The following is a 112,847-nucleotide window of genomic DNA, read 5'->3' as shown; positions in this document are numbered from 1 at the left end:
CACCCTGGCAACCGCCCTGTTCACGGGCCTGTGGCTGACGAAGGCCGGGCCGGTGGAAGGCACCGCAACGCCGGTACGGCCTGCCGAAACGCCGAAGACCACCACAGCGAGCAGCCGTTGAGGGGCCGCGGAACACGCCCCGGCCCCGCCACCGAACACGAACAAAGGAGACCAGTGCACGACGTGACACCGGCATCGATCGAGGAGTACCCGGTGTCCGGCCCCGAGGCCGGGCCGTACACCCTCACCACGGGCCCGGACGGCGCGCTGTGGTTCACCCTCGTCCACAGCGGCGGGATCGGCCGCCTCGTCCCCGGCGAGCAGCCGACCGACCACCGCCTCGCTCCTGACTGCGGACCGACCGTCATCACACCCGGTCCGGACGGCGCGCTGTGGTTCACCGAGTACCGGGCCGACCGGATCGGACGGATCACCACGGACGGCTCGATCACCGAGTACGACGTACCGGGCTCCGGCTCCGGGCCGTTCGGCATCGCGGCGGGCCCGGACGGAGCGCTCTGGTTCACCGAAACCGCCGCCGACCGCATCGGCCGCGTCACCGTCGACGGCGACGTCACCCGGTTCCCGCTCCCCGTCACCGGCGCGTTCCCGTCGGCGATCACCGCCGGGGGCGACGGCGGGATGTGGTTCACCCTCAACCAGGGGAACGCTGTCGGGCGGATCGGCATGGACGGCGCGGTCGCCCTGCATCCCCTGCCGACGGAGGCGGCGGGCCCGGTCGGCATCGCGGCGGGCCGCGACGGCGCGCTGTGGTTCACCGAGATCGCCGCCGGCCAGATCGGCCGGATCACCCCCGACGGGCGGATCACGGAGTTTCCGCTGCCCGACCGTGCCGCCCGGCCGCACGCCGTCACCGTCGACGGACAGGGCGCCGTGTGGTTCACCGAGTGGGGCGCCAACCGCATCGCGACGATCACCCCGGACGGCGCCGTCACCTCGCACGCCCTGCCCACCCCGGACTCGGAACCGCACGGCATCGCCGTCGGCCCCGACGGCGCCCTGTGGACCGCGTTGGAGACGGGCTCACTCGCCCGCATCGCACCGTAGAGCGCCACCGGGCGCCACAACTCCGCCCGGCCCGGACAAGGGCGGCCTCACATGGGCCAGTTGAGGGATCGGGCGCCGGGGCCGAGGGCGTCGAGGACCCGCGGAGCGAGCGGGCGCAGCAGGCCCTCGACACGCACCGGCCCCTTCACGGGGCGCTTGCCCGCCTCACAGCTCACCGTGCTCGTCGGCCATGACCTGCCGCACCTCGACGGGCTGCTGCGTGGGCACACCGCCGGGGCCCGGGACGGCGGAGATGCGGGCGGCGATCTCCAGCGCCCGCTCCTCCGACTCGACCTCGAAGACGTTGAATCCGGCCAGCGCCTCCCTGGACTCGGCGAACGGCCCGTCGGACACCACCGGAGGCGCGATGCCGTCCGCGCGGACCGTACGGGCCTGCCGCGGATCGGCCAGCGCCATGAAACGGACCAGCTCCCCGCTCTCGGTCAACTCCTTTGTCAGCAGGGCGTAGTAGTCGAAGTGGGCCGCGACGTCACCCGGCTGCCAGGTGTCCATCGGCTCCTCGAAGACCCCGCCGTCGTGGTTGACCAGCAGCATGAACTTCGTCATCACGTACTCCCGTTCGTCAGTTGTCCGTTGATTCCGGAAAGGAGAAGTAGAGCGCGTCGGCGTAGAACGAGGCGAAGTGCCGCTGCCAGTCGGCCCGTACGGAAGCGAGCCAGGCGTCGTTACGGCCGGCGGTCGCCGCCTCGGCGAGGGCGACTGCCTCGGGGACGTCCACGGACGCCAGGCGGCGTACGCTCTCCGCCGGGTCGTCGTCCGTCATCGAAACGATCTCGCCCGTTTCGAGCAGGAAGTGCTTCGCCTCCTGCTTCTCCAGGTGGGCCGTGGTCCTGGCCACGCACTCCGCGAACTCGGCGTCGTCCTCCAGGCCGTTGCCGACCGCGAGCAGGACCTCGCGGAGCAGCGCCGCCCCGGCGGCGTAATCCGCCGCGATACAGATCGGGCGGTTCCAGATCATGGACGGGACGACCGTCGTCCCGTGCCCCACCAGAAGCTTGTGCGCGAGCGGGATGTCCCAGTTGTGCTCGGATATGCAGCGGATCCGCTGCGGGATGTCCGCGTCGCTCGGAACCGAGTCGGCGGAGTAGAGATACGAACGATTCGCCATGGTGGCGAAGCTAGCACCGGGCACTGACAACGCCGCCGGTCAACTCCCGCACAGCCGTGGGAGTCAGGGCATGATGACCGCATGAGCGAGCCTTCCGACGTCACCGTCACCCTCGTACGGGGAGACATCACCCGCCAGTCCGTCGACGCCGTCGTCAACGCCGCGAACTCCTCGCTGCTCGGCGGCGGGGGCGTGGACGGGGCGATCCACCGCCGGGGCGGTCCCGCGATCCTCGCCGCCTGCCGGGAGTTGCGCGCCTCGCGCTACGGCAAGGGGCTGCGCACGGGCCGGGCCGTCGCCACCACCGCCGGAAAGCTCGACGCCCGCTGGGTCGTGCACACGGTCGGCCCGGTGTGGAGCCGGACCGAGGACCGTTCGGCCCTGCTGGAGTCGTGCTACCGCGAATCCCTGCGCGTCGCGGCGGAACTCGGGGCCCGTACCGTCGCCTTCCCCGCGATCTCCACCGGCGTCTACGGCTGGCCCATGGACGACGGGGCCCGCATCGCCGTCCGCACCGTGCTGGCGGAGGCCGCGGCGCCCGTCGAGGAGGTGCGGTTCGTGCTCTTCGACGCGGACGCGTACGGGGAGTTCCAGGCGGCCCTGGAGGCGGCACGGCCCTGAGAAAGGCCGTATCCGCGCCGGTGCCCGGAGTATGAAGCAGTCGTGAAGGCCCTGTGGAACCGTTGTCGGTGGGGCCGCTTATGCTGCACCGGACGATCAAGCGGGACCAGGGGAGGGCGCGGCATGTTCGGCAAGCTGTTCGGCAGGGCTGAGGAGAGAACGGCGGCCGGCCCGCACGCGCTTCCCGTCCCGCGCAAGCAGAACGGGATGTACACCCTGCGGGCCCTGGGGGACGCCCGGGTCCTCGCCCTCGTGGGGGCGGCCCGCTTGGGGGACTGGGAGGCGGTCAAGGCGGCACTGACACCCTTCGACCTCGGCCGCGACCACCAGATCCTGAACGAACTCGAAGAACTCGGCCGTGTGCAGACCTGGATCGGCCGCGCGGTCGAGGAGGACAAGGAGCACCGGGCGACCGCCCTGCTCATCGCCGGGGCCCGCCACATCAAATGGGGCTGGGAGGCACGCACCGCCGCCCGCGCCTCCCAGGTGACGCAGAAGCAGTGGCAGGTCTTCCACAAGCGACTCCGCATCGGTGAGGAGCAACTGCTCGAAGCCGCCGAACTGCGGCCCGAGTGGGTCACACCGTGGCGTCGGCTCCTCACCTCCGGACGCGGCATGTCCCTCGGCACCGACATCATGGAGGCCCGGCTCGACGCGGCCCTGCGTCGCGCCCCGCTGGACCTGGAGACCCACATCGAGTGGATCTCCCACCTGCAGCCCCGCTGGAGCGGCGAGCCGGGCCAGGCGCTGCGCTTCGCCCGCGACGCGTACGCCCACGCGCCGGAAGGCGACCGGATCGGCTGCGTGATACCCATGGCGCACATCGAGGACTGGGTCGAGTCGGACGAGACGGGCTGCCTCAGGACCGAGGAGATCCGGACGGAGCTGCGCCGCGCGGCCGAGCACAGCATCCTCCACCCCGCCCACGAACGGCGGCCGGGCTGGCAGAACGACTTCAACATCTTCGCGATGGCCCTCTCACTGGCCGGCGAGCGGCAGACGGCGAAGCGGGTCTTCCACGCCCTCGACGGTGCCTTCACCAGCTGGCCGTGGGCCTACTTCGGCGACCCCGAGAAGCAGTTCGCCCGCCACCAGCGCCGCGCCTGACCCCCCACAGGCCCAGGACCCGTCGCGCGGGCCCTCACCCATCCACTCGCTCCTCCCTCTCCGGACTGCCTGATGACATCGCCCGACACCGCCTCGCGACAGACCGGCGACGACCGCACCTTCCAAGTGGATCTGCGCGGCCTCGTCGACCTCCTCTCCCACCACCTCTACTCCAGCCCGCGCGTCTACCTGCGCGAACTCCTGCAGAACGCCGTGGACGCGCTGACCGCCCGGCACAACCTCGAACCCGGCGCCCCCGCCGACGCGTTCGGTATCCGCCTGTACGCCGACGGAGCCGTCGTACGCGTCGAGGACGACGGCGTCGGCCTATCCGAGAGCGATGTCCACGCCTTCCTCGCCACGATCGGCCGGAGCAGCAAGCGCGCCGAACGGATCGCCGAGCAGCGCGGCGACTTCATCGGCCAGTTCGGCATCGGACTCCTCTCCTGCTTCCTCGTCGCCGACGAGATCCACGTCCTCAGCCGCTCCGCCCGCACCCCCGACGCACCCGCCGTGGAGTGGCGGGGCCGCGGCGACGGCAGCTACACCGTCCGCACCCTGCCCGCCTCCGCACGCCCGGACCCCGGCACCACCGTCACGCTCACGCCGCGCTCCGACGCGGGCGACTGGACCCGCCCGGCCCAGGTCGCCGCCCTGGCACGGCACTTCGGCTCCCTCCTGCGCCACCCGGTGACGGTGGACGACGGCAGGGACGGCCCGGCCACGCGCATCAACCCGGAGCCCGCGCCCTGGGCCCGCAGCTACCCGACGCCGGGGGCCCGCTCGCGCGCCCTGGCCGCCTACGGCAAGGAGGTCTTCGGCTTCGAGCCGCTGGACACCCTCGATCTCGACCTGCCCGCCGTGGGGCTCAAGGGCATCGCCTGCGTGCTGCCCGAGGCGGTCCCGACCGGCCGCCGCCACGGCCACCGCGTACACGTCAAGGGCATGCTGCTGTCGGAGCAGGCCGAGGAGATCCTGCCGGACTGGGCGTTCTTCGTCCGCTGCGTGGTCGACGCCGAAAGCCTGCGCCCCACGGCCTCCCGGGAGTCCCTGTACGAGGACGACACCCTCGCCGCCGTCCGCGACGCCCTCGCCGAACGGCTGCGCGGCTGGATCTCCCGCGTCGCCGCCAGCGACCCGGAACTGCTCGCCCGCTTCCTGGGCGCCCACCACCTCGCCGTGAAGTCGCTCGCGGTGCACGACGACGAGATCCTGAGGATGCTGCTGCCCTGGATCCCGTTCGAGACCACCGACGGCTCCGCCACCCTCGACGAGTTCGCCCGCACGCACCGCACCGTGCTCGTGACCTCCACCGTGGAGGAGTTCCGGCAGGTCGCGGCGATCGCCTCGGCCGCCGGACTCGGCGTCGTCAACGGCGGCTACACGTACGACAGGGACCTGGTCCACCGGCTTCCCGAACTCCGGCCCGAGGTGACCGTCGCCGACCTCGACCCGGCGACGCTCACCGCCCACCTCGACCCCGTCGACCGCGAGACGGAGCTCGCCGCCGCGCCCTACCTCGCCCTGGCCCGCGACGCACTCGCCGTCTTCGACTGCGACGTCGCCCTGCGCACCTTCCAGCCCGCCTCCGCTCCGGCCCTCCTCATCGACAGCCGCGACGCGCGGCACGAGCGCACCCGCTCCCAGCTCGCCCGCGAGCAGCAGGGCGGGGTGTGGGGCGACATCCTCGGCGCCCTGCGCCAGGAGGTCCCGCGCGCCCAGCTGATCCTCAACCAGCTCAACCCGCTCGTCCGCACCGCAGCCGCCATCACCGAGCCCGAGCTGGCCCGCACCAGCGCCGAAGCCCTGTACGGACAGGCCGCGATGCTGTCCCGGCGCCCGCTCAGGCCCGCCGAGACGAGCCTGATCAACCGCTCATTCCTCGATCTCCTCGCCCACGCCCTCCGCAAGGACAGCTGACGATGCCGACCCCACCCCAGAACACCGACGAGCTGTACGACGCGCTCCAGGAGAACCAGCGGCGCCCCTACGGCCGCGCCCGCACCGTCGCCGCCGAGGAACTCGCGGAAGCCGCCGAGCGCTTCGAAGACCCCCTGGCCCTCGTCCGTACGCTCTTCGAGCTCCAGGAGGCGTACACGTACGGTTCCGAACCCCGCAAGTCCCCTGTCGTCTTCGCCCGCCTGCTCACCCTCTTCGACGAGCAGCCCGACGTCTTCACCGACCGGCTGCGCCATCTGCTGTTCTGGCGGTTCAAATGGGTGGCGAACTCCCTGCGCGCCCTGCCCGAGATCCCGCTGACGAGCCTGCGCCAGTGGCTCACCGAGATGCGCGGCCGGTACGAGAAGGCCGGCCTCGGCCTCCAGCCGTACTACGCGCAGACCTACCAGCTCGCCGCCCATACCGGTGAGGACACCGCCCCCGCCTACGAGCTGTGGGCGGCCCGGACCCGCACCCCGTTGAGCGACTGCGAAGCCTGCGAGATCTGCGAACGGGCCCTCCACCACCTCACGGCCGGCGACGACGCCCGCGCCCTGCGCACCTGGGAACCCGTCCTCGACGGCAAGGAGAGCTGCCAGGAGGAGCCCGCCCGCTCCCTCTCGTACGCGCTGCTGCCCCTGCTGCGCACCGGTGACTCCGCCCGCGCCCGCGAACTGCACCTCGCCGGTTACCGGGGCTGCCGCCGCAACCCCTCCATGGCCGGGGAGGTCGGCCGGCACCTGGAGTTCTGCGCCCTGACCGGCAACGAGGCCCGCGGACTCGAACTGCTCGCGGAGAACCGGGTCCTGTTCTCCGAAGTGGACTCGCCACTGGACCAGTTCGACTTCCTCACCGGCGTGGAGGTCCTTCTGCGGCGCGTCGAGTCCCTCGGCCACGGCGAGCTGCCGGCCGCCGGATACCCGGGCCGCACCTGGACCGTTGCCGGCCTCGGCGCCGAGGTCCGGGAACGTGCCGACGACCTCGCCGCCCGCTTCGACGCCCGCAACGGCACCACGGCCCACACGGACCGGCGCAAGGCCCGCCTCGACCGCGCGCCGCTGCTCGACGCGCTGGAACTGACCCTGCGCACCCGCGCCCTCGACGACCTGTCCCCGGCCGCCCCGGCCGCCGCACCCCCCGCCCACAGGACGGCCGCCGTCCCCGACACGGTCCCCGAGCTCATCGCCCGGGCACGCGAGCTGGACGAGCAGGGACACCCCGACGCGCACCCCTGCTGGGAACGGCTGCGCACGCTCGTCGCCGCCCCCGACTACGCGCACCCCGAGGACCCGGCCGCGGGCCCGCTCGCCAGGCTGCGCGCGGACCTGCTGTCCGACGAGGCCAACGGAGCCGCCCACCGGGACGACGACGCGAAGGCCGCCGCCCTCTACGAGGAAGCCGCCGTCCTGTACGAAGCGGCCGAGCTGCCGGGCGACGCGGCGGTCGCCCACGCCGCCGCCGCGCTCGCCGAGGCCGAGGCCGGTGGCGCGGCCGCCGAGACCGAGGAGAAGGGCGGGGCGCTGACCGCCTCCCACACGCGCGTGGTCCGGCTGCACGAGGAAGCGCCGGGGCTCACTCCGTGCCAGGAGGGCCGCCTGCTCCGCATGCGCGCGAGCACGCTCTGCCTGCGCGCGCAGCTCACCGGGAGCGAGGAACACCTCGCGGCAGCGGCGGCGGAAGTCGAGCTGCTGCACGCGTTCGCCACCCGGCACGACCTGGCCGTCCAGATATCCGGATCCGTCCTGCTGCGGGCCGGCGTCCACGCCCTGTCCGGCGAGCTGCCCACCGCTCTCACCGTGCTCGACGCACACCGCGACCGGCTGCGCCGGCACGGCCCCGCCTGGCACCTTCCGCGCACGCTCGGACTGCGTGGCCGATTCCAGATGGGCATGCGGGACGCGCAGGCCGCGTACACGGAGCTGTCCGAGGCGATACGCCTGGCAGCCGAATGGCCGGTCAGGGTCTCCGACACCGCCAATCTCCACGGCGACCTGGCCGAGGTGTGCATGCACGTGGGCCGCCCCGAGGAGGCACTGCGCCACCTGACCCGCTCCGCCGAAGTGGACCTCCGGAACGGCAAGCGGACGGCCGCCTTCTGCACCTACAGCAACGCCGCCCAGCTCAGCCTGGACCTCGGCCGGATCGAGGACTCCATCGCCCTCCTCGACTCCGTCCTGGCCGAACCGGACGTTGCCGCCGGAGAACTGGACGACCGGCTCGGCGCTCAACTGCGTCTGATCCGCGCCCGCGCCCTGCACGCGGGGGAGGACCTCAAGGCGGCCACGACCGAGTTCGTCGCCCTCGCCGCCGAGTCGGCGGGCTGGGACGACGACCCCGGGAGCCACGCCATGATCGCCGCCGAGACGGCCGTGCTCCTCGGCGAGGCCGGCGACTTCGACCGGGCCGGTGAAGCAGTCGGACAGGCGCTCGCCGCCCACTCCCGTGCCCCGCGCTACGAACAGCTGAGCAACGCCCTGCGTGAACTCGCCCGCCTCCAGGCCGAGCAGCAGGGCGCCGACGGTCTCGCCGACGCCCTGGCGCGCCTCGCGGACGCCGAACGAATAGCCGACGAGGCGCGCGCCGCCGGGTACGAGCCACACGGCCGCTCCCTGGAGACCGCCCTCGCCTACGAGCACGGCCGGGTCCATGCCTACGCCGGACAGTACGAGGACTCCCTGACCGCCCTGGAGAAGGCCCTCGGCGGGCTCGGGGAGCCGGGACCGGAGAACGCCGGCGAGTGGGCCGAGTGCGTCCGGCTCGCCGGCGTCGTGGAGGGCATCTACCTGGAACGTACCGCCCTCGCCCTCACCCGCCTCGACACGGCGATCCCGCGCCTGGCCGCCCTGGGGCGCACCGAGGAGACGGAAGCCCTGACCGCGCTGGCGATCCGGCTGCGCGACGAGGAGTGACACGTCGGGCTCACCGGGCCTCCGCCCACGGCCCGGTGAGCCCGGTGGGGGCTGCGGCGGCGAGCCCGCCTCGGGCTCCGGTCCCCGAGAACGGGGCACCTTCACCGTGACCGCTGCGGTGTGACCTCCACGGAGAGGTCGTTGTCGAGGGTGTAGTACGGGCGAACCGTCACCCCGCCGAGCGTCGTGGCCGGGTAGACGAACACCGTCTTCCGGTCCGCGACGTCGTCCAGCAGCCGGGCGACCCGCGCCCGCGGAACACCGGCGCCGGGGTGGACGAACACGTCCCAGACCACCGGCGCACCTCCCGCCGCTTCCGCCAGGAGGTCCGCGTAGTCCACCCTGAACGAGAAGTCCTGGCCCTCCACTGAGCTCAGTGCGCCCCGCACGACGACGGACTCCCGCCCGCGCCGGACCAGCGCGACCTCCGCCGCCTCGCTCAGCCCGGCACCGTACAGTCGCGCCGTCACCGCCATCGCGCCGGAGCCGACGGTGATCCGGCCGGCCTCCGCGTGCGTGGCGCGCCGCCAGGCCCGTATGGCGAGCCGGCCGTCCTTGGTGGCGTACGGGATCCGGACCGACACCGGCGCGCCCCGTACGGCATCCGCACCGGACACCAGGGCGCGCAGATCGCGCAGGCCGGGCAGCAACGGCACGCGCTCCTCGCCCGGTCCGGTCACGACGTAGGCATCCCAGCGGCCTTCCTCCAGGGCGGGGGCGGCCTCCAGTACGGCCTGCCACTCGTCCGGCCCCGCGGGCTCCAGCACGCGAGCGAGCCCCTCCTCCTCCGGCTGCCCCTTCTTCGGGCGCGGCTGAAGCAGCAGCCGCGGCTGCGCCGGGGCGGGCAGGGGCAGGTGGACACGTACGAGCAGGCGCCCCCCGTCCCGCACCGTCACCGCGCCCCGCGGCCTCTCCACCGGTCCGTTCACTCCGTCGCTCCTCATCGTCGCGCCTTCCGTGCGGCCCTCACGACGCTGCCGGCCGCGGTGAGCAAGGTGTCCCTGGCCGCGAAACCGCTGCTCGCCAGGGTGCGGCCGGTCCCGGCCACCGCCCGGCCCTCCCGCCGGGCGGCCAGCAGCTCCTCGAACAGCCGCTCGGCCCGGGCCACGACGGTTGAGGGGTCGTAACGCCGGGAATTCGCCGCCGCGTCACGCCCCATACGACGACGCAGTTCCTCGTCGCCGACGAGTTCCAGCAGGGCGCCGGCCAGCGCGTCCCGGTCGCCGACGGGCACCAGGCGGCCGTCCTCCCCGTCGGTGATGATCTCGCCCGGGCCGTACGCGCAGTCGGTGCTCACGACGGGCAGCCCGCAGCGCATCGCCTCGACGATGGTCATGCCGAACGATTCGAAATCGGAGGTCACCGCAGCGACGGACCCCTTGACCCACTCGGCTTCCATCGGGCTCACCGCACCCATCAGGAAGACGTTGTTGTACAACCCGAGCCGGTCGATGAGCGCGCGCAGCCGCTCCCGTTCCTCGCCCCTGCCGTAGATGCGCAACTGCCAGTCGGGATATGCCGCGGCGACCGCGGCGAAGGCGTCGATCAACAGGTCGAACCGCTTCACCGGCGCGAGCCGCCCGGCGGCGACCACGATGCGCCCCCGGCCGTCCGCCGGGGTGAGGGCCGGGGCGGGGACACTGTTGGGCAGCGCCTCCACTCGTACACCCGGCGGCCGCATCTTGTGCCGGTAGACGGCCGAGTCGGCCTCCGTGACGGGGGTGATCGCGTCCAGCCGCGGATAGGCCCGGCGCAGCGCCCTGCGCAGTCGCGGGGGGTGGTGGTCGTGCGCGAGGTGTTCCTGCCCGACCCGCACCGACCGCGCGGGTGCGTGGAGCGCCAGGTGGACATTGAGCCCGGGCCGCGTCCCCACGACGACATCGGCGTCGAGCGAGGCGAGCGCCTCGCCTATGCGCTCATCGGTGAGCGCGCTGTACTCGCCGTAGCGGTACTCGGACGAGGGAAAGACCTTCGCCGGTGCGAGGTGCCGCGGGTCGTCCTTCTCGTGCCGCAGATCCACCAGGGGCCGTAACCGCACACGCGGATCGAGCGCGATGCTCGGGCGTTCCCTGTTCCGGAGCACGGAGATGATCTCCACCTCGTGCCGATCGGCCAGTGCGCCAGCCAGGTTGAACGTGGTGGTGATCGTCCCTCCGATCGCGTACGCGTTGTGGATGAGGAATGAGATTCGCATGCAGTACAGGACGGCCGGCCCGGACGGAAGGTTGCCCTCCCGTCCGCCTGCCGGAATCAACTTCCCTGCTGCAAGGGGAAGATGAACGACATCTTCCGGATCGTTCCTCACTCTCCGGGGGGCCGCCCGCCGGACGGACCGATCGGCTGCGTGAGGTTCAGCGGGTTGCCGTCGGGATCCCGGACGTGGGCGACACGCTGTCCCCACGGCATGTCGTTCGGACCGCCGCTGACGGATCCGCCGAGCGCCTCCACCCGCCCGAGCGTCGCCTCGACATCATCCACAGCGATGCTGAGCAGCATCCGGGGTGCTGCGCCGTCCGCGGCTTCCGGCTTGGACACCAGCCCGAGGTCGGTGTCGCCGATGCGCAGACCGAGGTAGAACACCTGGCCCTTCGCCGGCACCCGGAAGATCTCCTCGGCGCCGAACAGCTCCGTGTAGAACCCGGCCAGGACGTCCTGGCGGGCGGTGAGGATCACTGGCTGAATGGTGGACATGGCGCTCCTGTCGTCGACGGGTGGGTCGGTGGGTAGACGGTGCGAGCCTGGGGAACTCATCGGCGAATCCGAGGAAAAACGTGGGCCCGGCGCGGCCGGGAACAGCCCGTTCAGGGCCCTCCGTGCACGGTTCGGCGGGCACGGGGCCGGGGCGGGAGGCGGAGTTCCGGCGAGCGCCGCGTCACGCGGGAGCGGGGCGTTCGGCCTGGTGGGGCGCTTGGGGCGATCTGGTCTTCCGGCGTCGGCGCTCCTAGGGTCGGACGTGATCGAAAGGGGGCCCGGGTGGACCGGACCGTGCGTACTGTCGAGGACGTTCTCGAACTCCTGGACGGGTTGTTCGTCTCCGAAGCCGGGAGCGGCCACTTGGCGGCCGGGGACGGCAAGGACTTCTGGGACCGGTTCTACGCCGACAGGTCGAGGCCCGTCCCGTTCTTCCCGATGAAGCCGGACGAGAGCCTGGCCGGCTACCTCGAACAGGGCCTGATCGCGCCCGGCCGGGTCCTCGATCTGGGCTGCGGGGCGGGCCGCAACGCCCTGTACCTGGCCTCGCACGGGTTCGAAGTGGACGCCGTGGACCTCTCGCCGGTGGCCATAGCGTGGGCCCGGGAGCGCGCTGCCGGACTGGGGGTGGACGCGCACTTCGCATGCGGCGACGCGTTCACACTGGCGGCCACGGAGCTGGGCGGACCGTACGACCTGGTCGTGGACTCCGGATGCTTCCACCACCTGCCACCGCACCGGAGGGTGAGCTACCTCGCGCTGCTCGACCGTGTCCTGGCCCCCGGTGGCCATCTCGCCCTGACCTGCTTCGCGGCCGGTGAGGACGGAATGGGCTCCCAGCTCGCCGACGCGGAGCTCTACCGCGAACGCCGGCTGCACGGCGGCCTCGCCTACACCCCCGCATCGCTGCGCTGGATCTTCTCCGACCTCGCGGAAGTCGAACTGCGCCGCATGCGGGACGAGCCGGCCGATTCACCCCACTTCGGCGCGGGATTCCTGTGGACGGCCCTGTTCCGTACGAGCTGGGCCGGTCTGCAATCACGTTGACCGACCACAGCAGGTGCTGCTTGGGTCGACACGTGGACAGCATCTCCGGCAACAGGCGCTTCTGGAATCAGATCAGCAGCGCCTACCAGCACAAACACGACGCGCGAATCGGCGCGACGCCCCGCCTGTGGGGCACGTACGCGATCCCCGACGCGCACCTGCGGGCGCTCGGCGACGTCACCGGCCGTCGCGTCCTGGAACTCGGCTGCGGCGCCGGACAGTGGTCCAGGGCGCTCGCCGCCGAGGGGGCCGCGGTGGTCGGGTTCGACCTGTCCGAGGAGCAGCTTGCCGCCGCGGCCCGCGCGATGGGGCCGGCCCGCTACCCACTGGTGCAAGGTGCCGCCGAGCACCTCCCGTTCGCCGCCGACACCTTCGACCTGGTGTTCTGCGACTACGGCGGGCTCAGCTGGGCACCCCCGCACCTCGCCGTACCGCAGGCCGCTCGCGTACTGCGCCGGGGTGGGCGCCTGGTGTTCAACGTCGCCAGCCCGTGGTTCGAAGCGTGCTACGACGAAGCCACCAGCCGTGCGACCACGACGCTGCGACAGGACTACTTCGGCCTGGACACCATCGACGAGGACCAGGGCGCGGTCAGCTACCAGCTCACCTACGGCGACTGGATCAGGGTCCTGCGCGGAGCGGGTCTCGTCATCGACGACCTCATCGAACCGCGTCCCGCCCCCGAAGCGGCGAACGGCTACAACAAGACCGACCCGCCCGACTGGGCCCACCACTGGCCGGCGGAAGCACTCTGGGTGACCCACAAACCGTAAGTCCCACCGGCCCGCCTCCATGGCGCTCCCGGCCACGGCGGGTGCGCGGACTTCACGAGGCGTGCCCGCATGCTACGGCTTCGATCTCGATGAGCATGTCCGGATCGGACAGGGCGCCGACCTCCGCCAGCAGGCTGGTCGGCCGGCAGTTCGCGGCCGCGAGCCCGTCCAGGAGCACGGCGTAGTGTGCCTTGCACGAAGCGAGGTCAGTCGTGACGATCCGGATCTGCACCACGTCGGCCATCGTCATCCCCGCCTCCGTGACCGTTTCACCCAACCGCCGCAGCGTCAGTCTCATCTGCCCGGCCATGTCTCCCCGATGCGCGATGCCGCCGTCGTCGCCTCGCGCTTCGTGACCGGAGACGAACAGCCAACTGCGTGGGGCGTCCACGCGGACGGCTCGGTTGTACATCAGTCGCTCGCCCATCATGCGTGGGCCGATCTCATGGGTGGTCATGCCGTGTCCTTTACCGGGGCGGGCGCCGGTTCAATCGGAGCCGGAAGCGTGGGCGGGTCCGGGGCCCCGGCAGACGGCCGTCGGGTTGTGTCAGTGGGTGCGTCTACGGTGCACGGCATGAGGCATTGGATACACCGCGCGCTCCCGCACCACGAGGAGACCAACGTCGTCTTCTTCCGAGGGCTGTCCCTCGACACGCTCGTGCGAGGACTCCTCGACCAGCGGCGCATGCCACTCGCGTACGGCACGGGGGCCGACTGGGGACTGGTGATGCACGACATGTTCAGTTGGGAGGACGGCGACTACGACCTCGCCGATTACGGACGTCTGTGCCGGGACGGCGGCGAGCTCGCGGTCTTCGTGACCGAGCCGTGCCGGCCGAAGGCTCACATGCCCTCGTTCCAGTACTGCCGCGACGGGAGCCTGATCACGGGCTTCAGCTTCGAGACGCTGTACTACCGCGCGGGCAAGGAGCCCGATCTGCTGTTGCCCGCCCTCACGGCGGCGCGGCTGACCGGGCCGACGGCTGATGTCGACCGGGAGGACGACGAGGAACGAACGGTGCGGGCCATCAGCGGATTCTTCTCCCTGCCCGAACTCCAACTGCCGTGACGAGGGCCGCCCGGAGGAAGATCGCTACTCTGCAGGAGTGCTTTCATACGACGAGCTGACTTCGCCGGAGCGCCAGCTGTGGGACGCGTTTCCCGTGGGACGCCGCGTGGACCTGCGCGCGGGTGCGCCCGAGGGGAACCAGGTCGGCGACGGCGGCGTGTGGGGCCCCGGGCGTACAGTCCGTGCCGCCGTGATCGCGACGCTGCTCGCGGGCGGGAACCCCGGGCAGCCCGGCGCCGTCGCCTGCGTGGAACTCGTCGGCGCGCGCATCAGCGGCCGCCTGGACCTCTCGGACGTGGAGACCGGGCACGCTCTTCGGATGGAGGAGTGCTGGTTCGAGGAGGCACCCGGGTTCAACGGGGCGTCGGTCCGGACCATCCGCATCGTGGACAGCCGGCTGCCGGGATTCGAAGCCGCCCTCGTACGCGTCGAAGGGCATCTCGATCTGTCACGGTCGCGCGTGGAGGGATGCCTCGATCTGCTGAACGCCTCGGTGGCGGGCGAGTTGGTGCTGAACGGTGCCCGGGTGCGCGTGTCCGAGGGCTGGGGGGTGATCGCGGACGGCCTGTCCACGGGAGGCGGCGTCTTTTGCATGCACGGGTTCACCGCACGTGGCGGGATACGCCTGCTCGGCGCGCAGCTGTCCGGTGGACTGTTCATGCAGGGCGCCCACCTGGAACAACCCGTGCCGCTGGGCCGCCCGGGTCCGGACGGAGTGGCCCTGGCCCTGGACAACGTCGTGTCGCCGACGCTCAACTTCTCGGGCGGTTTCACCTCGGACGGGACCGTGAGGCTGCGGGGCGCCCGTGTCTCGGACCTCCTCACCTTCGAGGGTGCCTTCCTGAACGCGGCACCCGGCGGCGACAACCGGTCCCTGGTCGGGCTCGTCATGCAGGTGTCCGACTTCGACCTGGCCCTCGCCCGACGACCGCGCGGAGCCGTGGACCTGCGGGGTGCGCAGGCGGCCTTCCTGCGCGACAACGAGCACAGCTGGCCGGACGTGGTGGAGCTGGACGGCCTCGTCTACGGCTCCCTCGGGGCGGCCGGGCCGAGTGGCCTCCGGGGGTCCGTGCCGGGCCGTGTGGCATGGATACGGCGCAGTCCCGGCTACAGCCCACAGCCGTACGAGCAGTTGGCGAGCTGGTACCGGAGGGCCGGCCACGACGACGACGCCCGCCGCGTACTCCTGGCCAAACAGCGCCACCGGCGCCGTACGCTGTCGCCGGCCGCGCGTGCCTGGGGGTATCTGCTCGACGGGTCCATCGGCTACGGCTACCGCCCCTGGCTGGCCGGCGTCTGGCTCCTCGCCCTGACGCTCCTGGGCACCCTGGCCTTCGCCGCACACCCGCCCATCCCGGTCAAAGAAGGCGAGAGTGCGCCGTTCCAGCCCCTCGTCTACACGCTCGACCTGTTGATCCCCATCGGTGGCCTGGGGCAGCGCACGGCCTGGTACTGGTCGGACGGCAGCCTGCAGTGGCTGGCCTACCTCCTGATCGCCTTCGGCTGGGTGCTGACGACCGCCGTGATCGCGGGCGTCACGCGCACCCTGCAGAAGAACTAGCCCGGTTCGAGGCGCGCGGGCCCGGTCACACCGTGGCGGACCCGCGTGCCAGGTGACGGTTTCCCCACTCGGGCCGCCCGCTGATGTCCTCGCCGAACCAGGCGGGCGGCTCGAACGCGTTGGCCGCCTCGACGCTGCCGAACTCGACCTCCACCACGCGCAGACCGGAGTGCGCACCCGCGTAGACGTCGACCGTCGCGACCGTGCCCGAGTCGGCCAGCGCCAGGGTCCAGCGCTCCTTGTCGATGCGGTCGGGCGCCAGCTCCCACAGTTCGTCGAAGACCTCCTTCGACACCGGGAACTCCACCTCCGCGCGCACACTGGGGCCGCCCTGCCCGGCGGACCGCGGTGCCTTCACCGTCATGACATAACGGTCGTCCGTGGCCCGGACCCGGACCTCCGCCGGGGCACCCTCGGGCGACAGATAGCCCTGACGTACGGCCTTGCGAACGGCGTCCGGCGGGAGCTGCCAGTCCTGCCGCACATGGAACTTGCGCTCGATCTCCAGGGGCACGGGGTTGTTCCTCTCAGCTTTCGGGTGGGGATGTCTCAGGCCGCCGGGGCGACCGTGGTGTCGGCCTGCTCCGCGTCGAGCCTGCGGAAGGGGGTGGCCATGGCGATGCCCATCCACAGCACCAGGCCCGCCCCCGCGAGGGCGATGGTCGTGGTCTGTCCGGCCCACCGCGCGCAGTAGCCGCCCGCCAGGGCGCCCAGCGGCAGGGAGCCGTGCGACAGCAGGCGGTAGCCCGCGGTGATCCGGCCCAGCTTGTCGGGCGGGCACAGCCGCTGACGGGCGCTCATGGAGTGCACGTTGTAGACGCCGAGCCCCATCGAGTACAGCCAGATGCCCGCAGTGGCGCAGACCGGCCTGAGCACGCCGCCTTCCAGCGCACCGGCGGCCGCGATCAGACCCATGCCCGCGCCGACGGTGACGTTCCCGCCCACCATCGCGCCGACCTTCGAGAAGCGCTCACCGAGCCGGCCCGCGGCAGCGGCCCCCACGACTCCGCCCACCGCGCCCACCGCGTACAGCGCACCGATCTTCACCGGGCTGAAGCCCAGGGTGTCCACCGCGAACAGCACGAAGATGGTCAGGTACGCCTGAATGAAGATGTTGGCCACGCCGCCCGAGATGCCGAGCATGAGCAGGGGCTTCGAGCGGACGAGGAATCGGAAACCGTCGCCCACCATCACCGACCACCGCTCACGTACGGCCCGGTGTCCCGAGTCGTCCGCCTTCAAGGTGGCGAGGAGCCCGCCGGACACGAGGAAGCCGACGGCGTCCAGGACGATGGCGTACGGAGCGGTGACCGCCTGGACGAGCAGCCCGCCGAGGCCCGGGCCCGCCACGTCCGTCACCGAGTAGCTGGCGTTGACCGCCGCGTTGCCCGCGACGACCTGCTCCGGCGGCACGAGCCGGGGGAGCATCGAGTGGTGCGCGATGTCGGCCACCGCCTTCAGCACACCGACGCACGCGCTGAGGACGTACAGCCACCCCATGCCGAGCGAGTCGAGCGCGGCCAGCAGCGGCACACCGAGCAGCAGGACCCCGCGCACCAGATCGCAGAGGGAGTTGACCACGCGAGCGGCGTACACGTCCGTGATCACCCCCGCCAGTGGGGTCACCACGAGCATGGGCAGCAATTGCACGGTGGTCAGCAGGCCCAGCTGGACGGCGTCCGCGCCCAGCAGCGTGACCGCCGTCAACGGGAGCGCCAGCACGGTGACATGGGCGCCCGCCCGCGCGACGGTGATGGCGGTCCAGAACCGGCGGAAGTCCCGGTTGCGCAGTACGGCCCGCTGCTCGGGCGACATGATCACGGACGGGCGTCCGATTCCGGCACGGCGGCGATCAGACCGCTCTGCTCCAGGATGTCGTAGTAGGCGGAGACGTCCTCCTGCGCGATCTCGACGCCCTCCGCGGCGAACGAGGCACGTGCCGCCGCGACGGCGTCCGCCTTGGTCCTGCCGTGCGCGAGCATCCAGAGCAGCACACCCTCACGGCTCAGCTCGGTGGCCGAACCGACCTCATGCGTGGCGAAGTAGCCGTCCGCGAAGGGGAGAAGGGTGTGCCGGGGGTTGCGCCGGCAGAACGGCGGGGCGACATCGAGCACGGGAACGTAGCGGTAGCCGGTGGCCGCCATGGCGACGAGGTCCTGCGTGAGCCAGAGATTGCGGATCACGGCGTCCCGGGTCGACGGCATGCCGAGGTCGTGCAGCACCTCCGCCAGCTGGCCGCCCGCCTTGTCGCCGACGGTGCGGTCCCACTTCGCCCACACCCACTTGGTGTTGACGTAGAGATCGCCCTCGCCGGCCAGATACGCTTCGGCGCCCCGGTAGACCATCTCCCGCGACTGGTACTCGGCGTTCGACGGGTCGCCGTTGAGCAGGGCACCGATGACGTCCTCGCCCGCGTTCTGGATGTCCTGGGCGTGTCGCGCGATCAGCACCTTCCGGAAGGCGTCCTCACCCTTTTCGAGCTGCGCGTGCAGGGCGGCGAGCTGTCCGCCCTCGTCCACGACGATCTCGCTCAGCAGGAAGCGCGCCGTACGGTCCAGCCGCGACCGGCTGGCGAAGGACAGCTGCCCGGTGTCGGTCGAGGTCCCCTCGAACGTGGTGAAGCGCCGTACGAGCGTCTCCAGTTCGGTGAGCTGGACGTACTCGACGTCCACGCGCTGACCCTCGAACGCGAACTGCTCGGTGGAGCGGTCCTCTCCGTCGAGGACGACGAAGATGTCGATGTCCGAACAGGGCGACCCGAGGCCGGCCAGCGGCGCCCCGCCCATGTACACGCGCCGGAATCCGTGCTCCGCCGCCGCGTGCCGGGCCGCGCGGGCGCCTCGGGCGCGTATCTCGCCGAGTATCCTGCCGAGCTCCGCGCGGTCGAGGGCCGTGTCGAGGCCACCGGTCTCCGCCCCGTTCCGGCCCGCACCCTCGGACTCCAGTGCAGTCATTTCCACTCTTCCCCTCGCGCAAAATGAAAAGCTGGGGGCTGCGGAATACCGCAGCCCCCGTTCCCGGTCCGTATCGGCCGGGCGAGTCATTCATCGTCACTCGTTCACGGCGATGACGACGGAGGTGGGGAGCTTACCCATGATGATTCACCCCCTCTTCGCTGGTGATAGGCCGGGAAAGGCGAACGCCTTCCCTGGGGTTAGACAGTAGAGATCCCGGGTGCTCCCGGCAATTGATTCGGTGAGAACCGAAAAGTCGCACCGGGTGCGGCTGTTGCAGGCCGCTGCCGCACTTGATCGGTGCCGGTAAGCGGGCCGTGGACGCTGATTGCGCAGCCGGGCGGGGGTCGCTAGGGTGTGCCGAAATCTCGTCGGCAGGGGTAGGTAACTCGTGATTTCATCAGAGCGTGAAGCGGAAATCCTGGCCAAATGTGCGGGGATTCTCGGGGTGGAATCCGTATCCGGTCGCGATGACTTCTTCGGGGTCGGCGGAGACTCCCTCGACGCTGCGGAGATCAGCGAAATGCTCACCGCCGAGCTGGGGCGGGACGTCGATATGGAGACGGTGCTGCGCAGCCCCACCTTCGCGGCCATGCTGTCGTCCATAGGCAGCCGGACCCCGGAATGAGAGGCCCGTCGGCCGTCCCCGGTCTGCTCGGCCTGCTGGAACGGGCGGTCGCCGGCAACACCTGCCGCTTCGTGCGGTACACCCCCTCCGCCGACACGTGGACGACTCTGCCCGTCCGTGAACTCGACCAGCGGGCATCGGCCCTGGGTCACGCGCTGCGCACGACGCTCGCCCACGACAGCGCCGACCCGCGGGAGCCGTACGTCCTGCTGGCGGTCAGGGACCCGCTGGAGTTCGTGACCGCCTTCTTCGCGGTCGTCAAGGCGGGACTGATCCCCGTCCCCGGACCAGCGATCCCGCATGTCCACCAGGGGCATGCCCAGCGGCTGCGGGGCATCGCGGCGGCCTCGCGCCCCCTCGCCGTACTGACCGACCAGCCCGAGGTGGCCGCACACCCCGGACTCCTCCCCGAGCCATGCCCGCTGCTGCTCGTGGAAGGACTCCAGGAGCAGCAGGAAACGGTCCCGCCCCCGGAGGGACGGGCCGATGTGGCGTACGTGCAGTACACCTCCGGCTCGCTGGGCAATCCGGGGCCCGTGATACTGCGGGGGAGCAACGTCATCGCCCAACTCCGGCAGGCGGCCGAGGCCTTCGGGGAGACCCGGCACAGCGTTTCGGTCGGCTGGGTGCCGCTCTCCCACGACATGGGACTGGTGACCGGCGTGCTGCGGCCGCTGTGGTCGGGCTACACCTCCGTGCTCCTGGACCCCTTCGACTTCGTACGGGACCCCGGGCTCTGGCCGCGTGCGATGAGCGAGTGGAAGGCGACCCTGACCTCCGCGCCCGACTTCGGGTACGCCCTCTGCGCGAGGAAGACCGGCGACACCCGCGCCTACGACCTCAGCGGCCTCACCGTCGCCAGGTCCGCCGGGGAACCCGTACGCCCGGCCACCCTGCGCGCGTTCACCGCGAAGTTCGCCGCCGCCGGCTTCGACCACAAGGCGTTCACCCCGTCCTACGGTCTGGCCGAGGCGACCCTGACCGTCACCGCCGGCCGGCTGGGCGAGGCCCCGGGCGTGGTGAGCTTCTGCGCCCGCGCCCTGCGCGCCGGGCGGGCCGAGCCGGCCGCGCGGGACGCGGAGAGCCAGGACCTCGCTTCCTGCGGACCCCCGTTGCGCGACACCCGGGTGGAGATCCTCGACCCGGAGACCGGCACGCCCCTCGCCCCCGGACTGGTCGGCGAGATCTGGATCAGCGGCCCGCAGGTGGCGCCCCGGGGCCACCCGGTCGGCCCCGACACCGGACACCGCACCGGAGACATGGGCTTCCTGTACGGAGGAGAGCTCTTCGCACTCGGCCGGGCCAGGGAACGGTTCCAGGTCGCCGGGGAGAACTACTACAGCGGGGAGATCGAGGCCGTCGCCGTCGCGGCCGACGAACGGCTCCGGCCCGGCCGGGCGGCCGTCTTCCTGGCCGGGGGCGACGGGGACATGGCGCTCCGCCCGGTCCTGGTCGCCGAATGCCGTACCGGCGTCGGGGAACAACTGGACGACGCGGCGGCGGCGGCCCTGGCCCGCGCCGTGATGGCCCGGATCGGCCGGGAGACCGGACTGGCGGTGACCCGGGTCTGGCTCGTGGCGGCCGGCGCCCTGCCGGTGACGACGAGCGGAAAGATGCGGCGCGAGCGCTGCCGCGACATGTTCGAGGACGGCTCGCTCAAGGCCCTCCACCGGTACGGAAAGGGAGAGTGACCAGCGTGTCAGGGTTCACGTGGACCGCCGGACTGCCCGAACAGGCGGCCGCCGCAGTGGCCGAGGAGATCGACGCCTGCCTCGGGACCGTCCCCGAGGACGCCACATGCGTGGCAACCGGATCGCTGGTGGAGGGGTTGGGCAACGCCAACTCCGACATCGACCTGTACATCATCCGCACCGCGGGCCTGGACTCCACGAACCCCGTGGCCATCGGCATCCGGGACTCGCGCTACGTCGACTGCGAATACCTCGACCTCGGGGCGATGCGACAGCTCGCGACGGCCTTCGGCGACCCGAAGGCGGCGGACCGCGTCAGCGCGTTCGCGCTGCGCGACTTCGACCGCTACTACCGTCTCGCGATCTGCGCGCGCCTTCGCGTGACCGACGAGGCGGCGCCCGTACTCGACCTGTTCTCCGCCGAACGCTCCTGTGAGCTCTTCAACGGCTGGTGCATGCTCCGCGCCCACGAATACCTGTCCCGGGCCGCCGTGGCGCAGGCGATGGACGAGCTCCCCCGTGCCGTCCTGCTCCTGCGACGGGCAGCCGTCTGGCGGGCGGCCTCGGTCCTCGCGGAGGGCGGCGAGGGCTATCCGTCGCTCAAGTGGACCACGGTCAAGGCGGACCGGCTGTTCGGCGCGGGGACCACCGCCCGGCAGGACTGCCTGGACGGCTGCGAGACATCCCCGGCAGACCTCGGCGCGGCACTGCCCCGGCTGCGCGCGCGCATCCACGCCAGAAGGGAGCCGGCCCACGACGCGCCCCACTGGCGGCTGGCCGACGACGCCGGCGTCGTACCCGACGGCGCGGCCGCCCATCTGGTCCTCGGCCGCAAGTCCATCGTCCGTACGGACGGCCTCACCGCGCTGCTCGTCCGGCGGCTCAACGACGGAATGCCCTGGCCGGAGGCGGTCGCGAACACGGCAGCGGATCTCGGAGTGCCCGCCCCCGACGTCCGCCTGGCCGCCGCGGCTCCGGCGCGTGAACTGGCCGCCGCGGGCTACCTCACCCCCGCCGGGCGAAAGGACGTGTGCGATGTCCCCGCATAGTGTGCCGCTGAAGACATGGCTGAAGGCCAGGCGTGCGGTCAACGCCCTCCATCTGGAACTGATGGCCCTGAACTACGACCTGGACGGGGCGCTCGCCTCCGGGCAGTACGGCCTGGCCTGGTGGACGCAGCAGAACATGCTCACCACCGCCGTGGAACTCTCCCTGTCGGAGGCCGGGACGGAGGTCCCGCCCTCCGCCGACCCGCTCGACCGGGCGTTCACCTCGCTGGACCTGCTCCGCCGGGTCAGCCCCGAACGCGCCGCCACTGCCTGGGAACTCCTTCTCCGCACCCAGCCGCAGGACACCGAGGTCAGGGAGGAGGCCGCGCGTACGCTCGCCTTCATCGAGCACGGACTCGGGCTTCCCCGGGCCCTGACGCGGCAGGGCGCGGTCCGCGAGTGGGCCGAGAGCACCGCCCTGCTCCGTTCCGTCGCGAAGCACGTCGGTGTCGCGCGGTCGGACACCTGGTACCTCAGCAGGGAGACCGGCCCGGACACCGACTGGTACGGCGACGTCCTCGCGGTGCTCGCCGACGAACGGCTGAAGTGACGTGCCGGACAGCGGAACCGGAGAGGCGGACATGGTCACGGTGCCCCTGTCGCACGGGCAGGAGCGCCTGTTGTGGCTCTACGAACTCGACCCCGGAAGCCCGTCCTACCATCTGCACCTCGGGCTCCGGTTCCCCGCCGGCCTCGGCGCCGGGGTCCTCGAACGCGCCCTGGCCGCCCTGGTCGCACGGCACGATCTCCTGCGCCTGCGCTGTACGCGGGACGAGGACGGGCAGGCCCGCCAGACCGAGGCGGAGCAGTTCACCGTCCCCTTGAGCCACCTGCGGGAGAAGGAACCCGGGGACTGGGAAGCGATCGTCACGGAGCAGGTCGAGCGCCCCTTCGATCTGTACGCGGCACCGGCGGTCCGGGCCGTGGCAGTGGACCGTACCGACGGCTCCTGCGTGGTGGTGCTCGTGCTGCACCACGGGATCGCGGACGGCCGGTCCCTCAGGGTGCTGGCGGGCGACCTCACCGCCTTCTGCCATGCGGAGCTCTCCGGCGAGGAGCCCCCGCTCGCGCCCCTCCGGCGCCGGTACGCCGACTTCGCCCGCTGGGAACGCACCCACATCGACGACGAGGAACGCGCGGCCCGGCTCGCGTACTGGCGGGACGAGCTGTCCGGAGCACAGCCCTGGGCCTTCGCCGGCGACGACCGGACCGAGGCGGGGCCGCAACCGACGGGGGAGAGCTTCACCTTCGCCCTCTCCGCCGACGCGACCGCCGGGCTCGAACGCCTGGCGACGGAGCACCGGTGCGCGCCGACCGCCGCCGTACTCGCCCTCTACCACGCCTGGCTGACGACGCACACGGACCAGCGGGACATCACCGTCGGCGCAGCCATGGACGCGCGCAGAGGGCGGGAGTACGACGACGTCGTCGGGTTCTTCGTCAACACGGTCGCGCTGCGCGCCGAACGGACCCCGGGCACCACGTTCATCGCCCTGATGCGCGCCCTCAACACGAAACTGCGAGCGGCGCGGACCAGACATCTGCCCTTCGGTGAAGTGCTCGCCCGCTGCGCACCGGCGGCCGGCGCCGACCGGCTCGTCAGCGCCTTCTTCGTCCACCAGGGGCAACGCCCGGAGACCGAGGAGTTCACCCACCCGGCCTGCCGGGCTGAGCGGTTCAGGCTTCCGGACCGGTCGGCGCGCTTCGACCTGGAGCTGAACACCGCGGTCATCGGCGGCAGCCTCCACGGCGAGTTCCGTTACCGCACCGGACTGCTTCCGCCCGCCACCGCCGCGGCCTTCACCGACCGGTTCGTACGCCTGGCCGAAGCCGTCCTCGCGGACCCCGCCCTGCCGTTGGACCGGCTGTCCGTGGAGCCCCGCGACCGGACCGCCGGGCTCGTGGCCGCCGCCCGAGGACCGGAGCGGGAAACGGAGCGCGATCCGGTGCCCGTCCTGCTCACGCGCACGGTGTCGGCGTTCCCGGACCGGACCGCGCTCGTGCACGAGGGCACCCGGCTGACCTTCGGCGAGCTCGGCGAGCGGGTCAACCGGCTGGCGCACCTCCTCATCGGCCTGGGAATCGGACCCGAGGACCGGGTCGCCGTGCTCGTGCCGCGCTCCGACGTCCAGGTCGCCGTCCTCTTCGCGGTGCTCGCGGCGGGCGGCGTCTTCGTCCCCCTGGACCCCGCCCATCCCCCCGCCCACCTGCGCGGCGTCATCGAACGCTCCGGCGCCGGAGTACTGATCGACGTCAGCGGTACGACCGGCCTCCTGCCGGAAGACCTGCCGGAGGTGACCCGGCTGACCCTGGACGGCCCCACGGTGCCAGGGCGCCTCGCCGCGTGTGCCGCGCACCCGCCCGGCGACGCCGACCGCCGCTCACCGCTGCTCCCGGAACACGCGGCCTACGTCATCCACACGTCGGGCTCGACCGGGCTTCCCAAGGGCGTCGTCGTGGAACACGGGAGCCTGTCCGCGCTCGGCGCGACCTTGGCCCGGAGGCTCTTCGGGCCGCTCGCCCAGCGGCTGGGACGCGACCGGATCCGTACGACCATGACCGCGGCCGTCACCTTCGACGTCTCCTGGCAGGGGCTGCTGGCCCTCACCCAGGGACACGAACTGCACGTCGTGCCCGAGGCGGTCCGGCGGGACCCCCAGGCATACGCGGAGCACCTGGTCCGGGAACGGGTCGACCTCGTCGACGCCACGCCCTCGCACGCCGCCCAGCTGATCGACGCGGGCCTCCTCGACGACCCCGGCGGGGCCCCGGCCGAACTCGTCCTCGCCGGTGAGGCGGTGAACCGGCGCCTCTGGGACACTCTCCGCTCCGCCCCGGCCACCCGCGTCCACAACTACTACGGGCCGACCGAGTGCACCGTCTACGCCACCGCGCACACCCTGGCCCGGGGGCCCGGTACACCGTGCATCGGGCAGCCGCTCGACAACCTGTCCGCCCATGTGCTGGACGATGCGCTGAGACCCGTGCCGCAGGGCGTGCGCGGGCAGATCTACCTGGCCGGCCCCCAGGTGGCCCGCGGCTACCAAGGACAGCCCGGCCTCACCGCGGAACGCTTCGTGGCCGACCCGTACGGGCCGCCGGGGACCCGCATGTACCGCACGGGCGACACCGGGTACCGGGACACCGGCGGCCGGCTGGTCTTCACCGGGCGCGCCGATGACCAGGTCAAGATCCGTGGCTTCCGCATCGAGCCCGCCGGGATCCGGTCCGTCATCGAGGACCATCCCTCGGTGACCCACGCGGTGGTCGTGGTACGCGAGGACTCGGGGGGCCCGGAACTGGTCGCCTACGTGGTGGCCGACGGCGAGCAGCCCGGCAGCCGGGAACTGCGCGAACACACCGCACGACGGCTGCCCCGCCCCATGGTTCCCACGTCCTTCGTCGTCCTGGACGCGCTGCCGCTCACCACCAGCGGCAAGCTCGACCGCCACGCGCTGCCCGCGCCCCGCCCGGCCGGGCCCGGTACCGGCTCGCTCCTGGACACCGCCGCGTCACCCCACGAGGAGGTGATCCGCCGGATCTTCGCCGGCCTGCTGAACCTCGGACACGCCGGCGGCGACGACGACTTCTTCGCCCTCGGCGGCCACTCGCTGCTCGTCACCCGCCTCCTGGCCCGCATCCGCTCGGCGCTCGGGGCCGACCTGCGCATCCGTGACGTCTTCGACCACCCCACACCGGCGGGGCTCGCCGGGCTGCTGGACCGGGCGGGCACCGCGCGGCCCGCACTGACCGCGGGACCCGTCGAGGCCGAGTCACCGCTGTCGCCCGCCCAGCAGCGCCTGTGGTTCCTCACCCGGTCCGGCGAGACCGGTTCCGCCTACAACATCCCCGTCGCCGTCCGGATCACGGGACCGCTCGACGAACCGGCGCTGGAGCTGGCGCTCGCGGACCTGACGACCCGGCACGACATGCTGCGTACCGTCTTCGGGGACCGGGACGGCGTCCCCTTCCAACGGGTGCTCGAAGGGGACCGGGCACGCCCCGTACTCGTCCGGGCCACGACCACGGAGCGGGAACTGCCCGACGCCCTGGACGAGGCGGTGCACCACGCATTCGACCTGAGCGGGGCCCCGCCGTTCCGCGTGCACCTGTGGCGGCTGGGGGAGGAGCGGTACGTCGTCCTGCTGCTCCTGCACCACATCGCGGGCGACGGCTGGTCGCTCGGACCGCTCGGCCGTGACCTCTCCGCGGCCTACGGGGCCCGTATCCTCGGCACCGCCCCCGCGTTCACGCCCCTGCCCGTGCGGTACGCCGACTACACCCGGCGGCAGACGGAGATGCTGCGCGACGAATCGGACCCGGCCGGCACCTTCGGGCGGCAGGCCGCCTACTGGCGCCGCACCCTGGCGGGTCTGCCGGCCGAGATCCCCCTGCCCACCGACCGGCCGCGCCCTCCGGAGCCGGGATTCCGGGCCGGTGTAAGGGACTTCACGCTCCCGCCCGACACGCACCGCGGCCTCGCCGCTCTCGCCGCGGCCGGGCAGGCGAGCGTGACGATGGTCCTCCAGGCCCTCGTCGCGGTGACGCTGCACCGCAACGGGGCGGGCACCGACATCCCGCTCGGCGGAGTGGTGTCCGGCCGCACCGACGAGCAACTGCACCCGCTGACCGGGTTCTTCGTCAACACCCAGGTGCTCCGCTACGACCTGTCCGGCTCCCCGTCCTTCAGGGACGTCCTGGAACGTGTCAGGGCCGCCGACCTGGCCGCGTACGACCACCAGGACCTCCCCTTCGAGCGGATCGTGGAACTCGTCAATCCGCCCAGGTCCGTGTCCCGGCACCCGCTCTTCCAGGTGATGGTGCTCGTCCAGCCGCCCCCGGCGTCCCCGCTGGCGCTCCCCGGCCTGGACTGCGCGCCGCAGCCCACCCGGCTCGCGGCCGCCAAGTTCGACCTGGCCCTCACCTTCTGGGAGTGCCGGACCGGCGACGGCGAACCCGCGGGCGTCGGCGGACGCCTCGAATACGCCTCCGACCTCTTCGACCCCGGCACGGCGGACCGGCTGCTCGGCTCACTGACCACCCTGGCGGACGCGGTGCGCGCGAACCCGGACGCGCCCGTGGCCCGGCTGGAGGCGCTGCGACCCGCCGACCTGGACACCGTCATGGGTGCGGGGACCGGCGCCGAGCGCGAGGAGTCCGACCGCCCGGTGCACGCCCTCTTCCGCGAGCGCGCCGCCCGGACCCCGTCGGCGCCGGCCCTCTCCTGCGGCGACGAGGTGCTGACCTACGCGCAACTGGACGACTGGTCCGACCGGCTGGCCGGTGCGCTGGTGGACCGCGGTGCCGGCCCGGAGACCCGGGTCGCCCTGCTCATGGACCGCTCCCCGGCCGTCGTGGCCGCGGAACTGGCCGTACTCAAGGCAGGCGGCGCCTACGTGCCCCTGGGGCGCCGCGACCCCGACGAGCGGCTGCGCTGCACGGTCCGGGAGGCGGGCGCCGCGTTGCTGCTCGCCGACGCGGCGAACGCCGCCCGGGCCGCCGCGCTCGGCCTCCCGGTCCTGGCCGTCGGCCCGTCCGCCGCCGCGCTGCCGCCCTGTCCCGGAGGTCCGGGGCCGGAGATCGCGGGCCCGGAGAGCGCCGGGCCGGACCGGCTGGCGTACATCATGTACACCTCGGGTTCCACCGGCGTGCCCAAGGGGGTGGCCGTCACCCATCGCAACATCACCGGGCTCGCCTCGGACGGACGCTGGCGCGGCGGCGCCCATGAGCGGGTCCTGCTCCACTCCCCGGAGGCGTTCGACGCGTCCACGTACGAGACCTGGGTGCCCCTGCTCAACGGTGGCCACCTCGTCGTCGCGCCGGCCGGCGATCTGGACCTGCACACCCTGGAGACCGTCCTCGTCCGGCACGAGGTCACCGCACTCTGGCTCACCTCCGGGCTGTTCCAGCTGGTGGCCGACCTCGCCCCGGCCGCCCTGCGCACCGTGCGGGAGGTGTGGACCGGTGGCGACGTCGTTCCGCCGGGGGCCGTCCGCCGGGTGCTCGGCCACTGCCCCGGCACCACCGTGGTCAACGGCTACGGGCCCACCGAGGCGACCACGTTCACCACCTCCTTCCCGGTGCCCGAGGCGGCCCCGCCGACCGGTGCGCTGCCCATCGGCACACCGCTGGACAACACCCGCGTCCTCGTGCTCGACGAGCACCTGACACCGGTGCCGCCCGGCGTGCCGGGGCAGCTCCATATCGCCGGACCCGGACTGGCACGCGGCTACTTCGCCCGGCCCGCGCTCACCGCCGAACGCTTCGTGGCCTGCCCCTTCGGTCCCCCCGGCGCGCGCATGTACCGCACCGGCGACCTCGTGCGGTGGTCCGCCGACGGACAGCTGGAATTCCTGGGGCGTACCGACCAGCAGGTGAAACTACGCGGCTTCCGCATCGAGCCCGACGAGGTGGCGGCGGCCCTCGAACAGCACGCGCGGGTCCGGCAGGCCTGCGTGGTCGTACGTGAGGACCGGCCCGGCGACAAGCGACTGACCGCCTATGTGGTCGCCGCCGGGGGGACGGCCCCGACGGACGCCGAACTGAGCGCGGCGCTCGCCGGCCGGCTGCCCGACTACATGGTGCCGTCCGCCTACGTACGCCTCGGCACGCTTCCCCTCACCCCTCAGGGCAAGATCGACCGCCGTGCACTCCCACGCCCCGGTGCCGCCGACGGCCGGGCCGCCTCTCCCGCCCGGCGCCCGGCGGGCACGACGGAGCTCCGGCTGTGCGCGCTGTTCGCGGAGGTGCTCGGCCTGCCGGGGACCGGCGCGGACACGGACTTCTTCGCCGCCGGAGGCAACTCCCTGCTGGTCGTCAGACTGATCAGCAGAGTACGCAGTGCGCTCGGCGGTGAACTGACCGTGCGCCAGGTCTTCGAACGGCCCACACCGGCCGGGCTGGCCGCCGTCCTCGCCGACGCGGGCCTCCCGTCCGGCGAACGCCCGCCCCTCGTGGCCGGAGCCGCCGGCCACCGGCCCGGTGACGCCGCGCCCGCACCGGGACAGCACGGCCTGTGGGTCCTCCACCAGCACGGGGGCTTCCGGGCCGCCTACAACGTGCCACTCGTCGTGCGGCTCACGGGCGAGCTGGACCTGACGGCGCTCGGACAGGCGCTCAAGGACGTCGTCGTACGGCATGACGCGCTGCGCACCCTGCTGCCCGAACGGGGCGGCCGCCCGACGGGCGTGGTCCTTGAGCCCCATGCACTGCCCCGCCTGCTCACCGTGGTGGACACGGGGGAGGACGAGCTGGCCAAGGCTCTCGACGCGGAGCGTGCGCGGCCGTTCGAGCTCGGCGGCGAGATCCCCCTGCGCTGCACGGTCTTCCGCGTCTCGGACACCGAGCACGTGCTGTCCCTGATCGTCCATCACCTGGCCGTGGACGGCTGGTCGCTCCCGTTGCTCCGGCGCGACCTCGGCATCGCGTACCGGGCCCGCGCCGGGTCCGTCGAGCCGGGCTGGGACGCCCTCCCGGTCACGTACGCCGACTACGCGGCCTGGCAGCACACGCTCCTCGGCAGTGCCGAAGACCCCACCCCGCTCGCACTGCGGCAGCGCGAGTTCTGGCGGAGCACGCTGGCGGGCCTCCCCGCGGAACTGCCGCTTCCGTACGACGGTCCACGCCCCGTCGAGGGACAGCTCACCGCGGGAAGCCGCACGGTCCGCTGGAGTGCCGAGGTCCGGACGCGGCTGGAAGCGCTGGCCCTGGAGACGGGTTCCTCGCTGCTGATGCAGATGCTCGCCGCCGTCGCCGCCCTCCTGTCGGGGGCGGGCGGAGGCGCGGACATCCCCCTCGGCACACCGGTCGCCGGCCGCTCCGACGGCGCACTCCACGACATGGTGGGGTACTTCGTCAACACCCTCGTCATACGCGTCGACACCTCCGGATCCCCGGCCTACCGCGAACTGGTGGAGCGCGTGCGTACGACGGCACTGGCCGCGTTCGAGCACCAGGACCTGCCCTTCGACCGGGTCGTCGGAGAGATCGGCCCCACCCGGCACGCTCACCGGAACCCACTCTTCCAGACGGTCGTGACCTGCCCCGGCCAAGGCGGGTCCACCGCCGATCCGCTGGGAGACCTTTCCACGGTCGTCGAGGAGAGCGGCGCGCCGAGCGCGAAGTTCGACCTGTCCTTCGAGTTCGTCGTGGCCGGCACCGGGGAAGCGGGCGCCCTTGAGTGCCGGATGGGCTACTCCACGGACCTGTTCGCCCGGCGGACCGCGGACCGGCTCGCCGCCGCGCTGCACCGGCTCGTGTCGGACGTCTCCGCCGACCCGGGTCTGCGCCTCGACGCGGTGCGGCCCCGGCCCGCCGGGGGCCGGAAGGCTCCGGCGGGCACGGCGCTCCCCGCCGCCCCGGCAGCTCCGGCGACCCCGCGCGAAGAGATGCTCGCCTCCCTCTTCGCCGAGGTGCTCGGTCTGCCCGAGGTCGGCACGGACGAGGACTTCTTCGCGCTGGGCGGGCACTCCCTGCTGGCGATTCGCCTCGCGGTCCGGGTCAGGGACGTGCTCGGCGCCGAGGTGACCCTCCAGGAACTGCTGCGCGGACGCACGGTCGCGGGTGTGCTGGACCTCCTCGACCGGGACGGAGCCGGGGGCCAGGACCCGTACGGGGTCTTGCTCCCCATCCGGGGCCCGCGCGGCCCCGGCCCCCTGGTGTGCGTGCACCCGGTCACCGGACTCAGCTGGTGCTACGCGGGACTCGCCCGGCACCTGCCGCCGGACCTCCCGATCGTGGGTGTCCAGGCCAGAGGGCTGTCGGAGGACGTGCCGCCGCCCGGGAGCATCCACGCCATGGCCGCCGACTACGTCCGGCAGGTGCGTGCGGCCCATCCCGTCGGCCCGTACCGGCTGCTGGGCTGGTCCTTCGGCGGCAACGTCGCGCACGCCATGGCGACCCTGCTGCAGGAGCAGGGCCAGGAGGTCGCCCTGCTCGCCCTCGTCGACAGCTTCCCGCTGGGTGACGCCCCGGAGGGATACGCGGATGCCTCCGCCGCGCCCGAGGCGGTCCGGCAGCACGTGGCGCAGGGCCCGCAGAGCGGCATCGGCCCGGCCCGGCTCGCCCGGATCGAGGCGGTGACCGCGGGCAACCTGCGGCTCGCCAGGAGCTTCCGGCCGGGGATCTTCCACGGGAACGCCCTCTTCTACGAGGCCCGGGACGACACCCGCCCGCCCTGGATCACCCCCCGGCTGTGGGAGCCGTATGTGCGCGGCCACCTCGCCGTACAGGGCATCGCCGGCAGCCACTTCGACCTCATGGACCCGCGCCCGCAGCAGCACATCGCGGACTCTCTGGCCGCACACCTGCGCGGCGACGCGCCCGCCCACCCGGAGGAACCGACGTGACCGATCCGTTCGAGCGGCCCGACGGCCGCTACCTCGCGCTGAGGAACGAGGAGGGCCAGTACTCGCTCTGGCCCTCGGACCTCGCCGTCCCCGACGGCTGGCTGCCCGACCACGGACCGGACAGCCGCGCCGGCTGTCTGAACCACGTCGAACGGGCATGGACCGACCTGCGCCCCGCGTCCCTCCTGGCCGCCGAAGGCCGAAGCCGGTGACCGCGATCGAGATACGCGGACTCGGCCGGGTCTACGGCCGGGGCGCGGACGCTCCGGCGGCGCTGCGGGACGTCGACCTCACCGTGCGGGACGGAGAGGTCCACGGCCTCCTCGGCCCCAACGGCGCCGGAAAGTCGACGCTGTGCAAGATCCTCTCGACGGTGCTGCTGCCGTCCTCGGGCACCGCCTCGGTGCTCGGACACGACGTCGTGGCGGAAACCGAGGCGGTCAAGCGCCTGGTCGGCCTCGTACTCGGCGGCGACAAGGGCCTGTACAACCGGCTGACGGCACGTCAGAATATGTCCTTCTGGGCCGCTTTGTACGGGATAGGGCGCCGTGAACGCGGCAAACGGGTGGATCCGCTCCTCGACCGGGTGGGACTCACCGCCCGGGCCGACGACACGGTGCACACCTTCTCCAGGGGCATGAAGCAGCGCCTGCACCTCGCGCGGGCGCTCGTCTCCGACCCCCAGGTCCTGATCCTCGACGAGCCGACAGCCGGCATGGACCCGGTCGCCGCCCGCGACTTCCGCGACCTCGTCCGCGAACTGCGGAGCGACGGCCGGACCGTGCTGCTGACCACCCACGACATGGCCGAGGCCGCGGACCTGAGCGACCGGGTGTCCTTCATCGACAGCGGCAGACTCCGCCTGACCGAGAGCCCCGACCGGGTCGGCGAACTCGTCTCCCGGAACCGACGGGTCACCGCCCGCGACGTGCCCGGCCCGCTCCGCGTACAACTCGCCGCCCTGCCCGGCGTCGTCACCGTGACGGCTCCGGAGGGCCGGACCACGCGGATCGTGACCGAGAGCGCCGGGGCGAGCGGCACGGTCGTGCACGCCCTGGTGGACGCGGGCATCGCCGAATTCGACTGCGGCACCGCCGGCCTGGAGGAGGCATATCTGCACCTGTTCGGCGGACGAGGCATGGCGGTGGGCGAATGAGCGCCCCGGCACCCGGACCCGCCGCGGTGGCGGCCCGGGCCTTCGGCACCGGATTCCGGTTCCAGCTGACCGCGATGCGCGGCCAGGCGGACACCTACTTCTCCCTGATCGCCTCGCCCTTCTTCGCCCTGGTCTTCCTCTCCGCCATGGAGTACTCCGGACGCACCGAGCTCTACGCCCACGCCGTGCTCGCCCCCATGCTCATGACGGTGTGGACGGCCGCGCTGATGTTCTCGGGGGAGATGATCAGCGACGACCGGCAGAACGGGCGGCTGGAGCCACTGGTCGCCGCCCCGGCCCCCTTCCCCCTGGTGCTGCTCGGCAGGCTCTGCGCCTGCATGCTCCTGTCCGTGCCGTCGTTCGTGATGTCGGTGCTGGTCGCCGGAGCCCTCTTCGGCTACTGGCTCCCCGTGCACCACCCGCTGGTGTTCGGCGCCGCACTCCTGCTGGTCGTGGGCAGCACAGCGGCCATGGCGACAGCCCTGTCGGCCCTCTTCGTCGTGGCGCCGGGCGCCAGGATCGTACAGAACACCCTGTCGTTCCCGGTGTTCCTCCTCGGCGGCGTGCTCGTCCCGGTCTCGGAACTCCCGGGAGCGCTTGTTCCCCTGGGGCGGCTGCTCCCCCTTTCCTGGGGGGCCGATCTGCTGCGCGCCGCCACCCGGCCCCAGCCCGTAGCGGATCTGGGGCTGTCCTTCGCCATGATGCTGCTCCTCGGGCTGACGGCCCTGCTCTTCGGCATGCGGTACATCGCACGCTTTCTGGCCGGCGCCCGCGCCGCGGGCACCCTGTCCCGGGAATGAGAGAGATGATCGCACCGACCCGAGCCGCGAGAGTGGTCCGCCAGGGCGCGCTCGTCGCCGCGCACGACTTCCGCGCCTTCTACACCTGGAAGACCTGGGCCGGGGCCTGGCTCGTCCGGATCCTCTGCCAGGTGACCTTCTACAGCCTGCTGGCCACCTCACTGGGCGACGACTCCTACGTGGCGTACGTGGTCGTCGGTGCCGCGATGATGGCGGGCGTCGCCGAGACGTTCATGGCAGTCGCCTCCAGCACCTGGGACATCGACGCGGGTACGCTGATCCCGCTGGCCGGGTCGCCGGCCGAGCCCGGCCTCTACTTCGTCGGACGCTCCCTCTCCTGGCCCCTCTCGGCGACCGCGACCACCTCGATCGCCGTGCTGGTCCTGGCCATCCCCTTCCCCGTCGGCTGGTCGCTCCCGCGATCACCCGTCCTGGTGCTGCTGATCCTCCTCAGCATGCTCGCCACCTACGGCATGGCTCTGGTGTTCGGCGCACTGGCCCTGCTCTTCCCCGGAGCCCGCAACGTCATCAGCACCGTGGTCACCATGGCGACCACGGCCTTCTGCGGTGCGCTCGTCCCCGTCGGCCACTGGCCCACGGCCGTCGGTGTGGTGGCCCGGGGAGTGCCGGTCACCCACGGGCTGGCGGCGGTCAGAGGGCTCGCCGACGGGGAGGCGGCCACCTCGATCGCCGCCTCCGCCGGGCTGACGGCCCTCACCGGACTGGTCTGGCTGCTGGCGGCGCTGGCGGCGTTCCGCCTCCTCCGGAGCCGGTCGAGACGGGGAGGGCTGCTGCTCGGATGAACGCCGCCCGGACAGCCTCAGGCCGCGGAGCGGCCGCCCTCCATCCAGTCCAGGAGCTCCAGGCCGAACCGGTCCAGCTCGTACATCACCCGGCGCCCCACCCGGTGCCGCTGCACCAGGCCCGCCGAGGTCAGCGCGGCCAGATGCTCCGACACCGTGCTCGCGGCCAGGCCCAGCACCGCCGCGATCGAGGTGGTGCTGCCCGGAGTCACCAGCGCCCGCAGCACGGCGGCCCGGCCGCGCCCCACAAGAAGCGCGAGACGGTCCGCCGGAGGGGCTCCATCCACCCGGCGCGCCCCCGTACCGTCCGGCCCGTCCATCAGCACGGCGACGCCCCGGGCCTGGTAGGCGACGGCCAGCGTGGAGCCGTCCGCGCTCCGGGCCGTCAGCCCCGACTCGTGCGCCAGCAGCAACGGCACCACGACCAGCAGGGGTTCACCGGATCCGGGGAGCGAGGCGGCCGACACCGGACCCGGGGCGAGCGGCAGCCGGGGCGCGAGATGACCGAGCATCCGCTCCGCTCCCTCCGTCGCCAGGATCCGGGCATGCGCCAGGACCTCCTCCTCGACCGCCGAACGCATCGCCGGCCAGTGCGGAGCCAGCGCCAGCGTCCAGTAGTCGAACATGAGCTCCGCGTACCGGGTGAGGGCCGAGGCCGGGGAGCGGGCGAAGCTCAGCAGCGCCTCGGGGACGCCCTTGGGGAAGCGGCTGTGCAGCTCGGCAAGGACCGCCTCCTCGGGCACGGCGCACAGCGCCTCCAGCTCGCCGGTGATGTCCAGGGCCGAACTCGGGGGCGGGAGAAGGAACGAGGGGAGCCGACGGGGGAGACGGCCGAACCAGGCCCTGGGATCCGCGCCGGGGTGCCGGTCCAGCGCCTGCCGGGCCCGGCGGGCCCACGGGGCGTACGGTGCCGGGCAGCCCCGGTCGCCGGCCAGCAGCGACAGGCCGGCCACCCCTTCCCAGAGCGGGCTTGCCACGATGCGTGTCTGTCCGATGGGCGCCGTTCTCGTGTCGAGCCCCGTGGACGGGCCGCTGACCGGGATCCGGCGATGCTGTTGATCGAGCACAGATGTTCCCCCATGCACACAGTCGAAGGGGAGTCGCCTCCCCATTGCCCTGCAGGCGCGCTCAGTCGGCGCGCCGGGTGGCACTCCGTGGACCCGGCGGAACCGCGGCCCCACGACGCACCTTCTCCACCGGAGTGGCGGTCGGTCCGCCCCGGCCGCCGGGCCGTCCCGCGGGGGACCGGCCGACGGCCACGCAGGCGTGCGGTGCCCCCGGGCCGGAATCCGGCCGCGGACACCGCACACCCGGCTCAGCCGCCCCGGACGCCGTTCGCGAGATCCCGGGCCACGGCCTCGACGGCCTTGAGCCCGGCCGGGACGTCCGGAGCCTCCACCAGCGCCCGGACGAACGCGGAACCGACGATCACCCCGTCGGCGTAGGACGCCACCTCCGCCGCCTGCGCCCCGTTGCTCACGCCGAGCCCGACGCATACGGGAAGGCCGCCCGCCTTCCGGGTCCGCTCCACCAGGTCGCGGGCGTCCTTGTTGACCACGCCCCGTTCGCCCGTCACGCCCATCAGGGAGGCGGCGTAGACGAAACCGCGGGAGGCGGCCACCGCGCGTTCGATGCGTTCCTGGGTGGAGCTCAGGGCGACCAGATGCACCCTGTCCAGGCCGTGCGCGTCGGACGCCCGGTGCCAGTCGGCCGCCTCGTCCGGGATGAGGTCGGGCGTGATGAGGCCCGCGCCCCCGGCCTCGGCGAGGTCGGACGCGAAGCGGTCCACACCGTACTGGTCGATCAGGTTCCAGTACGTCATCACGAGCGCGGGGGTCCCGGTACGCGCGACCTCGCGCACGGCGGTGACGGTGTCCGCGGGGACCGTCCCGTTGCGCAAGGCGGCCTCGGTGGCGCGCTGGATGAGGGGCCCGTCCATCAGCGGATCGCTGTACGGCATGCCGACCTCGACCACGTCCACGCCCCCGGCGACCATCGCCTTCATCGCCAGGATCGACGTCGGGACGTCGGGGTAACCGACGGGCAGGTAGCCGAAGAGTGCGGCGCGGCCTTCCGCGCGGGCGTTCTCAAGGGTGGTGAGGACGGTCACTTGGCGGCTTCCCTTCCCTGGGGCGAGCTGTCGAGCAGCCCGAAGTAGCGGGCCGCGGTGTCGACGTCCTTGTCACCGCGCCCCGAGAGGTTGACGAGCACGATGCCGTCGGGTCCGAGTCGGCGGCCCTCCCGCAGGGCACCGGCCAGCGCGTGCGCGCTCTCGATGGCGGGGATGATGCCCTCGGTCCGGCAGAGGAGACTGAAGGCTTCCATGGCCTCCGCGTCGGTCACGGGCTCGTACGAGGCGCGGCCGATGTCGTGCAGCCAGGAATGCTGCGGCCCCACTCCCGGGTAGTCCAGACCGGCGGAGATGGACTCGCTCTCGATCGTCTGACCGTGCTCGTCCTGGAGGATGAACGTACGGCTGCCGTGCAGCACACCGGTGGAACCGCCGGCGATCGCCGCGGCGTTGCGGCCCAGGGACGGTCCGGACCCGCCGGCCTCCAGACCGAGCAGTTTCACCGACGAGTCGTCGAGGAACGCGTGGAAGACGCCCATCGCGTTGGAGCCGCCGCCGACGCAGGCGCACACCACGTCGGGCAGCCGCCCGGTCAGATCCAGCGTCTGCTGCCGCGCCTCCACGCCGATCACACGCTGGAACTCCCGCACCATCGTGGGGAACGGATGCGGTCCGGCGACCGAACCGATGAGGTAGTGGGTGTGGTCGACGTTGGCCACCCAGTCGCGCATGGCCTCGTTCATGGAGTCCTTGAGGGTGCGCGACCCCGAGGTGACGGGGATGACCTCGGCACCGAGCATCTTCATCCGCGCGACGTTCAACGCCTGCCGCTCGGTGTCCACCTCGCCCATGTAGACCACGGCATCCAGGCCCAGCAGCGCGGCCGCGGTGGCGGTGGCGACCCCGTGCTGGCCCGCGCCCGTCTCGGCGATGACCCGGGTCTTGCCCATGCGCTTGGTCAGCAGAGCCTGCCCCAGCACGTTGTTGATCTTGTGCGAGCCGGTGTGGTTGAGGTCCTCCCGCTTGAGGAGGATCCGTGCCCCGCCGGCGTGCTCCGCGAATCGGGGGGCCTCGGTGACGAGGCTGGGCCGGCCGGTGTAGGTCCGGTGCAGCGCGTCCAGTTCCTGCCTGAAGGCGGGGTCGAGCAGGGCGTTCTCGTACGCGACGGTCAGCTCGTCCAGCGCCGTGATCAGCGCCTCCGGCACGAAGCGGCCGCCGAAACGGCCGAAGTACGGGCCCGAGCGTGCCGTCAGTGGCCGCTCGTCCACGGTGGTGTTCGCCACGGTTGTCCCTCTCATCGGTGACACGCGGGAGTTCTTCTCAGCGGTTCAGAGCGCGGTGCCGGACCATCCGGTCTCCGCGCGCCAGGTGCCGCGGCAGGCTTCGCTGTTGGCGCGGGCCCTGTGCAGCAGTTCCTTCTGGGCGGGCCGGACATCCTCGGGGCTGCCCGCCCATGCCGCCAGGGCGGGTGCCTGCAGCGCGCGTCCGTACGAGAACGTGAGCGCCCAGGGATGCGGGCCGGTCCGGTTCAGGGTGTCGAGCAGACCGGTGGCAGGTACGGGAGCGAGCCCTCCGGACAGGAAGGTGACGACGGGCACCGCGGGGGGAACGGATGCCGTCAGGGCGTCCAGGGTCCGGGAGGCCACCTCGTCGGCGGACGCCCGCACGGGGCAGTCGGTTCCGGGCACGGCCATGTTGGTCTTGAGGATGGTGCCGCTCGCGTCCACTCCGGCGGACTCCAGTTCCGCGTACGCGGCGGACAGGACCCGCGCGGTCACCCGGCCGCAGTCCTCGGCCGTGTGCGCGCCGCGCATGAGGACGTCGGACTCCACCATGGGGACGACGCCGGCCGCCTGGCAGCAGCGGGCGAACACCGCGAGCCGGTGGGGCTGTCCGTCGTGGGCGGCGGAGCCGGTCCCGCTCGTTTCGTATACGGCGTGCCACTTCGCGAAGCGGACACCGCGTTCCCGGGCGGCCGTCAGCCGGTCCGTCAGCTCGGCCGGTTCGACCGGCGCGGGGGTGATCTTGAGACCGGGGAGCATGCCCGCCGTCGCCACCCGGGTGATCAGGGGGACTCCCTCGCGGTCCTGCTGGCCGACGGTCTCCTCGTGCATGATCACACCGCTCACGAACTCCGCGAGCCCGGGGGCGGTGAGCAGCATCTCGCGGTAGGCGCGGCGGGTCTCGGGTACGCAGGGCAGGCCGTGGGCGGCGAACCGGCCCTCCAGGTTGCCGATGCCGTCGTCCGCGGCCAGGACGCCCTTGCCGGGTGTCGCGAGGACCCGGGCGGTCTCCCGTACGCCCTGCAGATGGCCCGTCATGTCGTTTTACCCTCCCGGGAGTGAGCCGCGCGGGGCGGCTTGCCGCGCCTCTGCCGGTCTGCGGAGGACGCGCCACGATGGACCAAGAGTTCTAGAACTCTTGGTCCATCGTGGCATTGCGCACACGGGCCGTCAACCGCCCGGCGCCTCTGCGACGAGCGCGCGGAGGATCTCGCCGGCCCGGGTGGCCACGTTGGACAGCGCCTCGTCGCCGATGCCGTGCGACCGGGCGGCGAAGCCCTGCAGATAGACCTGGGCGGCGTCGTCCAGCCCGTCCACGGAGTAGTCGCGGCGCAGCCGCAGTTCACCCCGGTCGTCGCGTTTGACGAGGTCCGCGAGCGGTGCGAAGAGCTCGCCCGATGTGGTGCGTACGTACCCGGTCGCCATGACGGCCACGTCGCAGGCGAGCGCATCGGTGCCGTCCTCGTCCCGCAGCCCGAGCCTGACCGCGCCGTCCTCCTCGGCGGCCGACGTCAGCTCGGTGAGCGGGCGTTGGGAGAGCCGGGAGCCGCCGCGAAGCCCTTCCTGGTACGTGAAGCGGTGGAGGTCCTGAAGCGTTCCGGGGTCCACGATCCCGTAACCGGTGCTGTAGAACTCGTTGTTGAGCCGGACCCGGGCGTCCTCGGGCAGCGCGTGGAAGACGTCGATGGTTCCGGGGCGGAAGAACGCGTTCACGAACGGATTGGCGTCCACGGCCCGCAGCGCGTAGGAACGGGTCAGCCACTCGACCCGGACCCCGGGATACTCGCTCAGCAGGTACAGGACGATGTCCGCCGCGCTCTGCCCGCTCCCGACCACGGCGACGGTGTACGTGCCACCCCGGTCGGGGCAGTGCCGTTCGAACGCCGACAGGAACTCCCCGGCGTGGAAGACACGGCCACCGGGCCGCGCCGTCACCGCGGGTGGAAGCACCGGGCTGCCGCCGATGGCCGCCACCACCGTGCGTGTGCTCACCGTCCGCTCCCCGCTCCCGTCCGCCACCCGTACCGTCAGGGCGTCCGTACGGCCCGTGCCGGCATCGCGTACCGGGGTCACCGCCAGGGCGCGTGAGCCGTAGCTGACCATGGGCGCCACCTCGGAGGCCGCCCACTCGAAGTAGCCGTGGAACTCCTGGCGGGTGGGGACCGGATCACCCACGTCGAAGAACTCGTGGAGCCTGCCCCGGAGATGAAGGTGATTCAGGAAGCTGAACCGGCTGCGCGGATCACGCGTGGTCGCCAGGTCCTTCGCGTACACCACCTGGCACTTGGCCGCCGGCAGCAGCAGGTCCGGGTACCACCCGAAGTGGGCGTTCCGCTCCAGGAACAGCGCCCGGAGCCGCCGCGGGGACTCCGTGTTCTCGTTCCACTCCTGGATCGCGCAGGCCAGCGACAGGTTGGACGGGCCGAACCCGACCCCCACGACGTCGTAATCCGTGGGAGGCGTCATCGGGCGGCGGCACCTTCCGTCGCGTCCGGGACCTCGTCCAACGACGCGTACACGGGCCGCCCCCGTCCGGTGAACTCCGCGATCTCCTGATCGACGCCCGAGGACCGTCCTATGTGGAGGATGGCGTCGCAGTGCGCCGCGAGCCCCAGGCACACGCCGGCGACCATGCCGACCTGCTCCTCCGTCCCGTCGATCAGGTCCAGCATGGAGTACGCCTGGTGCACCCCCACCAGCGGCGTGTGGCCCTTCCGGTAGACGCCGAGACTCGCCTCAGCGATATTCGCCAGCCGCTCGGAAAGCTGCTCCTCGGAAGCTCCGGAAAACCGTCCCACGGGACCGGTGACCATAATGAGCATGTCTCTACCCCTATTCCTTCTGATGGCGTTCGTTTTGCCGGAAGAATGCGGTGTAAGCGGGCCGTAAAGACGCGGTTAAAAGGGCGGGCGCGGCGCGTTGAAATGGCCGCGATGGCGGTCTTTCTATTGTGAATGGGGGCCCACAGGCGCGTAACGTTAACATGACGATCGGGCAAAATCGCGTGTGACGTACGTCACGTTCTAGAACTCTTGTCGGAAGCGTTGACGGGGCGCGAGGGTGGTCCGGGCAGCAAGGGGAGACCGGTCGCCAGGGCGGTGGGCGCCGGAGACTGATGGGCGGCGAGCCTGCTTCGGCAGGGTTCGAGCGGGCGGCGTTGCCCGTTTTCAGGATCCGCGAAACGCGCGGTCCGGAACATTTCTCAGACACCTTTCATTTTCTTCCGAATGCAATAGCTTGCTGTCTGCGGTGAGCCATGTCGGACATGGGGGGATTCTGCGTGATCGACTGTTCCGAAGATAATTCGGATTCGTATCCGCTGTGGCATGCGTTCACAGAGGAAATAGGCCTGGAAGGCCCGCCCGTAAGGGTTGTGGAAGGCTACGGCCCCTGGCTGCGCACCGACGGCGGACAGCAGCTGCTCAACGGCTTCTCGGGTCTGTCCCTGATCTGCGGGATGCGACACCCCCTCATCGACGAAGCGGTGCGGAACCAGCTGCACACGCTCTCCTCCTCCAGCCTCTTCCGCATGACGCATCCCGTCGCCGAGGAGCTGGGCAGCCGGCTTTCGAGCCTCTGCTACGGCGGGCCGGGGCGGGTCCTGCTCATCAACTCGGGGGCGGAGGCCGTCGAAGCGGCCGTCAAGGTCGCGCGCCAGTACTTCGCGCTGCGCGGAGAACCCCGGCGGAACCTCGTCGTGACGTTCGACCGCGCCTACCACGGCTGTTCGCAGGGAACGCTCGCGATGGGCGGCCTGTACTCCGCCGCCGACCGCGAGCTGTACGGGGCCGCATCCGAAGGCCTCGTCACCGTGCCCGGACCCCGCCCGGGCGACTGCCCACGATGCGGCCCCGGCCCGTGCGGGCGGACCTGCCTGGACGCGCTGGCGGCCGCCGTCGCGGAACTCGGACCGGAGCGCGTCGCGGCCGTCGTGGTGGAGCCCGTGCTCGCGGCCGGGGGCGTCATCGCACCCGCCGCCGAGTTCTTCGACCGCCTCACGGCCATCTGCCGCGAGACCGGCGCGCTGCTGGTCGCCGACGAGTCCGCCACCGGTCTCGGGCGCACCGGCTACCTGATGGGCGGTCAACGTGTGGGCCTGCGGCCGGATCTGACGGTCATGGCGAAGGCGCTGAGCGGCGGATACCTGCCGCTGGGCGCGCTCGTCGCCGCCGACCACGTCTTCGAGCCGTTCGCCCGGCGGTCGGCCGTCCTCAGCCACGGCTCCTCCTCGTCAGGGAGCCCGCTGGCCGCCGCGGCGGCACTGGCGGTCCTCGACATCGTGGAGAAGGAGGACCTCGCGGCTCGGGCCGGGGAGCTGGGCGCCCTGCTCGCGCGCCGCCTGGAGTGGCTGACGGGGCATCCGCTGGTGCGTTCCGTCCGCCAGACGGGACTCATGACCGGCATCGACATCCACACCGGTGACGACGGGGACCGGCCGAGTGCCCTCACCGCCGTGCGCGTCAACACGGCACTGCTGGACGCCGGCGTGGTGACCCACGTGAAGAAGGACCGCATCACCTTCTTCCCGCCGCTGCTGATCAACGAAAGCGAAATCGACTTCGCGGCGCACGCCTTCGAGCGCGCCTTCGAGGTTCTCGGAAAGGAATCGACATGCCAGTGACTCCCGAAGGCATCCTCGGCCACACGATCACGGAGGACGAGTTCCAGCTCCTGCGCTACATCGACTCGCGGCACTTTCTTTCCTCCTCCACGGCCCGGTTCACCGAGTGGGACAGCTCCTTCTCCACCGACCACCCGGACTGGAAGAAGCGCATAGAGGTGCAGGAGTCGCTGGGCGAGGTGGCCCGTGCCGTGCTGGGCGCCGAGCCCCGCAAGCCCGGTCGGAAGATTCTCTTCGTCGGGGCGTCGAAGGGCACGATCGCCACGTACTTCCACCTCGTCGCCCTTCGCAAGGCCGGAATCCTCGAAGACTTCTCCGTCTCCATCCTGGACTTCCTGTGGGAGCCGCTCGAAGTGACCCAGAAGGGCTCCTTCGAGGTCACCGCGCAGGCCGAGACGGACATCGGGCAGGCCGGCACGATGACCGTCGCCGAGTACAAGGAGCGGCTGGCGACCGCCACGATGATCCAGGGCAACGCCTGCGCCACCGAGCTGCCCGACGCGGAGTACGACGTCGTCGTCGCGCCGTACCTCCAGCACCACATGGGCATCCTCGACAAGCAGCTCGCCTGCGAGGAGATGGTCCGGATCACCAAGCCGGGCGGGGTCATGCTGCTCGGTGACCTCACCTTCGACTACCCGGCGTTCTGCGCATGGCTGGCCGCCCACGCGGTCGAGGAGGTGCCGTACGCCCTGGAGTCGTTCGTCACCGCCGACGAGCACATCGCCATGTTCGGCGACGCGGAGGTCCTGGCCCGGCGCGACGGGAGCTTCTACTACTCGATCGCCCTGCGCCGGCCCCTCGGCGCCTCCACCGCCCCCGGCGAGAAGTGAGGCCCGCATGCGCGTCGAGAGGACGGCCGCCGTCTGGCAGGACGGCAGGCTGCTGCCCTGGGACGAGGCCCAGGTCCATGTACTGAACCAGACCCTCCAGTACGGCTGGGGCGTCTACGAGGGCATCCGGGTCTACGAGACCGCCGGCGGCCCGGCGGCCTTCCGCCTGGACGCCCACCTGCGGCGGCTCTTCCGGTCCGCCGCCATGTACGCCATGGACATCCCCTACAGCACGGCGCAGCTCACCGACGCGGTGCGCGATCTCGTCGCCGCCAACGACCTCGCCGCGTGCTACGTACGTCCGCTGGTCCACGCGGAGTCGGGCACGATGGGGATCGACCCCGGCACCGGCCCGCTGCGCGTGGCGATCGCCGTATGGCCGTGGGAGAAGTTCCTCGGCACGGACGCGGCGGTCCAGGGCATCCGGGCCTGCGTCTCCAGCTGGCGCCGGGTGCCCGGCAACGCCCTTCCCACTGGCGGGAAGGCGTGCGGGCTCTACCTCAATTCGATGCTGGCCCGCTCCGAAGCGGCCCGGCATGGCTACGACGAGGCCATCCTCCTCAACTCCCAGGGCACCGTCGCCGACGCCTGCGTGGAGAACGTGTTCTGCGTGACCGGCGACCGCGTGGTGACCCCGCCGCTCTCCGACGGCCCGCTGCCCGGCATCACCCGGGACAGCGTCATGACCCTCGCCGCGGACCGCGGGATCGAGGTCCAGGAGCGCAGCCTGACCCGGGCCGACCTGTACACCGCCGACGAACTGTTCCTCACCGGCACGGCGGCCGAGGTCGTCCCCGTCGTCGAGCTGGACGGCCGGCGCATCGGCGACGGGCTTCCCGGCCCGGTCACCGTGTCGCTGGCACAGAGCTTCCGCCGCGTGGTCGTGGGCGAGGACCCGCGGTACGGGGCGTGGCTCACCCCCATGAACCAGCCCGTCCCGGGAGAGGTGACCAGTTGAGCACGGCAGCGGAAATCGGCATCGGGGTGGCCGACCGGGCAGAGGCCTGCGCGGAGCACGTCGCCGCCACGGCGCAGAGCCACTTCCTCAGCGGCGAATTCCCGGCCGGGCCCCTGGCCCGGCTCGGCGCCGCGGGCCTCTTCGGCATGCGGATCGAGGAGGAGTACGGGGGCACCGGCTCCACGACCCTGGAGTACGTCCAGGCACTCGAACGGATCGCCGCGGCCGACGTCACGCTGGCCCTCACGCTTGAGGTGCACATCCTGGCCACCGAGATCCACCGGATGTACGCGACGCCGGAACAGAAGGCACGCTGGCTGCCCGGCCTCGCCTCGGGCGAAAAGCTCGCGGGCGTCGCCATCACCGAACCCGAGGCCGGTTCCGACCTCCGGTCGATCTCCACGACAGCCCGCCCCGACGGCGACTCCTGGGTGCTCGACGGCCGCAAGACCTTCATCACCAACGTCGGTACGCCGCTGAGCGACGGCCTGCTGGTCGCCGCACGAACCAGCGGCGAAGGCGAACGCCCGGGGTTCGGCGTCTTCATGGTCCCCGCCGGAACGCCCGGCTTCCACCCGGGGGAACGCATCCGCACGCTGGGCTGGCGGTCCATGGACACCCGCGAGGTGACCTTCGAGGGCTGCCGGGTACCCGCCGACCACATCCTGGGCTCCCCCGGACAGGGCATGCGCATCCTCGGGGACGGGCTGTCCCTGGGCCGGGTGGCCTTCGCCGCCGTATCCGTGGGGCTGGCCCAGGCCTGCCTGGACAGTGCGGTGGCATTCGCCAAAAAGCGTGTGCAGTTCGGGCAGCCGATATCCGGATTCCAGGCCGTGCAGCACAAGCTCGCCGACATGGCCGCCGATATCGCGGCGGCCCGGGCGCTCACCCTGCACTGCGCCGGACTGAGGGACGCCGGAATTCCCTGGGAAAGCCAGGCCTCCATGGCCAAGCTCGTCGCCAGTCGTACGTGTGTGCGTGCCGCGGACGATGCCGTGCAGGTCTTCGGAGGCCGCGGCTTCGTGATGGACAACGAGGTCGCCCGCTATTACGCCGACGCCAAGATGATGGAGATCGGCGAAGGCACGAGCGAAATGCAGCGGAACATCATCGCACGATCCCTCGGGTGCTGAGCACCGCACCCGGTCGAGACATCCTCTTCTTCGCCCCTCACCCAGAAGGAATTCCATGAGCACGGTACCTATGGACCGGACCGCCCTCGTCGTCATCGACATGGTCAATGAGATCGTCCACGCGGACGGCAAATTCGCCGGAGGCGGCTGGCCGGCCGAGGTCGAGCGGCGAGGCGTCCTGAAGTCCACGGCCGAGGCGGTCGCGGCCGCCCGTGACGCGGGGGTACACGTATTCCACGTGACCCTCGGCTTCTCCGAGTCCTACCGGGAGTGCCCGGCCGGATCCCCGGTACTCGGCGGCGCCGCGGCCTACGGCGCTCTCGGCCTCGGAACCTGGGGCGCCGCCATCCACGACTCCGTCAAGCCGGAGGCCGGTGACGCCCTCCTGGTGAAGCACCGGCTCAGCCCCTTCCACGGCACCTCGCTCGCCCTCCAACTGCGCGGTCTGGGCATCCAGAAGCTCCTGCTGGCCGGCGTCTCCACCGAACTGGCCGTGCTCTCGGCGGCCCGCGACGCCCACGACCTCGACCTGCAGGTGACGGTCTTGGAGGACTGCTGCGCGGCGGGCTCCCCGGAGGCGCACGCCGCGGCGCTCACGGTACTGGCCGCCACCGCCGAGGTGACCACCGGCGCCGAGGCGCTGCCCCGCACCTGAGTCCCGTACGACACGCAGGGGAGAGGAGCGCCATGGCGATGACAGCAGCGGTGCCGGGTCGCGGCGCCCGGCAGGCGGCGGACCCCGCGCGGACCGTGCGCCGTTCACTGGACGAGCACGGCCGGTGGACCGGTGCTCCGGGATCCGGCCCACGCGGCACGGCCGAGCAGTGGCTCGACCTGTACGCCCGCATGGTCGCCGGCCGGAGATTCAACCAGCAGGCGTCCGCCCTGTCCAAGCAGGGACGGCTCGCCGTCTACCCCTCCTCGGAGGGGCAGGAGGCCTGCCAGGTCGCCGCGGCGGCCGTCCTCCGGACGACGGACTGGCTCTTCCCGACGTACCGGGACAGCGTCGCGGTGGTGAGCCGCGGCGTCGCCCCGGTCGACGTCCTCACCCTGATGCGGGGGGACTGGCACTGCGGCTACGACCCCCGCGCCCATCGCACCGCACCCCAGGCGACACCGCTCGCCACGCAGGCGCTCCACGCCGTCGGGCTGGCCCAGGCCGCCCGGATGGCCGGGGACGACGTCGTCGCGCTCGCTCTCGTGGGAGACGGTGCCACGAGCGAGGGCGACTTCCACGAGGCGTGCAACTTCGCCGCGGTCTTCAACGTCCCGGTGGTGTTCCTCGTCCAGAACAACCAGTACGCGATCAGCGTGCCGCTGTCCCGGCAGACCGCCGCCGAGCGGATCGCCGACCGGGCCCCCGGATACGGGATGGCGGGACACGTGGTCGACGGCAACGACGTACTCGCCGTCAGCGAGGTGCTGTCCGAGGCCGTCGATGCGGCCCGCGCCGGGGCGGGCCCGTCCCTGGTGGAAGCCGTGACCTACCGGGTCGCCGCCCACACCAACGCGGACGACGACAGCCGGTACCGGGACCCGGCGGAGGTCGGGAAGTGGCGCGAACGCGACCCGATCGTCCGGCTCGAACACTTCCTTCGGGCGCGGGGCGTGCTCGACGCGGAGCGGGTCGCCCGCATCGCGGACGACGCCGAGCGGCTGGCCGCGGAGCTACGGGAGCGGATCGCCGAGCCGCCCGCCGTGGACCCCGCCGAGATGTTCACCCATGTCTATACGGGGATGACACCCCGTCTGCAGGACCAGGAACGGGCCGTACGCGGCCGCCGCGCACAGGGACACGACAGCCACGGGGGGACTGGGTGACGGTGCAGGCACCGACATTGGCGGGGGCCGTCAACGCCGCGTTGCGGGACGCGATGAGGGAGGACGACCGGGTCGTCGTCTACGGCGAGGACGTCGGGCGGCTCGGCGGAGTCTTCCGGGTGACCGACGGCCTCACCGAACTCTTCGGCGAGCAGCGCTGTTTCGACTCGCCCCTGGCCGAGTCCGGCATCCTCGGCACAGCCGTGGGCATGGCGATGTACGGCTACCGGCCCGTCGTGGAGATGCAGTTCGACGCCTTCGCCTACCCCGCCTTCGAGCAGATCGTCAGCCACGTGGCGAAGTTCCGGTCCCGCACCCGGGGCCTCCTCGGCCTGCCGCTGGTCATCCGGGTGCCGTACGGCGGCGGCATCGGAGGAGTGGAGCACCACAGCGACTCCTCGGAGGCGTACTACGCGCACACCCCCGGCCTGCACGTGGCGGTTCCCTCGAACCCGGGCGACGCGTACGCCATGCTCCGGGAGGCCATCGGGTCGGACGATCCGGTGGTCTTCTTCGAGCCCAAGAAGCTGTACTGGGCCAGCGATCAGGGGCCGGCCGGCACCCCCGCCCCCTTCGGCCGGGCCGTCGTCCGGCGCCCCGGCAGCACCGCCACGCTCATCGCGTACGGCCCCACCGTGCCCACCGCCCTGCGCGCCGCCGAGGAGGCCGCCGCACGCGGACAGGACGTCGAGGTGGTGGACCTGCGGACGCTCGTACCCCTGGACGAGGACACGCTCGTGGAGAGCGTGCGACGCACCGGCCGGGCCGTCGTCGTCCATGAATCACACGGCTTCTGCGGCATGGGCGCGGAAATATCGGCGCTGCTGACCGAGCGGTGCTTCGCCCGCCTCCAGGCCCCGGTCATCCGGGTCACCGGCATGGACGTCCCCTACCCGCCCCCGCGCCTGGAGCGCTTCTACCTGCCGACCGAGCAGCGCCTCGCCGAAGCGCTCGACTCGGTGCACGGACAGGCCTGGCGCACGCCGGATGTCCGGCCGGCGGAGGCGGCGACCGGACGCGCCTCCGACGCCCCGGCCCGCCCCGGGCCGGAATCCTTCCTGCTGCCGGACCTGGGGGAAGGGCTCACCGACGGCCAGATCGTGCAGTGGCTGGTGGAGCCCGGCGACCTCGTGGAGACCGACCAGCCGGTCGTGGAGGTCGAAACGGCCAAGGCGGTCACCGAACTCCCCAGCCCGTACGCCGGCCGGGTGCGCGAACTGTGCGCGGACGTGGGGGAGACGGTCGCCGTGGGGCAGCCCCTGCTCACGATCGAGCCGCCGGACACCGCTGTCCGCACCGCGCCCCCGCGGAACCCGGACGAGGTGCCCGGCCCGCAGCCGCCGGAGCGCGCCCTGGTCGGATTCGGCACGTCGCCCGGTGCGGAGCACGAACCGGCCGCCGCCGACCTCAGGATTCCGCTCGACGGCATGCGGGGAGCCGTCGCACGCAAGACGGTCGTCAGCCGCTCCGAGATCCCCGACGTCACCGTCTGGCTCGACGTCGACGTCACCGCCCTGGTCGAGGCCCGCGCGGCGGCGAGGAAGTCCGGAGGACGGGTGCCGAGCCTCACGGCAGTGCTGGCCTGCCACGCCGTCGACGCGCTCCGCCGCCACCCGGCGCTCAACGCCCGGGTCGACACCGCCGCCGACTGCGTCGTCCAGCTCGCGGAGATCGCCCTCGGCGTGACCGTCCAGACCGGCCGCGGGCTCCTGGTCCCCGTGGTCCGCGGCGCCGGACGTCTCGGCGCGAAGGAAATCGCCGACGAGGCCGACCGCGTCGTCAGGGCGACGCTGGACGGTGCCCTCACGGACGTGGCCGTGGGCCAGGGGACCTTCACCGTGAACAACTACGGGGCGCTGGGTGTCGACGGTGCGACCCCCGTCATCAACCATCCGGAGGCCGGCATGCTCGGCATGGGCCGCATCATCGACCGGCCCCGGGCCGTGGACGGCCGGGTCGTGATCCGCGACGTGACGACCCTGTCGGTCACCTTCGACCACCGGGTCTGCGACGGCGACGTCGCCTCGGGATTCCTCCGCGGCGTGGCCGGACTGCTGGAAGCCGGCCGGCTGCCCGGCGACCCGCCGGGCGAATGAGGAGGTGCCGGTATGCCCGGGCTGGTCTTCGACTGTGACGGCGTACTGATCGACAGCGAACACACCTGGCACCTCGACGCCTTCAACCAGGTCTGGCGCGAGTACGGGGTCCCCTGGCGCTGGACCCCGCAGGAGTACAGCGAGATGCTCGCGGTGGCGGGTGGAAGAGAGCGGCTCGACCGCCTCTACACGGTGCCGGCTTTCCGTGCCGCGGTGGCGGTCCCGGAGGACCGGCAGACCTGGCTGGAGTGGGTCGCCGCCTGGCACGCCCGCAAGACGGAGATATACGTGGCCCGGGTGCTCGCAGAGGAGACGATCGCGGCCCGCCCCGGCGTACGACGGCTCGCGGCAGACGCGGTGCTCGCGGGCTGGCGGCTCGCGGTCGCCTCCTCGGGCTCCCGGACCGCCGTGACCGCGGTCGTACGCAAGAGTCTCGGCCCCGCGCTCGCGCAGGCGTGCACGGTGGTGACCGCGGACTCCGTACGCCCCAAGAAGCCCGCCCCCGACGTGTATCTGGACGCCGTAGCCGCGCTCGGCCTGCCCGCAGGCGACTGTGTGGCGGTGGAGGACTCCCGGCAGGGCCTGCTGGCGGCGACGGCTGCCGGACTGGCCTGCGTCGTGACCCCGGTACGGCACACCCGGGGCCACGACTTCACGGAGGCGGACCTGGTCGTCTCCTCGCTGGGCGACCCGGCCGGGCCCGAGGCGGAAGTGGTCCGCGCCACCGGGCCGCGGCCGGCCGGTCCCTGGGTGACCCTGCAGGACCTCCGGCGGCTCACCGGCCGCCGGGTCCTCAGTGGGACGACGCCGGGAACGCTCCGTACCAGCAGTTCTTGATTCCGTACTCGATCAGCGTCGCGTGGCAGCGCTCCGCCTCCTCCTCCGTGCCGACCCCGATGGGGTGCCCCCCGGACCGGCCCGCGTACAGGGTGAGCATGAGAGCGTGCCCCAGCTCCACCCCGGGCAGGGCGTGCCACACGGCGGTGACGGCGGAATCGAGCGAATTGGCGCTGTCCACACCGAGGTAGGCGGCGGACGTGGGTTCCGCCTCCGGCGACCCGTTCAGCGGGAACGGGTCCGGAGGCGCCAGCCCCTTCTCCAGGCGGGGCCACAGGTCTTCCACCAGCTGGTCGACGTCGAACCGCTCCCGGAAGGCCAGCCCCGGCGGTCGCAGCGGGTTGGTGACCGGGGACTGCGCCCCGAAACGGTCGGTGCAGTGGGCACACCGGCCGAGCAGCCGACTCGCCTGCCGGGTCAGCTCCCCCCGGGTCTCCGAGCCGTGCACGACGTTCGCGAAGATGCCCCGGGCATGCCGGCCGCGTACGTCGCGCTTGATCCGGCGGGTCGCCTCGAAGGCGTCGGGGCCGCTCACCATGACGACCTCGGAGGGGCCGTCGCAGAGATAGCGGTCGAGGAAGGCGGTGGCGAGCACATGGTCGCGCTCGTTGTACTCCGACCAGAGGAACCGCACGTCGGAGGGCGTCAGCTCGACGCGATGACGGCAGAGGACCGTCAGTCCGGCATCCGCCACCGCCCGGTCGACCACCTCGACCAGTCCGGAGCGCAGACAGTCCGGTTTGAGCAGCAGGAAGGCCGGCTCCGACGGCTGGTGCTGAGCGGACGCGGCGGCCGGGTCCCCGGCCGCCTCCGGCGCCTGCGGGGGTGTGGTGCTCGTGGTCATGCGGTTTCGTCTCCTCTGGTCCCGGTGGGCAGGTGACCTGGCCCCGTTCCGTCTCCCGGGAGGGCGGCGAGAGCGCGCCGGAGCACCGGGCGCAGCTGCTCCCACGGCTCGGTGCCGCAGGAGAGGCGGAGGATGGGCCGGTGGGCGTGGTCGCGGTCGAGCAGGCCGACCAGCGTGAGCGTGGAGCCGGTCGAGCCGAACGACGTGGAGAAGGGGATCTCCGGGACCGCGGCCTCGACGAAGACATCGCACCGCGAACGTGCCGATTCCCCATCGGGCACCACGAGTTCGAAGGTCACCAGCGCGCCGTCGGGGTGCCCCTTGACGTCCGCGGGCGCGTCGGCGGGGGCCCAGACACGGGCGACCTGCGGCGCGTCGCCCAGCAGCGCGGCGGCCGCGCGGCTGTTGGCGGACTGCCGCTGGAAGCGCTCGGCGACACTCGCGGAGTCCTCCAGCAGGTCGGCGCAGCTCCGGTCGTCCAGGACCGCGCCCACCAGCCTTCGGTAGTCGGCGCACGCCTGCCGGTAGGTGTCGGTCCGGCCCGAGACGACGCCCGCCAGGACGTCGTTGCGGCCGTTGAGGTATTTGGTGGCGCTGTGGACGACGAGGTCGGCCCCGAGTTCCAGCGGTGAGACGTTGGGGGGCGGGGTGACGGTGGCGTCGACCACCAGCACCGCGTCCGTCTCCACGCACACCCGGCTCATGGCCGCGATGTCACCGACCGCGAGGAAGGGGTTGGTGACCGACTCGGTGAACACGGCGACGGGGCGATGGCGCCGGACCGCCTCCGCGAACTCCGCGATGTCGCCGCCCTGTTCGGGGTAGGGGGCGGTGACCACCCGGACGCCCCGGAGCCCGGAGAGTATCCGCTCGAAGTACCGCCGGGTGCCGACGTACAGGCCCTCCGTGACGAGGACGACCGCCTCCCGTTCCGGCGCGCTCAGCAGGCACGCGGAGAGGGCCACGTCGATCGCGGTCGTCCCGCTGGTGACGACGCTGGACCAGGAGGCGCCGAGGAGTTCGTCGTAACGCCGTTCCAGCGTCCGGCTCGCGGCGGTCCCGAAGCGTGCGTACACGTAGTCGGCCGCCGGGTCCGGGTCGGTCGCGTAACGGGCTGTCTCGGCCGCCGCGATCGACGTGAAGTGCGGGGCCACGGCGTTCGCGCGCGAGGGCGGGCGGTCGACAGCGCTCGGCGAGCTCATCAGGGGCCGTCTCCTTCGGTGTCGGTTCAGGTGGAGGGCGTGCCCATGGCGTAACTCACCCGGTGGCCGCTGGCCTCTCGTTCGTTGGTGACCAGGACGCTGTCCCCGGAGAGCACGGCCACGTCGATCACCAACGGTGTGTCGTCGGCGTCGCGCGTCAGCCGTTCACTCTTCAGGGCCAGGGAGCCGGGCGGGCACTGGAGGACAGTGGCCACGGGCTCGCCGATCAGGGCGGGAGCGATGGTTTCGCGGGCGTACGTCGCCTGCACTCCGCAGTGTTCGGCGAACAGCTGGTAGAGGTCGTATTCCTTGAAGTCGCAGCCCCTCAGGGTGTCGGCGAAGGGCTGCGGGATGTACGAGAGCTGGTGGATCAGCGGACTGTTCCTGATCCACCGGACCCGTTCGAGCACGAGGACCTGACTCCCCTCGGGAACGCCCAGGCGCTCGGCGAAGCCCGCGGGTGCCTCCGCGAAGTCCTCCGAGACGACCTTCGTGCTGATCGGGATGCCCTGGCTGCGGAGATCGTCCGCGAGACTGCGCAGGGCGTTCATCGAATAGGGCACCGGGGGCAGCTTGACGAAAGTTCCCTTACCGGGCTGCTGCTCGACAATGCCGCGCGTGCACAATTCGTCCAGTGCCTGCCGGAGGGTCATCAGGCTGACGCCGTACTCCTCGCTCAGGCTGCGCTGAGGCGGAAGTGCGTCGCCCGCTGTGAATTCGCCCCCTTCGATGCGTTTCATCAGATCGTCGCGAATCAATTGGTACTTGGGCGATCTGCCGCGCGTGCCCTGCATGTGTCCACCTTGCCAACTGGGTCCGGGCAAGGCGGCCGCCGCGTCGCTGAACAGACACCGGGCGCCTCGCGTGCCGATGTGGGCAATCGTAGGCAATTTTGGTGCACGGCCCCGCGCGGGGTACCGCTGCGATAACGAGCAGACGGTCAACACATCTAGAACTCTACGGGGGCGGGGGCGCGTAAGTAAACAGGCGCAGCGGATCACGCGGAAATGCCGTCGCCCCGGTCGCCGCCACTACGGCACTCTCAGCGGTATGACCTCGTCACCCTTCATTCCCGGACTGGAACTCTCGCGCCGCTTCTACGCCGTAGCCGTGCGGCCGCTGCTGGAGGAAGCCGTCCCCGGACTGACGCACTCCGCCGCCCGTCTCGGCAGCGGTTCGGAAGTTCTCGGCTTCGACACCGCCCGTTCCGCCGACCACGAGTGGGGCCCCCGGCTGGAGGTCTTCCTGCACCCGGGGGACGCCGCCCGTCACGGACCGGACATCGTGGCGTTGCTCTCCGAGCGCCTGCCGAAGTCGTTCTGCGGCTACCCGACGCACTTCGCCGAGAGCGGCGACGACGGCATCGGGGTCATGCGGGAGACCGGGGGACCGGTGCGTCACCGGGTGACGATCACCGACGCCGGTACCTGGTTCACCGAACGGCTGGGATTCGACCCGGGCAGGGGCATCACCCCGGCGGACTGGCTGGCCACCCCCGCACAGCGTCTCGCCGAGGTCACGGCCGGTGCGGTCTTCCACGACGGCCTCGGACGCCTCGAACCGGCCCGTGCGGCCCTCGCCTGGTACCCCGACGACCTCTGGCTGTACCTGCTCGCCTGCCAGTGGCGGCGCATCTCCCAGGAGGAAGCCTTCGTCGGGCGCTGCGGCGAAGTGGGCGACGAACTCGGCTCCGCCGTCGTCGCCGCCCGGCTGGTGCGCGACCTGATGCGGCTCTGCCTGCTCATGGACCGCCGCTACCCGCCGTACGGCAAATGGCTCGGCAGCGCTTTCGCCGACAGCCCCCAGGGGGCCGCCCTCGCACCGGTGCTCACCGCCGCCCTCGCCGCGACCGACTGGCGTACGCGCGAACAGCACCTCGCCCGCGCCTACGAGACCGTCGCGGCGGCGCACAACCGCCTGGGCCTCTGCGACCCCGTCGACCCCACGACGCGGCCCTACCACGACCGGCCGTTCCAGGTCCTGCACGCCGAACGCTTCGCCGGGGCCCTGACCGCCCGCATCACCGATCCGGCCGTGCTCGCCCTGCCACCGGCCGGCGCCGTGGACCAGTTCATCGACAGCACCGAAGTCCTCAGCCGCCCGGATCTCGCCCGCGCCGCCACCCACGCGGCGGTCCTGCCGTAGGGCCTCGCCGGCACATCAACGAGAGGGCCAGGACCGTCAGGTGCCCGCCGCCCGCGCTCCCAGCACCGGCAGCAGCCGCAGCTTCTCGTCGTCCGCCGAGCCCGGCGTGGCCGTGTACACCAGCAGCGTCTGGTTCTGCTCCGGGTCCAGCAGGACCTGGCACTGGAGGGTGAGGACGCCCAGCTCGGGATGGCGTACCAGCTTGGGGTCCACACGCGGGACGTCGATCTCGTGCGCGCTCCACAGGGCGGCGAACTCCGCGCTGCGCTCCAGCAGCAGATCGCGCAGCCGCTCGGCCCGGCCGCCCGCGCCCTGCCGTGAGTAGGCCGCCCGCAGCCCGGAGGTGAAGAAGCGGCTGTGCAGCGGGTGGTCCTCCTCCGGGTACACCAGCCGGGTCGAGGGATCGGTGAACCAGCGGTACGTGAGGCTGCGTTCAGGCCCGGTGAACCGTGTCTGGTCGCCGAGCAGCGCGGTGGCCGCCGGTGTCTGGGCCAGGGTCTCCGCCACATCGCTGACGACCTGCGCCGGGGTGTCGTCCAGCCGCCCGAGGATGCGCATCAGGCCGGGCGTGATGTGGTCGGAGCGCAGGCTGCCGGGGCGGGCGGGGGTGTTGTGCCCGGCGATGCGGAACAGGTGGTCGCGCTCGGCCAGCGAGAGGCGCAGGCCACGGGCGATGGCAGCGAGCATCGGCTCCGAGGGATGCGGCCCGCGCTGCTGCTCCAGTCGGCTGTAGTAGTCGGTCGACATACCACTGAGTGCCGCTGCCTCCTCCCGGCGCAGGCCGCGGGTGCGGCGGCGCGGCCCGCGGGGCAGCCCCACGTCCTCCGGTTGCAGGGCTTCGCGTCGGGTGCGGAGGAAGTCCGCGAGTTGTGCTCGGTCCACGGTTCCAGTCTCCTTCGTGGCCGCGGTGCCCGGCATCCGGGGCGCCCCCGGCGCGGGTGTACGGGCCCGGTCCGGCCGGGACCTTCAGAGCAGCATGCCGCCGGACGCCTCGACGCGCTGCCCGGTGACCCAGGAGGTTCCCTCGGCGAGCAGCGCGGCAGCGGCGGCGCCGATGTCGTCGGGCTCGCCGGGGCGGCCCATCGCGGTGACACCGCTCAGCGTGGACCGCATCCCCTCGTCGTCGCGGACCCCGCCACCGCCGAAGTCGGTGCCGGTGGCGCCCGGCGCGAGGGCGTTGACCGTGATGCCGCGCGGCCCCAGCTCCTTGGCGAGGTACCGGGTGAGGATCTCCACGGCACCCTTGGCCGCGGCATACGCGGCGGTCGGCGCGGCGATGAAGCGGGTCAGCCCGGTGGAGACGTTGAGGATGCGGCCGCCGTCCTTGATCAGGGGCAGCAGGGCCTGGGTGAGGAAGAAGACGCCCTTGACGTGGACGTCCATCAGCCCGTCGAACTGCTCCTCGGTGGTGTCGGCGAACGGCGCGTGCACTCCGTGTCCGGCGTTGTTGACGAGGATGTCGAGGTCGTCGCGGCCCCACTCCCGGTCCAGGGCCTGACGCACCTGTGCGGTGAAGGCGGGGAACTCGGTGGTGTTCCCGGTGTCCAGCCGCAGGGCGACTGCCGTGCGGCCCAGCTTCCCGGCCGCCGCCACGACGGCCTCGGCCTCGTCGGCGTGCGAGCGGTAGGTGAGGATGAGGTCGGTCCCGGCCTCGGCGAGGTGCAGCGCGGTGCTGCGGCCGAGGCCCCTGTTGGCGCCGGTGATCAGGGCGATGCGGGTCATGGTGGCTCCCGTTCGGGTCGAGGTGCGGGCGGACCGGGCCGGTCCGTCGCCTGCCCTTCAACGATCGCGCGGCCCGGAAGCCGGATGAAGGCCGCGGTTGTCCAGGGATCGCGGATCCCCCCTTCAGGCGGTGCCGGAGGGCGATGTGCCGTGGCCGGAGGGTGACTTTCCGGCGGTCCACCGCACCGTACGCATCCGTGAGCAGGCGCAAACACACCGCCGCTTAAGCTCGTGCGAGGACGCCCCGCATGTGGGTGTGAAGTCGACTTCGAGGAGCCGAAGGTGACCGGAACCGGCGCGCGGTGGCTCGCGGGTGCGCTGATCGTGGCCTGCCTGCTGCTCGCCGGCCCCAGCGTCTCGAACAGCGTCTACACGGCCGCGCCGCTGCCGGCCGGCGCCCCCGGGAAGGCCGTGCCGAACAGGGTCATGACCTGGAACATCTGCAACCCCTGCAAGGGGGGCGGGCAGAACGGCGGCAGAGCGGCGGAGATCGCCACGTACGCGCCTCAGGTCATCGGCCTGCAGGAAGCGTGTGTGGGTGATGTGGAGAGGATCCGGGACTACCTGCGGTACCGGTACGGGCTGGCCTACCACGTCGAGTACGGATCGGTGCTGCCGAGTTGGAGCCGGTGCGGAGGCCTGCCATGGAGCCCCGGGGGCTTCGGCCAGGCCATCCTCTCGGCCGCCCCGATGGCCGACCTCGTGCACGTCGAATACCCCGACGGCGGTTCCGAGGACCGGGGGTACATGGCCGTCACGACCCTGGTGGACGGCCTGCGCGTCCGGGTCTTCAACACGCACTTGGCCGAGCGGCGACAGGAATCGGTCCGCGCGGAGCAGACCGGCGTGCTGGCGAAGGCGGTCGCCCGCTACGACCGCACGATCGTTCTCGGTGACTTCAACGCGGTCCCGTCCGCCCCCGAACTCACCGCGATGTGGGGCGTGGCCGCGGACGCGGACCCCGGGTGCGGCCCCTCCGGGACGGGCATGTGCGAGCCGACCACTGATTGGCGCAGCAAGTTCGACTACGTGTTCCTCCGTGGCTTCGACACGCTGGAGCAACGGGTGCACCTCACGGCGTGGTCGGACCACGACCTCGTACAGGCCGATCTCGGACGGACGCCCTAGGTCAGCCGGAACACCGGGCCGCGCGGGGTGAACGGCAGGGACGCGCCCTGCGGGACCAGGTAGGCGTGCTCGCGCCGGATGCGGAGGACGTCGCACCAGCCGTCGGTGATGACGAGGACCGGCGCGCCCGGCGGGAAGTCGTCCGCCCGCTGCAACAGGTCCACCCCGGGCTGGAGTTCGGTGCCGCCCCGTCCGCGTACCCGCACCCGGCCGGCGATCTCGGTGGGCGGCAGGTAACCGGCGTCGTAGGGGGCGGCGTCGCAGAAGACGACGCGTGCCGCGGGCACGTCGCGGGCGTCGGCGTACGACGCGATGGCCCCGAGAGCCTTGCCGAGCAAGGTGCTGTTCATCGAGCCGGAGGTGTCCAGGACGACGCCGAAGGTGCAGCGTGCCGTCTCCTGCGGCGGAAAGTACCTGCCGGCGCGCGGGATGTCGGGGGTCGAGGCCTGCCGCCGTGCCGGACGCGCGTACGAGCGTACGGGCTCCGGCCGGGGAACGTACTCGTCGAACCAGCGGGCCAGTCGCGCGTCCCACGGCACGGGCGGGTGCGCGAGGGCGCGGATCTCCTGGATCAGCCCCGCGGGCAGGCGGCCGCGCTCGCCGTACTGGTGCAGGTCGAGGCCCTGGACCAGCCCGCGTCGGTAGAACTCGTCCAGATCGGTGTACGGCCGCGCACCGGGATGCGGCAGCGGCTCACCGAGGATGTCCCCGGCACCCTTGCCCCGCAGGGTCGCGAGCCTGCGGCGGCGGCGCAGGTCGTGCGCGATGCGGTCGTACACCTCCTCGGCGGACAAGCCCCGCAGGTCCGGGTCGTACAGCAGCCCCTCCGGCATGTCGCCGACGCGCATCTGGACGAGCCAGTCGTTGACGACGTAGTCGGCGGCGACGTTGAAGAGGAACGGGTCACGGCCTCCCCGGCGTTCGCCGTGCCGAAGCGCGGCGTGCAGCATCTCGTGCGCGAGGACGAAGCGCCATTCCTCGTCGGTGAACCCGCGCAGCGGGTTGATGTAGATCTCACCCGCGACCGGACTCACCGCCGCGATGGCGATGCCCTGCGTCCGCGCCAGTTCCGCGTCGGCCACGATCCTCAGCCCCGCCGCGAGCCCGCCCAGCAGGGGATAGGAGGAGACGAACCAGTTCAGGGCGCGGTCCCAGGGCCGCTGGGGCGCGAGCTCGCCGGTGGCCCGGTCGCGGCGGCCGCCCGCCACGTCCATCGCGGCGGACACGCTGCGGGTCAGCGCGTGCGCGAAGGCGGTCTCCCAGTCCGGCACCGCGGAATTGTTCCAGGCGTTCCAGGTGGTGAGGATCTGGTCGGGGCGCTCGCCGGCGGTGCCGCAGTGTTCGTAGCCCGCGGGGATGCCGTCGCGCCGCCACCGCGCGGCGAGGAGTTCCTCGTCGCCTCCAGGGAACGACGGCGGCAGGGCGACCGGCGCCCGGCCCATCGGGTGGCCGGCCAGGAAGCGGTTGACGACCGTGCAGCGTGCCGCGAGGTCGAAGCGGTCGGGCTGTTCGCGCGGTTCGTCCGCCGAGGCGGGCACATGGCCGAAACCGAGATGCAGCAGACAGTGGGCGAGCACCCACGCCCATTCCGCCGGATCGGCCCGCTTCCTGGGGTGTACGTGGATGGTGCCGTTCGAAGTGACGGCGGCCAGTCCTCCGGCCGGGGCCGCCGCGCACTTCTCCTGGCGGCACACGGACGCCTCCACGGCCGCGAACGCCGGATTGCGCTTGACGAGTGCGAGCCCGGCGGCGAAGGCCTCGGTGGCCGGATCGGCCGTGTCCTTCCCGTCCTTGCCGCCGCCCCGGCGCCCGCCGGCCCCCTTCACCGCCGGGCCTCGACCAGTCGGGGCATGTCCCGCGCGGCGTCCACGAGGAACCACGCGGGCAGCACGGGCAGCCCGTCGGCGTCGTCCGCGATGACGGTCTGGGCGACCTCGACCGAGATCTCGGCGAGCTGTACGAGCAGCGCCTTGGCCCGGTAGGCGGTCTGCCGCAGGGACGGCGAGACGTGCTCCTTCCGGCGCGGCAGCTCCTTGACCAGGCGCCCTCGGAACGCGTCGGCCAGGTAGTAGAGCAGGTCGCGGTCCTCGGGCCGCCCCGGCCAGGAGGCGTCGCCCTTGAGGATCGCCTCGATGCCGAAGGCATGACGGACGATTTTCGCGTAGCCGCAGAAGGAGACGGCGTGAGCGGGTGTCAGCGTGCCGTGCACGACGACCTTCAGGGTCTCCTCGTCGATCTCCGGCCCGAAGGAGTGCAAGGCGTCCGAGAGCATGTGCCAGGAACGGGGCGTGGAGAACGGCTCCTCGGTCTTGGGTGGCTGCGACCACAGGTGGTCGGGACGGTCGACGAGGTAGTCCGTCACCCACGGGTGGACGCCGTTCTCACCCGCCCACACCAGCCAGTCCGCCGCCGAGGCCCGGAGGTGGACATGGGTGAGCCGGTTGACCAGGGCCGAGGCGATGGGCCGTGCCAGCGCGTTGTCCGTGGCACGGTTGCCGGCCCCGATGACGATCGAGCCGGCGGGCAGCTCGTAGGAGCCGATACGCCGGTCCAGGATCAGCGAGTAGAAGGCCTTCTGCACATCGGGGGTAGCCGCGTTGAGCTCGTCGAGGAACAGGCAGTACGGCTCGTCACGGGCGATGGACTCGGGCGGGCAGAACACGGACCGGCCGTCGCGTATCTGGGGCACCCCGATGAGATCCTCCGGCGCGAGCTGGGTCCCGAGGAGGCTGACGCACTCCAGCCCCAGGGACTCGGCGAACTTCCGTACGAGCGACGACTTGCCGATCCCGGGGGCGCCCCACAGGAACACGGGCCGCACGGTGGCGAGGCCCAGCAGCAGTTCGGGGATCTGAGCGGGGGTGACGGTGACGGCAGCCTGCACGCGCGAACGTTCCTTCGGATTCCGGGAGTCGGGGACCGCCAGTATGCGGAGGCCCAAAGCCGCGCGCAGCCCAATTTATCCACCGATGAAGCTCACTGTTTCCGTCATGTCCGCCCTCCCGGTACGCAGCCGTGGCACGCCTTCCTTCTCGAACCCCACCGAGATGCCGCAGAACAGCACGAGCTCGTCATGGGCTCCGACGGTGCGGGCAACGGTCCTGCGGTAGTTGGTCCACATCACTTGGGGGCAGCTGTGCAACCCTTCCGCCCTGAGCAACAGCATGACCGTCTGCAAGTACATCCCCGCGTCACCCCACTGCCCGGGACCCATCGTCCGGTCGAGGTAGCAGAACAGGACGGCCGGCGCCCCGAATGCCTCCGAGTTCAAGGCGGCGATCTTCCGGGGGCGGTCGGTGTCGTCGCGCTCGATCCCCAGTGCTTTGTATCGCTGGGACGCCGCAGCGAAGAACCGTTCCCGATACGGCGAGTTCAGTTCGTCCGGGTACATCGGATACTCCCGCTCGTCCCCCGGATCTCCCGCCAGGGCCCTGCCGGTCGCGCGCCTCTTCAGTTCGGCCAAGGGCTCGCCGGTCACGACATACAGGTGCCACGGCTGGAGGTTCCCGCTGGACGGAGCCCGCGTCGCTGCGTTCAGCACCCGTTCGAGCACCTCTTTGGGCACCGGCTCATCGCTGAACGCCCGCACGGCCCGGCGACTGTCCACGGCCTCGTACACATCCACGTCTTCGCGTCCTCTCATTCGACTTCAACCGAGCTGCTGCACTGTATTCAGCTGTCCATCCCGTGAGTTTCACCGTGCTCGCGGGGCCGTCGAGCGGCGGTGTCCGTCGAACTACGCAGGATGGCGGTGTTCCCGGCCCATAGCTGCGCGGGGCGAGGCCGCGTCCTGCTGAAAGCCTTCCCTCGCACGGGCCCGCCGGGAGGACTCAGCCGCGCCGCCGTGACGCGGCGGCGATCAGGGCGGTGACGTGCTCGCGCTGGTCGTCGTCCCGGCGGGCGATGACGATCCGGCTCGGCCCCGCGTCGGGAACAGGGACGCACACGATCCCCGGTGCCACCGGCGTGACGAGTGAGCGGGGCAGGACCGCGACGACACGGCCGATCCGCACCAGAGAGACGAGTTCGCCGGCATCGGCGACCTCCGGACCGTTCCCGCCGCCGGGGACGCCCGTCCACCGCGGGAAGACCTCGTCGTCGAGGTCGCTCAGGGAGATGCTGTCGCGCCCGGCGAGCCGGTGGTCTTCGGGGAGGACGGCCACCCGGTCCTCGACGTGGAGGGTCTCGGCGGCCAGTCCGCCGAGGTCATCGAACGGGGCGTAGAGCAGCCCCGCGTCGGCTCGTCCGTCACGCAGATGATCGGTGCGGTCGGTGGCGCCGCTGAAGAGGATGTCGACCCGCCGGGCACCGGGCTGCTCCGCGTAGGCGGCGAGGATCCCCGAGAGCAGGTTCGCGTCCCCTCCGGGTTTGATCACGAAGCGGAGCGGTGCGTCGTCGGCGGCGCGCTGGGCGTTCCGCACGGCGACCGTCATCGCGTTCAGAGCATGCCGGCCGTGCTCCAGCAGGACCATGCCCGCAGGTGTCAGTACGACGCTGCGGCTGGTGCGGTCGAAGAGCGTGACGCGCAGCCGGGACTCGATGCGCTTGATGGTTTTCGACAGGGCGGGCTGCGCGACGGCGAGCCTGTCGGCGGCGCGGCCGAAGTGCAGTTCCTCGGCCACGGCGACGAAGTAGCGCAGCTCTCTGACCTCCAGCACATCCATTCCTTCAGGTTATCGAATACCTGCGAAGGAGGTCTTGGACGCTGCCAGGTATTCACTGGTCATATGGAGGCATGATGCAGCACACCATGTTCGTCCAGTTCACCGAACCGATTCCCGAAGCTGACCTCGACCAGTACCTCGCGGACCTTGAGAAGGCCGCGAAGAGCACCGGCGTGCTCCAGACGTTCGCCGCACAGCGTCACATCCCGGTTCCCGGCGAGGAGCAGATCCCGGCATTCATCGCCACCGCCGTCGTTCAGCTCGGCGTCGACGGCCTGGAGGCGCTGGGGACCCTGTTCGCCGCGCCGGAGGTCGGCGCGGTCTTCGACACCTGGCGCGCCCGCTACCCGTTCAAGGCGGCGTGGGCGAACCACGAGGCGCTGGTGTGAGGGGCGCCATCGGCAGGGTCTGACTGGCCACCGGGGCCGGCAGCGGGATCGGACGGGCCGTCGCGTCCGGTCCCGCCGGCCGCGGACCGGGGCACCGACAGGCCGGGAGCCCGGCGACCAGGTCCGGGCTCCCTCGGGGCGCTACTCCACCCCGTCCCAGAGGCCGCGGGTGCCCAGCGGGACGTCGGGGAGGTCCTGGCCGGACCGCTCGGTCTCGAAGAAGTCCAGCTCCCTGGGCTCCAGATCGAGCGCCGCGCAGAGCTCCTCGTGGAGCATGGCGAAGGCCATGAGCTTCTCGTGAGCCCAGTGGTCGTATTCGTCCTTGGTCCAGTTGAAGGCGGAAGCCTCCAGGTCGAACACGTCGTGTGCCCAGCTCCGGGTCCAGTCGAAAATGCGGCCGGCCGCCTCGGCGACGCCCTCGTCGCCCAGCTCGCTCATCTTGTCGGTGGCTGCGCGGGCCAGGGACGCGGCGGTGCGGCACGGCTGCAGATTGCCGATGGGGATGCCGTTGCTGGACAGCGTGACTGCCAGGACCAACTCGGCGATGGTCCGGTGCCATTCGAGCATGTTCTTCTGGAACAGCCGGTACGCCCGCAGGAGACCTGCTCGCGGAGAGGAGTCGTCGGGCTCCACACGGTTGGGGTGGGAGAGTCGCAGCAGTTCCTTGTACTGCAACATGGCCTGGCGGTCGATGTCTCCGCGGTCGAATCGGGTGTGGCAGTTGGGGCACAGGACGATCATGTTACGGAATTCATGCCTCTTGACCCGGCGCCAGGGAACGATGTGCGCGATCTCCAGCGGTGTTGCGCGGCACGTCGGTATGGCACATCGGTGGCCGGCCTCGACGAAGAGCTGACGTGCTAAGGGGCGAGGCACCTTGGTGCGGTTCGTGGCCATGGGGGAAGAGTATGGGTGACCACCGACAGGGCGGCCGTTGAAGCCGCAGGTGGACCTGCCCGCCCTCTGAGAACGCCGGCGGCCTCGTTCACGACACCCCCGCTCAGGGCCGCTTCCCCATTCCCGTGAAGAGCGCGTCGAGGACGCGGTCGACGTACGCGTGGGTGAGTGGTTCCTGCGTGATCAGCAGCCGGAAGTACAACGGGCCGGAGAGGAGCGCCATCGCCAGGTCCAGGTCGAAGTCGGGTGAGAGACGGCCCTCGTTCTGCGCGGCCTCCAGGCGCGCGACGGTCTTGTCGGCCTGCGGACCGATGAACCGTTCGTTCAGTGCGGCGGCCACGCCCGGGTCGTGCTGGGCCTCGCCGACGAGTGCCTGGAAGAGCGGCCGGGACCTCGGCCCGGCCAGGAGGTCGATGGCTTCGTGGATCTGCCGGCGCAGGTCCGCCTTGACGTCGTCCGTGTGGGGATAGTCCAGGGTCGACTCGCTGAGCGACAGCAGCGAGTCGAGCAGAAGGGCGCCCTTGGAAGGCCACCGGCGGTAGATGGTGTGCTTGCCGACGCCGGCACGGGCGGCGATCGCCTCGATGCTGAGCTTCGCGTACCCGAGCTCCTGTCCCAGTTCCAGAGTGGTTCGCATGATGGCTTCGGTCAGGGCGGGGCCGTTGCGTCGGGCGGCAGTCATGTTCTCACCCTAGCGGCACGGCACGTGCCGTTCTTGACAAGTGCTCCTTGGGCTGGGCAGTCTGCAGCGAACAGATCGGCACGGCCCGTGCCGTTCCGTTCGGGGATGAGCGCATGGACGCGGAGGCGATGATCGTGGGCGCGAGCGCGTGGCTTCGGAGATCCGCCTTCCCGCACCTGCCGGTCATCGACCGCGTATCAGCCACTCGCACACGATGAGGACGCCTGCCATGCCCGTACCCGCAGACCCGACCGTGCTCCACCCGATGCCCGGCCAGCCGAGGGTGGTGCAACTCAAGCCCCTGGTGACCTCGCCGCTGATCGAGGTGGGGGAGTACTCGTACTACGACGACCCGGACGACGCCACGGCGTTCGAGACCCGCAACGTGCTGTACCACTACGGGCCGGAGAAGCTGGTCATCGGCAGGTTCTGCGCGCTCGGCACGGGCGTCCGCTTCCTGATGAACGGCGCCAACCACCGCATGGACGGCCCGTCCACCTTCCCGTTCCCGACCCTGGGCGGCTCCTGGGCCGACCACTTCGACCTGCTCGCGGGGCTGCCGAACCGGGGCGACACGGTCGTGGGCAACGACGTCTGGTTCGGCCACGGGACGACCGTGATGCCCGGCGTGCGGATCGGACACGGCGCGATCATCGGCAGCGGCTCGGTAGTCACCAAGAACGTACCCGACTACGGAATCGTCGGCGGCAACCCGGCCCGCCTGCTGCGTACGCGTTACGAGGAGAAGGACGTCGCCCGCCTTCTCGCGCTGGCCTGGTGGGACTGGCCCGCCGAGCACATCACGGCCCACATCCGGACGCTCATGTCCGGCACGGTGGACGACCTCGAAGCCGCCGCCCCGGCCCCGCCGCGCGCCTGAACGGCCCGCCGCACCGCCACAGTTGCCCGATCCTGCGGCTGTGCCGTCCCGCTCGGCCGCCGCCCGCCCGTCCGACCACCACCCATCCGGAGAAACCATGACCAGCAGGTTCACCGAACTCGTCATCGAATGCCTCGACCCGGAGCGGCTCGCGGCCTTCTGGTGCGAAGTACTGGACTTCACCGTCCTCGACCGGAGCGAGGACATGGTCGAGATCTCCTCGTGGGAGCCGACCGCCGAGGCCGTGCGGGCCGGGCAGATGCCGCCGACCCTGTTCTTCGTCCGGGTGCCCGAGGCGAAGACCGCCAAGAACCGGCTCCACCTCGACGTGAGCCCTGTGGATGCCAGTACCGCTGACGAGGTCGCCAGGCTGCTGGCCCTCGGCGCCACCCGGGTGGACGTGGGTCAGGGGCCCGGCCGGAGCTGGGTGGTCATGGCCGACCCCGAGGGCAACGAGTTCGATGTCGTACGCAGCCTCGCGGCCTAGGTTTCTCCCTTCGGGTCGCGTCAATGCGCGTACGAGCGCGTAAGGTACCCCGGCGGGGTATGGTGATCGGGAGTGCGCAGACGGGAAGGGGGATTCGGCATGAGCGGCGGAGCGGCAGGCAGGCGTGGCATCGCCCGGCTGGCTGTCGTGAGCGCGTTGCTGCTCGGCCTCTTCCTGATGCACGGCGCTCCGGCCACCGCCGTCGAGGGCTGCCACGGTGCGATGCCGTCCACGGCCGCTCCCATGCCGGACCGTCACACCTCGTCGGCGATGGCCTCGGCGGAGACGCGGACGACCGTGCACGACGCACCGGCCTTCCGGACCGCGGTCGGTGCGGGAATGCGTGGCGAACTGTGCCTGTCCACCCCGGCGCAGCAGCGCAATCCGCTGCCGGCGCCGTCCCTTCTCGCCGTGGTGGCCGCGGTGTTGGCCGGATGGGCGTCGGCGGCGTGGCGGGTGGGCATCGGAGGGCTGTCGCGACGCGGCCCGCCGGCCGCCGGGCGGGATCTCCTGACACGGGTGTGCATCGCGCGGACGTGACAGGCACGGCCGGTCCCCAGCGGGGCCGGTGCCGTGTCCTGCCCTTCCCGCGCGCCACCGGTGTGGTGCGCCCGCCTTGAAAGACACCGAGATCCCATGTTCCTCCTTTCCCGTTCCACCCCGCGGCGCCGCACCCTGGCCGCGGCCGGAACCGCTGTTGTCCTCGCGCTGACGGTGGCCGCCTGCGGTACCTCTGACGACTCCTCGTCCATGTCCGGCATGGACCACGGCAGCAAGTCCTCCGCGGCCTCCTCGCCGAGTGCGACAGCCTCGATGGACGACATGCCCGGCATGGACCACGCGGCCTCCGGCAAGGGCCTGTCCGACAGTCGGGACGGCTACCGCCTCACCTCCTCCCACCAGTCCCTCGCCGCAGGCAAGCGGACCGACTACCGGTTCACGGTGACGGGCCCGGACGGCAAGCCGGTCACCGGCTTCGCCGTCGACCAGACCGAGCGGATGCACTTCTACGCCATCCGCTCGGACCTGACCGGCTTCCAGCACATCCACCCGACCATGGCGGCCGACGGAACGTGGAGCGCCGGCCTTGCCCCCCTGACCCCGGGGGCGTGGCGCATGTTCGCCTCCTTCACGCCCGAGGACGGGCCCGGCAAGGGCGAGGGCTTCGTGCTCAGCCGCACCGTCACCGTGCCGGGCGAGGGCACCAGGGCGCCGCTGCCCGCAGCGGCCGACAGCGCTCGGGTCGACGGATACACCGTGACCGTCAAGGGGAAGGTGATGGCCGGCATGGCGCACCCGCTGACCGTCTCCGTCGCCAGGGGCGGCAAGCCGGTCACCGATCTGCAGCCCTACCTGGACACCTACGCCCACCTGACCGCCTTCCATGAGGGCGATGCCGCGTTCGCCCACCTGCACCCCACCACCGAGGTCAGCGGCGACGGCGGCGGGCCGGACCTGTCCTTCCACGCGGAGCTGCCCACCGCGGGCAACTGGCGGCTGTTCCTGCAGTTCCGGACCGGCGGCAGGCTGCACACGGCGGCCCTGACGCTGCGCGTCGGCTGAACCCGGCGGGCGCCACCCGGGCCGGGGTGGCGCCCGCAAGTGACCCGGTGAGGGCGACCGGCGCGCGAGCGACGGCGGCGGGCTGTCAAGCCGCTGGTCCCGGGTGGGCCTTCCGCGCAGGTCGAGGCCCCTGCGCGGACCCGTGGGCGGAGCTCTCGGCGCACGGCACGGTCCCGGCGATCGAGAGGCTCAGCCCCTCGGTCAGCCAGGCGTGGGCCGCTGTCATGTTCAGGGAACGCCCTGCGGTGACGGTGTCCAGCAGGCCCCAGTAGCGACGCAGACGTGGGTCGAAGCCCGACGACCTGGAGACCAGTGTGTGCAGGAAGCGGCGGAAGGCCGGAGTGTCCGACTCCCCCCGAGCCCGCGCGTGAGCGGACACGAAGGCGTCGACCGCCGGTCCGGGGCCCGGCCGCAGACCTTCCCGGACCGAGGCGGCCGTCAGAGCGGCCGCCTCGTCGATCTCGCCGTAGAAGGCGGGTGCGTCCCGCATCTCCTCCGCGTGATCCCCCGTCCAGCGCGTGAAGCCGGGCGTGGAGACCAGAACGTGTATCTCGGCATAGGCCAGCGCCGCCGCGGGGGAGGGGTTGTGCGAGGGCTCGGGGGACAGCATGGCGATCATGAGGTCGAGCCGCCGCTTCGGCATCTCGGCGGGCAGCTCCCGGTACCAGTGGTCGGTGAGGCTCCGCCGCGCCTCCGGAAGCCGATGCACCCGGGCGAGGATCTCCAGGCGCCGCAGCCGCTCGCCGTCCGCGCAGTCGTCGAGGGCGCCGAGTGTCGCCTCCCGCCAGCGCAACTGCGTCAGCTGCTCCTGTACGGCGGCGAGTTCGGCCGCCACGAGGTCGCCGAGGGTCTGCTCCCCGCACGCGACCCGCGTGATGGCCGCGATCGGCGTGTCCAGTGCCCGCAAGCGTCTGATCAGCCCGATCCGCTCCCACGCCTCCGGGCCGTAGCGCCGATGGCCCCCGCCGCTGCGCTCCGCGACCGGCAGCAGGCCGCTGTCCGAGTAGTAGCGCAGGGTCTTCACCGAGAGACCCGTCGCGGCGGCGAGTTCACCGATGCTCCATGTGCGGTGCGTCACAGACCCTTGAACCTCCAGCGCGGGGGAGCTTCTAGCGTACTGAGCACCGGCCGCCTCCGGTCCGTGCCAACCCGGACCGTCGAGACAAGGGAGCACGCATGTCCTCGATCCCACCACCACGCCCCCGCAGGCGCATCGGCCTGCGCGCGCACAGTCTGCGCCTGCTGCGCGTGACCGTCCTGTTCGCCGTGACGGCCGTGTCCGTCACGACTGCCGCCGCCGAGCCGACGCGTGCCGACGGGGCTCCTGCGGAAACCGTCGTACGGACCGACCACGGCCCGGTCCGGGGCGCCGCCCACGGTTCGTACGTCACCTTCGACGGCATCCCGTATGCCGCGCCGCCCGTCGGCCGGCTGCGCTGGCGGGAGCCCGCGCCGGCACCGGCCTGGCGGGGAGTGCGGGACGCGACGGCCCCCGCCCCGCGCTGCGTGCAGATGCCGATGCCCGGCACGGACGGGGTGAGCGGTTCCGAGGACTGCCTCTATCTCAATGTCACCGTGCCGTCGGCGCCGCCGCCCCCCGGTCAACGGCGTCCGGTACTGGTGTGGTTGCACGGTGGGGCGTTCCTCGGCGGGTCCGGTGGCGACTACGGGGCCGAGCGCATGGCCGTTCGCGGTGACGCCCTCGTCGTCACGGTCAACTACCGCCTCGGCGTCTTCGGTTACTTCGGTCACCCCGCCCTGAGGTCCGCTCCGCCGTTCGGCCTCGCCGACCAGCAGGCCGCGTTGCGGTGGGTACGGGCGAACGCGGCGCGGTTCGGCGGCGACCCCGGTGCCGTCACCCTGTTCGGCGAGTCCGCCGGCGCCCTGAGCGTCTGCGCGCACCTCACCTCCCCGGGCGCGGCCGGACTCTTCCAGCGAGCGGTGCTGCAGAGCGGTTCCTGCCACATGTCGTTCCCGCGGGGCGCCCTCGGCCCGGGAACACCGGCGTACGAGCCCTTCGCCGCCGAACGCGACGTCCAGGACAGCGGCGCCCTGGCCGCGCGGCAGCTCGGCTGCGAGACGGCCGATGACGCCCCGGCCCTGGCCTGCCTGCGCGAGCAGAGCACGGAACGCCTTGCCACCGCGCAACTGATGGCGTCCTTCAACCGGCCCGCCTTCGGCAACCCGCTGCTGCCCACCGCACCGGACGAGGCCCTTGCCGCCGGTCGCTTCCACCGTATGCCGTTGCTCCTGGGCACCAACCACGACGAGATGCGGATGTTCGTCGGCCAGTCGCTCGCCGCGTACCCCATCCGCACCGAGGAGGACTACCGCACCCGGCTCGACGACACCTTCGGCCCGGGCGGCGCCGCCGTGGCCTCGCACTACCCGGCGGCGCGCTACCCGACCCCGGCGCTGGCCTGGTCCGCCGTGCTGACCGACCGCTCCCTCGCATGCACCACGCTCCGGGCGGCCCGCGAGATCACCGCGCAGGCGCCTCGGATGCCGCTCTACGGCTACGAGTTCAACGATCCGGACGCCCCGGTCCCGACCGGTCTCCCCGCGCACCCCGACCTCCCCTACGGGGCGGCGCACGGCTTCGAACTGGCCTACCTCTTCTCCTCAGTGCCCACTGAACGGCCCCTGAGCGAAGCCCAGGGCGCCTTGTCCGACCGCATGATCGACTACTGGGCCTCCTTCGCCCGCACCGGCAACCCGAACGCGCCCGGAACTCCGCGCTGGCCGGTCCTGCACACCATGGGCCCCGTACTGTCGCTGGCTCCGGGCCCGGGGGCGATACACCCCACCGACGCGTACGACGCACACGACTGCGCCTTCTGGCGCGATGCGCGGGAGGGACCGGTGCGCAGCGGCTCGTAGGCGCTACGACGGGTCTTCGGGGACGGCGGACAGCAGGTGGTGGAGGATCGGGCCGGCCGAGCCGCCGCCCGTGACACCCTGCTCGACCACACAGGCCACGGCGACATTGCCGCGCCGGGCCACGAGCCAGCCGTTGTTGGGTTCGTCCTCGGAGATCTCCGCCGTGCCGGTCTTCGCGCCGATGCCGCCGGGCAGGTCGGCCAGGACGTGTGCGGTCCCCTCGGTCACGGTGGCCCGCATCATCGAGTTCAACTGGGCGACCACGGACTGCGGGAGCGCGGTGGTCGAGGTCCTGTCCTCGGCGTCCGGCAGGATTGTGGGCTGGTGGAAGCGGCCGGAGGCCGCGGTGGCGGTGACCGACGCCATGATCAGCGGGTTCGCCTGGATGCGGCCCTGCCCGATCATGGCCGCCGCCTTCTCCGTCTCGTCCTTCGGCACGGGAACCGATCCGTCGTACGAGGGGATGCCCACATGCCACTCCTGGCCGACGCCGAAGTACGTGCGCGCCACCTCGCCCGTCTCCGCGTCGCCGAGCTTGCCGCGCAGGCTGATGAAAGCGGTGTTGCACGACTCCGTGAAGTCCTTCCGGAACGTAGCGCCGTGGAACTCCGACGTCTCCACGTTGTGGAACTCCTTGCCCACTGTCAGGTACTTGGGGCAGTCCACCACGGTGTCCGGGGTCACGGCGTTCTTCAGCAGCAGCGCACTGCTCGTGACGATCTTCCAGGTGGAGCCGGGTGCGTACGTGCCCGAGGCGGCCCGGTTGAAGCCGGTGGTGGGGGAGTTGGCCAGGGCGAGAATCTCACCGTTGTCGATGCGCAGGGCGACCAGTGAGGCGTTCCGGCCACCGGACTCGGCGGCGAGTGCCTGATCGGCGGCGGCCTGCCAGGTGGCGTCCAGCGTGGTCTTCGTCGCCCGACCGCCCGCCTTGCCGTCCTTGCCCGGTCGTGTTCCGAACGTGGCCTCCGTTCCGCTGGTCTGCCCGGTGACCCGGTCCACGAGCCGGATGGCGCCACGCGGCTTGCCGTCGGCACCCGCCATCCGCGCGAGCAATGGCTGCAAGGACGGATACTCGTCGCCGACCAGGGACTTCCCGTTCCGGTCAGAGACCTCCGGCGGACTGGTGTCCTCCCGCTCCAGACGGAACTTCGCCTTGTCGCTCAGGTGGGGGTGCACCAGCTCCAGGGCCCAGTCGACCTTCCAGGCCCCGTTCGCCTCCCGCAGAGGGACACGTGAGGTGTACGTCCAGGTGCCCAGCCCCTTGACGGGCATCTTCGCGGTGTACGGAACCCGTACCGTGCCGTCGTCGGCCCGTTCCGCGGTACCCGCGGTCAGACGGGGCTTCTCGATGTCGAGGCCGCTGGTGAAACTGCGCAGCACGTCCTGCGCCCTGGCAGGGTGAGTGGTACGTGCGGCCGCGCCGTCGTAGCGCCCGGCCGACCAGTCGCCGAGGAAGGCGCGGGCCTGCGCGGCAGCGGCCGGGTCGAGAGCGTCGGAACCGCGGTCGAAGGGGCCGAGCCCGGCGGCGTAGGCACCGCCCGCGACGGCGGTGAGGATCACGGCCGCAGCGGTGACGGCCTTGAGCGGGGCACGTGTGCTTCTTCGCCGGACAGGTGTGTGTGTCATGCCGCGAGGAGAACAAGATCCCCCACCCCATGTCCAAGTCGGATATGGATGAACGATTCATCAAGAACGGATATGATTGCTGGTCGTGGACCTGATCCGGCACTTGGAATGCTTTGTCGCTGTTGCAGAAGAGTCACACTTCGGCCGTGCGGCGGTCCGTCTGAACATGGCCCAGCCGCCCCTGTCCCAGCGCATTCAGCGCCTGGAGCGGGAGCTGGAGGTACGCCTCTTCGACCGGACCAGCCGCCAGGTCGTCCTCACCAAGGCCGGCACGCTGCTGCTGCCCGAAGCACGCGAGGTCCTCGCCCGCGCCGGAACACTGCGGGCCGCCGCCCTCCGCATCCGGGATGGGGAGAGCGGCCTCCTGAGGGCGGCGCTGCCCCCCGACATCGCGGGCACCACCGTCGCCGCCCTGCTGAACGAGTTCCGGGCCAACTGCGCCACGGTGGAGCTGGAGCTGCACGAACTCTCCACCGCGGACCAACTCGAACGGTTCACGGCCCGAGAGCTCGACGTCGGCCTCGTCCACCACCCTTGCGACGTGACCGGCCTGGAACTCGGACCGGTGCTCCGCCGCGACCTCGGCGTGCTGCTACCCCGCGACGCACCCGCCGCACGGCACACGGAGGTACCCCTCGCGGCGCTCGGAGCACACGATCTGGTGCTCTTCCCGCGCTCCGGATCGCCCGCGCTCTACGACGACCTGCTGACCACCTGCGCGCGCGGAGGCTACACACCGCCCGCCGTCCGGCACGGCAGCGGCACCAGCTTCGTCCGAGGACTCGTGCTCTCCGCGGCGGCTGTCGCCCTCATACCGCGCGACGCCATGGACGGCACCACGCCCCCCGACCTCGTCTGGCGCCCCCTCGTCGGCGCCCCGCTGGCCTGGCGGCACTCCGCCGCATGGCCGCGAGGCCACGGCGACGCCGCGGTACGTGCCTTCGCCGACGCCGCCGCGCACGCGCTGCGCACTACGGCCGACGCCCGCCCCGACACCCCCTCCCGCCCGACATATCTGCGCCCCGCAGCGGAGTACTGGCTATGACCGACACCCTCACCGCCCTCCGCGCGGCCTTCACCGACGCCGGGGTCACCGGCCGGATGCACGCCCTCGACATCGACTCCGGCGCCGAACTCGACGTACACGGGGACGAGGCGGTGTGCACCGCCAGCATCCACAAACTCCCGCTGCTCGTGGCCCTCCACGAGCGGGCCGCAGCCGGCGACCTCGACCTCACCGAGCAGCTGGACTGCCCGCCGCTCGGACGCCCCGCGGGTCCGACCGGCCTCGCGGCCATGCTGGACGGCGCCCGGCTCTCCCTGCGCGACCTGGCGTATCTGATGATGGCCGTCAGCGACAACGCCGCCGCCGACCTCCTCCTGGACCGCGTCGGACTCGACGCCGTGAACCGTACGGCCGCACGCCTCGGCCTCTCCCGGACCATCGCCACCCACTCCTTCGGCGAGATGATGGCCAGCGTCAAGCAGGACGCGGGGCCCGGCGGTGCCCAGGCCCTCGCCGACCCGCACGTCATCGCCCGCCTCCGCGCGCTCGACCCGGCCTGGGCCAACCGCAGCACCCCGCGCGAACTCACCCGGCTCCTCGCCGCGATCTGGCGCGACACGGCCTGCACCCCGGAGAACGGGGCCGCGATGAGGCGGCTCATGGCGTTGCAGGTGTGGCCGCACCGCCTCGCCTCCGGCTTCCCCTTCGACGACGTGCACGTGGCCGGGAAGACCGGCTCCCTCCCCACCCTGCGCGGCGAGGTCGGCGTCGTCGAGTACCCCGACGGGGGCCAGTACGCCGTCGCCGTGTTCACCCGCACCCTCAGCACCGCGGCGATCGTGCCCGCCGCCGACGCGGTGATCGGCACCGCCGCCCGCATCGCCGTCGACGCACTCCGCGAACAGCCCGCCGCCGGGGCCGCCCGCCGCTGATCGGAACCGACGGCCCGGAAAAGCGGGTGCGGCCGTCCGAACCGGAGTGATAGGCAAGCGAGGTGACAGAGAGTCTTGACCATTCCGCCCTGCTGCGACTGATCGACGAGCGTTCTGCCGCGTTCCGGAGCGCGGTCGCCGCGGCACCCGGGCTCGACGCGCCGGTGCCGTCCTGTCCCGGTTGGACGCTGTCCGATCTGGTGCGGCACCTGGGTACGGGCCAGCGCTGGTGGGCCGCGATCGTGGCCGCCGGCCCCGCCGAGGCGCCGCCGGCCAAGGACCCCGCGGTGGCGCCGGACGATCCGGAGGCACTGCTCGCCTGGTACGCCGAGTCGAACGAGCTGCTGCTGAGCGCGCTGCGCGAGGCCGGGCCCGGGCGCTCGTGCTGGACGTGGTGGAGCGCCGGGGTGTCTCCGGCGAACGCCTGGGGCGTCGCCCGGCGCCGGGTCCACGAGTTGCTGGTGCACACGTACGACGCCCAACTCGCCGCGGGCGCCGTGGAGCCGATGCCGGCGGACGTCGCGCTCGACGGCGTGGCCGAGTTCCTCGACACCTGCAACTCCACCCCGGCGGCCTGGCCGCACGAGCCCGCCACCATCCACTACCACGCCACCGAGGGCCGTTCCTGGCTCCTCGCCCTGGACGGGACCGGCGCCTGGCCCGAACCCCTCACGGACGACGCCGCGCCGGCCTCCGCCTCGGCCACCGGCACGGCAGAGGAACTGCTCCTCTTCGTCTGGGGCCGCCGCACGTGGGGCGACCTGAGGACCGAGGGCGACCCGCAGGTGTTCGAGCGGCTGATCGCCTGGGAGCCCGAGGAGTAGCCGGGCCGCGCCCCGCGGGACCCCGTGGGCGGGCGCAGCCGTGGTCGTCAGGGGGGCGTGAGGTCGTCGGTGCGGGCCGCGAGATCGCGGTGCGTGCCGGTCAGGTGATGCCGAGTGGCGGCCAGCGGGGCGATCAGGTCCGCGGGGTCGTCGTGGCCCAGGGCGGCCCGGAGCTCGCCGACGGGCCGGCGGGCGGCCGGGGGAAGGTCGGTGAGCGCGATGATCTGTCCGGCGAGACGGCGCAGGTCGGCCGCGTTGCGGCGGGCCCAGGCAGCGGTGTCGCGGTCGGCCGCCCGGGCCTGGCGGGTGGCCTGGACGCGCTGCTCGCCGGTCGTGCCCGCGGGGCCGGGGCGGCCCCGCAGATAGCGGCGCTCGGCGGCCTGCCGACTGGCGACACCCAGCGGAGGAGCGAGGTCCGCCCAACTCGCTCCGGCGTCACGGGCCGTCTCGATCAGGCCGGTCTCCCATCCGGCCAGCTGCTCGCGCACCTGCCGCAGCAGCGACAACGAGGCCAGCGCCTGTTCCGGACCGGGAGCCGGAGCGTCGGCGGTGCCGTGCCGCGCCGCGCGCAGGGCGTCGTCGATGGCCTGCAGGGCCGCCGCGGCGGCGAGGAACGACACCGGACCGGTCACGCCGGTGCTGGGTGAGGACGGCTGATCGGCCGCTCCCATGGGCCCCTCCTTCGTGTGTCATCTTGTGGATGACATTTCGTTTGTCATCCATTGGATGACATGTTACAACGGTGTCAGTGAGGCGCATTGGCAGCAACTGCCTGAACCCGCTGGAGGTGTTATCCCATGTTGATGCGCACTGACCCCTTCCGTGAACTGGACCGGCTGGCCCAGCAGATGATGAGCCCGGGCACCTGGTCGAGGCCCTCGGCGATGCCGATGGACGCCTATCGCGAGGGCGACGAGTACGTGGTGGCCTTCGACCTGCCCGGCGTCGCCCCGGACGCCATCGACATCGATGTCGAACGGAACATGCTCACCGTCAAGGCCGAGCGCCGACCGGTGGCGAAGTCCGACGATGTGCAGGTCGAGCTGTCGGAGCGGCCGCTGGGTGTCTTCTCCCGGCAGATCGTGCTCGCCGACACCCTCGACACCGAGCACATCCAGGCTCACTACGACGCGGGCGTTCTCACCCTGCGCATCCCGATCGCCGAGCGCGCCAAGCCGCGCAAGATCGCAGTCGGTGCCGGCTCCGGACGCCAGGAGATCTCCGGCTGAGGCCGGCCCGGCACGTGCGGAGGGCGGCTGCCCGAACGGGGCCCCACCGCCCTCCGCGTCGTCGGCGACGACCTGCTGGAGCAGGTCCTGCTTCAGCTCCCCACCGGCTACGCACTCCTCTCCGGCCACCCCCGACTTCCCTGACACACCACTCCACTCCGGCTTGAGAAAGGCAAGGACCGCAGTGACCATCGACGTACGCGCACCGCTCGGAGTCCAGCAGCACGGGACGGCGTACGAACAGATGCTGGAGAAAGTCCGCTACGAGGGCGCCTACCCCACCCGCGAGCGTGCCGAGGAAGCCGTCCGCCTGGTCCTCGCGGGGCTGGGGCGGCAGCTCACCGGCGACGAGCGCGTCGAGCTCGCCGCCTGCCTGCCCACGGAGGCCGCACGGGTCCTCACCGCGCAGATCCCCAGCCCTCGGCCGCTGACCGGCTGGGCGTTCGTCAAGGACCTGGCCACCCGTTCCGGCGCCGCCCTGGCCCCCACCCGCTGGGACACCGGGTCCGTTTTCGCGGCCGTCGCCGCCTACGCGGGCCCCGACCTGATCACCCGTATCCTCCGTCAACTCCCCGCCGGGCACGCGCTGCTGTTCGGGCGCGCCGAACTCGCCCCGGCCGCGTAGCCAGGAGCCCTCTTGCGCCGGGCCTGGGCACCGGCCGCTTCGACGCCCCTCCTCAGGGGCGTCGGGCCGTGCGGTTGACGTGGCGTGCCAGCCACATCAGCAGGGTGTCCAGGTCGGCGGCGGCCGAGAGCACCCGCTCGACCGCTTCGGGAGTGTGGAGCCACTCCTCGCAGCCGAGAGAACGGGCGGCGATCAGCGAACGGTGGCGCAGCAGTTCCGCCCGGGGGTGGTCCGCCGGACAGCCGCGCGGAAGCCGCTTCATCAGGTCCCCGGACACGTCGTAGCCCTTGTGCCGCACGTCCTCGACGACGGCCGCCAGCTCGCCGCCGCTGCCCTCGGAGACCACTGCCGCGCGGAACGCTTCCACCTGCCCGGGGTCGGGATACCACCAGGCGCCCTGGATCCACAGCCCGTCCAGCGAGAACCGGAGATTGATCTCGACCTTGCGGCCGAGCCGGATCACCGCACTCTGGTTCTGCCACCACCAGGACCCGGTGCGGTAGTGCCAGACGGAGAAGTCCTCGTACCGGGGATCGGCGTCCGCGACCTCGTTGAGCAGCGCGATCATCGGCTGCCGGACCAGCAGCTCACGATCTGCCCGGCAGCGCTCCCTGGTCTCCTTCGCGGGTTCGCCCTGGAGCTGCCACAACACGTCCATGGCCTGCTCCGGCCAGCCGGTGAACTGTTCACGCATGCGCGGAGGATAGCCCGAAGGGCGGTTCGCGAGCCCCGCGCCCGTACGGCTCCCGCGGCCGACTCCGGAATCTCAGAGCCCTCTGATGTGCCACCACTACCGTCCGGTCCATGGTGCGCGACTATCTCATCGTCGGGGCCGGACCGGCCGGACTCCAACTCGCCGCTCTGCTGGAGCGGGACGGGCGTGACTACGCCGTCCTGGAGCGGGGGACAGGACCCGGGACGTCCTTCACCCGCTACCCCCGCCATCGGCAGCTGATATCGATCAACAAGGTGAACACGGGTTTCACGGACCCGGAACTCAACCTGCGCATGGACTGGAACTCGCTGCTCAGCGATGACCCGGAACTGCTCTTCACCCGCTACAGCGAACGCTACTTCCCACCGGCGGACGATCTGGTGCGATACCTGGCGGACTTCGCGGCCCGTACCGGCGTACGCGTCGAGTACGGCGTGGAGGTCGTCCGGGTCTCCCGCGAGGACGGTGTCTTCACGGTCGCCGACGGCGAAGGCCGGTCCTGGCAGGGCCGGCGCCTCGTCCTGGCGACGGGCGTCTCCCGGATGTACGTGCCACCCGTACCGGGCATCGAACTCGCCGAACGGTACGACACCTTCGACACCGCCCCGGCGTCCTTCACCAACCAGCGGGTGCTGGTGATCGGGAAGGGGAACTCCGCGTTCGAAACCGCCGACGGCCTGACGGAGAAGGCCGCGGTGATCCACGTCGTCGGCCCGCACTCGGTCAAGCTCGCCTGGAAGACCCACTACCTCGGTCATCTGCGCGCGGTGAACAACAACTTCCTCGACACCTACCAGCTCAAATCGCAGAACGCGGTGCTCGACGGCACCGTGGAGAGCATCGAGAAGTCGCAGAACGGCGGCTTCCGCGTGCTGCTCCGCTACGCACGGACCACGGAACCGCTGCGTGAACTGCACTACGACCGGGTCATCGTCTGCACCGGCTTCCGCTTCGACGCGTCCCCCTTCGACGTGTCCTGCCGCCCCGCGCTCGCCATCAACGACCGGTTTCCCGAACAGACCTCGTCGTTCGAGTCGGTCAACGTGCCGGACCTCTACTTCGCCGGCACACTGATGCAGCAACGGGACTTCAAGAAGTCCACCAACGGCTTCATCCACGGATTCCGTTACGCGGTGCGTGCCCTGCACCGCATCCTGGACGCCCGCCACCTCGACACCCCGTGGCCGGCCCGCGAGCTCCCCGCGACACCGGAGGCGATAGCCGACGCCGTCATCGCCCGCGTCAACCGCTCCTCGGCCCTGTGGCAGCAGTTCGGGTTCCTCGGCGACGTGGTCGGCGTGGACGGCGAGCGGGCCGTGTACCAGGAGGAGGTCCCGCTGGACTACGTCACCGACGGCGGACTCGGCCCGGCACCGCACCGGTTCGTCGTCGACCTGGAATACGGGGCCGAGCACGACCGTACCGACCCCTTCGACGTGGGCGTACCACGCGTCGTGGAGAACGACGTCGAACACGCCATGGACGCCACCTACCTGCACCCCGTGGTCCGCCACTACCGGGACGGTGCGCTCGCCGGGACCCACCACCTGGCGGAGAACCTGGAGAACGAGTGGAACCTGCCGGCGATCCACCGGCAGCCGCTCACCGCCTTCGTGAAGGAGTGCCTTGACTGAGCAGTTCCCCGGCGCCGTACTGGACATCCTCGACGCGGCAGGCGACCGGCCCGTGTTCGAGCACGCCGGCCATGAGGTCTCCGGGGCCGGACTCCTCGCCATGGTGCGTCGGGCCGCGAACGGCCTGCGACAGTACGGTGCCGGCCCCGGCGTCGGCGTCGCCGTGCTGACGGGGGTCGGCCCCGGGACGTTCGCCGCGATCATCGCGGCCCACGTCGTCGGGGCACGTGTCGTCGGCGTACGACCCGGCCTGACCGCGCACCAGCGGGAGCACGTGCTGCGGAGCGCCGCCCTTTCGGTCACCGACCGGAGGGACGGCCCCGACACCCCGGCCGGGCTCGTGGTCACACTCGACGACCTGCTGGCGGCGGCGGACGACGGCACCCGGCCGGAGATCCTGGCCCGGCCGGAGGACACCGCCCGACTGCTGCACACCAGCGGCAGCACGGGCGTCCCCAAGGCGTGCGCCCAGACCTACGCGGCCATGACCGCGGGCTGGGCGCACCGTCCGGCCGCCTGGCCGCCCGCCGTGCGCGAACTCGCCGGACGGCTCGACCGGTTCCTCGTGTTCGGCACCCTCGCCAGCCAGGTGATGATGGAGTACGGGCTGCTGGCCCTGGCCTCCGGAGGCACCCTCGTCACCGCCGACCCACCGGAGTTCCCCGAAGCCCTGGTCCGGTACCGGGCGACCGCGAGCGTCATCACGGTCGCCCGGCTCACCAAGCTCGTGGCCGCCCAGCGCACCGCGCCCGCGGACCTCACCCATCTGCGCGCGCTGATGGTGTCGGGATCGCCGCTGGAACCGGGACGGCTGCGCGAGGCGACCGACGTGCTCGGCCCGATCGTCTTCCACGGCTACGGACAGACGGAGACAGGCATGATCTCCATGGCCACCCCGGCGGAGGCCCCGGGCTCGCTCGGTGTGCCGCCCGTGGACGTGGAGATCCGCGACACTTCGGGCCGTCCGGTCCGGCCGGGCACCGACGGTGAGCTCTTCGTCCGCACCCCGTCCCAGAGTTCCGGCTACTGGCAGGAACCCGCTCTGACGGCCGAGGTGTTCAACGACGGCTGGGTACGCACCCGCGACCTCGGCCGGTTCGACGCGTCGGGGCGGCTGTGGCTCACGGGACGCGTCCGCGACGTGATCATCGTCAACGCCGATGTGTACTACGCCGGGCCCGTCGAGCGGCTGCTCGCAGGCCATCCCTCGGTGGCCGAGGCATACGTCGTCGCGGTCCCCGACGACAGCACGGGCGAGGCCGTCCACGCCTTCGTCGTACCCGCGGACGGCCACACCCCGGAACTCGGCGCGCTGCGGGCCCTGGTGCGGGACGGCCTGGGCCAGGCATGTGCCCCCACCCGGCTCACACTCATCGGCGAGGTGCCACTCACCGCCGCCGGGAAGCCCGACAAACAGCGGCTGGCGCAGGGGAGTTAGCCCGGCGCGGTGGCGCCGCTCACGGTGCCATCGTGCCGTCCTCCTCCCCGGCGCGGACGGACTCGCCGCGCACCAGGTCGTCGAGTTCGGCGCTCAGCCGGGCGGTGCCCTCGGCGGGCGGGCCGGCCGCCGACGGGGTGCTGCCCCGGAGGGCGACGGCGCCTCCCGCCACGGCCATGGGCAGAGCGACCAGCAGGGCGGCCGTACGCGTGCTCCCCGGAGCCGAGAGCACCAGCGCGATGAGCGGGGGCCCGAAGGCCCCGCCGGACTTGCCCACCGCCGCGGCCCAGCCGCCGGCCGTCCCCCGGATGGCCAGGGGATAGACCTCGGCGGTGTAGGGGCCGATCAGCGCGATGACCCCGGCGGTTCCGGCGAACAGCAGGATCACGGCGGCGAGCAGGACCGGCCGGCTTCCGTCCATCCCGACGGCGGCCAGGAGCAGCAGCGCCGCCACGGTGAGAGCCGCGTAGACGACCATGGTCCCGCGCGCCGACCAGCGCATGTAGAGCCAGGCCGCCACGACGCAGGTGGGGATGGACAGCAGCGACGAGAGGAACAGCAGCGTGGCGGCGGACATGCCCCCACCACTCGCCGCTTCCAGCTGGCTGGGCAGGAAGGTGATGAAACCCCAGTAGACGAGTCCCCAGGCGAGCGCGTATCCGCTGACGACCAGGGTGTTGGTCCTCTGCGCACGACGGAACAGCGTGGAGGCCGGGACACGCACCTGCCGGGACCGCTGGGCGGTGAACGCGGCCGATTCCGGAATCCACCGGTTCAGTGCGATGAGGATCAGGACGAGCGGGAGTTGGGCGAACCACAGGACGCGCCACCCGGTCATCGGGATGAGCACCGCGGCGAGCCCGGCGGCGGCCATGTAGCCGCCCGTGGTGGTGAGTCCGGCCTGCAGCACCATGATGGCCGCGCGCCGGCCGGGCGGCAGGCTCTCGGTCATCAGGGCGTAGACGACGGGCAGCATGCCCCCGGCCGCCATCCCCATCAGCGCGCACATCACGAGGATCCCGCCGAACGTCGGCATGGCACCGCACACCGTCGTCCCGAGGAAGAGCAGGGACGCGATGAGGATCGTGGCCCGGCGCCCGATGCGGTCCGCGGCCCGGCCCCCGACGAGCGACCCCACCACCGTGCCGCTCAGCGCCACCGTCGGCAGCCAGGCGATCTCCTCCGCGCCCAGGTGGAACTCGGCACGCATGCCGGGCTGGATGAACGCCAGCGTGGCGGGCTTCATCTGGTCCACCAGCAGCGCGAAGCTCAGCACGCCTATGAGACGGCGCCGGCTCGCCCGCGACGCCGAGTCCGGCGCCGGGGCGGGCGGGACACCCGCGCCGGACGGCTGCACGACCGCCCGGCCCGAGACCACCACGCCCAGGACGATGGCGGCCATGGCGGCCCACATCGTGCCGGACATGCCCATCATCGCCATGTGGAAATCCATGGACGCGGAGTCGACGAACATCCACACGTGCTGGCCGACGCCCGCACACGTGAGCCCGACACCGGTCCAGAACATCAGGGGCCGCGCTATCAGCGACGCCTGCTTCCCGGGCGTCATCCGTCTCCCCGCTCCGTGCCGAGGACCGGACAGCGTCCGGCCCGCCGCTCATCGAAGTACCGGGTCGCCGGGCGTCGCACGCGGGCGTGCAGGACCATCGCCGTACCGAGGACCAACTGCCGCACGCCCCTTGTCACGTCCTCCACCCCGTCCCGCAGCCGTACGAAGCCCCGCAGGGCGCTCAGGCGCCGGGCGTCGGGTGCCAGCCCGCGCGGGATCAGCAGGCAGGGAGCCCGGTGCGGCAGGGAGCGGGTGTGCGAGGCCGTCGAGTCCAGCCGGAACCGGGTCACCACCTCGCGGACCGCGGCACGCAGCACGATCGGCGACAGCCGCCACGCCGGGCAGGGCCGGTTCGCCGCCACACCGTAAGGGATGTGGTGGACGTCCTTGGCCGCCACACCCTCCCATCGGTCCGGATCGAACACGTCGGGCCGTTCGTACCCGGTGGCGTGATAGTCCGGATAGCTGAAGCACACGACGGAGCCGGGCGGCAGTACCGTCGCGTCGTCCAGCGGGATCGCATCCGTGGTGATGCGATGGGCGATGCCGAACAGCGGATACAGCCGCATCGTCTCGTCGAGCACCTGCGTCAGGTACCGGTCGTCCTCCGGGGCCTCGGCGAGCCGCTGCTGGACGTCCGGATGGCGGGCGAGGGCCAGGAGGACGTGCGCGGTCGCCTCGGACAGCTGCACGACCGCGGTGTTGAAGAACGTCCCCTGGAGGTAGTGCACCCGCTCCCGCGCCGACAGGGAGGCCGGCAGCGGATGCGGCACGTCGCCGGCCGTGACCCGGTCCGCGAGGTAGGCGGTCAGCCGGGCCCGACGGCGCGGATGCCGCAGACCTGTGCACTTCAGCGCGGTGATCACGTCATCGGCGTGAGCGGTGATCAGCTTCCCGGCTGCCGGCGGGCAGGGCTCCTGGAAGACCAGCTCGTAACAGAACGCCGCCCACGCGGGCATCACGAGGTTCCTCAGCCGGACGAGGCTGATCCGGGTGTCGGGCAGGGCGCACAGCGCGGCGGCGACGGCACGCGAGGCCGCCGCAGTGAGATCGGCCGAGGTCCCGGCGACGATGCGCCGCGTCGTCGCGGCGACCTCCTGGTACCGCTCCCCGGCCTCCAGGTGTTCCTGGTGCACCTCGGGGCCCGGCGCCAGCCAGTACCAGAACAGGTCGGACAGGCCGGCACCCTGGCTCCGCCCGTTCGCGGCCGGGTGGGCGTAGACCCGTTCGAACACCTCCGGTCCGTACGCGGCGTTGGGCAGGGTCACCGCCCGGTCGCCGTTGACCTTCTCGAAGATGCGCACGCGCAGCGCCACCACGGCACGGGGCAACCACCACGCGTCCGTCCGCGACCGCGCACTCACCATGTCCCACCCCTGCGTACGACCATGCCGACGGTGAGATCGGAGTTCCGGCGCCCACCGCACAGGGCGAGCGTGTGGTCGTACTCGTCGCGCAGGGAACCGAGCACCCGCCGCACCCCCGCTTCCCCGTCGACGGCCAGGCCCCACACCACGGGGCGCCCGACGCCGACGGCGCTCGCGCCCAGCGCGAGCGCCACCGCGACATCGCCGCCCCGGCGGACCCCGCCGTCGAGCAGGACCGGCACCCGGCCCGCGACGGCCCCGCAGACCGCGGGAAGGCAGTCCACGGCCGCCGGGACGACGTCGCACTGCCGGCCCCCGTGATTGGACACGATCACGCCCGCCGCACCGTGCTCCACGGCCAGGCGTGCGTCGTCCGGATGCAGAACACCCTTGATCAGTACGGGAAGCGGGGTGCCGTGCACGACCGCGGCGAAGTCGGACCAGCGCACCGACGCCGACATGGGAATGTCGGTGAGCGCGTCCGGCCCGGAACCGGGCAGGCCGCGCATGTTCTCCGCGGCGTACCCGGCCGGCAGGTCGGAGAACCCGTTGCGCAAATCCCTCGTGCGGCGGCCGAACACCGGCGAGTCGACGGTGACCACCAGCGCGGCGCAGCCCGCATCCTCGGCGCGGTGGACGAGCGCCCCGGTGACCTCCCGGCGGGGGTGCGGATACAACTGGAACCACACGGCGGCCTCCGGGTCCGCCTCGCGTGCCGCCTCGACGACGTCGTGGACCGGGGTCGTCGCGGCCACCCCCGTCACCAGCACGGCGCCCTCGGCCGCGGCGGCACGGGCCGTGGCCCGCTCGCCGTCCCGGTGCACCAGCCGGTGGAAGGCGGTCGGCGCGACGATCACCGGAGCGGCGCGCCGGGCACCCGGCAGATCGACGGCGGTGTCCCGTGCCCCGTCACCGCTCAGCACCCTCGGCAGCAGCGCGTACCGGTCGAACGCCTGCTCGTTGTCGGTGAGCGCGCGTTCCTCGCCCGCGCCCCCCGCCACGTAGTCGTAGACCACCGGATCGAGGATCTTCCGGGCGGAGTCGTGGAAGGCGCGAAGCGTCACGGCGCCACCGGGACGGCCGTACCGCGCTGCGCGCCGATGAAGGCAGCCAGCGGAGCGCGGTGGATCTCCTCGCTGTCCCACTCGTTCTCCAGGTTCTCGGTGAGGTGGTGGTCGGCCACGAACTCGCCCGCCCGGTACCAGCGGACGACCGGATGCAGATACCGGCCGTCCAGCCCCGACACGTCCTGCTGCGACTTCCGGCCCGCGGACACGTCGAAGGGGTCCACCCGGTCGTGGTCCTCCCCGTACTCCAGGGTGATCACCGCGTACGCGGTCACCTCACCGAAGTCCCCCGCGCGCACGGCATCCGGCACATGGGCGACCGGCACCTCCTCGGCGTAGCGCAGCGTGCCGTCCGGGGCGAGGAGCAGCAGGTCCCCGAGAACCGCGAACTGCTGCCACAGGGCGGAGGACCGGTTGACGCGGCTGATCACCGCGTCAACGGCCCGTGCCGTGGTGCCACCGAGATCCGTCGTCGGCCAGGGCACGCCGTCGTGGCGTTGCCGCAGCCCGCGGTGCAGCGCGCGCACGGCGTAACGGAAGCCGTGGATGAAGCCCGTCGTGGCCCTGCCGAAGTCGCGGCCCTGCATCAGCGTCCCCGCGAAGTACAGACCCGGCACGTTCACCGACTCACCGATCGGCGTCAGTGCCGGGAACCGGTCATGGACGATCCGCTCGGGTGTGCAGGTCTCGTCGAAGACCGATGCGTCGAAGCGGAATCCGGTCGCGACGATCACCCGGTCGTAACGCAGCTCCTTGACCGTCTCCTCGACCCGCTCGAAGGCGACCGGAACGTGAAAACCGTCCGCCTCCCGCCTGATCGAGAGGACCCGGCCGTCCAGAAGGGCGTTCTGCGACTTCAGCTGGTAGCTGTCCAGGAAGTTGTTGTAGACCGCGCGCAGATGTCCCACGTAGTGCGTCCGCCAGGCCATCTTCAGCGATCCCGACCCGACGACGTGGATGACCGCAGCGGTCTCCATCAGGTTCTCGGCCGTCTCGAAGGCGGAGTTCCCGCGTCCGATGATGAGCACACGCTGATCCGTGTACGACCCCGGGTCGGTGTCGATCGTGTCGTAGCGTTCGGCCAGCTCGATGCCCGGGATCGACGGCAGGTTCGGCACGGGCATGCCGGTGGCGACCACCAGGCGCCGCGCCCGCCACGTCCTGCCGGTGCGGTCGGTGACGGCGAAGCCCTCCGCGTCACGGGAGACCTTCTCGACATGGGTGTCGTACCGCACACGCACCCCCGTCCGGGAGGCGAAGTCCGACAGATAGCGCACCAGGTCGTCGGCCGGCGGGAAGTACCGCGGGCTGTACCGGGTGAACAACAGCTCCGGATCGTCGCTCAGCAGCGAGTTCCAGTCCATTCGCAGCCGCAGCTCCGGATCGTCGTACCCCGTGTGCACCTTGTTGTTCGAGATCAGATAGCGGTGCCGCGGGAACCGGGTGAAGAACGTGCCCGGGCCACTGCCGCGCTCCAGAACCACGTAATCCGCGCCGTCCCGCTCCAGCAGGGCGGCGAGCTGCAGTCCGGCCGGGCCCGCACCGATGATCAGGTAGTCATGGGTCATGCCCCGGAAGCTAGCCACCGGATTTCAGAGCGCTCTGAGATTCGCCGCCTACGTTCCCCTACGTGCCCACCACCACGGACCCCCTCGTCCTCAGCGCCCCGCCGGACTCCGCCGCCCTGCGCCGCGCGGCGACGCCGCTCACCGTCACCGTCGATGAAGCGGCCCGGGCCCGCCTGGACCGAGGCCGCCGGCTCTTCGACGGCCTGCGGCACGACGGCGGCACGGCCCGCCCGATCTACGGAGCCACCACCGGATTCGGTGCACTCGTCGGATACGCCGGACGGCCCGACGAGGCGGACCAGTGCGACAACACCCTGGCCCACCTCGGCGCCGGCCAGGGACCCGATCTGCCGCACGAGATCTGCCGCGCCTCCCTCCTGCTGCGGATCTGGTCCCTCGCCCAGGGGCACTCCGGCGTGTCCGCCGAGGTGGTCGACCGGCTCGCCGCGATGTTCGCCACGACGTTCTCGCCCGCCGTGCCCCGCTACGGCTCCGTCGGCGCGAGCGGCGACCTCATCCCGCTGGCCTACGCGACACAGGCGCTGCGCGGCCGGGGACACGCCTATCTGGACAGCCGGCGCATGGCCGCCGACGAGGCCCTGGCCGCGGCGGGGCTGCTCCCGCTCGCCCTGGACGGCCGGGACGCGCTCGCCCTCGTCAACGGAACCTCGGTCACCACCGCGGCCCTGGCGCTGGCCCGCGACAGCGTCCGCGACGCGCACCGCTCGCTCACGGCCCTCACCTGCCTCCTCGCCGACATCCTGGGCTGCGACCCCGGCTTCCTGGACCGCGACCTGCTGCGGGCCTACGGGCACGCCGGGGCGGCCGACACCGGCGCGCGCATGCGGAGGGCCCTCACCGGCACCGCTCCGTCGGGAACCCGCCCGCTCCAGGAGCCGTACAGCATCCGGTGCAGCCCACAGCTCCTCGGGGCCGCCGAGGACGCGCTGCGCTACGTCGACGCGGTGGTCGCCGCCGACCTCGGTGGCGTCAGCGACAACCCGCTGTTCTTCCCGGACGACGAGGAGAAGGGCAGGGTGGTGCACGGCGGGAACTTCTTCGGGCAGCCCGCCGCGTTCGCCGCCGACCTGCTCGCGTCCGTCATCGCCCAGCTCGGCAACCTCGCCGAACGCCAGCTCGACTTGCTGACGGACCCGGCACGCAACGGCGGACTGCCCCCGATGCTCGCCACCGCCCCGGGGCTGCAGCACGGACTCCAGGGCGTGCAGCTGGCCGCCACCGCGTTCGTCGCCGAGATCCGCCGCAACGCGACGCCGGCGGGCATGCAGAGCCTGCCGACGAACCTGCACAACCAGGACGTCGTACCGTTCGGCACCCAGGCCGCCCTGCGCTCCTACGACATGGCGGAACTGCTCGGCCTGCTGACCGGTTCGCTCGCGGTCGGACTGCGCCAGGCGGTCCACGTCGGCGGGCGGCGCCCCACCGCGCCCCGGTGCGCGGACCTCCTCGACGCCCTCACCGAGGCGATCCCCCCGGTCGAGCCCGACCGCTCGCTGGACGCGGACGTCCGCGCCGCAGCACGCCTGGTCGCCGCCTACGAGCGGCCATGACCGGGCGGGCCCGGCCCCGGGCACGGGGCGGGGGGACGTACTCCGGCAGTCGGATGATGAACCGCGCGCCGTGCCCCGGACTGCCGGCGGCGGCGACCGTGCCTCCGTGGCGCGTGACGACCTCCCGCAGCAGCGCGAGTCCCAGCCCGTACCGCCCGCCGTCGCCGCTGCCGCGGTGGAACCTCTGGAACAGCTGCTCCACCGCCGCCGGGTCGAACCCCGGCCCGGTGTCGGCGACGGCCAGCACGACCAGGCCGCCCGTGCGCGAAAGGGTCATGTCGATCCGCCCGCCGGCCGGGGTGTGGCGGATCGCGTTGGACAGCAGCTCACCCACGGCGCGACGCAGCGCGGTCCGGATGCCGCCGACGAGGAGGGGGTGCGACGGGCCGTCCACGACGACGGTGAGTCGACGCGCCCGCACCCGCTCCGACTCCTCGGCCACCACCGACCGGGCCAGCTCGGCCAGATCGACCGGCAGTTGTTCCGACGGCAGGGACGGACCGGCCGCGATGCTCGCCGACAACAGCAGATCGTCGAGGACCTCGCCGAGCCGGCCGGTCGAGGAGACGAGCCGGGCGAGACCGTCGCGGTGCGGGTCCGGCAACTCCTGAACGGCCGCCTGGCGGGCCAGCACCTGCGCCCGCGTGTGCACCTGCGTGATCGGCGTGCGCAGCTCGTGACTGGCGTCCGTGACGAACCGGTGCTGGCGGGTGAGCGCCTCGGCCAGGGGGGCCACGGCCTTGTGCCCGAGGAGTGCCCCGGTGACGGCGGCGGCGAGCAGCCCCACCACCTCGGCCACCCCGAGCGCGAACCACAGATGGCTGCGGTCGGCCAGTTGGAAGCGCATGTCGAACACCGCCTGCACCACGTCCCCGCCGGCCCTGACCTGGGTGCGTACCAGGTAGACCGTGCGATCACGCTCCACGGTGCGCTCCACAGCCTCATGGGTCCTGCGCACCTGTGCCACATCGGCGCGCAGCGGGAATCCGCGCGGGGCGTTGGGCAGCGGGGCGACGCCGGGGACGTACAGCCAGGTGCACACCGGAGGCCGGGTCAGATCCCCGGAACTCGCGCCGTAGCGCAGCTCACGCCACACCTGCTCGTTCTGCGCGTCCACCATCACCACGTGCGCGACACCACCGACCGCTGTGATCAACAGGGTGATGATCGCTCCGGTGATCACGGCGATCCGCAGGCGCGCCCGCCGCACCGCCGCCCACTCGGCCGGAACCGGACGGCTCACAGCACCCCCAGCCGGTAGCCGAGACCGCGGACCGTGCGCACGACCTGCCGGCCGAGCTTGCGGCGCAGGTAGTAGACGTACGTGTCGACAATGGATGACGCGGGCGCCTCCTGGAACACCAGTCTGCGCAGCTCCGCACGCGAGTGCACGGCGTCCGGCCGCGAGGCCAGCGCCCACAGCAGAGCGAACTCGCGCGCGGCGAGGGAGACTTGCTCACCGTTCGCGAGCTCGACCTCCCGGCGGCCGACATACAGCTGGGCCGAGCCGATCCTGAGGACATCGTTGGCCTCCAGCGCGCGTCGGCACAGGGCCCGCAGGCGCGCGCTCAGTTCGTCCAGGTCGAAGGGTTTGACGAGGTAGTCGTCGGCCCCGGCGTCCAGTCCGTCGATACGGTCGTGCACGGTCCCCATCGCGGTCAGCAGCAGCACCGGCGTCCGGACGGCTCGGGACCGTAATCGGCTCATGAGGTCGAGACCGTCGAGAGCGGGCAGTCGCCGGTCGAGGACGAGCACGTCGTACTGGCGGGAAAGTCCGAGGTGCAGGCCCCGCTGGCCGTCCGTCGCGACGTCGACCGCATACCCCTCGTCCCGCAGGGTGGTGGCGAGCATGCCGACCAGCTCCCGGTCGTCCTCGACCAGCAGCAGCCGCCAAGGACCCCGTGAGTGTCTTTGCGCCACAGCCCAACTCCCCTCGACCTCCCCGCAACCCCTGTCAACGCCCCTGCGACGGACGGGGTTCCCGGGGCGGGTGGCGCGATCGAGGGCGTGGGGGCGGAGCGGCGGACCAGTGGTGCACATCCTGAGCGGCCGTGGGCGCGGATCGGCGCCGCGTGTGAGCAGGTCATCCGTAATAGCCTGGTTCATGACGTATGTGCCCAGGGCGTACGCGTCGCCGGACCGGACAGACATACGCATCGACGCGGAGGAGAACACCCATGAGAGCCGCTGTTGTCCGTAGCTTCACCGAACCGGTGGCCATCGAGGACCGGCCGGTCCCCTCACCCGCCGGCCATCAGGTCCTCATCCGGATGGAGGCCTCCGGGCTGTGCCATACGGACATCCACGCGGCCCATGGCGACTGGCCGGTCAAACCGTCGCCGCCCTTCGTTCCGGGCCACGAGGGCATCGGCATCGTGGAGGCGGCCGGTGACCAGGTCACCCACCTGGCCGTGGGAGACCGGGTCGCCATTCCGTGGCTCGGCGAGGCGTGCGGGCACTGCGACCACTGTCTGTCCGGCTGGGAGACGCTCTGCCTCCAGCAGCGGAACAGCGGCTACTCGGTCGACGGCAGCCATGCCGAGTACGCCCTCGCCCACGGGACGTACGTGGTGCCCGTGCCCGACGGCATCGACCCGCTGGACGCGGCGCCGCTGACCTGTGCGGGCGTCACGACGTACAAGGCCGTCAAGCTCTCCGGGGCGCGCCCCGGCACCCGGGTGCTCGTCTCCGGCATCGGCGGTCTGGGGCATCTGGCCCTGCAGTACGCCCGGATCTTCGGTGCCGAGACCATCGCGGTCGACGTCACCGACGAGAAGCTGGCCTTGGCCGGGGAACTGGGCGCCGACCACGTTCTGGACGCGCGCGTCCAGAACGTGGCGGAGGAGACGCAGCGGCTCGGAGGCGCCGACGCGGCCGTCTCCCTGGCGGTGAGCAACGCGTCGTTCGAGGCCGCGTACGCCTCGCTGCGGCGCGGCGGCACGCTGGTGCTCGTGGCCCTGCCCGCGGAGGGCGAGCTGAAGATCCCGGTCTTCGACACGGTGCTCAACGGCACGAAGATCGTCGGATCGATCGTGGGTACCCGGCAGGACCTGGCCGAGGTCTTCCGGCTGCACAGCCTGGGCCGCACCCGTGTGGTGCGCGAGACCCGGGACCTGGCCGACATCAACGCCTCGATCGAGGAGGTGCTGGAAGGCAAGGTGCCCGGCCGCCTCGTCTTCGCCATGCACTGAAGGATGGTGGCGGAACGTCAGCGGTGGGCCGTTCTGTCCGGACCGGATGCGAATGCACGTCAGAACACGTGGGCCGCAGGGCGGTTCGGTCAGGAGTGGAGCGCGAGGTAGGGGGCGAGGACGAGGAGTGTGGCGGCGAGGACGTACTTGAGGCGGCGGGCCGGTATCTTGCGGGCGATGAGCCAGCCGACGAGCACGCCCACCAGTTCCGGCATGCCGACCACGGCGACAAGTGTCCAGTCGATGGAGCCGTGCAGCAGATAGCCGGCGGTACCTACGCTCGCGATCACGATGGACTGTGCCTGCGCTGCGGCCAGCGCAGAAAGTACCGGCAGGCCGCAGATGACGAGGAGGGGGACGCTGAGCATCGGCCCGCCCAGGCCGAAGAGCCCTGCCGCGACGGCCACTGCGCCCCCCACCGTGACGGTGAGTGAGAACGGTATGGGGACCGGCGTGACGGCGGACTCCGGAGAATCCGTATGGCGCTCACGAAGCCATACCAGCAGCCCCGTCACCCCGACGGCGCAGGCAAGAAGGAGCCCGAACTTCTCTTCGGGAAGGAGGGTGTTGAGCCATACTCCGGCGGGCGTCCCGACGAGTGCACTCCCGGCGAGGGCCAGCGCGGTGCGCCGCGTGACGGGGTCCTTGAGGTGTCCCGAGCGGGCATAGGCAGCGGTGCCGAGGGCGCCGGTCGCCACGTGGGTGGCGATCGCGGTGCCGGCGACGCCGGCGGGGGTGAGCCCGGTCAGCAGGAACATCCCGATGGTCGGCAGGACCCCTCCGGGGCCGATCGCGGTGATTCCGATGCCGCCGGCGAGGCCGAACAGCGCCAACAGGACCAGAGTGAGGGTGTCGGGGGCTGGGGGCATGGAGGGGCCCTCCTCGGGCGGTTCAGGACGAGGTGTGGGGCGGGCATGGGGCCTGGCGCGCCGGGGGCCTGGGAACGCTGCACGGTCAGGCGTGAGGTGCTGCGGGGCCTCGGTGCAGGAGCGCGTTGAGCGTGAACCGGTCACCGCGCACCCTCAGGGACTCCATGTCCACAGGGCGTCCACTGGGCAGAGAGGTGAGACGGTCGATGGCGAACAGGGCCGCTCCGGCGGGGATTCCCAGGAGTTGTGCGGAGTCCGGTTCGGCGGTGACTGCGTGGACGGTGACTTCGGCGGTGCCGAGCCGCAGTCCGGTGGCTTCCTCGATGAGGGCGAAGACGTCCTGGTGGGCCAGGTCGCGGTCCAGGAGGGGCCGCCCGATGTCCGGGGCGAGCCAGGTCGAGTCCAAGGAGAGCGGAATGCCGTCCAGGCTGCGCAGCCGCTCCAGGTATACGGCCTCGCAGTCGTCGGTGAGCTGGAGCCGCTCGGTGACCGCCTTGGGGGCGTGCGGGACGACGCGGGCCACACGGACCTCGTTCGTCACGACGCCGTAGCCGGTGAAGGTCTCCGCGAGCCCGGTGAGCCGCTCCAGGCCGTGCCCGAACTTCGGTGTCACGATCTGCGTGCCGATACCGCGCCTGCGCACGATCATGCCTTCGTCGCGCAGCAGCCCGAGTGCCTCCCTGACAGCGTTGCGTGTGGCCCCGAGCCTACGGCCGAGGGTGCCTTCATCCGGCAGCATGCCGTCCCCGTAGACACCGCAGGTGATCTGCCGCCGTAGCGTGTCCGCGACCAGTCGCGCCCTTTCGGCGCGGCGCCTCGGCATTCCGTCCGGACGCGGGGTCCTTTCGTCCCACATGAGGTGATCTGCCACCGCCTTTCGGGCCCAGGCTATCCGGCGAATGCCCTGCCGAATGTAACGGCATGGTTACGCCACCCGCCTTGACCTGCGCAAACCGCTCAGCTGCGGGTTTGCCGCGGATTCATGTCACTCCGCCAGGCAAAGCAGCCGTACCTGCGGTGCCGACGGGGCCGTCGACGCCCCCGGGGAGGCCGGGAAGTCGTGTCCTTACGCCGTCGTCTCCGGCTCGGCCGGGGCGATCTCGGCGATCAGCCCCTCCACCAGGGCCTTGATCTCGTCGCGGATCGGTCGCACGGCATCCACGTCCTGTCCGGCCGGGTCCGCCAGCTTCCAGTCGAGATAGCGCTTGCCGGGGAGGACGGGGCAGGTGTCGCCGCAGCCCATGGTGATGCACACGTCCGACTCGCGGACCGCGTCGACTGTGAGGAACTTCGGCGTCTCCCTGGAGATGTCGATGCCGGCCTCGGCCATCGCGGCGACGGCGGCCGGGTTGACCCGGTCGCCGGGGTCGGAGCCGGCGGAGCGGACCTCGACGCGGTCTCCGGCCAGGTGGGTGAGCCAGGCTGCGGCCATCTGGGAGCGGCCTGCGTTGTGGACGCAGACGAACAGGACGGACGGCTTGTCGGGCATGGCGATCGTTCTCTCTCGTCGCACGGCGGAACTCGGCCGCCAATGACTTCAGCCCCCGCTGATATCAGCGCGTGGTGATGTGAGAGTATCAGTGCATGCTGACTTCAGTCGATCCTGATGTGATCCGGGTGCTGGGCGATCCGCTCCGCCTGAAGATCGTGACCCTGCTGGCGCGCGAGACACTCTGCACGACGCACCTGGTCGAGGAGACCGGAGCCAAGCAGACCAATCTGTCCAACCACATGAAGGTGCTGCGCGAGGCGGGAATCGTGGAGACCGAGCCGTGTGGCCGTTTCACCTACTACAAGCTGAGGCCCGAGGTCCTGGCCGGCCTGTCCGAGCAGTTCGCCGCCCTGGCCGAGGCCGCCCGCACCGCTGCCGAGAACAAGAGGGCCTGCTCGTGACCTCCACCGAACCCACCATCACGGCGGCCGGGGACGACTCGATCGTCAGGAAGCTGTCCGCCCTCGACCGCTACCTGGCGGTGTGGATCCTGCTCGCCATGGCCGTCGGGCTGGGCCTCGGACGGCTGATCCCCGGGATGAATGACGCGCTCGCGAAGATCGAGGTCGGAGGGATCTCCCTGCCGATCGCGCTCGGCCTGCTGGTCATGATGTACCCGGTGCTCGCGAAGGTCCGTTACGACCGGCTCGACCGCGTGACCGGCGACAAGAGGCTGATGGTCTCCTCGCTGGTCATCAACTGGATCGTCGGCCCTGCGGTGATGTTCGCCCTGGCGTGGATCTTCCTGCCGGACCTGCCCGAATACCGCACGGGCCTGATCATCGTCGGCCTGGCCCGCTGCATCGCCATGGTCATCATCTGGAACGACCTCGCGTGCGGCGACCGCGAGGCCGCCGCCCTCCTGGTCGCACTGAATTCGGTGTTCCAGGTGCTCGCGTTCGGCCTGCTGGGCTGGTTCTACCTCGACCTGCTGCCCCGCTGGATGAACCTCGGCGACGGCCAGGGCCTGGACGTCTCGGTCTGGCACATCGCGCTGAACGTCGTCATCTTCCTCGGCATCCCCCTGCTGGCCGGCTTCCTCACCCGTCGCATCGGCGAGCGGAAGCTCGGCCGTGGCGACTACGAGGCGGAGTTCCTGCCGAAGATCGGCCCGTGGGCGCTGTACGGGCTGCTGTTCACGATCGTCGTCCTGTTCGCCCTCCAGGGGAAGACCATCACGTCGCAGCCGCTGGACGTCGCCCGGATCGCGCTGCCGCTGCTGGTCTACTTCGCGGTCATGTTCTTCGGCACCTTTCTCCTCGGCAAGGGCCTGGGCCTGGCCTACGACCGCACCGCGACCCTGGCCTTCACCGCGGCGGGCAACAACTTCGAGCTGGCCATCGCCGTTGCCATCGCCACCTTCGGCGTCACCTCCGGCCAGGCCCTGTCCGGGGTCGTCGGCCCGCTCATCGAAGTACCGGTGCTGATCGGCCTGGTCTACGTCGCGCTCGCCTGGCGAAGGAAGTTCGCCCCGGGCGCGGTGACGACGTCCCCGTGACGGAGCGGCGGTCCGGACGCGCTGGAAGCCTGTGCCGCCGCCGGACAGTTATCGCAGCCCGTGGGCCAACCGGCCCGCGTGCGCTCGTCGGCGCACTCGGTCAAGCCGCCGCGGGACCGCTCCAGCCGGTGGCGGCGGCCCACTGTTCGGCCGCCGCCATCAACACCTCCGTAGCGGGGGCCTTGATCTGCCCGTAGTCCGACAGGTCCGGCACGCTCAGTGCCAGCCGCTGCTTGAACGCGCCCCATGCCCGACGGGCGTCCTCGTTCGCACGCAGGTAGTCCCGGAAGAGCAGGGCGAACCGGGCATTGGGTCCGGCTCCCTCCCGCAAGTGGACGTTGCACGACCTGGCGCCGGCCGGCGGCGCGAAGACGAGTTTGCGACACCGCCGGCCGCTGGAGACCTCGACGCGATTCCACGGCTCCGGGCGGCACCGGAAGCCGATCACCCCGAGCAGCGGTACATCCCTGGCCTCGTCGATCGACGTCATCCGGACCTGCACATCAATGCAGTCCTTGGCCGGCAACCCTGGTACCGAAGTGGATCCCACGTGGTCGACCCCAAGCACGAGGTGGCCACCCAGCGCATTTCGCAGCACCCCCGCAAGCCGCTCGAACTCCATCGGCCACTGCGGGCGGTACTCCACCACGGCAACCTGACCACGCTCATCGGGAAACGGCACGTCACCGCACGCTACAGGTCATTCGAACGACTCCACAGACAGCGGGACCAGCCGCCAGGGCTTGTCGCTCGATGCCTGTGTGCGGCCCGCGTACGTCTCGCCCTGAGCACCCGGCCACAGCCTGTTGCAAGGCGTGGGCCGATCACCGTATGGTCACGCGGGCGACGATGATCGCCCGGGGAACTCCGCCGACGGGCACCGCTGAATCGCTGAGTCCTCGTGCTGATGACCGGCGACGGAGCCGCGACGCGCACGGCGGCCGACGGGCGCGCCCGTCCCGCCCGAACCAGGAGATCGAACGAGTGACCGTTGTCGTCCCGGTCTTCTCCGCATCGCCGCCCCGGACCGGCCACCGCCTTTCTCATCGAAACAGCTGCCCGTGACCACCTCGCCCAGCGGAACGTGAGCGTCGAGCCGACGGGTCCGGTCCGTAGCAGGTGCTCGGCGTCGACACAGCGGGGTGCGTCGCGCCGAGAACCCGCTCTGGAAGACGTACTGGTCACTTCGCACACCGAACAAGGAGAGAACGTGTCCACCCATCCACTCGCGACGGATTCCGACGAACTCGGCCCGCTGCCCCACGATTTCCCCTTCGATCCCACCCACGGCTACGACCTGCCGCGCCTCCTCGCGGTGAAGGCACCGCCGGGGCCGGACGACTTCGCCGACTTCTGGCGGGAGCGATACGCGAGTGCGCTGCGCGTCGACACGGCACCCCGGATCGAGGGCCCCTGGGTCACGGTGGACGGCGTGCGGGTCGCCGACGTCTCGTACACGTCCACCGACGGCGTCCGTATCGGTGGGTGGCTGACCGTCCCCGCCGACGGCCGGGTCACCCAGGGCTGTGTCTCGACACACGGATACGGAGGCCGGGCGGCCCCGGACTCCTGGCAGTCCCCGCCGGAGACCGCGACCATCTGGCCCTGCCTGCGCGGGCTCGGAACGCGGAGCCTGCTGCCCGGAGTGCCCTCCCACTCGGCGGGGCACGTTCTGCACGGCATCGGCGCCCGGGAGTCGTACCTCATCGGGGGGTGCGTGGCGGACGTCTGGTGCGCGGCCACCGCACTGCGGCAGCTGGTGCCGGAGGCGGCCGGACGGATGACGTACCTGGGCACGAGTTTCGGCGGCGGCATCGGAGCGCTGGCGCTTCCCTGGGACGACCGTTTCCGGGCCGCCGGCCTGACGGTACCCACCTTCGGCAACCATCCGCTCCGGGTGACACTTCCGTGCACGGGCAGCGGTGAGTCGGTCCGTACGCGGTTCGCCGAGGATCCCTCGGTGCTGGATGTCCTCGCGTACTTCGACGCTGCGACGGCGGCCCGGCACATCGAGATCCCCGTACACGTGAGCGCGGCCATGTTCGATCCCCATGTGCCCCCACCCGGGCAGTTCGCGGTGCACAACGCACTGGCAGGGCCGCGCGAACTCCTGGTTCTGCGGGCGGGGCACTTCGACCACCCGGGCGAGCCGGCCGAGACGGCGGCCCTGGAAGAGGCCCAGCGGCAGTTCCTGTCGGCGGCGGACCCCGGGGCGCCTGGGCCCAGCGCTTGACCGCGTGCCGTACGAGCGGACCGCCGGGCCACCCCGGTCGCTGATTCCAGGTACAGGCGTCGCTGCGCGCGATATGCTGATGCAGAATGTGCAAGGCATTTGCAGAACAAGGAGGGTCATGGCTACGCGGGCGACTGATGCCGGGACGAACCAGAGCGTCGAACGAGCGGTCTCGGTGCTGCGCGCACTCGACTGCGGCCGGCCCGAACTCCGTGTCTCCGACGTCGCCGAGCTCACGGGGCTGGGCTCCTCGACCACCTCCCGCCTGCTGTCCACGCTGGAACGCCTCGACATGGTCGAGCGCGATCCGGTCAGCAACCTCTACCGACTCAGCCTGGGCCTTCTCCCGCTGGCCGCCACCGCCACCAACCGCCACCCCGTGCACCGGGCCGCGCGCATGGTGCTCCAGGGCCTCGCCACCCGCACTGGCCTGGGGGCCAACGTGGCCGTACGACGCGGCGGCGAGCTGATGTTCCTCTGCAATTTCGAGGGCACGCGCGCCCCCAAGTCCTATACGCAGGCCGGGCACACCGCCCCGCTGCACGCCACGAGCATCGGCAAGTGCCTCCTCAGTGGTCTCGCCCCCAAGGAGCGCCGCAAGCTGCTGGGGGACCCGCTCGACGCGCACACCGAGTACACGACCACCAGTCATGACCTCCTCGATGCCGAGATCGAGACCGTCCGGCGCACCGGTTACGCCGTCGAGGCCGAGGAGCGTGCCCTGGGCCGCGCCTCCCTTGCCGCGCCGGTCCGTGACGCTTCGGGGGAGATCGTCGCGGCCATCTCGCTCTGGGGCCCGACCTCGGTGCTCGGGGACGGCTCCGGTACCGAGGGGCAGCGACCCGCCCTCGTACGCGAGGTCATCGAGGCCGCCGACGCCATCAGCCAGGCACTCGGCGCGCTCTGACGCGCATGCGAAGGGGGCCGGGGAAGGCCGATCGCCTTCCCCGGCCCCCTTCGCCGTGCGGCTACGCGCCGTACGCCTTGAAGGCGAACACGTGCGCGTGCCGCGCCCCGTGCGTGGCGTCGACCACGAGCCGCAGTGCGCCGGTGCGTACGGGACCGCCGTCAGGGGCCTCCAGCGCGTGTACGCGGTGCCGGCGCCGGTTGTCCGTCACCGTCAGGAGCGTGTGCCAGTCGCCGGCGGCGTCGCGCGTCTGGACGCGGTAGTCGCGTACGAGCTCCGGCATGACCTCGTACGGGGTGCGGTGGCGGTGCAGGTTGTTGAGGTACTCGTCGACGTCGTCGTCGAACACCAGGCGGATCTCGGTGAGCTCCTGGTCGTCCTGCCAGTCGAGACGGAGCCACCGGGCGTCGTCCTCCCGAGCGGAGGACCACATGTTCGGGCCGCCGTAGGGGCGCTGGTACCCGCCCACGGCCCGTTCGGGCCGGAACGCGCTGGTGTCGGGGCCCGCCCGGAAGGCGAAGGTCTGCCGGCGCAGGCCGCGGGCCTGCCATTCCAGGACCAGCTGGCCGTCCTCCTCCGGGATGTCGTGGTCGACGCCCGCGTCCCCCTCGGCCTTCCTGCGCAGGGCGAGGACACCGTCGGTGCGTTCGGGGAGAAGGACCAGGGCCGTGTCGGCGCAGGCACGCACGATGAGGATCGCGTTCCCGGGTGTCCCGGGGTGGTGGTCGAGGCGGGCCGTGACCCAGTGGGGGCCGCCGGGCGGGACGGTGACGGTGGTCGTCAGGAGCTGGTCGGCGGGGACTCCGTTCTCCGGCCGGCCCGTGCTCCACAGCTCCACGGTGAGCTCGCGGGATCCGTCGTCCGCGCCGTGTACGAGCAGGTCGACCGTGTCGAGTGCCGGGTCGACCGGCAGCAGGAGCGCGAGGTCGCGGCTCAGGGGGTACGGGGTGCCGGGTGCGTCCTGCGCGGGCTCCGCGGCCAGCCGGGTCAGACAGGAGGAGGCGGTGACGCGGGCCGTCCGTGCCAGGTTGCCGGGGTCCTCGTCGGCGAGGCCGATCACCGAGGCGTCCTGGCGGAGCAGGGTGCGGTGCACCAGCTCCGGCCGCTTGGTCGCGAGTTCCCGCGGGGTGAGGTTCTCGGCGACGCACAGGGCCGCGGCGGTACCCGCGGCCTCGCCGAGCGTCGCGCAGGTGGCCATGACGCGGGTGGCCCCGAAGGCGATGTGCGTGGCGGAGATGTTGCGTCCGGCGAAGTGCAGGTTCGTGACGTTCGCCGAGTAGAGGGAGCGCAGGGGGATGTGGAAGATGCCGTCCGCGTACCGCTGGCGCGCGCCGGGCTCCTCGGCGTACATGCCCTGGACGGGGTGGAGGTCGACGGACCAGCCGCCGAAGGCGATCCGGTCCTCGAACGGGCGCTGCTGGAGGATGTCCTGCTGGGTGAGGACGTGGTCGCCGAGGAAGCGGCGGTACTCGCGCTTGCCGGGAAGACTGCCTACCCACTCCAGGGTGAGGTTCGCCGCGTCCGGGAACTGCCCGGAGTTCTTGATGTGGTCCCAGATCCCCATGATCACGGACTGGAGCTCGTCGCGGATGCGTTCGTTGTCGTGGACGGTGTCGAGTTCGCCGCCCCACTCGATCCACCAGTAGTCGCAGCCGTTGTCCCCGGTGCGCAGGATGCGGTTGCGCAGGATGGGTGTGGTCGTCAGGTCCTTGGCGTAGGCGGGCGGCACGAACTTCACCGGCCGGCCCGTGTCCCTGGTGTGGAAGAGGATCGTCGAGCCGAGCAGCGCCTGGTCCGCCTCGGACGGTGCCCAGGGCTCGTCGAACTCGGCCTGCGCCTCACGGCCGATGCGGTAGCGGGCGCCGGCGAGGTGGCCGACCAGGCCGTCTCCGGTGCAGTCGAGGAACTGGCTTGCGTGGAAGGTGATGCGGCGCTCCGAGCCCATCATCCAGCCGGTGCAGGAGCGCACCTCGCGGCTGTCGGCGGGACCGCCGGCGTCGACCTCGCGTACGTCGGTGTTGAGGTAGAGGTCGATGTTCGGTTCGGCGCGGACCGCGTCGAGGACGACCTGGTCCCAGTAGTAGGGATTGCCCTCGGGGTTGCGGTACTGGTTCTCGGTGTACAGCTCGCCCATGATCCCGGTCTCGCGGGCCCAGCGGTGCACACCGTGTGCGGTGGCGCCGCAGACCCAGACGCGGATCTCGCTGCTGGCGTTGCCGCCCAGGACCGGCCGGTTGTTGACCAGGGCGACGCGTCGGCCGAGCCGGGCCGCAGCGATGGCAGCACAGGTCCCCGCCAATCCGCCGCCGATCACGGCGATGTCGTAATGGACCTCTTCTTCCCGCACGGTGCGGCCTCCTTGGTGTGAAGCTCGGATACTCCCCGCCGCAGCGGAGCGGCCTCGAACGTACATCACATCCATATTGTGCAACCACTGTTCAACCCGTGGGATTCGCTGTAAGTTCCGGTGGTGGCCACTGACCTGGCCTTCGGGAGCCAAAGTGCAAGTTCGGGGCAGGTGGGGCGTCTTCGCCGGTCCTGCACAGAATCGGTGATTCACCAACGAAAAGGGTTGACGCCATCGCACGATATGGAGAACGATCCCGCATGCTGCAACGTGTGTTCATTGCGGCAGGGACGACGTCCACGCAGGGCTCCGGCGCTCCCACCACCACTTGAGAGGACAGACCCATGAGTACGGCCGCACCTCCCCAGAAGGCGCCCCCGCCCCGCCAGCGGACCGGGGGACGGCTCTCCAACGGTGCGTTCGCCCTGCTGCTGACGGCCCCCGGCCTCGCCCTGTTCGCGGCGATCATCTTCTACCCGCTGCTGTCGGCGCTGTTCACCGGCTTCTTCAAGCAGGACCTGCGGCTTCCGGGCCGGGAGTTCGTCGGCCTGGACAACTTCACCTACTGGCTGGACGGCGACTTCCTCACCATCCTCAAGCAGACGCTGGTCTTCACCGTCGGCGCGACGCTCGTCCCCTTCGCGATCGGTCTCGCACTCGCGCTCGCGTTGAACACCGGACTCAAGGGCAGCGGCTTCCTGCGCGGCCTGTTCCTCTTTCCCTGGGTGATCCCGGGCGTGGTGGTCTCCTTCCTCTGGATGTGGATCTTCAACGCGAACTACGGCGTGCTCAACGGCGTCCTCATGGACGCCGGGATCATCGACGAGTCCGTGGCCTGGCTCGGCCGGCCCGGCACCGCGATGCTCGCCGTGATCGTCACCAAGACCTGGGCCAGCTTCCCCTGGATGATGGTGATGCTCCTGGCCGGACTGCAGACCGTCCCCAAGGAACTGCACGAAGCGGCCTCGATGGACGGCGCGGGCTCGATCCGGCGCTTCTTCGCCGTCACCTGGCCGCAGCTCCGCGGTGTCGCCTCGATCGTGCTCCTGCTGGAGTTCATCTGGAACTTCCAGCACTTCGACACCATCTACGTCCTCACCGGCGGCGGCCCCGCGGGCACCACCGAGACCTTCGCGACCGCCGTCTACCAGACCGCCTTCAAGGGCTTCGACATCGGCCGGGCCACCGCGCTGGGCGGGCTGTGGATGCTGCTCCTGCTCCTCCTCGTCGTCGTCTACCTCAGGATCACCGAGCGGAAGGGCGACGCCTGATGACCTCCACCACCTCCACCCCGCTGTCCGCCGTCGACCGGCCGCAGCCGTCCGCCACGCGGACCGGGCACAGCGCCCGGCGTCGTATGCGCAAGGACCTGCTGCGCTCGCGGATCGCCGCCTGGAGCGCGGTCGTCGTCATCGGTGCCTTCGGCCTGCTGCCGGTCTACTGGCTGCTCGCCACCGCGCTGAGCACCCCCGAGTCGACCTTTCAGTTCCCGCCGAAGCTGATACCCACCGATCTCACCCTGAGCAACTTCACGGCCCTGGCCGAGAACGACCAGCTGATCAAGTACATGATCAACTCGCTCCTGGTGGCCTCTATCACCGCCGTGCTGAGCGTGATCGTCGCCACGTACATGGGCTACTCGTTCTCCAAGTTCCGCTACCGGGGGCGCCGGTCGCTGATGCACCTGGTGCTGGCCTCCCAGATGTTCCCCCAGGCGCTTCTGCTGGTGACGCTGTACACCGTCTTCTCCAGCTTCGGCATGCTCAACACGTACACCGCCCTGGTGCTCTCCTTCACCACGTTCACCATGCCGCTGTGCGTCTGGATGCTGAAGGGCATCTTCGACACCATCCCGGACGCCCTGCTGGAGGCCGCGTCCATCGACGGCGCGTCCCGGTGGCGGACGCTGCACTCCATCGTGGCGCCGCTGGCCGCGCCGGGGATGATCGCCGCCGGGCTCTTCGCCTTCGTACGCGGCTGGAACGACTTCATCTTCGCGCTGACCCTGGCCGACAAGGAGAAGCAGACCCTGCCCCCCGGGCTCGTCTCCACCTACATCGGCGAATTCCAGACCGCCTGGCCGCAACTGATGGCTGCCTCGCTCGTGGTGTCGGTCCCCGTGATCGTCGCCTTCATGTTCCTGCAGCGCTACCTCGTCGGCGGCATGACCGCCGGCTCGGTCAAGAGCTGAACCAGCAGGTCCGGCCCCCGCCCCCACGTACCTCCCCTCCCGCACACTTCCATGGAGAGATCATGACCACCTCTGGCATCAGCCGGCGCGGCGCGCTGCGCATGTTCGGTATCGGCGCGCTCGGTGCAGCGGGCGCCGGTGTGCTCGGCGCCTGCGCGCCGTCCGGCGCCGGCTCCGCGTCCAACGGCGGCGACCCGAAGTCGAAGAACTTCGACTTCACCTCCTGGTCGCTCAACGAGGAGGCCGCCAAGCCGTCGATCGAGAAGATCATCGCGGCATGGGAGAAGGCCCAGAAGTCGAAGATCCGCGCGGTCTCGTACCCGTACAACGAGTACCTGAGCCAGCTCACCCTCAAGCTGGGCGGCGGGGAGACGACGGGTGCGGTGCACCTCGACATCGCCTGGCTCGCCGCGATGGCGCAGATGGGCAAACTGGTCGACCTCGGATCGGTGGCCGGCAAGGGCGGCTACACGGACGTGGCGCTGAAGAGCGGCGTGTACGACGGCAAGCAGTACGGGCTGCCGTGGAACACCGGGTCGATCGGCGTGATCGCCAACTCACAGCTCCTCGAGAAGGCCGGGATCAAGAAGCACCCCACCACCGTCGAGGAGTTCGAGGCGGCGCTGCGCGAGCTGAAGGGGCTCGGTGGGGGAGTGGTGCCGTACGCCGCCGCCACCAAGGTGGCGCAGCTCAAGGACATCTTCCCGTGGATGCAGACCTTCGGCTGCAAGCTGCTCGACGGCGGGAAGGTCACGATAGGCGACGACGCCTCGGTCGACGCGGTCACCTGGTACAAGAAGCTGCACGACGAGAAGCTGATCGCCGCGGACGTGGACCGCTTCGACGCCCGCGCCCTCTTCGGGCAGGGCAAGGCCGCGTTCTACGACGACGCGATCATCGGGAAGGGCGTGACCTCCGCCCAGTCGAAGGACAAGTCGCTGGCCGGCGCCATGCAGCCGATGGAGCGTCCGGTGCTCAAGGCCGGGGACACGCCGCAGGCGCTGCTGTGGGGCGGTGTGATCGCCATCGTGCAGGGCAAGGGGCAGGACGCGGCGACGGAGTTCGCGCTGCACACCACCACCGACCAGGCCACCACCTCCGAGTACTTCGCCGCGCGCGCACTGCCGCCGTCCACCACCGCGGGACTGGCCGCTCCCGAGGTCGCCAAGGACGCCTTCACCACGGAGTGGACCGAGAAGATCACAAAGACCGCGACCGGCAGCCCGTTCTGGCAGTTCGCCCAGAACTCCCAGATCGAGGAGGCCGTCGCCAAGCAGGTACAGGCCGTCCTCGTCGGCACGTCGAAGCCGAAGGACGCGATGAAGCGGGCCGGCGAGGAGGTCGCCGCGCTCATCAAGCGCTGATCCGAGAGCCGTGGGCCCCGGCCCGGCGAGCGCGGCACGCTCCGCCTGGCCTGTGGCCCGGGCCCGGCGAGCGCCGCACGCCTCGCCGGGCCCCGCCCCGTACCCCACCCCGCACGACGACGCTGTCGGCGGGCCCCCGGGCCGCCGCCTCCGCGTCACCTCCCACGCCCGCACCCGCGAAGGAGCTCATCTTGCGACGCCCCACGGTACGTATCCACATCATCGCCGCGGCCGCGGCCCTCGCCGCTCCCCTCCTGCCCACACCGGCCGCCGGCGCAGACACCCCGCAGACCGCCGCAGCCGCCGCGCCGGTGGTCGAAAAGGTCCCGTACGCGATGGACACGTCGAACCAGGCCGCCTGGTGGACGCCGGTCGCCACGTACAAGGGCCGCGGACAGTACACGTACTTCGCCTTCAACGAGCCGGGCCCGACGGCCGCGACGCACCGGCCCGCCATCGCACGGCGGGACCCGGACGGGGTCTGGAGCCGGCTGCCGCTGCTGAACAGGGACGGGCAGCAGGCCGAGTTCCCCGACGACAACGGCCACAACCAGCCGTCGGTGGCCCGCGACGGCAGCGGTCGCCTGCATGTCTTCACCTCCATGCACGCCAACCCCTGGCGCTACTTCCGCACCGAGGCCCCCGGCGGGAACGTCACCGACCACGCATCCGAACTGCCCGACCAGGGCGTGGGCATCACCTACCCCGTCGTCACCACCGCCCCCAACGGCGACCTGTATCTGGCCGCCCGTGTCGGTACCGGCTCCGACCAGCGCCCCGGCAAGCTGTACCGCTGGGACAACGCCAACTCCCGCTGGAGCGTCGTGGCGACCTTCGCGAGTGCGCTGTACCGCTCCGTGTACCCCGACGACCTCGCGGTGGACGCGTCAGGCCGCGTGCACCTCCTCTACGAGTGGGCGAAGGCGCCGGCGACCGCGTACCGCCACCAGCTCTCGTACCTGTCCTACGACCCGTCCACTGGTGCCTTCGCGGACAGTACGAACATGACCGTCACCACCCCGGTCACACCCGCCACCTCCGACGTCGTCCAGGACCTCACCGCGGGCGAGGAATGGAGCATCGACAACGCGTACACCGGCCCCGCGGTGCAGAGCGCCAAGCTCACCCTCGACGGCTCCACCCCGAAGGTCGCCTATCGCTACCGTTCGGCGGACAGCGGCGGGCAGTTCCGCGTGTACTACGCCTATCCGAGCGGCAGCGGATGGATCGGCAAGACCGTGTACGCCGGAGGACAGACCGCGGCCGCCCTCGGCATCACCTGGGACGAGACGGACACCAAGCGGGTCTACTACGTGACCACCTCGGGTACCGACCGGGTCTTCGCGGCGACTCAGTCGGCGGACGGGACTTGGACCACGCAGTCGGCCGCGCCGGGGGTGAACGCCGACCGGCTCGCAGTGCGACGGGATTCGGACGGCCGCGATGTGCTCTACCTGCCGGACACCGCTCACAACGCCTTGTATTACGCGACGCGCTGAGACGTCTTGCCGCTTGTTGCCGGGCCGACCGTCACCGCGATACCCATCGTGCGGGTGGAGTTTGTGCGGGAGGGCGACGGCCGTCGCGTTGCTGTGCGTAGCATCCGGGAGTAACAACCAGGTAGAAGGAGTGCAGTCGTGGTTGACGTGCCCGTGAAGACCCCGATCCAGACCAAGTACGCGGAGCAGTACGCCGAAGATCTGGCGGCCAACCGCCGCGAGCAGGAGAACGTCACCGCGCAGATCACCGGCCTCCGGGCGCGCTTGGAGCAACTGAGGGCGGAGGAGGGGTGGTTGACCACGGCGCAGGGCAGCCTGCCAGTGGCCCCGGAGCAGGCTGTCTCCGACACCGGGACGGCAGCCGATGTGCCCCCTGGTGTTCCTCAGCAGCGGCAGGAGCAGGCGGCGGCGGAGGAACCTGAGCAGCCCGCCGAGAAGAAGACATCCACGAGGAAGCCTGCGGCGAGGAAGACCGTCGCGAGGAAGACCTCGGCCAAGAAGACGGCGAGGACCGCCACGGCGAAGAAGGCTGTGACGGAGAAGGCGCCGGTCAGGAAGTCAGCGGCGAAGAAGGGCGCCGCGGAGTCGGCGACGAGCGCGGCCTCCTCGACGAAGCAGCCGGTGACCGGGGCGTCGGCACGACAGGCCCCGGCTGCGCAAGCGCCCCTGGACAAGGGTGCTCAGGGGGAGCCGGGGCTGCCGCTGTGGCAGCTGGCTCTGGAGATCCTCCGCAAGACGCCCGGGCAGCCGTGCGTGGTCCGCGAGATCCACGACCAGCTCGCGCAGGACTACCCGGGCCGGAAGACGTCCGTCCAGACGGTCCGCAACAATCTTGAGATCCTCGTGAAGAAGAGCCTGGCCGAGAAGTCGCGCCAGCAGGGCAGCACCATGTACACCGCCGCCGCACCGGCCAACTCGGATGCCGCGGACGCGATCACGGACGGCGCGCCGGCGCCGGCCGGCGCTGAGGTGCCGGCCCAGGTCTGACTGTCGCCGCCGGCCCGCCGCGCCGCCACGCGGCGGCCAGGCGGGCGGCAAGGGAGCGCCTTCAGGTGAGCAAGTGAAGGGTCGCCGCGGCCTGTTGGCGACCAGCGGCCGACGCGAGCACGGAGGCGCGATGTCGCCTTCGCTGACGGGCGGGCCCTCGGGATGGCTGGGGCAGAAGGCCTGGGGACTCTTCCGCTGCCGGCCGTGTGACGGCACCTGGCTGGTGGGTCCCCGGTCGGACCTGAACCATCCGCAGCACCGGCCGTGGCGGAACCTCCGCACAACGTCCGTGCCACCGCGGTACGCGGAGTTGTGGAGCGCACCCTGACGCCGAACCCACTGCGCGCCGGCCCGGTTATAGGCGCGCTGACTGATGGTGGAGGATCTACCGTATGGGCGATGTTGGATTCTCTTTGCGGACGGCCACGGGTGATGACGCGGAGTTCCTCGTGGACATGCTGGTAGCAGCGGTGAACTGGGACCCCGCGCGGGAGGTGGTCGACCGTGGCCAGATCCTGGAAGACCGCAGGATCGCCCACTATGTCGAGGGGTGGCCCAGGGCGCATGACCGAGGTCTTGTCGCAGTCGACCGCGGCGGGCAACCGATCGGGGCGGTGTGGTTGCGCCTGTTTCCCAGTGACGATCCCGGCTATGGCTTCGTGGCTGCTGACGTCCCGGAGCTGTCGCTCGGAGTCGTCCCGTTCTGGCGCGGCAAGGGTGTCGGGCGTGCGTTGCTGGCGGAGATGGCCCGGCGTGCGGCGGGATGCGGTGTCCGTCGGATCTGTTTGAGCGTCGAGCGGGCCAATCGCGCACGGCGCCTGTATGCCGATGAAGGCTTCACGACCGTGGAATCCGGGCCTGATTCCGACACGATGGTCAAGGTTCTGTCCCCGCGGTGACGCCGACGCGGGTAGCGGTGCACGGCCTGGGTCCACGCGGAGTGGCCGCTGATCAGCAGCTTGTCCGTGGCGGGGAAACCCCAGGTCAGTCCGTCCGCATGGGAATCGGCAGCGGCGAAGGGGGCCATGAGGGGCGTCGCTCGCAATGGCTGTGGATCACCGCATCGGAACGGCCGCTCCGTGTCACCGTGGGGCCCGGCCCGTTGCCGGCCCCAGGGTGACACGGAGCACGGTTCACCAGGGTCGGCCAGAAGGCCGGACGTTGCGCAGTTCGGTCCTCAGTACGGGCGTGCCATCGACAGGTGCCGGGTCCTCCGCGGTCGGCTCGATTCCGCCGGCAGCGATCTTGTCGAGCGTCTTCAGGCCGGCGGCGCCGACCGTGCCGAACACCGTGTAGTCCGGGCGCAGCACGGAGTCACCGTAGACGACGAAGAACTGCGAGCCATTCGTGTTCGGCCCGGCATTGGCCATCGCCAGCAAGCCGCGCCCGTAAAGGCGCCGGGCACCGGTCGGATCACTCGGTGCCGGCGGCAGGTCAACTGGCAGCTCGTCCTTGTACGCGTACCCCGGTCCACCCTCGCCGGTGCCGGTGGGGTCGCCGCACTGAAGGACCTTCAGCGTCGGATACGCCGTCAGCCGATGACACACCGTACGGTCGTAGAACCGGTGCCGTGCCAGGTGTACGAAGCTCTGGACCGTGCAGGGCGCTTTCGTCCGGTCCAGACGCAGGGGGAGCGGCCCCTGGCTGGTCGGGACAGCCATATCGACCGTGCCGTGACTGGGGGTGTGCCGCGGGTCGGGCGGCAGGGGAACGGGTCGCGCCGCCGGCTCGTCCGGTGTCTGGGAGTACTGGCAAGGACCGTGCGTGCTTCGCGGCGGGTCATCGGAAGCGGAGGCGGTGACGCCACCCCCGGACACGACCAACGTCAATGCGGCCAACGTGGTCATGAGACCTCGGTTCATCCTGCACACCCTCCAAAAGATCGTCAGATTTCGGAGCGGTCGCAGTCTAAGGTGCGTTCCGTCCGGCGAGAACCCGCCCGCAAGCCATATCCGCCCCCTTCGCGATCAGGGCAGAGCCGGGAACAACTGGACCTCATCACCGACCTCGTCAGGGATGGCGTCGCGGTCAGGCGACGAGCTCCGGCCGACGACCGGTCTCCCGTCATGGACGATGGCGGCCCGATACGGGTAGGGGGACGTTCTGGATTCCCGTGGACGACCAGCCGGTTCCGGGCGTGTCGAGCGCCTATGACAAAGCCGAGAACGGAATCCGGAGACTACGCGCGGAGCCGGCCCTGCTCGAAGAGAGGTGAACACGGCGCGTCCGGCTCCACCGCACCGGGCCTGTCGGATATGCGGTGTGCGAGCCAGGCGAGCGCGGGTGGCATCCGGTACTCCACGGCATGGTGGCCTCCCTCGAAGAGCTCGAAGCGCACGACGCCGTCGTCGACTCCGGCCTCGGCGAGCGCGTCACGGAACGCCAGTGCCCCGAGGTCCAGGAACCACTCGTCGCGGGTGCCCGCGTCGATCCAGATGCCCCGTTGGGAACGGAGGGCGTCGGCGTGGGCGGTGGCCATCCGGACGGGGTCCCAGTCCAGCCACCGCTGCCATTCGGCTTCGCGCAGGGCCCCGGTGCGGGGATCGAACGGAAGGGCCGGTGTTCCGTCGGGGCCGGGGGAGAAGCAGGCCGAGACACCGAGGATCTCCAGGAGGTTCAAGTCCTCTTCCTTGGTGAAGGCGACCCGCGAGCGGAAGTCGTCCCACCAGCGGAAGATGTCGCCCCCGTAGGGCCGCAGCTGGCGGGCGGCGGTCAGGAAGTGCGGCTGGTACTGGGCCTCGGACAGCGAGTCGCCCGAGTGGGTGGCGAAGGCGCCGAACAGATCCGGGCGGAGCATGGAGGTGACCACCGCACCGAATCCGCCGCTGGACTTGCCGGCGATGGCTCGGTGCTCGGGCACCGGGAGGGTCCGGTAGTGGGCGTCGACGTAGGGCACGATCTCCTCGCACAGGTAGGAGTGGTAGCGCCCCGTGCCGGGCGAGTCGATGAACTGGCTGCCGCCGTAGGAGGTCCACGCGTCCACGAAGACGAGCATCATTCCGGGCGCTTCCCCGCGGGCGAAGATCTCGTCGGCGAGTTCGGGGACCGGCTTGCGGAAGGCGGTGCGATTGCGCCAGACCGGGAGCGTTCCCGCGTATCCCAGGAGCAGATAGGTGACGGGGTAGCGGCGGTCGGGCGCGTCGTCGTAGCCGGGCGGAGTGTAGACCCACAGCGGCCGTCGTGTCGGATCGCCGAGGGGGTTGCCGCGGAGGAGCGCGCTGTCGATGACGTGCTCATCGATGCGGCCCGCGAGGGTGAAGGAAGACATGACCGAGAAGGTACTACGATTTCAAAATATCTCAATCAATAATTTCTGCGCGGTAGGATGACGGCGTGACATCACGGCACCCGGACACGGGAACAGCGCAGCGACACGACTCCGTCGACCGGCACGTCGCCCGCTGGGCGCAGGAGGTGCCCGGGCTGGTGCCGGAGTTGGAGGGGGCCGTCACCCGCATGCAGATGCTCGTGCGGTATCTGCAGCAGCAGAAGGAGGCCGCCCTGACACGCCATGGCCTGAAGCTGTGGGAGTACGAGATCCTGTGGCGTCTGCGCGCGGCGGGAGACCCCTACCGCATGACACCTACACATCTCGCTCAGGGCCTCGGCGTCCACCCCGCGACCCTCACCAATCGCCTCGACCGCATGCAGTCTGCCGGCCTGATCGCTCGCGAGCACGCGGCCGAGGACCGCCGCAGTCTTCTCGTGGGCCTGACCCCACAGGGCGCCGCGACGTGGGCGGCGGTGATCGACGACCAGCAGAAGGCCGAAGCCGCGCTGCTCGCGCCCCTGGCCGCAGAGGAACTTCAACACTTGGCAGCTCTCCTGCGGGTCGTGTCCCTGGCGGTCGAGGAGGACGGCCCGCCCCTCATGCCGCATGTCGGCCGGCCGATCGTCTCGGACTGAGCTGAGCCGCGGGCCCTGCCCATGCCATTGTCGGCCGGCAGTTTGTCCGGCCGCGTCGCGATGTCCTCCCTGACAGCCTGCGGGGGCGGGAGCGGACACGCCCCGTACTCGCGTCCGGCGAGAGGTGCGTGTCCGGCCCCCGGCCCACAGCCGCCGACGAACCAGTGTTCCGCCGTCCGGCCTCAGCCGTGGCTCGGCTGGACCATTTTCCGGCCGGCGGTGCTTCCGCCGTCCACCGCGACGGAGGCGCCCGTCATGTAGGGAAAGTCGTCGGACGCGAGGCCGAGCACCGCGCTTGCGATCTCATCGGCCTCGGCCATCCGCTCCAAGCCGTCGATGTTGAGCGGGCCGAACGCCTTCTTGTACGCCGCCCAGGCATCGTCCGGAATTCCAGGCGGGCGAACGAAGGGGGTGTCGGTGGTGCCCGGCAGCAGAGCGTTGACCCTGATGCCTTGGGTCCCGTAAGCGAGCGCCGCGGCTTTGACGATGCCCTGCACCGCCCGCTTGCTCGCGGTGTACGCGGCACCGTTCGGCCGGGCCTGATCTGCTGCGGATGAGGAGGTGCATACGATGACTCCGTGGCCGGCCTCCAGCATGTACGGGACCTCGTACTTGATGGCAAGGAAGACGCCCCGGGCGTTGGTGGCCTGGACGTCGTCCCACTCCTCGACGGTCAGCTCGTGCGGCAGTCTGCCGTTGCCGATACCCGCGTTGTTGAAGGCCACATCGATGCCGCCGTACCGGCCGGCGACCTGGTCCACGAAACGCCGGACCTGATCAGCCACCCGCACATCCGCCTGAATGTACGTGGCCTCGCCGCCCGCGCTCCGGATCTCCCGTTCCACCCGGCGCCCCGACTCGGCCCGCCTGCCGCAGAACCCGACATGTGCCCCGGCCGCCGCGAAGGCGTGGGCGGTCGCCCTGCCGATACCCGAGGTGCCGCCCGTGATGAGCACCGATTTCCCGAGGAAGCGCCCGCTCTTCGCGTGCGCACCCGTCTGCGCGGCGCTCGCCGAGTGGGTTCCCGCACCCAGGGCCGCGCCCGCCAGACCGAGGGCGACGGCGCCGCTGAGCAGGGACCGACGCTCCACGGAACCGTTCTTCATATTGCCCGACGCATTGGTGTGTGTATCCATGCCGACCACGCTCGCAGTCCGGCCACGTCTCCGGTTCCACCCGCGGGCCGGTCCTTGCGGCCAGGAGGAGGAGGCGCCCTCCTCCCGTGGCAGGACACGGACCACACCGGCCTCCTCTTATCGTGGAGCCTGTGAGTCGATCAGGGATTGAGCTCGTGTTCGATCAGAGGTTCGCCGCCGCGAGGGCCGGGGTGCTCGCCGGATTGCTCGTCGGCGATCTCCTGCTGATGCACCGGCCCTCAGGGCCAGAGGACTTGGGTTTCGCTGCCGCCGGGCTCGCCCTGTGTGCGGTCGCGATCCGGCAGGCCCTGAGCGCGTTGCTCACGCTGTCCGGCCTGCTGGTCGCCGCACACGCGCTCGGCTCGGACATCGTCCCCGCCCTGAAGGTGCTGGCAGCCGTCATCCTCTTCGAACTGGCCACGCGGGAGCATGGACGCCGACCGGTGACCGGCGCCCTCGCGCTGGCGCTCGCCGTCGCCGCCAACCGCCTCGCCGATCTTCCCGGTGAACTTCCCTCGGTGCTCTACAAGATGGGCATCGTGGCGGGCCTGCCGCTGCTCATGGGCTCGTATGTACGGGTCACCCGCGACGCGGCACGCACGGCCCGCGCCCACGCGGAGCAGGAGGAGGCCCGTGCCGTACAACGGCTCACGGCTGCCCGTGCCGCGGAACGCACTGCCATCGCAAGGGAGTTGCATGACCTGGTGGCCCATCACGTGTCGTCGATGGTGCTGCGCGTCGGCATTGCCCGGCACGTCATCCCGGACACAGCCGATGCGCGCGTCACCGAGGTCTTCGACGACCTGCACTCCAGTGGCAGCGAGGCACTGGCGGATCTGCGCCGCCTGGTCGCCTTCCTGCGCGACCCGGACACCGTCGCGGCAGCCGGGTCGGCCACGGCCTTGATCACGCCGGGCTCACTTCCGGCCGCGCTGGACGCGGTGCTGGAAAGCAACCGGCGCGGCGATCTGGGTGTCACCGCGGTCATCGATCCCGCCCTTGCGCACCTCGACGCGGTGCGCAGCCTTGCCGTGCTCCGTCTGGCCCAGGAAGGCCTGGCCAACACGGCCAAGCACGCCGGCTCCGGGACAAGGGCCGGCCTGACCATAAGGGTGACCGACGACGGCGCGGTGCACCTGACGCTCCAGGACGACGGTGCGGCTCGTCCAGCACGCCCGGCCCCGGGCCCATCGGGGCATGGCCTGATCGGATTGCGAGAGCGCGTGGACCTGTGCGGCGGCCGCTTCGAGGCGGGCCCGACACCCTGCGGCTGGCGTATGACGGCCGTGCTTCCGGCCCCTCTCGCCGGGAAACGAATTCCGGAGGGGGCAAGGTGATCCGCATCCTCGTGGCCGACGATCAGCACCTCGTCCGGATGGGCCTGCGCATGCTCTTCGAGCAGGTCCCGGACATCGAGGTCCTCGGCGAGGCGGAGAACGGCGCGGAGGCGGTGCGGCTGGCCGAGCGACTCCTCCCGGACGTCGTCCTCATGGACCTGCGGATGCCCGTGATGGACGGCGTCACCGCCACCCGCCGCATCATGGCCGCATGCCCCGCTGTCCGCGTCGTCGCGCTCACCACCTTCGACGACGACGAGCACCTCTACCCGGCGCTCACGGCCGGAGCTCGCGGCTTCCTCGTCAAGGACACCCCGCCGGGCGAGTTGGTCGACGCCGTACGCCGGGCTGCGGACGGCGAGGCCCCGTTCAGCCGTGACGCGCTCGACCGGTTGGTCAGCCACGCCGTCGACGCCCGTACCGGGGCGTCTCCCGGCATCCGCGCCGAGGAACCGCTCACGCCTGCCATCACCCCGCGTGAGCGGGAGGTGCTCGGCATGATCGGCAACGGCCTGTCCAACAAGGAGATCGCCGACCGTCTGCACGTGGGAGTCACCACCGTCAAGACACATGTGGCGAACCTGATGGCGAAGACGGGCCGGGACAACCGTGTTCGCCTCGCCGTCCACGCCGTCGCCACGGGCATGGCCGAGGACCGGCCGCCGTCGGCAACGCTCCGTGGTCTGTCGTCGAAAGATCTTGCGTAGTGGTTCATGGTCGGGTGATGCGTCGCCATGAACTGTCGGACGCCGAGCGGGAGTTGGTTCATCTTTTGCTGCACACCCGCTCCGCCGAAGGGCCGGGGAGGCACCTTCGAGCGGGGGCCCGGTGTTGTCCGATCCGAGAAGTCCGCCCGCATGGCCTTTCCCCGTGAGATTTCTGTAAGGCGCGGGGGAGTGAGGTCAGGCTTTGGGGGCACTGGGTGTCTCGGAGGTTGATAATCATGGTTCCCATTCTTCTCGTTCTTCTGCTCGCCCTCATTCTCTTCGGTGCGGGTTTCGCACTGAAGGCACTGTGGTGGATTGCCGTCATCGTGCTGGTGGTCTGGCTGCTTGGGTTCGTGATCCGGCCGGCGGCAAATGGCAAGCGAGGCCGCTGGTACCGCTGGTGACAACCACTGGTTGAGTAGACCGCTCATGACGTGGGGGGGGGGGGGGGGGGGGGGGGGGGGGGGGGGCCCCCCCCCCGCCCCCCCGGGCCCCCCCCCCCCCCCCCCGGGGGGGGGGGGGGGGGGGGGAACC

102 protein-coding genes and 1 pseudogene (1 of these 103 cut by a window edge) are annotated in these 112,847 nt (G+C 71.6%); 59 read left to right on the top strand and 44 right to left on the bottom strand.

The features are described 5' to 3' along the window. Both ACZ6C6_RS13730 and ACZ6C6_RS13725 read left to right on the top strand, forming a co-directional pair. Positions 1-121, top strand: the final stretch of a protein-coding gene (locus ACZ6C6_RS13730; RefSeq protein ID WP_469202698.1) for an MFS transporter. Its footprint begins 1,256 nt before the window's first position; 121 of the gene's 1,377 nt are visible here — the last part of the coding sequence; the start codon falls outside the window, past its left edge; it ends in the stop codon at positions 119-121. A gap of 53 nt (positions 122-174) precedes the next feature. Then, positions 175-1,068, top strand: coding sequence for a Vgb family protein (locus ACZ6C6_RS13725; RefSeq protein WP_469202300.1), 894 nt, complete (start codon positions 175-177; stop codon positions 1,066-1,068). A gap of 165 nt (positions 1,069-1,233) precedes the next feature. Here the strand turns inward: ACZ6C6_RS13725 and ACZ6C6_RS13720 are convergent, their stop codons facing one another. Beyond that, positions 1,234-1,635 (bottom strand): YciI family protein, encoded by a 402-nt coding sequence (locus ACZ6C6_RS13720; RefSeq protein ID WP_469202298.1) that lies wholly within the window; start codon positions 1,633-1,635, stop codon positions 1,234-1,236. Between the two features lie 16 nt (positions 1,636-1,651). Beyond that, positions 1,652-2,197, bottom strand: a complete 546-nt coding sequence (locus ACZ6C6_RS13715; protein WP_469202297.1) for a DUF7822 domain-containing protein — start codon at positions 2,195-2,197, stop codon at positions 1,652-1,654. Between the two features lie 81 nt (positions 2,198-2,278). Between ACZ6C6_RS13715 and ACZ6C6_RS13710 the strand changes: the two genes are divergently transcribed. From ACZ6C6_RS13710 to ACZ6C6_RS13695, 4 genes are all read left to right on the top strand, one after another. Beyond that, entirely contained in the window at positions 2,279-2,818 is a 540-nt protein-coding gene (locus ACZ6C6_RS13710) for an O-acetyl-ADP-ribose deacetylase (protein ID WP_469202295.1), read from the top strand. A 123-nt stretch (positions 2,819-2,941) separates the two neighbouring features. Then, entirely contained in the window at positions 2,942-3,925 is a 984-nt protein-coding gene (locus ACZ6C6_RS13705) for a hypothetical protein (RefSeq protein ID WP_469202293.1), read from the top strand. 72 nt (positions 3,926-3,997) lie between these two features. Then, positions 3,998-5,845, top strand: coding sequence for an HSP90 family protein (locus ACZ6C6_RS13700; RefSeq protein WP_469202291.1), 1,848 nt, complete (start codon positions 3,998-4,000; stop codon positions 5,843-5,845). A 2-nt stretch (positions 5,846-5,847) separates the two neighbouring features. Beyond that, on the top strand, positions 5,848-8,772 hold the full coding sequence (locus tag ACZ6C6_RS13695) for a tetratricopeptide repeat protein (protein ID WP_469202289.1): 2,925 nt from the start codon (positions 5,848-5,850) through the stop codon (positions 8,770-8,772). Positions 8,773-8,873: 101 nt separating this feature from the next. Here ACZ6C6_RS13695 and ACZ6C6_RS13690 read toward each other — a convergent pair whose 3' ends face one another. From ACZ6C6_RS13690 to ACZ6C6_RS13680, 3 genes are all read right to left on the bottom strand, one after another. Beyond that, positions 8,874-9,716, bottom strand: a complete 843-nt coding sequence (locus ACZ6C6_RS13690) for a hypothetical protein (RefSeq protein WP_469202287.1) — start codon at positions 9,714-9,716, stop codon at positions 8,874-8,876. Then, positions 9,713-10,966 (bottom strand): glycosyltransferase family 4 protein, encoded by a 1,254-nt coding sequence (locus ACZ6C6_RS13685; RefSeq protein ID WP_469202285.1) that lies wholly within the window; start codon positions 10,964-10,966, stop codon positions 9,713-9,715. The genes ACZ6C6_RS13690 and ACZ6C6_RS13685 overlap by 4 nt, the downstream gene beginning before the upstream one ends. 107 nt (positions 10,967-11,073) lie before the next feature. Further along, positions 11,074-11,463: a VOC family protein gene (locus tag ACZ6C6_RS13680; protein WP_469202283.1), complete on the bottom strand. Its 390-nt coding sequence runs from the start codon at positions 11,461-11,463 to the stop codon at positions 11,074-11,076. Between the two features lie 282 nt (positions 11,464-11,745). Between ACZ6C6_RS13680 and ACZ6C6_RS13675 the strand changes: the two genes are divergently transcribed. Beyond that, positions 11,746-12,510: a class I SAM-dependent methyltransferase gene (locus ACZ6C6_RS13675; RefSeq protein WP_469202281.1), complete on the top strand. Its 765-nt coding sequence runs from the start codon at positions 11,746-11,748 to the stop codon at positions 12,508-12,510. A gap of 32 nt (positions 12,511-12,542) precedes the next feature. Beyond that, on the top strand, positions 12,543-13,283 hold the full coding sequence (locus ACZ6C6_RS13670) for a class I SAM-dependent methyltransferase (RefSeq protein ID WP_469202279.1): 741 nt from the start codon (positions 12,543-12,545) through the stop codon (positions 13,281-13,283). 52 nt (positions 13,284-13,335) lie between these two features. On the opposite strand, the gene ACZ6C6_RS13665 is transcribed toward ACZ6C6_RS13670, so the two are convergent. Further along, the gene (locus tag ACZ6C6_RS13665; RefSeq protein ID WP_469202277.1) at positions 13,336-13,740 is read right to left on the bottom strand and encodes a Rid family hydrolase; all 405 of its coding nucleotides are present in this window, start codon (positions 13,738-13,740) and stop codon (positions 13,336-13,338) included. Positions 13,741-13,857: 117 nt separating this feature from the next. On the opposite strand from ACZ6C6_RS13665, the gene ACZ6C6_RS13660 reads away from it, so the two are divergent. Both ACZ6C6_RS13660 and ACZ6C6_RS13655 read left to right on the top strand, forming a co-directional pair. Then, positions 13,858-14,352 carry a hypothetical protein gene (locus ACZ6C6_RS13660; protein ID WP_469202275.1) on the top strand — a complete coding sequence of 165 codons (495 nt, stop codon included), beginning with the start codon at positions 13,858-13,860 and terminating at the stop codon, positions 14,350-14,352. Positions 14,353-14,389: 37 nt separating this feature from the next. Next, positions 14,390-15,913, top strand: coding sequence for an oxidoreductase (locus ACZ6C6_RS13655; protein ID WP_469202273.1), 1,524 nt, complete (start codon positions 14,390-14,392; stop codon positions 15,911-15,913). Positions 15,914-15,938: 25 nt separating this feature from the next. On the opposite strand, the gene ACZ6C6_RS13650 is transcribed toward ACZ6C6_RS13655, so the two are convergent. Genes ACZ6C6_RS13650 through ACZ6C6_RS13640 form a run of 3 tightly spaced genes read right to left on the bottom strand, consistent with a single transcriptional unit; the run spans position 15,939 to position 18,867 of the window. Beyond that, entirely contained in the window at positions 15,939-16,427 is a 489-nt protein-coding gene (locus ACZ6C6_RS13650; protein WP_469202271.1) for a CYTH domain-containing protein, read from the bottom strand. Positions 16,428-16,462: 35 nt separating this feature from the next. Next, positions 16,463-17,728, bottom strand: a complete 1,266-nt coding sequence (locus ACZ6C6_RS13645; protein ID WP_469202696.1) for an MFS transporter — start codon at positions 17,726-17,728, stop codon at positions 16,463-16,465. 2 nt (positions 17,729-17,730) lie between these two features. Continuing rightward, complete coding sequence (locus ACZ6C6_RS13640; protein ID WP_469202269.1) at positions 17,731-18,867, bottom strand: hypothetical protein; 1,137 nt, start codon at positions 18,865-18,867, stop codon at positions 17,731-17,733. A gap of 391 nt (positions 18,868-19,258) precedes the next feature. Between ACZ6C6_RS13640 and ACZ6C6_RS13635 the strand changes: the two genes are divergently transcribed. The 9 genes from ACZ6C6_RS13635 to ACZ6C6_RS13595 are packed head-to-tail and all read left to right on the top strand — an operon-like array spanning position 19,259 to position 34,341. Next, positions 19,259-19,495, top strand: a complete 237-nt coding sequence (locus tag ACZ6C6_RS13635; RefSeq protein ID WP_469202267.1) for a phosphopantetheine-binding protein — start codon at positions 19,259-19,261, stop codon at positions 19,493-19,495. Beyond that, positions 19,492-21,186: an AMP-binding protein gene (locus ACZ6C6_RS13630; RefSeq protein ID WP_469202265.1), complete on the top strand. Its 1,695-nt coding sequence runs from the start codon at positions 19,492-19,494 to the stop codon at positions 21,184-21,186. Before ACZ6C6_RS13635 ends, ACZ6C6_RS13630 begins: the two co-directional genes overlap by 4 nt. 5 nt (positions 21,187-21,191) lie before the next feature. Then, positions 21,192-22,235 (top strand): hypothetical protein, encoded by a 1,044-nt coding sequence (locus ACZ6C6_RS13625; RefSeq protein WP_469202263.1) that lies wholly within the window; start codon positions 21,192-21,194, stop codon positions 22,233-22,235. Beyond that, positions 22,222-22,785, top strand: a complete 564-nt coding sequence (locus ACZ6C6_RS13620; protein ID WP_469202262.1) for a hypothetical protein — start codon at positions 22,222-22,224, stop codon at positions 22,783-22,785. The genes ACZ6C6_RS13625 and ACZ6C6_RS13620 overlap by 14 nt, the downstream gene beginning before the upstream one ends. Before the next feature lie 31 nt (positions 22,786-22,816). Then, positions 22,817-31,582 carry an amino acid adenylation domain-containing protein gene (locus tag ACZ6C6_RS13615; RefSeq protein WP_469202260.1) on the top strand — a complete coding sequence of 2,922 codons (8,766 nt, stop codon included), beginning with the start codon at positions 22,817-22,819 and terminating at the stop codon, positions 31,580-31,582. Then, the gene (locus tag ACZ6C6_RS13610; RefSeq protein ID WP_469202258.1) at positions 31,579-31,794 is read left to right on the top strand and encodes an MbtH family protein; all 216 of its coding nucleotides are present in this window, start codon (positions 31,579-31,581) and stop codon (positions 31,792-31,794) included. The genes ACZ6C6_RS13615 and ACZ6C6_RS13610 overlap by 4 nt, the downstream gene beginning before the upstream one ends. Next, positions 31,791-32,738 (top strand): ABC transporter ATP-binding protein, encoded by a 948-nt coding sequence (locus ACZ6C6_RS13605; protein ID WP_469202255.1) that lies wholly within the window; start codon positions 31,791-31,793, stop codon positions 32,736-32,738. Before ACZ6C6_RS13610 ends, ACZ6C6_RS13605 begins: the two co-directional genes overlap by 4 nt. Then, positions 32,735-33,538: an ABC transporter permease gene (locus ACZ6C6_RS13600; RefSeq protein ID WP_469202253.1), complete on the top strand. Its 804-nt coding sequence runs from the start codon at positions 32,735-32,737 to the stop codon at positions 33,536-33,538. Before ACZ6C6_RS13605 ends, ACZ6C6_RS13600 begins: the two co-directional genes overlap by 4 nt. A 5-nt stretch (positions 33,539-33,543) precedes the next feature. Beyond that, positions 33,544-34,341, top strand: coding sequence for an ABC transporter permease (locus ACZ6C6_RS13595; RefSeq protein WP_469202251.1), 798 nt, complete (start codon positions 33,544-33,546; stop codon positions 34,339-34,341). 17 nt (positions 34,342-34,358) lie between these two features. Here the strand turns inward: ACZ6C6_RS13595 and ACZ6C6_RS13590 are convergent, their stop codons facing one another. The 6 genes from ACZ6C6_RS13590 to ACZ6C6_RS13565 form a co-directional block, all read right to left on the bottom strand. Beyond that, positions 34,359-35,318 carry an ArsR/SmtB family transcription factor gene (locus ACZ6C6_RS13590; protein WP_469202249.1) on the bottom strand — a complete coding sequence of 320 codons (960 nt, stop codon included), beginning with the start codon at positions 35,316-35,318 and terminating at the stop codon, positions 34,359-34,361. Between the two features lie 338 nt (positions 35,319-35,656). Then, entirely contained in the window at positions 35,657-36,451 is a 795-nt protein-coding gene (trpA, locus tag ACZ6C6_RS13585; protein WP_469202247.1) for a tryptophan synthase subunit alpha, read from the bottom strand. Next, positions 36,448-37,695: a tryptophan synthase subunit beta gene (gene trpB, locus ACZ6C6_RS13580; protein WP_469202245.1), complete on the bottom strand. Its 1,248-nt coding sequence runs from the start codon at positions 37,693-37,695 to the stop codon at positions 36,448-36,450. The genes trpA and trpB overlap by 4 nt, the downstream gene beginning before the upstream one ends. A 45-nt stretch (positions 37,696-37,740) precedes the next feature. Next, positions 37,741-38,733 carry a class I fructose-bisphosphate aldolase gene (locus ACZ6C6_RS13575; protein WP_469202243.1) on the bottom strand — a complete coding sequence of 331 codons (993 nt, stop codon included), beginning with the start codon at positions 38,731-38,733 and terminating at the stop codon, positions 37,741-37,743. Positions 38,734-38,865: 132 nt separating this feature from the next. Next, a complete protein-coding gene (locus ACZ6C6_RS13570) occupies positions 38,866-40,161 on the bottom strand; it encodes a SidA/IucD/PvdA family monooxygenase (protein WP_469202241.1) in 1,296 nt (431 codons plus the stop codon). After that, positions 40,158-40,493 (bottom strand): hypothetical protein, encoded by a 336-nt coding sequence (locus tag ACZ6C6_RS13565; RefSeq protein WP_469202239.1) that lies wholly within the window; start codon positions 40,491-40,493, stop codon positions 40,158-40,160. The genes ACZ6C6_RS13570 and ACZ6C6_RS13565 overlap by 4 nt, the downstream gene beginning before the upstream one ends. Before the next feature lie 575 nt (positions 40,494-41,068). Here ACZ6C6_RS13565 and ACZ6C6_RS13560 point away from each other — a divergent pair. From ACZ6C6_RS13560 to ACZ6C6_RS13520, 9 genes and pseudogenes are all read left to right on the top strand, one after another. Then, positions 41,069-42,316: an aminotransferase family protein gene (locus tag ACZ6C6_RS13560; protein WP_469202237.1), complete on the top strand. Its 1,248-nt coding sequence runs from the start codon at positions 41,069-41,071 to the stop codon at positions 42,314-42,316. After that, positions 42,307-43,149 (top strand): class I SAM-dependent methyltransferase, encoded by an 843-nt coding sequence (locus ACZ6C6_RS13555; RefSeq protein WP_469202235.1) that lies wholly within the window; start codon positions 42,307-42,309, stop codon positions 43,147-43,149. Before ACZ6C6_RS13560 ends, ACZ6C6_RS13555 begins: the two co-directional genes overlap by 10 nt. A gap of 7 nt (positions 43,150-43,156) precedes the next feature. Then, the gene (locus ACZ6C6_RS13550; RefSeq protein ID WP_469202233.1) at positions 43,157-44,107 is read left to right on the top strand and encodes a branched-chain amino acid transaminase; all 951 of its coding nucleotides are present in this window, start codon (positions 43,157-43,159) and stop codon (positions 44,105-44,107) included. Then, positions 44,104-45,240 carry an acyl-CoA dehydrogenase family protein gene (locus tag ACZ6C6_RS13545; RefSeq protein WP_469202231.1) on the top strand — a complete coding sequence of 379 codons (1,137 nt, stop codon included), beginning with the start codon at positions 44,104-44,106 and terminating at the stop codon, positions 45,238-45,240. The genes ACZ6C6_RS13550 and ACZ6C6_RS13545 overlap by 4 nt, the downstream gene beginning before the upstream one ends. A 55-nt stretch (positions 45,241-45,295) precedes the next feature. After that, positions 45,296-45,895, top strand: a complete 600-nt coding sequence (locus ACZ6C6_RS13540) for a cysteine hydrolase family protein (RefSeq protein WP_469202229.1) — start codon at positions 45,296-45,298, stop codon at positions 45,893-45,895. A 32-nt stretch (positions 45,896-45,927) separates the two neighbouring features. Continuing rightward, positions 45,928-47,061: a pyruvate dehydrogenase (acetyl-transferring) E1 component subunit alpha gene (pdhA, locus tag ACZ6C6_RS13535; RefSeq protein WP_469202227.1), complete on the top strand. Its 1,134-nt coding sequence runs from the start codon at positions 45,928-45,930 to the stop codon at positions 47,059-47,061. A 2-nt stretch (positions 47,062-47,063) separates the two neighbouring features. Beyond that, positions 47,064-48,035, top strand: a pseudogene (locus ACZ6C6_RS13530) (alpha-ketoacid dehydrogenase subunit beta); the annotation flags it as partial. After that, positions 48,021-49,157: a dihydrolipoamide acetyltransferase family protein gene (locus ACZ6C6_RS13525; RefSeq protein WP_469202694.1), complete on the top strand. Its 1,137-nt coding sequence runs from the start codon at positions 48,021-48,023 to the stop codon at positions 49,155-49,157. The pseudogene ACZ6C6_RS13530 and the gene ACZ6C6_RS13525, both read left to right, overlap by 15 nt. 12 nt (positions 49,158-49,169) lie before the next feature. Then, a complete protein-coding gene (locus ACZ6C6_RS13520) occupies positions 49,170-49,994 on the top strand; it encodes an HAD-IA family hydrolase (RefSeq protein WP_469202225.1) in 825 nt (274 codons plus the stop codon). Here the strand turns inward: ACZ6C6_RS13520 and ACZ6C6_RS13515 are convergent. Genes ACZ6C6_RS13515 through ACZ6C6_RS13505 form a run of 3 tightly spaced genes read right to left on the bottom strand, consistent with a single transcriptional unit; the run spans position 49,951 to position 52,834 of the window. Continuing rightward, on the bottom strand, positions 49,951-50,838 hold the full coding sequence (locus tag ACZ6C6_RS13515) for a nucleoside-diphosphate kinase (RefSeq protein WP_469202223.1): 888 nt from the start codon (positions 50,836-50,838) through the stop codon (positions 49,951-49,953). The genes ACZ6C6_RS13520 and ACZ6C6_RS13515 overlap by 44 nt on opposite strands. Then, positions 50,835-52,040: an aminotransferase class V-fold PLP-dependent enzyme gene (locus ACZ6C6_RS13510; RefSeq protein ID WP_469202221.1), complete on the bottom strand. Its 1,206-nt coding sequence runs from the start codon at positions 52,038-52,040 to the stop codon at positions 50,835-50,837. Before ACZ6C6_RS13510 ends, ACZ6C6_RS13515 begins: the two co-directional genes overlap by 4 nt. 26 nt (positions 52,041-52,066) lie before the next feature. Beyond that, a complete protein-coding gene (locus ACZ6C6_RS13505; RefSeq protein WP_469202219.1) occupies positions 52,067-52,834 on the bottom strand; it encodes a GntR family transcriptional regulator in 768 nt (255 codons plus the stop codon). A 256-nt stretch (positions 52,835-53,090) separates the two neighbouring features. Here ACZ6C6_RS13505 and ACZ6C6_RS13500 point away from each other — a divergent pair, with 256 nt between their 5' ends. Next, positions 53,091-54,185 (top strand): DUF4037 domain-containing protein, encoded by a 1,095-nt coding sequence (locus ACZ6C6_RS13500; RefSeq protein WP_469202217.1) that lies wholly within the window; start codon positions 53,091-53,093, stop codon positions 54,183-54,185. A 36-nt stretch (positions 54,186-54,221) separates the two neighbouring features. Here ACZ6C6_RS13500 and ACZ6C6_RS13495 read toward each other — a convergent pair whose 3' ends face one another. Then, complete coding sequence (locus tag ACZ6C6_RS13495; RefSeq protein ID WP_469202215.1) at positions 54,222-55,067, bottom strand: helix-turn-helix transcriptional regulator; 846 nt, start codon at positions 55,065-55,067, stop codon at positions 54,222-54,224. A gap of 84 nt (positions 55,068-55,151) precedes the next feature. Further along, a complete protein-coding gene (locus ACZ6C6_RS13490) occupies positions 55,152-55,907 on the bottom strand; it encodes an SDR family NAD(P)-dependent oxidoreductase (protein ID WP_469202213.1) in 756 nt (251 codons plus the stop codon). A gap of 282 nt (positions 55,908-56,189) precedes the next feature. Between ACZ6C6_RS13490 and ACZ6C6_RS13485 the strand changes: the two genes are divergently transcribed. After that, positions 56,190-57,035: an endonuclease/exonuclease/phosphatase family protein gene (locus ACZ6C6_RS13485; RefSeq protein WP_469202211.1), complete on the top strand. Its 846-nt coding sequence runs from the start codon at positions 56,190-56,192 to the stop codon at positions 57,033-57,035. Here the strand turns inward: ACZ6C6_RS13485 and ACZ6C6_RS13480 are convergent. The 4 genes from ACZ6C6_RS13480 to ACZ6C6_RS13465 all read right to left on the bottom strand — a co-directional run bounded on the left by ACZ6C6_RS13480 (position 57,032) and on the right by ACZ6C6_RS13465 (position 61,699). After that, the gene (locus ACZ6C6_RS13480; RefSeq protein WP_469202209.1) at positions 57,032-58,861 is read right to left on the bottom strand and encodes a vWA domain-containing protein; all 1,830 of its coding nucleotides are present in this window, start codon (positions 58,859-58,861) and stop codon (positions 57,032-57,034) included. The genes ACZ6C6_RS13485 and ACZ6C6_RS13480 overlap by 4 nt on opposite strands. Beyond that, on the bottom strand, positions 58,858-59,919 hold the full coding sequence (locus ACZ6C6_RS13475; protein ID WP_469202207.1) for an ATP-binding protein: 1,062 nt from the start codon (positions 59,917-59,919) through the stop codon (positions 58,858-58,860). Before ACZ6C6_RS13475 ends, ACZ6C6_RS13480 begins: the two co-directional genes overlap by 4 nt. 75 nt (positions 59,920-59,994) lie before the next feature. Then, complete coding sequence (locus ACZ6C6_RS13470; protein WP_469202206.1) at positions 59,995-60,660, bottom strand: nitroreductase; 666 nt, start codon at positions 60,658-60,660, stop codon at positions 59,995-59,997. 205 nt (positions 60,661-60,865) lie between these two features. Next, positions 60,866-61,699, bottom strand: a complete 834-nt coding sequence (locus tag ACZ6C6_RS13465; RefSeq protein ID WP_469202204.1) for a LysR family transcriptional regulator — start codon at positions 61,697-61,699, stop codon at positions 60,866-60,868. 71 nt (positions 61,700-61,770) lie between these two features. Here ACZ6C6_RS13465 and ACZ6C6_RS13460 point away from each other — a divergent pair, with 71 nt between their 5' ends. Further along, a complete protein-coding gene (locus ACZ6C6_RS13460; protein ID WP_469202202.1) occupies positions 61,771-62,088 on the top strand; it encodes a hypothetical protein in 318 nt (105 codons plus the stop codon). A 141-nt stretch (positions 62,089-62,229) separates the two neighbouring features. On the opposite strand, the gene ACZ6C6_RS13455 is transcribed toward ACZ6C6_RS13460, so the two are convergent. Further along, positions 62,230-62,985: an HNH endonuclease gene (locus tag ACZ6C6_RS13455; RefSeq protein WP_469202200.1), complete on the bottom strand. Its 756-nt coding sequence runs from the start codon at positions 62,983-62,985 to the stop codon at positions 62,230-62,232. Positions 62,986-63,088: 103 nt separating this feature from the next. After that, positions 63,089-63,667, bottom strand: a complete 579-nt coding sequence (locus ACZ6C6_RS13450) for a TetR/AcrR family transcriptional regulator (protein WP_469202198.1) — start codon at positions 63,665-63,667, stop codon at positions 63,089-63,091. A gap of 229 nt (positions 63,668-63,896) precedes the next feature. On the opposite strand from ACZ6C6_RS13450, the gene ACZ6C6_RS13445 reads away from it, so the two are divergent. The 4 genes from ACZ6C6_RS13445 to ACZ6C6_RS13430 all read left to right on the top strand — a co-directional run bounded on the left by ACZ6C6_RS13445 (position 63,897) and on the right by ACZ6C6_RS13430 (position 66,597). Then, a complete protein-coding gene (locus tag ACZ6C6_RS13445) occupies positions 63,897-64,547 on the top strand; it encodes a CatB-related O-acetyltransferase (RefSeq protein ID WP_469202196.1) in 651 nt (216 codons plus the stop codon). Between the two features lie 97 nt (positions 64,548-64,644). After that, positions 64,645-65,034, top strand: a complete 390-nt coding sequence (locus tag ACZ6C6_RS13440) for a VOC family protein (RefSeq protein ID WP_469202194.1) — start codon at positions 64,645-64,647, stop codon at positions 65,032-65,034. Positions 65,035-65,133: 99 nt separating this feature from the next. Then, a complete protein-coding gene (locus ACZ6C6_RS13435; protein ID WP_469202192.1) occupies positions 65,134-65,574 on the top strand; it encodes a hypothetical protein in 441 nt (146 codons plus the stop codon). 96 nt (positions 65,575-65,670) lie between these two features. Beyond that, positions 65,671-66,597: a hypothetical protein gene (locus ACZ6C6_RS13430; RefSeq protein WP_469202191.1), complete on the top strand. Its 927-nt coding sequence runs from the start codon at positions 65,671-65,673 to the stop codon at positions 66,595-66,597. An 85-nt stretch (positions 66,598-66,682) separates the two neighbouring features. On the opposite strand, the gene ACZ6C6_RS13425 is transcribed toward ACZ6C6_RS13430, so the two are convergent. Beyond that, the gene (locus tag ACZ6C6_RS13425) at positions 66,683-67,675 is read right to left on the bottom strand and encodes a MerR family transcriptional regulator (RefSeq protein WP_469202189.1); all 993 of its coding nucleotides are present in this window, start codon (positions 67,673-67,675) and stop codon (positions 66,683-66,685) included. A gap of 98 nt (positions 67,676-67,773) precedes the next feature. On the opposite strand from ACZ6C6_RS13425, the gene ACZ6C6_RS13420 reads away from it, so the two are divergent. Next, positions 67,774-69,477, top strand: coding sequence for a carboxylesterase/lipase family protein (locus tag ACZ6C6_RS13420; RefSeq protein ID WP_469202187.1), 1,704 nt, complete (start codon positions 67,774-67,776; stop codon positions 69,475-69,477). Positions 69,478-69,480: 3 nt separating this feature from the next. Here the strand turns inward: ACZ6C6_RS13420 and ACZ6C6_RS13415 are convergent, their stop codons facing one another. Then, positions 69,481-71,103 (bottom strand): penicillin-binding transpeptidase domain-containing protein, encoded by a 1,623-nt coding sequence (locus tag ACZ6C6_RS13415; protein ID WP_469202185.1) that lies wholly within the window; start codon positions 71,101-71,103, stop codon positions 69,481-69,483. Positions 71,104-71,188: 85 nt separating this feature from the next. Between ACZ6C6_RS13415 and ACZ6C6_RS13410 the strand changes: the two genes are divergently transcribed. The 3 genes from ACZ6C6_RS13410 (at position 71,189) to ACZ6C6_RS13400 (ending at position 73,865) form a co-directional block, all read left to right on the top strand. Then, positions 71,189-72,148, top strand: a complete 960-nt coding sequence (locus ACZ6C6_RS13410; protein ID WP_469202183.1) for a LysR family transcriptional regulator — start codon at positions 71,189-71,191, stop codon at positions 72,146-72,148. Further along, on the top strand, positions 72,145-73,041 hold the full coding sequence (locus ACZ6C6_RS13405) for a serine hydrolase (protein WP_469202181.1): 897 nt from the start codon (positions 72,145-72,147) through the stop codon (positions 73,039-73,041). The genes ACZ6C6_RS13410 and ACZ6C6_RS13405 overlap by 4 nt, the downstream gene beginning before the upstream one ends. A gap of 62 nt (positions 73,042-73,103) precedes the next feature. Further along, on the top strand, positions 73,104-73,865 hold the full coding sequence (locus tag ACZ6C6_RS13400) for a maleylpyruvate isomerase family mycothiol-dependent enzyme (protein WP_469202179.1): 762 nt from the start codon (positions 73,104-73,106) through the stop codon (positions 73,863-73,865). Between the two features lie 47 nt (positions 73,866-73,912). Here ACZ6C6_RS13400 and ACZ6C6_RS13395 read toward each other — a convergent pair whose 3' ends face one another. Next, positions 73,913-74,536, bottom strand: coding sequence for a type III effector protein (locus ACZ6C6_RS13395; protein WP_469202177.1), 624 nt, complete (start codon positions 74,534-74,536; stop codon positions 73,913-73,915). Between the two features lie 126 nt (positions 74,537-74,662). Here ACZ6C6_RS13395 and ACZ6C6_RS13390 point away from each other — a divergent pair, with 126 nt between their 5' ends. Together ACZ6C6_RS13390 and ACZ6C6_RS13385 are read left to right on the top strand one after the other, a co-directional pair. After that, positions 74,663-75,094 carry an Hsp20/alpha crystallin family protein gene (locus ACZ6C6_RS13390; protein WP_469202175.1) on the top strand — a complete coding sequence of 144 codons (432 nt, stop codon included), beginning with the start codon at positions 74,663-74,665 and terminating at the stop codon, positions 75,092-75,094. A 184-nt stretch (positions 75,095-75,278) separates the two neighbouring features. Next, on the top strand, positions 75,279-75,719 hold the full coding sequence (locus tag ACZ6C6_RS13385) for a DUF2267 domain-containing protein (protein ID WP_469202173.1): 441 nt from the start codon (positions 75,279-75,281) through the stop codon (positions 75,717-75,719). A gap of 52 nt (positions 75,720-75,771) precedes the next feature. Here the strand turns inward: ACZ6C6_RS13385 and ACZ6C6_RS13380 are convergent, their stop codons facing one another. After that, positions 75,772-76,413, bottom strand: a complete 642-nt coding sequence (locus ACZ6C6_RS13380) for a DUF2461 family protein (protein WP_469202171.1) — start codon at positions 76,411-76,413, stop codon at positions 75,772-75,774. Between the two features lie 110 nt (positions 76,414-76,523). On the opposite strand from ACZ6C6_RS13380, the gene ACZ6C6_RS13375 reads away from it, so the two are divergent. Both ACZ6C6_RS13375 and ACZ6C6_RS13370 read left to right on the top strand, forming a co-directional pair. Then, positions 76,524-78,068: an NAD(P)-binding domain-containing protein gene (locus ACZ6C6_RS13375; protein WP_469202169.1), complete on the top strand. Its 1,545-nt coding sequence runs from the start codon at positions 76,524-76,526 to the stop codon at positions 78,066-78,068. Next, positions 78,061-79,506: a class I adenylate-forming enzyme family protein gene (locus tag ACZ6C6_RS13370; RefSeq protein WP_469202167.1), complete on the top strand. Its 1,446-nt coding sequence runs from the start codon at positions 78,061-78,063 to the stop codon at positions 79,504-79,506. Before ACZ6C6_RS13375 ends, ACZ6C6_RS13370 begins: the two co-directional genes overlap by 8 nt. 19 nt (positions 79,507-79,525) lie before the next feature. On the opposite strand, the gene ACZ6C6_RS13365 is transcribed toward ACZ6C6_RS13370, so the two are convergent. From ACZ6C6_RS13365 to ACZ6C6_RS13350, 4 genes are read right to left on the bottom strand one after another with little or no spacing between them, the layout of a single operon-like run. Next, complete coding sequence (locus ACZ6C6_RS13365) at positions 79,526-81,076, bottom strand: MFS transporter (protein WP_469202165.1); 1,551 nt, start codon at positions 81,074-81,076, stop codon at positions 79,526-79,528. Then, entirely contained in the window at positions 81,073-82,443 is a 1,371-nt protein-coding gene (locus ACZ6C6_RS13360; RefSeq protein ID WP_469202163.1) for a cytochrome P450, read from the bottom strand. The genes ACZ6C6_RS13365 and ACZ6C6_RS13360 overlap by 4 nt, the downstream gene beginning before the upstream one ends. Beyond that, positions 82,437-83,507, bottom strand: a complete 1,071-nt coding sequence (locus ACZ6C6_RS13355) for an alpha-hydroxy acid oxidase (RefSeq protein ID WP_469202161.1) — start codon at positions 83,505-83,507, stop codon at positions 82,437-82,439. Before ACZ6C6_RS13355 ends, ACZ6C6_RS13360 begins: the two co-directional genes overlap by 7 nt. Continuing rightward, complete coding sequence (locus ACZ6C6_RS13350) at positions 83,504-85,078, bottom strand: NAD(P)-binding domain-containing protein (protein WP_469202159.1); 1,575 nt, start codon at positions 85,076-85,078, stop codon at positions 83,504-83,506. The genes ACZ6C6_RS13355 and ACZ6C6_RS13350 overlap by 4 nt, the downstream gene beginning before the upstream one ends. 62 nt (positions 85,079-85,140) lie before the next feature. Between ACZ6C6_RS13350 and ACZ6C6_RS13345 the strand changes: the two genes are divergently transcribed. Next, the gene (locus ACZ6C6_RS13345) at positions 85,141-86,649 is read left to right on the top strand and encodes an aromatic amino acid ammonia-lyase (protein WP_469202157.1); all 1,509 of its coding nucleotides are present in this window, start codon (positions 85,141-85,143) and stop codon (positions 86,647-86,649) included. Here the strand turns inward: ACZ6C6_RS13345 and ACZ6C6_RS13340 are convergent. Then, on the bottom strand, positions 86,555-87,892 hold the full coding sequence (locus ACZ6C6_RS13340; protein WP_469202155.1) for a sensor histidine kinase: 1,338 nt from the start codon (positions 87,890-87,892) through the stop codon (positions 86,555-86,557). The two genes, ACZ6C6_RS13345 and ACZ6C6_RS13340, sit on opposite strands and share 95 nt — an antisense overlap. Then, on the bottom strand, positions 87,889-88,569 hold the full coding sequence (locus tag ACZ6C6_RS13335; protein ID WP_469202153.1) for a response regulator transcription factor: 681 nt from the start codon (positions 88,567-88,569) through the stop codon (positions 87,889-87,891). Before ACZ6C6_RS13335 ends, ACZ6C6_RS13340 begins: the two co-directional genes overlap by 4 nt. 257 nt (positions 88,570-88,826) lie before the next feature. On the opposite strand from ACZ6C6_RS13335, the gene adhP reads away from it, so the two are divergent. Further along, positions 88,827-89,840, top strand: coding sequence for an alcohol dehydrogenase AdhP (gene adhP, locus ACZ6C6_RS13330; RefSeq protein ID WP_469202151.1), 1,014 nt, complete (start codon positions 88,827-88,829; stop codon positions 89,838-89,840). A gap of 89 nt (positions 89,841-89,929) precedes the next feature. Here adhP and ACZ6C6_RS13325 read toward each other — a convergent pair whose 3' ends face one another. The 3 genes from ACZ6C6_RS13325 to ACZ6C6_RS13315 all read right to left on the bottom strand — a co-directional run bounded on the left by ACZ6C6_RS13325 (position 89,930) and on the right by ACZ6C6_RS13315 (position 92,198). Further along, on the bottom strand, positions 89,930-90,709 hold the full coding sequence (locus ACZ6C6_RS13325; RefSeq protein WP_469202149.1) for a sulfite exporter TauE/SafE family protein: 780 nt from the start codon (positions 90,707-90,709) through the stop codon (positions 89,930-89,932). Positions 90,710-90,794: 85 nt separating this feature from the next. Continuing rightward, the gene (locus ACZ6C6_RS13320; protein WP_469202692.1) at positions 90,795-91,532 is read right to left on the bottom strand and encodes a GntR family transcriptional regulator; all 738 of its coding nucleotides are present in this window, start codon (positions 91,530-91,532) and stop codon (positions 90,795-90,797) included. A gap of 243 nt (positions 91,533-91,775) precedes the next feature. Further along, the gene (locus tag ACZ6C6_RS13315) at positions 91,776-92,198 is read right to left on the bottom strand and encodes an arsenate reductase ArsC (RefSeq protein WP_469202690.1); all 423 of its coding nucleotides are present in this window, start codon (positions 92,196-92,198) and stop codon (positions 91,776-91,778) included. 95 nt (positions 92,199-92,293) lie between these two features. Between ACZ6C6_RS13315 and ACZ6C6_RS13310 the strand changes: the two genes are divergently transcribed. Further along, positions 92,294-92,602: an ArsR/SmtB family transcription factor gene (locus ACZ6C6_RS13310; protein WP_469202147.1), complete on the top strand. Its 309-nt coding sequence runs from the start codon at positions 92,294-92,296 to the stop codon at positions 92,600-92,602. Continuing rightward, positions 92,599-93,699 carry an ACR3 family arsenite efflux transporter gene (gene arsB, locus ACZ6C6_RS13305; RefSeq protein ID WP_469202145.1) on the top strand — a complete coding sequence of 367 codons (1,101 nt, stop codon included), beginning with the start codon at positions 92,599-92,601 and terminating at the stop codon, positions 93,697-93,699. Before ACZ6C6_RS13310 ends, arsB begins: the two co-directional genes overlap by 4 nt. Before the next feature lie 100 nt (positions 93,700-93,799). Here the strand turns inward: arsB and ACZ6C6_RS13300 are convergent, their stop codons facing one another. Next, the gene (locus tag ACZ6C6_RS13300; protein ID WP_469202143.1) at positions 93,800-94,381 is read right to left on the bottom strand and encodes a GrpB family protein; all 582 of its coding nucleotides are present in this window, start codon (positions 94,379-94,381) and stop codon (positions 93,800-93,802) included. A 528-nt stretch (positions 94,382-94,909) separates the two neighbouring features. Here ACZ6C6_RS13300 and ACZ6C6_RS13295 point away from each other — a divergent pair. Together ACZ6C6_RS13295 and ACZ6C6_RS13290 are read left to right on the top strand one after the other, a co-directional pair. Continuing rightward, complete coding sequence (locus tag ACZ6C6_RS13295; protein WP_469202142.1) at positions 94,910-95,932, top strand: acetylxylan esterase; 1,023 nt, start codon at positions 94,910-94,912, stop codon at positions 95,930-95,932. Between the two features lie 118 nt (positions 95,933-96,050). Further along, positions 96,051-96,839, top strand: a complete 789-nt coding sequence (locus tag ACZ6C6_RS13290) for an IclR family transcriptional regulator (RefSeq protein ID WP_469202140.1) — start codon at positions 96,051-96,053, stop codon at positions 96,837-96,839. Between the two features lie 61 nt (positions 96,840-96,900). Here the strand turns inward: ACZ6C6_RS13290 and ACZ6C6_RS13285 are convergent, their stop codons facing one another. Beyond that, the gene (locus tag ACZ6C6_RS13285) at positions 96,901-99,186 is read right to left on the bottom strand and encodes an FAD-dependent oxidoreductase (RefSeq protein ID WP_469202138.1); all 2,286 of its coding nucleotides are present in this window, start codon (positions 99,184-99,186) and stop codon (positions 96,901-96,903) included. Positions 99,187-99,530: 344 nt separating this feature from the next. Here ACZ6C6_RS13285 and ACZ6C6_RS13280 point away from each other — a divergent pair, with 344 nt between their 5' ends. The 6 genes from ACZ6C6_RS13280 to ACZ6C6_RS13255 all read left to right on the top strand — a co-directional run bounded on the left by ACZ6C6_RS13280 (position 99,531) and on the right by ACZ6C6_RS13255 (position 106,126). Continuing rightward, positions 99,531-100,457 carry a carbohydrate ABC transporter permease gene (locus ACZ6C6_RS13280; RefSeq protein ID WP_469202136.1) on the top strand — a complete coding sequence of 309 codons (927 nt, stop codon included), beginning with the start codon at positions 99,531-99,533 and terminating at the stop codon, positions 100,455-100,457. Further along, the gene (locus ACZ6C6_RS13275; protein WP_469202134.1) at positions 100,457-101,377 is read left to right on the top strand and encodes a carbohydrate ABC transporter permease; all 921 of its coding nucleotides are present in this window, start codon (positions 100,457-100,459) and stop codon (positions 101,375-101,377) included. The genes ACZ6C6_RS13280 and ACZ6C6_RS13275 overlap by 1 nt, the downstream gene beginning before the upstream one ends. 62 nt (positions 101,378-101,439) lie before the next feature. After that, positions 101,440-102,741, top strand: a complete 1,302-nt coding sequence (locus ACZ6C6_RS13270) for an extracellular solute-binding protein (RefSeq protein WP_469202132.1) — start codon at positions 101,440-101,442, stop codon at positions 102,739-102,741. Between the two features lie 191 nt (positions 102,742-102,932). Continuing rightward, a complete protein-coding gene (locus ACZ6C6_RS13265) occupies positions 102,933-104,240 on the top strand; it encodes a BNR-4 repeat-containing protein (protein ID WP_469202130.1) in 1,308 nt (435 codons plus the stop codon). Positions 104,241-104,378: 138 nt separating this feature from the next. After that, on the top strand, positions 104,379-105,227 hold the full coding sequence (locus ACZ6C6_RS13260) for a BlaI/MecI/CopY family transcriptional regulator (RefSeq protein ID WP_469202128.1): 849 nt from the start codon (positions 104,379-104,381) through the stop codon (positions 105,225-105,227). 392 nt (positions 105,228-105,619) lie between these two features. Continuing rightward, positions 105,620-106,126, top strand: a complete 507-nt coding sequence (locus ACZ6C6_RS13255; protein ID WP_469202126.1) for a GNAT family N-acetyltransferase — start codon at positions 105,620-105,622, stop codon at positions 106,124-106,126. Between the two features lie 234 nt (positions 106,127-106,360). Here the strand turns inward: ACZ6C6_RS13255 and ACZ6C6_RS13250 are convergent, their stop codons facing one another. Both ACZ6C6_RS13250 and ACZ6C6_RS13245 read right to left on the bottom strand, forming a co-directional pair. After that, on the bottom strand, positions 106,361-107,074 hold the full coding sequence (locus ACZ6C6_RS13250; protein ID WP_469202124.1) for a peptidylprolyl isomerase: 714 nt from the start codon (positions 107,072-107,074) through the stop codon (positions 106,361-106,363). 332 nt (positions 107,075-107,406) lie between these two features. After that, positions 107,407-108,495 (bottom strand): alpha/beta hydrolase, encoded by a 1,089-nt coding sequence (locus ACZ6C6_RS13245; RefSeq protein WP_469202122.1) that lies wholly within the window; start codon positions 108,493-108,495, stop codon positions 107,407-107,409. Positions 108,496-108,560: 65 nt separating this feature from the next. Between ACZ6C6_RS13245 and ACZ6C6_RS13240 the strand changes: the two genes are divergently transcribed. Then, a complete protein-coding gene (locus ACZ6C6_RS13240) occupies positions 108,561-109,133 on the top strand; it encodes a MarR family winged helix-turn-helix transcriptional regulator (protein WP_469202120.1) in 573 nt (190 codons plus the stop codon). A 182-nt stretch (positions 109,134-109,315) separates the two neighbouring features. Here the strand turns inward: ACZ6C6_RS13240 and ACZ6C6_RS13235 are convergent, their stop codons facing one another. Next, positions 109,316-110,224, bottom strand: a complete 909-nt coding sequence (locus ACZ6C6_RS13235; protein WP_469202117.1) for an SDR family NAD(P)-dependent oxidoreductase — start codon at positions 110,222-110,224, stop codon at positions 109,316-109,318. Positions 110,225-110,424: 200 nt separating this feature from the next. On the opposite strand from ACZ6C6_RS13235, the gene ACZ6C6_RS13230 reads away from it, so the two are divergent. The 3 genes from ACZ6C6_RS13230 to ACZ6C6_RS13220 all read left to right on the top strand — a co-directional run bounded on the left by ACZ6C6_RS13230 (position 110,425) and on the right by ACZ6C6_RS13220 (position 112,717). Further along, entirely contained in the window at positions 110,425-111,606 is a 1,182-nt protein-coding gene (locus ACZ6C6_RS13230) for a sensor histidine kinase (protein WP_469202115.1), read from the top strand. Then, positions 111,603-112,313: a response regulator transcription factor gene (locus tag ACZ6C6_RS13225; RefSeq protein ID WP_469202113.1), complete on the top strand. Its 711-nt coding sequence runs from the start codon at positions 111,603-111,605 to the stop codon at positions 112,311-112,313. Before ACZ6C6_RS13230 ends, ACZ6C6_RS13225 begins: the two co-directional genes overlap by 4 nt. A gap of 236 nt (positions 112,314-112,549) precedes the next feature. Then, positions 112,550-112,717 (top strand): hydrophobic protein, encoded by a 168-nt coding sequence (locus ACZ6C6_RS13220; protein ID WP_469202110.1) that lies wholly within the window; start codon positions 112,550-112,552, stop codon positions 112,715-112,717. Positions 112,718-112,847: the final 130 nt, after the last annotated feature.

The sequence above is a fragment of the Streptomyces sp. NPDC041814 genome (genome assembly GCF_055590565.1).
This window is presented reverse-complemented; position numbering and strand designations above follow the sequence as displayed.

What these genes read in the sequence shown, in the direction of transcription:
- ACZ6C6_RS13270 (WP_469202132.1), top strand. Translation starts at nt 101,440, where the DNA reads ATGACCACCTCTGGCATCAGCCGGCGCGGCGCGCTGCGCATGTTCGGT.
- ACZ6C6_RS13250 (WP_469202124.1), bottom strand. Translation starts at nt 107,074, where the DNA reads ATGACCACGTTGGCCGCATTGACGTTGGTCGTGTCCGGGGGTGGCGTC.
- ACZ6C6_RS13395 (WP_469202177.1), bottom strand. Translation starts at nt 74,536, where the DNA reads ATGGGAGCGGCCGATCAGCCGTCCTCACCCAGCACCGGCGTGACCGGT.
- pdhA (WP_469202227.1), top strand. Translation starts at nt 45,928, where the DNA reads ATGGCGATGACAGCAGCGGTGCCGGGTCGCGGCGCCCGGCAGGCGGCG.
- ACZ6C6_RS13715 (WP_469202297.1), bottom strand. Translation starts at nt 2,197, where the DNA reads ATGGCGAATCGTTCGTATCTCTACTCCGCCGACTCGGTTCCGAGCGAC.
- ACZ6C6_RS13245 (WP_469202122.1), bottom strand. Translation starts at nt 108,495, where the DNA reads ATGTCTTCCTTCACCCTCGCGGGCCGCATCGATGAGCACGTCATCGAC.
- ACZ6C6_RS13255 (WP_469202126.1), top strand. Translation starts at nt 105,620, where the DNA reads ATGGGCGATGTTGGATTCTCTTTGCGGACGGCCACGGGTGATGACGCG.
- ACZ6C6_RS13600 (WP_469202253.1), top strand. Translation starts at nt 32,735, where the DNA reads ATGAGCGCCCCGGCACCCGGACCCGCCGCGGTGGCGGCCCGGGCCTTC.
- ACZ6C6_RS13710 (WP_469202295.1), top strand. Translation starts at nt 2,279, where the DNA reads ATGAGCGAGCCTTCCGACGTCACCGTCACCCTCGTACGGGGAGACATC.
- ACZ6C6_RS13415 (WP_469202185.1), bottom strand. Translation starts at nt 71,103, where the DNA reads ATGACACACACACCTGTCCGGCGAAGAAGCACACGTGCCCCGCTCAAG.
- ACZ6C6_RS13680 (WP_469202283.1), bottom strand. Translation starts at nt 11,463, where the DNA reads ATGTCCACCATTCAGCCAGTGATCCTCACCGCCCGCCAGGACGTCCTG.
- ACZ6C6_RS13315 (WP_469202690.1), bottom strand. Translation starts at nt 92,198, where the DNA reads ATGCCCGACAAGCCGTCCGTCCTGTTCGTCTGCGTCCACAACGCAGGC.
- ACZ6C6_RS13390 (WP_469202175.1), top strand. Translation starts at nt 74,663, where the DNA reads ATGTTGATGCGCACTGACCCCTTCCGTGAACTGGACCGGCTGGCCCAG.
- ACZ6C6_RS13445 (WP_469202196.1), top strand. Translation starts at nt 63,897, where the DNA reads ATGCCCGTACCCGCAGACCCGACCGTGCTCCACCCGATGCCCGGCCAG.
- ACZ6C6_RS13520 (WP_469202225.1), top strand. Translation starts at nt 49,170, where the DNA reads ATGCCCGGGCTGGTCTTCGACTGTGACGGCGTACTGATCGACAGCGAA.
- ACZ6C6_RS13690 (WP_469202287.1), bottom strand. Translation starts at nt 9,716, where the DNA reads ATGAGGAGCGACGGAGTGAACGGACCGGTGGAGAGGCCGCGGGGCGCG.
- ACZ6C6_RS13615 (WP_469202260.1), top strand. Translation starts at nt 22,817, where the DNA reads ATGGTCACGGTGCCCCTGTCGCACGGGCAGGAGCGCCTGTTGTGGCTC.
- ACZ6C6_RS13460 (WP_469202202.1), top strand. Translation starts at nt 61,771, where the DNA reads ATGATGCAGCACACCATGTTCGTCCAGTTCACCGAACCGATTCCCGAA.
- ACZ6C6_RS13420 (WP_469202187.1), top strand. Translation starts at nt 67,774, where the DNA reads ATGTCCTCGATCCCACCACCACGCCCCCGCAGGCGCATCGGCCTGCGC.
- ACZ6C6_RS13505 (WP_469202219.1), bottom strand. Translation starts at nt 52,834, where the DNA reads ATGCAGGGCACGCGCGGCAGATCGCCCAAGTACCAATTGATTCGCGAC.
- ACZ6C6_RS13380 (WP_469202171.1), bottom strand. Translation starts at nt 76,413, where the DNA reads ATGCGTGAACAGTTCACCGGCTGGCCGGAGCAGGCCATGGACGTGTTG.
- ACZ6C6_RS13630 (WP_469202265.1), top strand. Translation starts at nt 19,492, where the DNA reads ATGAGAGGCCCGTCGGCCGTCCCCGGTCTGCTCGGCCTGCTGGAACGG.
- ACZ6C6_RS13435 (WP_469202192.1), top strand. Translation starts at nt 65,134, where the DNA reads ATGAGCGGCGGAGCGGCAGGCAGGCGTGGCATCGCCCGGCTGGCTGTC.
- ACZ6C6_RS13595 (WP_469202251.1), top strand. Translation starts at nt 33,544, where the DNA reads ATGATCGCACCGACCCGAGCCGCGAGAGTGGTCCGCCAGGGCGCGCTC.
- ACZ6C6_RS13510 (WP_469202221.1), bottom strand. Translation starts at nt 52,040, where the DNA reads ATGAGCTCGCCGAGCGCTGTCGACCGCCCGCCCTCGCGCGCGAACGCC.
- ACZ6C6_RS13375 (WP_469202169.1), top strand. Translation starts at nt 76,524, where the DNA reads ATGGTGCGCGACTATCTCATCGTCGGGGCCGGACCGGCCGGACTCCAA.
- ACZ6C6_RS13290 (WP_469202140.1), top strand. Translation starts at nt 96,051, where the DNA reads ATGGCTACGCGGGCGACTGATGCCGGGACGAACCAGAGCGTCGAACGA.
- ACZ6C6_RS13350 (WP_469202159.1), bottom strand. Translation starts at nt 85,078, where the DNA reads ATGACCCATGACTACCTGATCATCGGTGCGGGCCCGGCCGGACTGCAG.
- adhP (WP_469202151.1), top strand. Translation starts at nt 88,827, where the DNA reads ATGAGAGCCGCTGTTGTCCGTAGCTTCACCGAACCGGTGGCCATCGAG.
- ACZ6C6_RS13275 (WP_469202134.1), top strand. Translation starts at nt 100,457, where the DNA reads ATGACCTCCACCACCTCCACCCCGCTGTCCGCCGTCGACCGGCCGCAG.
- ACZ6C6_RS13515 (WP_469202223.1), bottom strand. Translation starts at nt 50,838, where the DNA reads ATGACCACGAGCACCACACCCCCGCAGGCGCCGGAGGCGGCCGGGGAC.
- ACZ6C6_RS13325 (WP_469202149.1), bottom strand. Translation starts at nt 90,709, where the DNA reads ATGCCCCCAGCCCCCGACACCCTCACTCTGGTCCTGTTGGCGCTGTTC.
- ACZ6C6_RS13440 (WP_469202194.1), top strand. Translation starts at nt 64,645, where the DNA reads ATGACCAGCAGGTTCACCGAACTCGTCATCGAATGCCTCGACCCGGAG.
- ACZ6C6_RS13665 (WP_469202277.1), bottom strand. Translation starts at nt 13,740, where the DNA reads ATGACCACCCATGAGATCGGCCCACGCATGATGGGCGAGCGACTGATG.
- ACZ6C6_RS13430 (WP_469202191.1), top strand. Translation starts at nt 65,671, where the DNA reads ATGTTCCTCCTTTCCCGTTCCACCCCGCGGCGCCGCACCCTGGCCGCG.
- ACZ6C6_RS13640 (WP_469202269.1), bottom strand. Translation starts at nt 18,867, where the DNA reads ATGACTGCACTGGAGTCCGAGGGTGCGGGCCGGAACGGGGCGGAGACC.
- ACZ6C6_RS13455 (WP_469202200.1), bottom strand. Translation starts at nt 62,985, where the DNA reads ATGGCCACGAACCGCACCAAGGTGCCTCGCCCCTTAGCACGTCAGCTC.
- ACZ6C6_RS13620 (WP_469202262.1), top strand. Translation starts at nt 22,222, where the DNA reads ATGTCCCCGCATAGTGTGCCGCTGAAGACATGGCTGAAGGCCAGGCGT.
- ACZ6C6_RS13220 (WP_469202110.1), top strand. Translation starts at nt 112,550, where the DNA reads ATGGTTCCCATTCTTCTCGTTCTTCTGCTCGCCCTCATTCTCTTCGGT.
- ACZ6C6_RS13555 (WP_469202235.1), top strand. Translation starts at nt 42,307, where the DNA reads ATGCCAGTGACTCCCGAAGGCATCCTCGGCCACACGATCACGGAGGAC.
- ACZ6C6_RS13695 (WP_469202289.1), top strand. Translation starts at nt 5,848, where the DNA reads ATGCCGACCCCACCCCAGAACACCGACGAGCTGTACGACGCGCTCCAG.
- ACZ6C6_RS13320 (WP_469202692.1), bottom strand. Translation starts at nt 91,532, where the DNA reads ATGCCGAGGCGCCGCGCCGAAAGGGCGCGACTGGTCGCGGACACGCTA.
- ACZ6C6_RS13705 (WP_469202293.1), top strand. Translation starts at nt 2,942, where the DNA reads ATGTTCGGCAAGCTGTTCGGCAGGGCTGAGGAGAGAACGGCGGCCGGC.
- ACZ6C6_RS13550 (WP_469202233.1), top strand. Translation starts at nt 43,157, where the DNA reads ATGCGCGTCGAGAGGACGGCCGCCGTCTGGCAGGACGGCAGGCTGCTG.
- ACZ6C6_RS13500 (WP_469202217.1), top strand. Translation starts at nt 53,091, where the DNA reads ATGACCTCGTCACCCTTCATTCCCGGACTGGAACTCTCGCGCCGCTTC.
- ACZ6C6_RS13720 (WP_469202298.1), bottom strand. Translation starts at nt 1,635, where the DNA reads ATGACGAAGTTCATGCTGCTGGTCAACCACGACGGCGGGGTCTTCGAG.
- ACZ6C6_RS13465 (WP_469202204.1), bottom strand. Translation starts at nt 61,699, where the DNA reads ATGGATGTGCTGGAGGTCAGAGAGCTGCGCTACTTCGTCGCCGTGGCC.
- ACZ6C6_RS13405 (WP_469202181.1), top strand. Translation starts at nt 72,145, where the DNA reads ATGACCGACACCCTCACCGCCCTCCGCGCGGCCTTCACCGACGCCGGG.
- ACZ6C6_RS13660 (WP_469202275.1), top strand. Translation starts at nt 13,858, where the DNA reads ATGAGGCATTGGATACACCGCGCGCTCCCGCACCACGAGGAGACCAAC.
- ACZ6C6_RS13700 (WP_469202291.1), top strand. Translation starts at nt 3,998, where the DNA reads ATGACATCGCCCGACACCGCCTCGCGACAGACCGGCGACGACCGCACC.
- ACZ6C6_RS13280 (WP_469202136.1), top strand. Translation starts at nt 99,531, where the DNA reads ATGAGTACGGCCGCACCTCCCCAGAAGGCGCCCCCGCCCCGCCAGCGG.
- ACZ6C6_RS13540 (WP_469202229.1), top strand. Translation starts at nt 45,296, where the DNA reads ATGAGCACGGTACCTATGGACCGGACCGCCCTCGTCGTCATCGACATG.
- ACZ6C6_RS13365 (WP_469202165.1), bottom strand. Translation starts at nt 81,076, where the DNA reads ATGACGCCCGGGAAGCAGGCGTCGCTGATAGCGCGGCCCCTGATGTTC.
- ACZ6C6_RS13575 (WP_469202243.1), bottom strand. Translation starts at nt 38,733, where the DNA reads ATGACGGGCCATCTGCAGGGCGTACGGGAGACCGCCCGGGTCCTCGCG.
- ACZ6C6_RS13645 (WP_469202696.1), bottom strand. Translation starts at nt 17,728, where the DNA reads ATGTCGCCCGAGCAGCGGGCCGTACTGCGCAACCGGGACTTCCGCCGG.
- ACZ6C6_RS13490 (WP_469202213.1), bottom strand. Translation starts at nt 55,907, where the DNA reads ATGACCCGCATCGCCCTGATCACCGGCGCCAACAGGGGCCTCGGCCGC.
- ACZ6C6_RS13450 (WP_469202198.1), bottom strand. Translation starts at nt 63,667, where the DNA reads ATGACTGCCGCCCGACGCAACGGCCCCGCCCTGACCGAAGCCATCATG.
- ACZ6C6_RS13310 (WP_469202147.1), top strand. Translation starts at nt 92,294, where the DNA reads ATGCTGACTTCAGTCGATCCTGATGTGATCCGGGTGCTGGGCGATCCG.
- ACZ6C6_RS13685 (WP_469202285.1), bottom strand. Translation starts at nt 10,966, where the DNA reads ATGCGAATCTCATTCCTCATCCACAACGCGTACGCGATCGGAGGGACG.
- ACZ6C6_RS13360 (WP_469202163.1), bottom strand. Translation starts at nt 82,443, where the DNA reads ATGGTGAGTGCGCGGTCGCGGACGGACGCGTGGTGGTTGCCCCGTGCC.
- ACZ6C6_RS13570 (WP_469202241.1), bottom strand. Translation starts at nt 40,161, where the DNA reads ATGACGCCTCCCACGGATTACGACGTCGTGGGGGTCGGGTTCGGCCCG.